At 48.7% G+C, this 115,343-nt stretch carries 110 protein-coding genes, 3 tRNA genes and 3 pseudogenes (1 of these 116 running past the window's edge); 59 read left to right on the forward strand and 57 right to left on the reverse strand.

Annotation, left to right across the window (positions count from 1 at the left end; all coding sequences use genetic code 11):
- Positions 1-216: 216 nt before the first annotated feature.
- Positions 217-468, forward strand: a complete 252-nt coding sequence (locus AB1552_05430) for a hypothetical protein (protein ID MEW6053220.1) — start codon at positions 217-219, stop codon at positions 466-468.
- 23 nt (positions 469-491) lie between these two features.
- Here the strand turns inward: AB1552_05430 and AB1552_05435 are convergent, their stop codons facing one another.
- The 7 genes from AB1552_05435 to uvrA all read right to left on the reverse strand — a co-directional run bounded on the left by AB1552_05435 (position 492) and on the right by uvrA (position 6,822).
- On the reverse strand, positions 492-947 hold the full coding sequence (locus AB1552_05435) for an SH3 domain-containing protein (GenBank protein MEW6053221.1): 456 nt from the start codon (positions 945-947) through the stop codon (positions 492-494).
- 220 nt (positions 948-1,167) lie between these two features.
- Complete coding sequence (gene dapB / locus AB1552_05440) at positions 1,168-1,971, reverse strand: 4-hydroxy-tetrahydrodipicolinate reductase (protein ID MEW6053222.1); 804 nt, start codon at positions 1,969-1,971, stop codon at positions 1,168-1,170.
- A 106-nt stretch (positions 1,972-2,077) separates the two neighbouring features.
- Positions 2,078-2,263 (reverse strand): DNA gyrase inhibitor YacG, encoded by a 186-nt coding sequence (locus tag AB1552_05445; GenBank protein MEW6053223.1) that lies wholly within the window; start codon positions 2,261-2,263, stop codon positions 2,078-2,080.
- Positions 2,264-2,352: 89 nt separating this feature from the next.
- Positions 2,353-2,907, reverse strand: a complete 555-nt coding sequence (locus tag AB1552_05450) for a Gx transporter family protein (protein MEW6053224.1) — start codon at positions 2,905-2,907, stop codon at positions 2,353-2,355.
- Positions 2,867-3,256 (reverse strand): NusG domain II-containing protein, encoded by a 390-nt coding sequence (locus tag AB1552_05455; GenBank protein MEW6053225.1) that lies wholly within the window; start codon positions 3,254-3,256, stop codon positions 2,867-2,869. Before AB1552_05455 ends, AB1552_05450 begins: the two co-directional genes overlap by 41 nt.
- Positions 3,234-4,145: an FAD:protein FMN transferase gene (locus AB1552_05460; GenBank protein MEW6053226.1), complete on the reverse strand. Its 912-nt coding sequence runs from the start codon at positions 4,143-4,145 to the stop codon at positions 3,234-3,236. The genes AB1552_05455 and AB1552_05460 overlap by 23 nt, the downstream gene beginning before the upstream one ends.
- A 157-nt stretch (positions 4,146-4,302) precedes the next feature.
- Positions 4,303-6,822, reverse strand: coding sequence for an excinuclease ABC subunit UvrA (gene uvrA / locus AB1552_05465; GenBank protein MEW6053227.1), 2,520 nt, complete (start codon positions 6,820-6,822; stop codon positions 4,303-4,305).
- A gap of 139 nt (positions 6,823-6,961) precedes the next feature.
- On the opposite strand from uvrA, the gene AB1552_05470 reads away from it, so the two are divergent.
- Both AB1552_05470 and AB1552_05475 read left to right on the forward strand, forming a co-directional pair.
- Positions 6,962-7,333, forward strand: a complete 372-nt coding sequence (locus AB1552_05470; GenBank protein MEW6053228.1) for a DUF1573 domain-containing protein — start codon at positions 6,962-6,964, stop codon at positions 7,331-7,333.
- Entirely contained in the window at positions 7,330-8,058 is a 729-nt protein-coding gene (locus AB1552_05475) for a protein-L-isoaspartate(D-aspartate) O-methyltransferase (GenBank protein MEW6053229.1), read from the forward strand. Before AB1552_05470 ends, AB1552_05475 begins: the two co-directional genes overlap by 4 nt.
- A 20-nt stretch (positions 8,059-8,078) precedes the next feature.
- On the opposite strand, the gene AB1552_05480 is transcribed toward AB1552_05475, so the two are convergent.
- Positions 8,079-10,532, reverse strand: coding sequence for a hypothetical protein (locus AB1552_05480; protein ID MEW6053230.1), 2,454 nt, complete (start codon positions 10,530-10,532; stop codon positions 8,079-8,081).
- Between the two features lie 36 nt (positions 10,533-10,568).
- Between AB1552_05480 and AB1552_05485 the strand changes: the two genes are divergently transcribed.
- Together AB1552_05485 and AB1552_05490 are read left to right on the forward strand one after the other, a co-directional pair.
- The gene (locus AB1552_05485; protein MEW6053231.1) at positions 10,569-10,859 is read left to right on the forward strand and encodes a hypothetical protein; all 291 of its coding nucleotides are present in this window, start codon (positions 10,569-10,571) and stop codon (positions 10,857-10,859) included.
- On the forward strand, positions 10,856-11,281 hold the full coding sequence (locus tag AB1552_05490) for a DUF4019 domain-containing protein (protein MEW6053232.1): 426 nt from the start codon (positions 10,856-10,858) through the stop codon (positions 11,279-11,281). The genes AB1552_05485 and AB1552_05490 overlap by 4 nt, the downstream gene beginning before the upstream one ends.
- A gap of 46 nt (positions 11,282-11,327) precedes the next feature.
- On the opposite strand, the gene AB1552_05495 is transcribed toward AB1552_05490, so the two are convergent.
- From AB1552_05495 to AB1552_05505, 3 genes are all read right to left on the reverse strand, one after another.
- A complete protein-coding gene (locus AB1552_05495; GenBank protein MEW6053233.1) occupies positions 11,328-12,164 on the reverse strand; it encodes a restriction endonuclease in 837 nt (278 codons plus the stop codon).
- 65 nt (positions 12,165-12,229) lie between these two features.
- Positions 12,230-12,535, reverse strand: coding sequence for a helix-turn-helix domain-containing protein (locus tag AB1552_05500; GenBank protein MEW6053234.1), 306 nt, complete (start codon positions 12,533-12,535; stop codon positions 12,230-12,232).
- Between the two features lie 122 nt (positions 12,536-12,657).
- Complete coding sequence (locus tag AB1552_05505; protein ID MEW6053235.1) at positions 12,658-13,128, reverse strand: hypothetical protein; 471 nt, start codon at positions 13,126-13,128, stop codon at positions 12,658-12,660.
- A 208-nt stretch (positions 13,129-13,336) separates the two neighbouring features.
- On the opposite strand from AB1552_05505, the gene AB1552_05510 reads away from it, so the two are divergent.
- Positions 13,337-14,668, forward strand: a complete 1,332-nt coding sequence (locus AB1552_05510) for an amidohydrolase (protein ID MEW6053236.1) — start codon at positions 13,337-13,339, stop codon at positions 14,666-14,668.
- Between the two features lie 36 nt (positions 14,669-14,704).
- On the opposite strand, the gene dtd is transcribed toward AB1552_05510, so the two are convergent.
- The 7 genes from dtd to gcvH all read right to left on the reverse strand — a co-directional run bounded on the left by dtd (position 14,705) and on the right by gcvH (position 22,125).
- Entirely contained in the window at positions 14,705-15,148 is a 444-nt protein-coding gene (dtd, locus tag AB1552_05515) for a D-aminoacyl-tRNA deacylase (GenBank protein MEW6053237.1), read from the reverse strand.
- 70 nt (positions 15,149-15,218) lie between these two features.
- Positions 15,219-17,393: a glycoside hydrolase family 57 protein gene (locus tag AB1552_05520; protein ID MEW6053238.1), complete on the reverse strand. Its 2,175-nt coding sequence runs from the start codon at positions 17,391-17,393 to the stop codon at positions 15,219-15,221.
- Positions 17,383-17,709, reverse strand: a complete 327-nt coding sequence (locus AB1552_05525) for a septum formation initiator family protein (GenBank protein MEW6053239.1) — start codon at positions 17,707-17,709, stop codon at positions 17,383-17,385. Before AB1552_05525 ends, AB1552_05520 begins: the two co-directional genes overlap by 11 nt.
- The gene (gene eno, locus AB1552_05530; GenBank protein ID MEW6053240.1) at positions 17,709-18,983 is read right to left on the reverse strand and encodes a phosphopyruvate hydratase; all 1,275 of its coding nucleotides are present in this window, start codon (positions 18,981-18,983) and stop codon (positions 17,709-17,711) included. Before eno ends, AB1552_05525 begins: the two co-directional genes overlap by 1 nt.
- 12 nt (positions 18,984-18,995) lie before the next feature.
- Positions 18,996-20,360, reverse strand: a complete 1,365-nt coding sequence (locus AB1552_05535; GenBank protein MEW6053241.1) for a hypothetical protein — start codon at positions 20,358-20,360, stop codon at positions 18,996-18,998.
- Positions 20,357-21,742: a dihydrolipoyl dehydrogenase gene (gene lpdA / locus AB1552_05540; protein MEW6053242.1), complete on the reverse strand. Its 1,386-nt coding sequence runs from the start codon at positions 21,740-21,742 to the stop codon at positions 20,357-20,359. The genes AB1552_05535 and lpdA overlap by 4 nt, the downstream gene beginning before the upstream one ends.
- On the reverse strand, positions 21,739-22,125 hold the full coding sequence (gcvH, locus tag AB1552_05545; protein ID MEW6053243.1) for a glycine cleavage system protein GcvH: 387 nt from the start codon (positions 22,123-22,125) through the stop codon (positions 21,739-21,741). Before gcvH ends, lpdA begins: the two co-directional genes overlap by 4 nt.
- Before the next feature lie 366 nt (positions 22,126-22,491).
- On the opposite strand from gcvH, the gene AB1552_05550 reads away from it, so the two are divergent.
- Positions 22,492-22,821 carry a toxin-antitoxin system HicB family antitoxin gene (locus AB1552_05550; protein ID MEW6053244.1) on the forward strand — a complete coding sequence of 110 codons (330 nt, stop codon included), beginning with the start codon at positions 22,492-22,494 and terminating at the stop codon, positions 22,819-22,821.
- 128 nt (positions 22,822-22,949) lie between these two features.
- Here the strand turns inward: AB1552_05550 and AB1552_05555 are convergent.
- From AB1552_05555 to AB1552_05570, 4 genes are all read right to left on the reverse strand, one after another.
- Positions 22,950-23,036: transfer RNA gene (locus tag AB1552_05555), tRNA-Leu, on the reverse strand.
- Between the two features lie 44 nt (positions 23,037-23,080).
- Positions 23,081-23,368 carry a hypothetical protein gene (locus tag AB1552_05560; protein MEW6053245.1) on the reverse strand — a complete coding sequence of 96 codons (288 nt, stop codon included), beginning with the start codon at positions 23,366-23,368 and terminating at the stop codon, positions 23,081-23,083.
- Positions 23,369-23,433: 65 nt separating this feature from the next.
- A complete protein-coding gene (locus AB1552_05565) occupies positions 23,434-23,718 on the reverse strand; it encodes a GYD domain-containing protein (protein MEW6053246.1) in 285 nt (94 codons plus the stop codon).
- A gap of 70 nt (positions 23,719-23,788) precedes the next feature.
- Positions 23,789-25,483 (reverse strand): diguanylate cyclase, encoded by a 1,695-nt coding sequence (locus AB1552_05570; GenBank protein ID MEW6053247.1) that lies wholly within the window; start codon positions 25,481-25,483, stop codon positions 23,789-23,791.
- Between the two features lie 144 nt (positions 25,484-25,627).
- Between AB1552_05570 and nifU the strand changes: the two genes are divergently transcribed.
- Together nifU and nifS are read left to right on the forward strand one after the other, a co-directional pair.
- Positions 25,628-26,458, forward strand: coding sequence for a Fe-S cluster assembly protein NifU (gene nifU, locus AB1552_05575; GenBank protein MEW6053248.1), 831 nt, complete (start codon positions 25,628-25,630; stop codon positions 26,456-26,458).
- A complete protein-coding gene (gene nifS, locus AB1552_05580; GenBank protein ID MEW6053249.1) occupies positions 26,455-27,639 on the forward strand; it encodes a cysteine desulfurase NifS in 1,185 nt (394 codons plus the stop codon). Before nifU ends, nifS begins: the two co-directional genes overlap by 4 nt.
- A gap of 9 nt (positions 27,640-27,648) precedes the next feature.
- Here nifS and AB1552_05585 read toward each other — a convergent pair whose 3' ends face one another.
- Together AB1552_05585 and AB1552_05590 are read right to left on the reverse strand one after the other, a co-directional pair.
- Entirely contained in the window at positions 27,649-28,476 is an 828-nt protein-coding gene (locus AB1552_05585; protein MEW6053250.1) for a zinc dependent phospholipase C family protein, read from the reverse strand.
- Positions 28,473-29,924 carry a leucyl aminopeptidase gene (locus AB1552_05590; GenBank protein ID MEW6053251.1) on the reverse strand — a complete coding sequence of 484 codons (1,452 nt, stop codon included), beginning with the start codon at positions 29,922-29,924 and terminating at the stop codon, positions 28,473-28,475. The genes AB1552_05585 and AB1552_05590 overlap by 4 nt, the downstream gene beginning before the upstream one ends.
- 98 nt (positions 29,925-30,022) lie before the next feature.
- Here AB1552_05590 and AB1552_05595 point away from each other — a divergent pair, with 98 nt between their 5' ends.
- Complete coding sequence (locus tag AB1552_05595; protein ID MEW6053252.1) at positions 30,023-31,186, forward strand: phospholipase D-like domain-containing protein; 1,164 nt, start codon at positions 30,023-30,025, stop codon at positions 31,184-31,186.
- A gap of 7 nt (positions 31,187-31,193) precedes the next feature.
- Here the strand turns inward: AB1552_05595 and AB1552_05600 are convergent, their stop codons facing one another.
- Positions 31,194-32,156, reverse strand: a complete 963-nt coding sequence (locus tag AB1552_05600; protein ID MEW6053253.1) for a sulfite exporter TauE/SafE family protein — start codon at positions 32,154-32,156, stop codon at positions 31,194-31,196.
- Between the two features lie 190 nt (positions 32,157-32,346).
- On the opposite strand from AB1552_05600, the gene AB1552_05605 reads away from it, so the two are divergent.
- Complete coding sequence (locus tag AB1552_05605; GenBank protein ID MEW6053254.1) at positions 32,347-33,450, forward strand: TOBE domain-containing protein; 1,104 nt, start codon at positions 32,347-32,349, stop codon at positions 33,448-33,450.
- A gap of 318 nt (positions 33,451-33,768) precedes the next feature.
- Here AB1552_05605 and hemW read toward each other — a convergent pair whose 3' ends face one another.
- The gene (gene hemW / locus AB1552_05610; GenBank protein ID MEW6053255.1) at positions 33,769-34,989 is read right to left on the reverse strand and encodes a radical SAM family heme chaperone HemW; all 1,221 of its coding nucleotides are present in this window, start codon (positions 34,987-34,989) and stop codon (positions 33,769-33,771) included.
- A gap of 64 nt (positions 34,990-35,053) precedes the next feature.
- The gene (gene lepA, locus AB1552_05615) at positions 35,054-36,847 is read right to left on the reverse strand and encodes a translation elongation factor 4 (GenBank protein MEW6053256.1); all 1,794 of its coding nucleotides are present in this window, start codon (positions 36,845-36,847) and stop codon (positions 35,054-35,056) included.
- A 158-nt stretch (positions 36,848-37,005) separates the two neighbouring features.
- Here lepA and guaB point away from each other — a divergent pair, with 158 nt between their 5' ends.
- From guaB to AB1552_05670, 11 genes are all read left to right on the forward strand, one after another.
- Positions 37,006-38,463 carry an IMP dehydrogenase gene (guaB, locus tag AB1552_05620; protein ID MEW6053257.1) on the forward strand — a complete coding sequence of 486 codons (1,458 nt, stop codon included), beginning with the start codon at positions 37,006-37,008 and terminating at the stop codon, positions 38,461-38,463.
- A gap of 70 nt (positions 38,464-38,533) precedes the next feature.
- Positions 38,534-40,072 (forward strand): glutamine-hydrolyzing GMP synthase, encoded by a 1,539-nt coding sequence (guaA, locus tag AB1552_05625; GenBank protein MEW6053258.1) that lies wholly within the window; start codon positions 38,534-38,536, stop codon positions 40,070-40,072.
- A 68-nt stretch (positions 40,073-40,140) separates the two neighbouring features.
- A complete protein-coding gene (locus AB1552_05630; GenBank protein MEW6053259.1) occupies positions 40,141-41,031 on the forward strand; it encodes a polyprenyl synthetase family protein in 891 nt (296 codons plus the stop codon).
- Entirely contained in the window at positions 41,031-42,914 is a 1,884-nt protein-coding gene (gene dxs, locus AB1552_05635; GenBank protein MEW6053260.1) for a 1-deoxy-D-xylulose-5-phosphate synthase, read from the forward strand. The genes AB1552_05630 and dxs overlap by 1 nt, the downstream gene beginning before the upstream one ends.
- Complete coding sequence (locus AB1552_05640) at positions 42,911-43,696, forward strand: TlyA family RNA methyltransferase (protein MEW6053261.1); 786 nt, start codon at positions 42,911-42,913, stop codon at positions 43,694-43,696. Before dxs ends, AB1552_05640 begins: the two co-directional genes overlap by 4 nt.
- Positions 43,689-44,366: a hypothetical protein gene (locus tag AB1552_05645; protein MEW6053262.1), complete on the forward strand. Its 678-nt coding sequence runs from the start codon at positions 43,689-43,691 to the stop codon at positions 44,364-44,366. The genes AB1552_05640 and AB1552_05645 overlap by 8 nt, the downstream gene beginning before the upstream one ends.
- Positions 44,367-44,463: 97 nt before the next feature.
- Positions 44,464-45,627 carry a type III PLP-dependent enzyme gene (locus tag AB1552_05650; GenBank protein ID MEW6053263.1) on the forward strand — a complete coding sequence of 388 codons (1,164 nt, stop codon included), beginning with the start codon at positions 44,464-44,466 and terminating at the stop codon, positions 45,625-45,627.
- Positions 45,628-45,639: 12 nt separating this feature from the next.
- A complete protein-coding gene (speE, locus tag AB1552_05655; protein MEW6053264.1) occupies positions 45,640-46,479 on the forward strand; it encodes a polyamine aminopropyltransferase in 840 nt (279 codons plus the stop codon).
- 149 nt (positions 46,480-46,628) lie between these two features.
- Complete coding sequence (speE, locus tag AB1552_05660; GenBank protein MEW6053265.1) at positions 46,629-47,528, forward strand: polyamine aminopropyltransferase; 900 nt, start codon at positions 46,629-46,631, stop codon at positions 47,526-47,528.
- 60 nt (positions 47,529-47,588) lie between these two features.
- Positions 47,589-47,873 carry an FmdB family zinc ribbon protein gene (locus AB1552_05665; GenBank protein MEW6053266.1) on the forward strand — a complete coding sequence of 95 codons (285 nt, stop codon included), beginning with the start codon at positions 47,589-47,591 and terminating at the stop codon, positions 47,871-47,873.
- Positions 47,873-48,640 (forward strand): sugar phosphate isomerase/epimerase family protein, encoded by a 768-nt coding sequence (locus AB1552_05670; protein MEW6053267.1) that lies wholly within the window; start codon positions 47,873-47,875, stop codon positions 48,638-48,640. Before AB1552_05665 ends, AB1552_05670 begins: the two co-directional genes overlap by 1 nt.
- Here the strand turns inward: AB1552_05670 and AB1552_05675 are convergent.
- Complete coding sequence (locus AB1552_05675; GenBank protein MEW6053268.1) at positions 48,622-49,800, reverse strand: SAM-dependent methyltransferase; 1,179 nt, start codon at positions 49,798-49,800, stop codon at positions 48,622-48,624. The genes AB1552_05670 and AB1552_05675 overlap by 19 nt on opposite strands.
- Before the next feature lie 162 nt (positions 49,801-49,962).
- On the opposite strand from AB1552_05675, the gene trkA reads away from it, so the two are divergent.
- Positions 49,963-51,300 (forward strand): Trk system potassium transporter TrkA, encoded by a 1,338-nt coding sequence (gene trkA, locus AB1552_05680; protein MEW6053269.1) that lies wholly within the window; start codon positions 49,963-49,965, stop codon positions 51,298-51,300.
- 16 nt (positions 51,301-51,316) lie between these two features.
- Positions 51,317-52,765: a TrkH family potassium uptake protein gene (locus AB1552_05685; protein MEW6053270.1), complete on the forward strand. Its 1,449-nt coding sequence runs from the start codon at positions 51,317-51,319 to the stop codon at positions 52,763-52,765.
- A 19-nt stretch (positions 52,766-52,784) separates the two neighbouring features.
- On the opposite strand, the gene AB1552_05690 is transcribed toward AB1552_05685, so the two are convergent.
- The 4 genes from AB1552_05690 to yihA all read right to left on the reverse strand — a co-directional run bounded on the left by AB1552_05690 (position 52,785) and on the right by yihA (position 55,850).
- On the reverse strand, positions 52,785-53,444 hold the full coding sequence (locus AB1552_05690; GenBank protein ID MEW6053271.1) for an ATP-binding cassette domain-containing protein: 660 nt from the start codon (positions 53,442-53,444) through the stop codon (positions 52,785-52,787).
- A 2-nt stretch (positions 53,445-53,446) separates the two neighbouring features.
- Positions 53,447-54,148, reverse strand: coding sequence for an ABC transporter permease (locus tag AB1552_05695; GenBank protein MEW6053272.1), 702 nt, complete (start codon positions 54,146-54,148; stop codon positions 53,447-53,449).
- Between the two features lie 39 nt (positions 54,149-54,187).
- Complete coding sequence (locus AB1552_05700) at positions 54,188-54,988, reverse strand: substrate-binding domain-containing protein (GenBank protein ID MEW6053273.1); 801 nt, start codon at positions 54,986-54,988, stop codon at positions 54,188-54,190.
- A 253-nt stretch (positions 54,989-55,241) separates the two neighbouring features.
- Positions 55,242-55,850, reverse strand: a complete 609-nt coding sequence (gene yihA, locus AB1552_05705) for a ribosome biogenesis GTP-binding protein YihA/YsxC (GenBank protein ID MEW6053274.1) — start codon at positions 55,848-55,850, stop codon at positions 55,242-55,244.
- Positions 55,851-56,754: 904 nt separating this feature from the next.
- Here yihA and AB1552_05710 point away from each other — a divergent pair.
- From AB1552_05710 to glgP (AB1552_05740), 7 genes are all read left to right on the forward strand, one after another.
- Positions 56,755-56,955 (forward strand): cold-shock protein, encoded by a 201-nt coding sequence (locus AB1552_05710; GenBank protein MEW6053275.1) that lies wholly within the window; start codon positions 56,755-56,757, stop codon positions 56,953-56,955.
- 62 nt (positions 56,956-57,017) lie between these two features.
- On the forward strand, positions 57,018-57,386 hold the full coding sequence (locus AB1552_05715) for a hypothetical protein (protein MEW6053276.1): 369 nt from the start codon (positions 57,018-57,020) through the stop codon (positions 57,384-57,386).
- 195 nt (positions 57,387-57,581) lie between these two features.
- Positions 57,582-58,088 carry a hypothetical protein gene (locus AB1552_05720; protein ID MEW6053277.1) on the forward strand — a complete coding sequence of 169 codons (507 nt, stop codon included), beginning with the start codon at positions 57,582-57,584 and terminating at the stop codon, positions 58,086-58,088.
- Positions 58,089-58,253: 165 nt separating this feature from the next.
- Positions 58,254-58,637: a hypothetical protein gene (locus tag AB1552_05725; GenBank protein ID MEW6053278.1), complete on the forward strand. Its 384-nt coding sequence runs from the start codon at positions 58,254-58,256 to the stop codon at positions 58,635-58,637.
- Between the two features lies 1 nt (position 58,638).
- Positions 58,639-59,094, forward strand: a complete 456-nt coding sequence (locus AB1552_05730; GenBank protein ID MEW6053279.1) for a cyclic nucleotide-binding domain-containing protein — start codon at positions 58,639-58,641, stop codon at positions 59,092-59,094.
- An 84-nt stretch (positions 59,095-59,178) separates the two neighbouring features.
- Complete coding sequence (locus AB1552_05735) at positions 59,179-61,842, forward strand: HAD-IC family P-type ATPase (protein MEW6053280.1); 2,664 nt, start codon at positions 59,179-59,181, stop codon at positions 61,840-61,842.
- Positions 61,843-61,935: 93 nt separating this feature from the next.
- A complete protein-coding gene (gene glgP / locus AB1552_05740; GenBank protein MEW6053281.1) occupies positions 61,936-63,663 on the forward strand; it encodes an alpha-glucan family phosphorylase in 1,728 nt (575 codons plus the stop codon).
- A 914-nt stretch (positions 63,664-64,577) separates the two neighbouring features.
- On the opposite strand, the gene AB1552_05745 is transcribed toward glgP (AB1552_05740), so the two are convergent.
- Positions 64,578-65,735, reverse strand: coding sequence for a hypothetical protein (locus AB1552_05745; GenBank protein ID MEW6053282.1), 1,158 nt, complete (start codon positions 65,733-65,735; stop codon positions 64,578-64,580).
- A gap of 491 nt (positions 65,736-66,226) precedes the next feature.
- Here AB1552_05745 and AB1552_05750 point away from each other — a divergent pair, with 491 nt between their 5' ends.
- From AB1552_05750 to AB1552_05765, 4 genes are all read left to right on the forward strand, one after another.
- Positions 66,227-66,703 carry a DUF1456 family protein gene (locus AB1552_05750; protein MEW6053283.1) on the forward strand — a complete coding sequence of 159 codons (477 nt, stop codon included), beginning with the start codon at positions 66,227-66,229 and terminating at the stop codon, positions 66,701-66,703.
- Positions 66,704-66,915: 212 nt separating this feature from the next.
- Positions 66,916-67,152: an AbrB/MazE/SpoVT family DNA-binding domain-containing protein gene (locus AB1552_05755; protein MEW6053284.1), complete on the forward strand. Its 237-nt coding sequence runs from the start codon at positions 66,916-66,918 to the stop codon at positions 67,150-67,152.
- A complete protein-coding gene (locus AB1552_05760; GenBank protein ID MEW6053285.1) occupies positions 67,131-67,556 on the forward strand; it encodes a putative toxin-antitoxin system toxin component, PIN family in 426 nt (141 codons plus the stop codon). Before AB1552_05755 ends, AB1552_05760 begins: the two co-directional genes overlap by 22 nt.
- A gap of 82 nt (positions 67,557-67,638) precedes the next feature.
- The gene (locus tag AB1552_05765; GenBank protein ID MEW6053286.1) at positions 67,639-68,211 is read left to right on the forward strand and encodes a hypothetical protein; all 573 of its coding nucleotides are present in this window, start codon (positions 67,639-67,641) and stop codon (positions 68,209-68,211) included.
- A 79-nt stretch (positions 68,212-68,290) separates the two neighbouring features.
- On the opposite strand, the gene AB1552_05770 is transcribed toward AB1552_05765, so the two are convergent.
- The 3 genes from AB1552_05770 to AB1552_05780 form a co-directional block, all read right to left on the reverse strand.
- Positions 68,291-68,368, reverse strand: a tRNA-Asp gene (locus tag AB1552_05770).
- A 63-nt stretch (positions 68,369-68,431) separates the two neighbouring features.
- Positions 68,432-68,507 (reverse strand) — tRNA-Val (locus tag AB1552_05775).
- Positions 68,508-68,567: 60 nt separating this feature from the next.
- A complete protein-coding gene (locus AB1552_05780; protein ID MEW6053287.1) occupies positions 68,568-68,873 on the reverse strand; it encodes a hypothetical protein in 306 nt (101 codons plus the stop codon).
- Positions 68,874-68,910: 37 nt separating this feature from the next.
- Between AB1552_05780 and AB1552_05785 the strand changes: the two genes are divergently transcribed.
- Complete coding sequence (locus tag AB1552_05785; protein ID MEW6053288.1) at positions 68,911-69,084, forward strand: hypothetical protein; 174 nt, start codon at positions 68,911-68,913, stop codon at positions 69,082-69,084.
- A 44-nt stretch (positions 69,085-69,128) separates the two neighbouring features.
- Here AB1552_05785 and AB1552_05790 read toward each other — a convergent pair whose 3' ends face one another.
- On the reverse strand, positions 69,129-69,896 hold the full coding sequence (locus tag AB1552_05790) for an AAA family ATPase (protein ID MEW6053289.1): 768 nt from the start codon (positions 69,894-69,896) through the stop codon (positions 69,129-69,131).
- A gap of 86 nt (positions 69,897-69,982) precedes the next feature.
- On the opposite strand from AB1552_05790, the gene AB1552_05795 reads away from it, so the two are divergent.
- The 5 genes from AB1552_05795 (at position 69,983) to AB1552_05815 (ending at position 75,635) form a co-directional block, all read left to right on the forward strand.
- Positions 69,983-70,480, forward strand: coding sequence for a cytochrome c family protein (locus tag AB1552_05795; protein ID MEW6053290.1), 498 nt, complete (start codon positions 69,983-69,985; stop codon positions 70,478-70,480).
- A 50-nt stretch (positions 70,481-70,530) separates the two neighbouring features.
- Positions 70,531-73,230: a response regulator gene (locus tag AB1552_05800; protein MEW6053291.1), complete on the forward strand. Its 2,700-nt coding sequence runs from the start codon at positions 70,531-70,533 to the stop codon at positions 73,228-73,230.
- Between the two features lie 165 nt (positions 73,231-73,395).
- Positions 73,396-73,809 (forward strand): response regulator, encoded by a 414-nt coding sequence (locus tag AB1552_05805; protein MEW6053292.1) that lies wholly within the window; start codon positions 73,396-73,398, stop codon positions 73,807-73,809.
- Positions 73,781-74,845 carry a response regulator gene (locus AB1552_05810; protein MEW6053293.1) on the forward strand — a complete coding sequence of 355 codons (1,065 nt, stop codon included), beginning with the start codon at positions 73,781-73,783 and terminating at the stop codon, positions 74,843-74,845. Before AB1552_05805 ends, AB1552_05810 begins: the two co-directional genes overlap by 29 nt.
- 67 nt (positions 74,846-74,912) lie before the next feature.
- The gene (locus AB1552_05815) at positions 74,913-75,635 is read left to right on the forward strand and encodes a DUF169 domain-containing protein (protein ID MEW6053294.1); all 723 of its coding nucleotides are present in this window, start codon (positions 74,913-74,915) and stop codon (positions 75,633-75,635) included.
- Positions 75,636-75,657: 22 nt separating this feature from the next.
- Here the strand turns inward: AB1552_05815 and AB1552_05820 are convergent, their stop codons facing one another.
- Complete coding sequence (locus AB1552_05820; GenBank protein MEW6053295.1) at positions 75,658-76,368, reverse strand: thymidylate synthase; 711 nt, start codon at positions 76,366-76,368, stop codon at positions 75,658-75,660.
- A gap of 180 nt (positions 76,369-76,548) precedes the next feature.
- Here AB1552_05820 and AB1552_05825 point away from each other — a divergent pair, with 180 nt between their 5' ends.
- Both AB1552_05825 and AB1552_05830 read left to right on the forward strand, forming a co-directional pair.
- Positions 76,549-76,659 (forward strand): hypothetical protein, encoded by a 111-nt coding sequence (locus AB1552_05825; protein MEW6053296.1) that lies wholly within the window; start codon positions 76,549-76,551, stop codon positions 76,657-76,659.
- The gene (locus AB1552_05830) at positions 76,613-76,795 is read left to right on the forward strand and encodes a CBS domain-containing protein (protein ID MEW6053297.1); all 183 of its coding nucleotides are present in this window, start codon (positions 76,613-76,615) and stop codon (positions 76,793-76,795) included. The genes AB1552_05825 and AB1552_05830 overlap by 47 nt, the downstream gene beginning before the upstream one ends.
- Positions 76,796-76,817: 22 nt before the next feature.
- On the opposite strand, the gene AB1552_05835 is transcribed toward AB1552_05830, so the two are convergent.
- The 5 genes and pseudogenes from AB1552_05835 to AB1552_05855 form a co-directional block, all read right to left on the reverse strand.
- Positions 76,818-77,582 carry an ABC transporter permease gene (locus tag AB1552_05835; protein ID MEW6053298.1) on the reverse strand — a complete coding sequence of 255 codons (765 nt, stop codon included), beginning with the start codon at positions 77,580-77,582 and terminating at the stop codon, positions 76,818-76,820.
- A gap of 41 nt (positions 77,583-77,623) precedes the next feature.
- Positions 77,624-78,601: an ATP-binding cassette domain-containing protein gene (locus tag AB1552_05840; protein MEW6053299.1), complete on the reverse strand. Its 978-nt coding sequence runs from the start codon at positions 78,599-78,601 to the stop codon at positions 77,624-77,626.
- 89 nt (positions 78,602-78,690) lie between these two features.
- Positions 78,691-80,286, reverse strand: a complete 1,596-nt coding sequence (locus AB1552_05845) for a peptide-binding protein (GenBank protein ID MEW6053300.1) — start codon at positions 80,284-80,286, stop codon at positions 78,691-78,693.
- A gap of 268 nt (positions 80,287-80,554) precedes the next feature.
- A pseudogene (locus AB1552_05850) lies at positions 80,555-80,881 on the reverse strand (thioredoxin fold domain-containing protein).
- Positions 80,882-80,893: 12 nt separating this feature from the next.
- Positions 80,894-81,322 carry a disulfide isomerase DsbC N-terminal domain-containing protein gene (locus AB1552_05855; GenBank protein ID MEW6053301.1) on the reverse strand — a complete coding sequence of 143 codons (429 nt, stop codon included), beginning with the start codon at positions 81,320-81,322 and terminating at the stop codon, positions 80,894-80,896.
- Between the two features lie 76 nt (positions 81,323-81,398).
- Here AB1552_05855 and AB1552_05860 point away from each other — a divergent pair, with 76 nt between their 5' ends.
- Positions 81,399-83,192: an ATPase, T2SS/T4P/T4SS family gene (locus AB1552_05860; protein ID MEW6053302.1), complete on the forward strand. Its 1,794-nt coding sequence runs from the start codon at positions 81,399-81,401 to the stop codon at positions 83,190-83,192.
- Positions 83,193-83,303: 111 nt separating this feature from the next.
- Here the strand turns inward: AB1552_05860 and AB1552_05865 are convergent, their stop codons facing one another.
- Genes AB1552_05865 through AB1552_05880 form a run of 4 tightly spaced genes read right to left on the reverse strand, consistent with a single transcriptional unit; the run spans position 83,304 to position 86,144 of the window.
- Complete coding sequence (locus AB1552_05865) at positions 83,304-83,780, reverse strand: cupin domain-containing protein (GenBank protein ID MEW6053303.1); 477 nt, start codon at positions 83,778-83,780, stop codon at positions 83,304-83,306.
- A gap of 42 nt (positions 83,781-83,822) precedes the next feature.
- Positions 83,823-84,854 (reverse strand): alcohol dehydrogenase catalytic domain-containing protein, encoded by a 1,032-nt coding sequence (locus AB1552_05870; GenBank protein MEW6053304.1) that lies wholly within the window; start codon positions 84,852-84,854, stop codon positions 83,823-83,825.
- A 4-nt stretch (positions 84,855-84,858) separates the two neighbouring features.
- On the reverse strand, positions 84,859-85,893 hold the full coding sequence (locus AB1552_05875; protein MEW6053305.1) for an alcohol dehydrogenase catalytic domain-containing protein: 1,035 nt from the start codon (positions 85,891-85,893) through the stop codon (positions 84,859-84,861).
- Between the two features lie 2 nt (positions 85,894-85,895).
- Positions 85,896-86,144, reverse strand: coding sequence for a hypothetical protein (locus tag AB1552_05880; protein MEW6053306.1), 249 nt, complete (start codon positions 86,142-86,144; stop codon positions 85,896-85,898).
- Positions 86,145-86,246: 102 nt separating this feature from the next.
- On the opposite strand from AB1552_05880, the gene AB1552_05885 reads away from it, so the two are divergent.
- Positions 86,247-86,468 carry a hypothetical protein gene (locus tag AB1552_05885; GenBank protein ID MEW6053307.1) on the forward strand — a complete coding sequence of 74 codons (222 nt, stop codon included), beginning with the start codon at positions 86,247-86,249 and terminating at the stop codon, positions 86,466-86,468.
- Positions 86,469-86,522: 54 nt separating this feature from the next.
- Positions 86,523-86,936: a hypothetical protein gene (locus tag AB1552_05890; protein MEW6053308.1), complete on the forward strand. Its 414-nt coding sequence runs from the start codon at positions 86,523-86,525 to the stop codon at positions 86,934-86,936.
- 60 nt (positions 86,937-86,996) lie between these two features.
- On the opposite strand, the gene AB1552_05895 is transcribed toward AB1552_05890, so the two are convergent.
- Both AB1552_05895 and AB1552_05900 read right to left on the reverse strand, forming a co-directional pair.
- A complete protein-coding gene (locus tag AB1552_05895; protein MEW6053309.1) occupies positions 86,997-89,360 on the reverse strand; it encodes an endonuclease MutS2 in 2,364 nt (787 codons plus the stop codon).
- A gap of 78 nt (positions 89,361-89,438) precedes the next feature.
- On the reverse strand, positions 89,439-90,677 hold the full coding sequence (locus AB1552_05900; protein ID MEW6053310.1) for a replication-associated recombination protein A: 1,239 nt from the start codon (positions 90,675-90,677) through the stop codon (positions 89,439-89,441).
- Positions 90,678-90,808: 131 nt separating this feature from the next.
- Here AB1552_05900 and AB1552_05905 point away from each other — a divergent pair, with 131 nt between their 5' ends.
- Together AB1552_05905 and AB1552_05910 are read left to right on the forward strand one after the other, a co-directional pair.
- Positions 90,809-91,972, forward strand: a complete 1,164-nt coding sequence (locus AB1552_05905; GenBank protein ID MEW6053311.1) for a nicotinate phosphoribosyltransferase — start codon at positions 90,809-90,811, stop codon at positions 91,970-91,972.
- 35 nt (positions 91,973-92,007) lie between these two features.
- Positions 92,008-92,829, forward strand: coding sequence for a DMT family transporter (locus AB1552_05910; GenBank protein MEW6053312.1), 822 nt, complete (start codon positions 92,008-92,010; stop codon positions 92,827-92,829).
- Between the two features lie 522 nt (positions 92,830-93,351).
- Here AB1552_05910 and AB1552_05915 read toward each other — a convergent pair.
- The 5 genes from AB1552_05915 to AB1552_05935 are packed head-to-tail and all read right to left on the reverse strand — an operon-like array spanning position 93,352 to position 99,057.
- Positions 93,352-94,575: an ABC transporter permease gene (locus tag AB1552_05915; protein ID MEW6053313.1), complete on the reverse strand. Its 1,224-nt coding sequence runs from the start codon at positions 94,573-94,575 to the stop codon at positions 93,352-93,354.
- Position 94,576: 1 nt separating this feature from the next.
- Complete coding sequence (locus AB1552_05920) at positions 94,577-95,791, reverse strand: ABC transporter permease (protein MEW6053314.1); 1,215 nt, start codon at positions 95,789-95,791, stop codon at positions 94,577-94,579.
- Between the two features lie 60 nt (positions 95,792-95,851).
- Positions 95,852-96,520 (reverse strand): ABC transporter ATP-binding protein, encoded by a 669-nt coding sequence (locus tag AB1552_05925; GenBank protein MEW6053315.1) that lies wholly within the window; start codon positions 96,518-96,520, stop codon positions 95,852-95,854.
- 25 nt (positions 96,521-96,545) lie between these two features.
- Positions 96,546-97,727, reverse strand: coding sequence for an efflux RND transporter periplasmic adaptor subunit (locus AB1552_05930; GenBank protein MEW6053316.1), 1,182 nt, complete (start codon positions 97,725-97,727; stop codon positions 96,546-96,548).
- Between the two features lie 49 nt (positions 97,728-97,776).
- Positions 97,777-99,057 (reverse strand): TolC family protein, encoded by a 1,281-nt coding sequence (locus AB1552_05935; protein ID MEW6053317.1) that lies wholly within the window; start codon positions 99,055-99,057, stop codon positions 97,777-97,779.
- A gap of 121 nt (positions 99,058-99,178) precedes the next feature.
- On the opposite strand from AB1552_05935, the gene AB1552_05940 reads away from it, so the two are divergent.
- The 5 genes and pseudogenes from AB1552_05940 (at position 99,179) to AB1552_05960 (ending at position 103,431) form a co-directional block, all read left to right on the forward strand.
- Positions 99,179-100,075 carry a metal-dependent hydrolase gene (locus AB1552_05940; GenBank protein MEW6053318.1) on the forward strand — a complete coding sequence of 299 codons (897 nt, stop codon included), beginning with the start codon at positions 99,179-99,181 and terminating at the stop codon, positions 100,073-100,075.
- A 197-nt stretch (positions 100,076-100,272) separates the two neighbouring features.
- Positions 100,273-100,527 (forward strand): annotated as a pseudogene (locus tag AB1552_05945) (IPT/TIG domain-containing protein).
- 441 nt (positions 100,528-100,968) lie between these two features.
- Positions 100,969-101,202, forward strand: a pseudogene (locus tag AB1552_05950) (tail fiber protein).
- Positions 101,203-101,278: 76 nt separating this feature from the next.
- Positions 101,279-103,000: a S8 family serine peptidase gene (locus AB1552_05955; GenBank protein ID MEW6053319.1), complete on the forward strand. Its 1,722-nt coding sequence runs from the start codon at positions 101,279-101,281 to the stop codon at positions 102,998-103,000.
- Between the two features lie 77 nt (positions 103,001-103,077).
- Complete coding sequence (locus AB1552_05960; GenBank protein ID MEW6053320.1) at positions 103,078-103,431, forward strand: PilZ domain-containing protein; 354 nt, start codon at positions 103,078-103,080, stop codon at positions 103,429-103,431.
- A gap of 55 nt (positions 103,432-103,486) precedes the next feature.
- Here the strand turns inward: AB1552_05960 and AB1552_05965 are convergent, their stop codons facing one another.
- Both AB1552_05965 and AB1552_05970 read right to left on the reverse strand, forming a co-directional pair.
- The gene (locus tag AB1552_05965) at positions 103,487-104,764 is read right to left on the reverse strand and encodes a glyceraldehyde 3-phosphate dehydrogenase NAD-binding domain-containing protein (GenBank protein MEW6053321.1); all 1,278 of its coding nucleotides are present in this window, start codon (positions 104,762-104,764) and stop codon (positions 103,487-103,489) included.
- 87 nt (positions 104,765-104,851) lie between these two features.
- Positions 104,852-109,015 carry a PEP/pyruvate-binding domain-containing protein gene (locus AB1552_05970; GenBank protein MEW6053322.1) on the reverse strand — a complete coding sequence of 1,388 codons (4,164 nt, stop codon included), beginning with the start codon at positions 109,013-109,015 and terminating at the stop codon, positions 104,852-104,854.
- Between the two features lie 62 nt (positions 109,016-109,077).
- Here AB1552_05970 and AB1552_05975 point away from each other — a divergent pair, with 62 nt between their 5' ends.
- From AB1552_05975 to AB1552_06000, 6 genes are all read left to right on the forward strand, one after another.
- The gene (locus AB1552_05975) at positions 109,078-109,737 is read left to right on the forward strand and encodes a radical SAM protein (GenBank protein ID MEW6053323.1); all 660 of its coding nucleotides are present in this window, start codon (positions 109,078-109,080) and stop codon (positions 109,735-109,737) included.
- A 34-nt stretch (positions 109,738-109,771) separates the two neighbouring features.
- The gene (glgP, locus tag AB1552_05980) at positions 109,772-111,877 is read left to right on the forward strand and encodes an alpha-glucan family phosphorylase (protein MEW6053324.1); all 2,106 of its coding nucleotides are present in this window, start codon (positions 109,772-109,774) and stop codon (positions 111,875-111,877) included.
- A 202-nt stretch (positions 111,878-112,079) separates the two neighbouring features.
- Complete coding sequence (locus AB1552_05985; GenBank protein ID MEW6053325.1) at positions 112,080-112,529, forward strand: universal stress protein; 450 nt, start codon at positions 112,080-112,082, stop codon at positions 112,527-112,529.
- Between the two features lie 51 nt (positions 112,530-112,580).
- Positions 112,581-113,600 (forward strand): ketol-acid reductoisomerase, encoded by a 1,020-nt coding sequence (ilvC, locus tag AB1552_05990; protein ID MEW6053326.1) that lies wholly within the window; start codon positions 112,581-112,583, stop codon positions 113,598-113,600.
- The gene (locus tag AB1552_05995) at positions 113,597-114,271 is read left to right on the forward strand and encodes a phosphatidylserine decarboxylase family protein (protein ID MEW6053327.1); all 675 of its coding nucleotides are present in this window, start codon (positions 113,597-113,599) and stop codon (positions 114,269-114,271) included. The genes ilvC and AB1552_05995 overlap by 4 nt, the downstream gene beginning before the upstream one ends.
- 12 nt (positions 114,272-114,283) lie before the next feature.
- A complete protein-coding gene (locus tag AB1552_06000) occupies positions 114,284-114,943 on the forward strand; it encodes an NAD(P)/FAD-dependent oxidoreductase (protein MEW6053328.1) in 660 nt (219 codons plus the stop codon).
- Positions 114,944-114,961: 18 nt separating this feature from the next.
- Here the strand turns inward: AB1552_06000 and AB1552_06005 are convergent, their stop codons facing one another.
- Positions 114,962-115,343, reverse strand: the final stretch of a protein-coding gene (locus tag AB1552_06005) for a serine hydrolase (GenBank protein MEW6053329.1). The gene runs 740 nt beyond the window's last position; the window shows 382 of its 1,122 coding nt (coding positions 741-1,122); its start codon lies off the right edge, out of view; its stop codon occupies positions 114,962-114,964.

The following is a 115,343-nucleotide window of genomic DNA, read 5'->3' on the forward strand; positions in this document are numbered from 1 at the left end:
TGATACACTCTGTCATATAGCCAATCATCCTTTCTTTGGTTTTGAGCCTTCGCAAACTCAATGATACCAAAGCTCTCAGGATTATTGGCTATCTTTTTTCAAAATATTTATGAATTATCTGGGCTAGGTCTTCAGGGGAGGTTTTTTGTGATAGGAATGAATCCTCGCTTGACAGAATGGGCGTAACAGGAGAAAATATTAAGGAGAGGACGGGCAATGTCAGAAGGCAATAAGAAATTGCAGACTATATCGGATGAACTGAAAGAACACCTGATTGCAGTTAAGGGGGCGTTGGAATTGCTCGATGCTTCACAGTCAGATACTGAAATGAGCGATCTTATCCTTAAGTCGATGCACAGAATGGATGCGCTTCAGAAGTTGACCGATGAGATGGTTCAGGCGCTCAGGCACTGCTTTGCCAAGATAGAAGAACTGAAGACATCAGGCAACGTGCCCAAGAATGGATAATATGCGTGAGCCTGCAGCCCCTTTCAGTTAATCCACAGGAAGTTTTTGTGTATCCATCCTGTATCTCCCCACTCGTCTCTCAATTTGTACCATTTCCCTTTTTTCTTGAGGACTTTGAAGGTATGATACTGTTTTGCAGGGCTGAATGAAGCTTTGGAATAGTTTGTACCGGGTCCGCTTCTTATATTCACTTGGGCTGTTTTCACCACAGCGCAATCATAGCTGCCGGTAAGAAGCGAACGGTGTATCCAGTTCACGTCACCATCGACATCTCCTACTGCATACCAGTCTCCGGAAAGTGAAACACCCATTTTTCTGAAAGGCATGTACTTGTAAACCTCCCAGATGATTTCATACCCGGTGCCAGGTCCGGAGCGCACGTTTGCCTTCGGTACCTTTACGCAGAGCGCGTGTGCGCATTCGAACGTGAATACGAGAAAAAGGAGAAGACATACGCGTGCAAGCGTTTTTTGTATCATTACAGCCTCCTTTGAAAGTGTCTGACGGTATCTCCCTGTTGTAAAGAGATTGCTTTTATGCCATATCACTATAAACAGCCGAAAAGGACGATTCCTGCCGAAATGACAAAGCCGGAAAATTCATGCTTATGCACATCTGAAGCAGCATAAGCATGAAAGATGCCATACGGCATTTCTCGGCAGGACTAATCCCTTCAAGGCAGAAAAGCGAGGAACCCCTTTATTTCAGTCCCAGCACATCCTGCATATCATACAGACCTGCGGGTTTGTTTCTTACCCACAGAGCTGCTCTCAATGCTCCTCTTGCAAAGGTGTCCCTGCTTGATGCCTTATGTGTGATCTCGATCCGTTCCCCAAGGCCGCCGAAGATGACTGTATGCTCTCCAACGATATCTCCTGCCCGGATAGTCTGAATTCCTATCTCCCTGTCTGTTCTCTCTCCGATAATACCTTTTCGCGAATATACTGCAACATCATCGAGATTCCGATTCAGTGCTTCAGCGATTGACTGAGCCATCTTGAGCGCGGTACCGCTGGGCGCATCTTTCTTCATCCTGTGATGTGCCTCGATAATCTCGATATCGTAGCCGGAACCGAGCACGCGTGCGACATCCTGAAGTACTTTCAGAAGGAGATTTACGCCTGTGCTCATGTTCGAGGCCATCACACAGGGGATGTTTTTTGTAAGTTCACTGACTTCTTTCATATGTTCCCTGGTAAAGCCGGTAGTGCCTATCACCATTGCCTTGCCTTTTGAGGATGCAAGATGCAGATGTTCGAGAGATGCTTCCACCGTGGTAAACGAGATGATCAGATCGACGTTGTCGATGACCGATTCTGCACCTTCTGAGAGTTTAATCCCGGTATCCCCTATGCCGACGAGTGTTCCTACATCTTTCCCGATATCCTTGTGGCCTTTTCTCTCAAATGCACCTGACAACTGAAGTCCATCGTATTCTCCGGAAAGTGCGGTTATCCTGCTTCCCATTCTTCCGGCTGCTCCTGCTACTGCTATCCTGACCATAGCGTCCTCCTTCCTTCAGATCACAACGCAATAGAATAAAAAAGGGCAAAGCAGCCCTCGTCCTTCCGATATCAAGGTGTCCTGCAATCAGCTCTACTGCAAATTGTTATTTTTTCTTCTCTTCAATTTCTGTATTCTGATTACTGCCAGAAGTTTCTTTGCCTTCTATTTTATACTCTTCTGATATCCATTTGCCAAGGTCAAGCAATTTGCACCTTTCAGAACAGAAAGGCTTCCAGGGGTTTTCCTCCCATGTAGTCTTGTTTTTGCAGACAGGACAGGCTATTTGCATTGGCTCACCGTGTGTGTTGCATTATTCTGTTCATCCTGTTTCCCGCTATGAAGTTTCCGCGTGTATAAACCGCAGGGGGAAATTGAACCCTAAGCTTCCGACACATTCTGAGACTTTTGTGCATATTTTTTCAAGTTTGATAACAGTGTGTCGGAGACAATGCCGTTTACTGTACCTGTGAGGGTTCCTATCAGGATGATCAGAGGGGCTATGAAGAGAAGTGCTTCCATATTCTGGATGAAAAGAAAGTATGCCAGGAAAAGCTGGATGGCATTATGAAAGAAAGCCCCGATGATGCTCAGGCCTACTGTACTGAAAATGCCTGGTGCCATTGACAGCGTGAATCCCATGGCTGCAGTGCTTGCGAGACCGCCGGAGATACTCAGCACAAAGGCAGGACCAAGAAAAGTTCCGGCAAATAACGAACCAAGGATGACCCGTATAAGGGTAACCATGACTGCAGCACGCATGCCGTAGAGAAGAAGTGTGATAAGAGTAATGATATTTGCAAGTCCCAGTCTCAGCCATGGAAACGGTGTAGGCAGAATGCTCTCGACCCCGTGCAGTCCCAGGGCAAACGCGGAGAGGATTGCTATACGGTAGTTACCCGGTGATTGCATCAACCTGTGTGGGATGTCTTTCATGTCTTTCTACCGTTACTACCACTTTGTTGGGAAGGCAGACCACTGACCCGCTGCTGAACCACCCCTGCCTCACACAGAGCTTGTTTCGGCAGGGGGATTCTGTGAACCGCACTCTTCCGTCTTTTATCTGGACGACTGTGATGCCTTCGGGACCATGGACAGATACAAGAGTGTTTTTTTCGAAAGGCAGAAGGTAACCCGGTTTACCGTTTACTTCAATCTCCACTGTGGCATTCCTTGAAAGCGGCTCATGCATAAAGATCATGCCCGAAAGTGAAAGAAGCATAAGGACAGCGAAAAGGATCTTATCGGCAGCCGTAGTGCTGCTAATCAGATGTTTTATGCTCAATCTTTCCTCTGAGGCCATCGGTCATGGACATTGCTCCGTTGCTGTCGATGATAATTCCTTCAAAGCCCATTTTCTGAAGGAGCCGTAGGCCTTTTTGGGGGCCGAGAATAAACGCTCCGGTAGCGAATGCGTCACTGAACGCAGTTTCACCTGCTATGACACTGACACTCCGGCATCCCTGCGCAGGATACCCTGTTTCGGGATTCAGCAGATGATGATATCTCTGACCTTCCAGCATAAAGAAGCGCTCATAGTCCCCGGAGGTTGATATTGCAGTATCCCGGAGCTCGATAGCGCCTATAATTTCATCCCGGTTCTCTGCGGCTCTGGGGTTTCTGATGCCGATTCTCCAGGGCTTCCCGTCAGGCTTAAGCCCGAACGTCCTTATGTCACCTGCAACAGATACCAGTCCGGATTGTATCCCGCGTTTTTTCAGAACATCGACTGCCTTGTCCGCTGCAAACCCTTTTGCAATTCCGCCTGAGTCAACGAGCATTCCCTTTTTTCTCAATAATACCGTTGATGCCGACTTGTCAAGTATCATATCGCGGTAATTGACCAAAACAAGATTCTTCGTTATTGCCTCTTCAGGTGGCATGGTACTGCTGTGAAAATCATAAAGCACCGATACAGCACCAATTGTTGCATCGAATGCTCCCCCGGTCATTTCAGATACATAGACTGCCTTGCTGAGCAACTCAAAGACATCGGCGGATACCCTCACAGGGGATTTCCCTGCATCTTTGTTGATATGCGAGATTTCACTCTCGGGCAGATAGAGACTCAGCATTTTCTCAAGGGATTCAATTCTGTCAAATGCGGCTTCAATCGCCTTGTCAGCGTCATCGGGAGAGTCTGATACGACCGAGACCGTCACGACAGTATCCATGAGGATACGGGTTTTTCTGAAAATCCTTTCTTCATGTTGTGTACATGCGGCTGTAGACAAAAGGAGAAAAGAAAGAACAGCAAGATGACAATAAAGGAAAGGAGGAGAACTGAAGGAAAAAGCTCTGGAATTCCCGGTACTACGACTGAACATGTGACTACACTGCCCTCACCGGAATATGTCTTAAAAACTTGTTCCTGAGGAAACGTCCGGTATGGGAATCCGTATTCGCGATGATTTCTTCGGGTGTTCCTTCGGCAATCACTCTTCCCCCTTCGTCACCACCTTCAGGTCCAAGGTCGATGATATGATCGGCTGATTTTATCACATCAAGATTGTGTTCTATGATGATGACTGTATTGCCGGCATCAACAAGACTGTTTATGACGTTGAGCAGTTTCTGTATGTCAACAAAATGAAGTCCGGTAGTGGGTTCATCGAGAATATAGAGTGTTCTGCCGGTGGACTTTTTCCCGAGTTCCTTTGAGAGTCTCACGCGCTGTGCCTCCCCGCCGGAAAGGGTTGACGCCGGCTGACCGAGCTGCAGATATCCGAGCCCCACATCTTCAAGCACTTCCAGTTTTTGCCGTATCGAAGGGAAAGACGAGAAAAACTCGAGTGCCTCTGAGATAGTCATATCAAGCACTTCTGCAATATTTCTGCGCCTGAAGCTGATGTCGAGAGTTTCTTTGTTGTAACGTTTTCCCTTGCACGTTTCACAAGGGATATAGACGTCCGGAAGGAAATGCATTTCAACCTTAACGAGCCCGTCTCCCCCGCATGCGTCACACCTGCCTCCCGGGAGATTGAAACTGAAGCGGGAGGGAGAATACCCACGAATTTTTGCGTCAGGAACCTGTGCAAACAGCTCCCTGATCAGAGAGAATATTCCCGTGTATGTTGCAGGGTTGGATCTCGGTGTTTTCCCCAGCGGGGACTGATCGACGCTTATAACGCGGTCTATCTTGCGCATTCCGGTCATTTCCTGGTGCCTGCCCGGAGATACGCTGCTTTTATAGAGTTCCCTGCAAAGTGCCTTGTACAGTATTTCGTATACAAGGGTGCTTTTGCCTGAACCTGAGACGCCTGTAACACAGGTGAAGATACCGAGCGGGATAGATACATCAATATTCTTGAGATTGAATTCCCGGGCTCCGGTGATTTTCAGAGAATCTGCGTGAGTTCTCCGAAGGGAAGAAATCAGTATTGATGCTGCTCCGCTCAGATATTGCCCTGTAATGGAACGTTCATTATTCTCGATCTCCTGAGGGCTGCCTGAGGCGATGACCCATCCTCCACGGAGTCCGGCACCGGGTCCCATGTCAATAATATGGTCAGCCCATCGTATCGTATCTTCGTCGTGCTCAACCACTATGACAGTGTTGCCCTCGTCCCTTATCGACGACAGACTTTCAAGAAGCTTGATACAGTCTCTCGGATGCATCCCAATGCTCGGTTCATCAAGAATATAGAGAACCCCGGTCAGGGAGGACCCGAGTTGTGTGGCAAGCCTGATTCGCTGTGCTTCACCGCCTGAAAGCGTAAGAGAGGACCTGTCCAGCGTGAGATAACCAAGGCCGACTTTTTCAATGAAACTGAGCCTGTCCTTGACTTCTCTGAGAACGCGTGATGCTATTGTCTGTTCTCTTTCAGTCAGGTCGAGAGTATGAATAAAGACACGTGCATCTTTCACGGACTGTGCCGCGAATTCACCGATATTCATGTCCTGAATCCTGATGCTTAATGCCTCTTTCCGCAGCCTGAGGCCGTTACATGCCCTGCAGTATCTGTATTCTTCGAGTTCTGTGGAATTCTCCTCGATATTTTCGAGTCCAAGCCCGTTGCAGTGCGGGCAGGCTCCCTGCCTGCTGTTGAATGAGAAAAACATAGGAGTAATCTCCGGATAGCTGATTCCGCATTGAGCACAGACCGAGGCTTTCGAAAACATGATATCCCTGTTTCCCGCCAGAAGATTGATTACGACTATCTCTGAATACCCCAGAGCAGTCTGAATAGCTTCCCTGATCTGACGTTCAATGCCCGGTTTTATGATAAGCCTGTCGATAACAATCTCGATCGTATGACGTTTGTGTTTGCTCAGGACGATATCCTGGGTCAGATCGACTATCTCGCCGTCTATTCTTGCCCTTATGAAGCCTTCACGGCGCATCTCCTGCAATTCCTTTTTATATTCACCTTTTCGTTCCCGCACGACAGAAGCAAGTATCTGTATCCTGCTCCCTTCAGGAAGGGACATTACCGACGCAAGAATGCTCTCGGAGTCCTGCTTGGTAATGACGGAACCGCAATTATAGCAATACTGCTTCCCTATACGTGTAAAAAGGACGCGCATATAATCGTAGATTTCTGTTATGGTTCCCACGGTCGACCGTGGGCTTTTGTTCACAGTCTTCTGATCGATGGAAATAGAGGGGGAAAGGCCTTCGATATAATCAACGTCGGGTTTGCGAAGCTGTTCAATGAACTGTCTGGCATAGGCAGAGAGGCTTTCAACATAACGTCTCTGTCCTTCAGCATATATGGTATCAATAGCGAGGGAGGATTTTCCGGAGCCGGAAGGCCCGGTGATGACCGTGAGGGTCTCCCGGGGGATGGAGAGATCGATATTCTTGAGATTGTGTTCCCTTGCGCCCTTAATGACGATAGAATCCTGCATAGATTATCTTTTCAGTATAACATACACGCAGTTCCGGGCATTTCGTCTCTGTGAGAGAAGCCGCATGTTGACATATGTGCAATCTTTTTTCGAGCCGAGTGAATTAGTATTTTGAACGGAGAATGTTGTAATATATTTTATGAAAAAAGCAGTTGCGGTGATATTCCTCGTGCTTTTTCCGGCATTGTGCTATGCTCAGCCTTCAATCGTCTTCGAAGAAGAAGTGTTCGATGCGGGAACAGTCGAGGCCGGGAGTGCAATAGAACATATTTATGTTTTTTCGAACTCCGGGGATCAGGACCTCATTATCGATAAAATAATTCCTTCCTGAGGGTGTACCGCTGCCGTGGCCAGTTCAGGCCGGCTTACCCCTGGGGAAAAGGGACAGATTGCTGCAAAGCTTGACACAGTCGGAAGAGCCGGTTCTGTATCAAAGAGTATCCGGGTTTTTTCGAACGACCCCCTGAGGCCTTCTGTTTCACTGCTGCTCAAAGCGTTCATAAGGCAGTGAAACGTTACACTGTATCTTTTTTTCTTGTCCTTGTGCTCGCCGTTGTGTGCTGTCCGTTTCTCAGTGCATTGACCAAATCCGACCCCTACCTGTCCAGTCGCCGCGCCATGATAAGGAATGACATCGGAGGCAGGGGGATAAAGGATCAAAAGGTTCTTGAAGCCATGGAAAAAGTGCCACGTCACCTTTTCGTACCTGAGAAACTCAGGCAGAAGGCTTATGCGGATCACCCGCTCCCGATCGGTGAGGGGCAGACGATATCACAGCCGTATGTGGTAGCCCTGATGACAGAGGCGCTTCAGGTAAAAAAGGATGACAGGATACTAGAAATAGGCACTGGCTCAGGCTATCAGGCAGCGGTGCTTGCGGTACTGGCAAAAGAGGTATTCAGCATCGAAATACGGGGATCTCTTGCCCGGTCGGCAACAAAACTGCTCAGGGATATCGGCTATCTGAATGTAAAAGTGAAACATGCTGACGGCTATTTCGGATGGGAAGAATATGCGCCCTACGATGCGATTATCATCACTGCTGCAGCAAACCACATACCGCCGCCGCTGATCAGGCAGCTGAAGGAAGGCGGAACGCTTATTCTCCCTCTCGGAAGTACGGTATATTATCAGACTCTGACGATCGCGAGGAAGAAAAAAGGCGAACTTGTATTGGAACAGATGGGCCCAGTTGCGTTTGTCCCAATGACAGGGGAGGTTGCAAAGAGGAGATAACGGAACATTTCTCACAGACATCAGCCGGTTTTTTTCAGAAACATCCTCAGCATAAGAAATGCAGCTGCATATGACAAGGCCCCTGTCAGGATGACGATTTTAAACCCTGCTTCAATTGCCAGCAGAATCGTAAGAATCGGCGCAAGCACCGAGAGGCATCCGTTTATGGCCCATGCCCAAGGGATCAGGTATTCGTTTCTCTTCCCGAGGATATGAAGGCCTGCAGGAAAAGGTATCCCCATCAGCATCCCCGGAGGCATTAACAGAAGAAATACCAGGAAAACCTTGACTATAACCGGATACGGGAGAATGCTGTCGGATAATGCGGGCAGCGCCAGGCTGTAAATGACGGCTATGACCGGAATTGCGATGAGGGTGGAAGGACGTCTCATTTCAGGAATTTTATGGCTCAGGAGGCTTCCTGTGCCCGAACTGATCAGTATCGAGGTGAGAACAGTTGCGGCTGCATACGGGGGATACTCAAGCGGCAATATCATTTTTTGTATCAATGATATTTCAATAAACATGAACCCTATGCCGAGAAGTCCGAAATAGGGAAGAAAAAATACACCGTCAGAGAATCCTTCAATCCTGCCTTTATTCGGGTGAGTCAGTGTGTTTCCGTTTCTGTATTTTAACGAAAACACGGGCAATAGAATCAGCACAAAGCTTAGCAACAGTACCTGAATGAAGACAACGGGAAGAATATATCCTTCCTCAACAAAGAATTGCCATTTCCCCCCCATGGCATGGTAGATCTCCCTGAATTTATCGAGTCTCAGATAATAATTGAAAAAAGGACTGTCATCGTACACAGGGGATACCTCAAATATATAGGATCTGGCAAACTTCGTGCGGGTATCCTGATCAAGGAGGTTCATGAAGGCGGAGGAGTAAGAATCATCCGGCATCTTCACGTAGATGTTCGTCTCTTCCTCGGAAATGCCGGGATAATAGACAAGATCGAACCTTCTTTCCTCTGAGAATCTCTTCAGTTTCAGGATATCTGCGCGTGAGAATGCTGAGTTCTTAATCAGAATGCATATGCTTCCCCAGCTTCGGATGGCTGCAACGTGCTTATTACTGTCTTTCTGACCGAGTTCTTCCATTGCTCTGACTGCAGTGTTTACCAGTCTCAGCTCCGTGCGGGGTGGCGGTATTATGAACAGACTGATGCTCAACACCCCGTCGCGGGTGAGATGAGACAGATATTCCCTGAATGCCTCAACCGTGAAACGGTAATCCTCAGAGATGCCGAAAGCCCCTGAAGGGGAGGTGCCGGTAAGAGGGATATCGATAATATCGAAAAGACGGTCATCCTGCTTCAGCCATGCTCTTCCAAGCCCTGTCCATATGTGTTCCTTCAGCATTCCGCCCGAAAATCTGTCGAAATCCCTTCTGATGATTTCCGCAAAAAGCGCATTGCTTTCTGTGTTCACCACATCTTTGTATCCCCAGTATTCTGCAACGAGCGCCTGCAGGCCTCCTCCCGAGTCGAGTATCAGCACCTTTTTCCCTGTGAAGGAACCGCCCGGTCTTTCGTTTCCCGCAAGGTCTGGAGAGTCATGACCCTTCATTGCATAAGGAAGGGAGGAAGGAAGATATTTCAGGAATTCAAGGGAGGCTTCATTGTCGTATTTTGTTATTGCAGTGACGTTCCCTCCGTCGAAGGAAACGCCAAGCTGTTCCGGCAGTGTCCCCAGATATCGCAGACTGAGGCCTGGCGCAAAACGCGCTGCAGGACTCCTGAATACATCTATCCGGGAATACGGACTGAGATATGTTGAGAGGTGCTCGGCCCCGGGGTGACTCAGGGACTGCTGAAGGCCCTTGTAGGGGGAAATTCTTATTTCGGTGAAAGAAGGAGAAACAACAAAAACCACAATGCATGCAGGGACAAGCAGCGACGAAATGCATTTCAGGTACTTGCCGCCGTTGAGAAATGCTGCAATGAATGCTGCAGAAGCAAGGAGAAAGACAACCCGGTCAGGTGAGAAAAACGTGAGAAGGCCTAGTATTCCGAGACACCCCATGCCTGCGCCAAGCAGGTCGGCGCCGTAAAGAAGGCTGCTTCTGCTGCTGAAAGATGACAAGGCCGTTGCGATGACCAGACCAGAGAAGAAAAACGGGACAGACAGGATGAGGTAGTACCCTGCAACATAGAAAATATGGGAACGTGACCACATGAGCTTCACAGGGTCAAACGGTATACGGTTTGCGATAGTGTAGCTTATGGCTATGGCGATACCGAGCAGAAGGCAATAGATACCGATGCGGGATGGTTTTTTCAGTCCGGGATACAGAGAGAGCGCTGTACCGCTGGCTCCGATACCGAGCATCGCGATGCTGATGACCATAAAAGCAAAGTGATACCAGAGTGAAATGGAAAAAATCCGTGTAAGGGCTATTTCATAGGCAAGGCTCGAGAAAGAACAGACAAGCACGGAGAAATATATTTTTTTTGATATGTTCATCCCTTAGGAAGATTATAGCCAAAAGAAAAGAGTTTTTTGCCTGCGGTTGCAGTAAAATACATTATGTCTTTCAGGGAAAGCTGCCCGGGCAGCAGGGAAATAAAAACACCGTATCCGGAAGAAATTACCTGTTTCTGGTGTGATACCATCTCGGAGATATGGTCAGATGAGGCAGAAATTGTATGCAAGGGATGCAGCAGGACCATTGCAAGGGATATGAACCCCACATGCATTGAATGGTGTCCGGCGGCCAAAGAGTGTCTAGGTAGCGAGAAATATGAGAGGCTCATGAGAAATCTGAAGAAACAGGAGGAAAATTCATCATGAGGTATGCAGCAGTTATCATTGCCGTAATGGTTTTGTGTTCCTTTTCAGGGATATGTACTGCACAGTCCTCTGAACAGAAGGAAAAAGATGCACAGGAAACCGCGCTGCGATGGCTGAAACTGGTGGACGAAGGAAAATACGGAGAAAGCTGGGAAACTGCTGCGCAATTATTCAAATCGGCTGTTCCGGGAGAACAGTGGAAAATGTCGCTGAATTCAGCAAGAAAGCCCCTTGGCAGGACCCTCGCAAGGAAACTTGTGTCAAGCCAATACAGTACCGAACTTCCAGGAGCCCCTGACGGTGAATACGTCGTTCTCCGATATGAGACCTCATTTGAAAACAAGAAGTCAGCTGTTGAAACGGTAACTCCAATGAAGGACAAGGATGGAAAATGGAGAGTGTCAGGGTATTACATTAAATAGAACGTCCTCAGACGCATCATATGCATAACATTACACGGTTTTTTTCCTACACACAGAGTTCATCTGCTTCTCTCTTGAGGTTCAGGGCGGTTCCGGCGTCAATTCCGCTTCTCCCCAAAAAGGCTTTTTCGTCCAGATCAGCAATATCTTTGGCAAGGATGATATTGTTCCGGAAAAGGGTTTCAATCGAGTTCTTTCTGATGGATGAGAGGATAGTTACCGGATAAAGCCTCCTGTTTTCGATCATTTTCTCAAGGCTTTCTTTTTCAGGGTATTTCCAGCTTACTATTTTCAATCCCACACATTCAGCGTATTTTATCGCATCGCTGCTGCAACGGGTATTGGTTACGAGCCAACCCTCCTTGATGATGAGGCGTTGCTCGGGAGATGACTCATACGCCTTTCTGATATCATTGAATCTCGAATTGACATAGAGCGCGATTTTCACATCGGTCGGGACGCCGCCGTTGCTGCGATACTTGCATTCGATGACGAAACCCCTGTTTTCCTTCACCGCAAGGACATCAATTTCGTGTGAGACACAGTATCCGCGGAGTATGCGGTTTACCTCAACGGAATACCCGTATTCCTTCAGTATCCTGCCGAAATATTTCTCGAACTGGTACCCTGAAGGACCCAGTGCATAGATCGCCTTTTTTATGGAATACCTCATGTCAGAGACACGGTTGTACTGTTTCAGGAGTCTTTTTGCCAACCTGAAGATATGTTTGGTATGGGACGCAGGACTCAGCTGATTTTCGACCTTTTCAGCGATTTCCTGCGCAATGCTCTCGGATGCCCCTGAACGGACAAGGGAATCGACGAGCTTTGTGATGTCGAATTCCTCGGATTTGCCTGATGCCTTAATGATCTGTAACGACATGAGTAGATTTTATCATATGAAGCAGTCATATGCGCGGAATCCGGGTACTTTTTTCTTCATACATGTTATTTCCTGCTGTAGAACCGTTTTTCCGGAAGTACGCTGTGCTGCTGGTACCAGATATCAATTTCGCTCTTTCTGAACCTGAGCTGTCCCTTGATTTTGACATGCGGTATTTCATTTGATCGGGTGAGATCGTAAATCCATTTTGTTGATACCTTCAGATAGTATGCCAGACTTCTGACGTTGAATATCTCGTCTTTTTCTGTTTTTCCTTTCTCCTCAGCAGCAAGAAGCGGCTTCAGTTTTTCGATCACCCGATCAGCGATCATATCCAGTATCTCGGGAGATATGTCTATTTCAATTTTCATCCTGCTCCGCCATTATGCACATATTATCATAATCCGGATAACGGGTATCAGCAGATATTGTCATGCAATTTCGAATGTATGTGCATAAGGACCGCGATCGAATCCCAGAGAGGCACATATGATCAGGACAGCTTCATAAATCCCTTGCTGATCATAATATCTCTTATTTTCTCAATATGCGCCTTTTCTTCGCCGAGTATTCTCTTCAGGAAAGAACTGGAACGCGAGCCCGACAGATGCGCTATTACATCGTTCGTAAACGTTTCTACCATGGTCTCTTCGAGTTTCAGCGCAAGCCTGCATGCTTCCTCGAAAGAGACCGGATTGAACTGGACGTGACTGTGTATGTTGTCGGCAAATTGTAACGTTTTTTCTATCAGCGGAACGGTTACGGGAAGGTCATGGACCTTCAGTCCGTTGAACAGTCCCTGAGACCCTGCATCAGCCAGAAACGATGAATGACCGATTTCATCATTGTACAAGTCTTCCCAGAAGGCTTTCTCTTCAGGAAACGCCCGCATGAAATTGCTGTATATCGAAGCTGCTGCCCTTTCGATTGCGATGCATCCTTTTATCAGGGTATGTATTTCCATATTCGGCCTTATTTAGGATTATATAGTAAATCAGGTGCTTAATCTAGAGATATTCGTTCCGTGCTGCAAGTCCGGAAAAACTGTGTGCCGGGAATGAAAAATTGTGGCAATTTACTCCAGTTTAAGCCATTATGTATGGTAAGCCTCAGGATTTGATACACAGCGTCCTGCCCTGAAGTGCAGCAACCTGACAGACTGGAGGTATCTGATGCAGAGAGAAAAGCCTGACAGACATGCGGACATTCTTCTGACTAACGGAATGGTCCTCACCATGGATTCTGATAATCGTATCATTGAAAACGGCGCAGTTGCCATAGAAAAGGATACAATTGCCGCAGTGGGAAATGCAGATGACATGGGAGCATGGACGTCATCACGCATTATTGACGCGGGTGGCGGAATCATCATGCCCGGACTGATAAACACCCATACCCATGCAGCAATGACGCTGTTCAGAGGGATTGCTGACGACCTTCCTCTCATGGATTGGCTGAATCATCATATATTTCCTGCCGAAGCCAGGCTCGACCGCCGTAAAGTCGGGTATGGTACAAAACTGGCGTGCGCGGAAATGATATTGTCGGGAACAACCTGCTTTTGCGACATGTACCTTTTTGAAGACGCGGTTGCAGATGCTGCGAGTGAAGCAGGCATGAGGGCGGTGGTGGGAGAGGTTCTCTATGACTTTCCCTCACCTCACTATGGTCCGATCGGACAGGGATTTGCGTTCACCAGGCAGCTTATTGAACGATGGAAAGGCGATCCCTTAATCGTTATTGCAGTTGAGCCGCACTCGCCCTATCTGTGCGCGCCTGAACTGCTGCAGACGGCTGCGTCCATCGCGCACGAACACAATCTCCCTCTCATCATGCATGTTTCCGAGACAATGAGCGAAATCTCCATTATGAAGGAACGGTACGGAAAGACCCCGGTTCAATACCTTGCAGATCTCGGCATACTGTCTCCCAATCTGCTGGCCTGCCACTGTGTTTTTCTCACCGATGCAGATATCTCTCTTTTGCATGCATACGGGGTTAAGGTTTCCCATAACCCGGAAAGCAATATGAAGCTTGCATCCGGCATTGCACCGGTTCCTGCCCTGTTGAGAAAAGGCGTTTGTGTAGGGCTTGGGACTGACGGATGCTCAAGCAACAATAATCTTGACCTGTTCCTTGAAATGGATACTGCTGCAAAGCTTCATAAAGTGGATACGTCTGATCCCACAGTCATGAACTCACGAACAGTGCTGAGAATGTCCACCATAGACGGCGCAAGAGCACTCGGACTGGAAGAGGTAACCGGTTCTCTGGAACCGGGGAAAAAAGCAGATATCATTGTCATGAACACCGCCAAACCGCATCTGACGCCAATGTATCATCCTGAATCGCACATGGTCTATGCTGCAAAGGGCAGCGATGTTGAGATGTCCGTGATTAACGGCAAAGTGGTGATGGAGAAAGGCAGACTGCTCACCATTGATATTGATGAAGTGATGGAGGAAGTCAACTGGATTGCGAAGGAAATCAGCAATGGACGATAGCGGATCTTCTTTTCCTGAAAACTCCCGGAAGACGGGTTATTTTCCCGAATGCAGCATTATCGTTACCGGTCCGTCATTGACCAGATGCACCTGCATGAATGCCCCGAAATCACCTGTTGCGGTTCTGATTCCCTCTGCCCTCAGCTTCTCGGTGAATTTCAGGTAGAGTTCCTTTGCCTTCTCAGGGTCCTCGGCATTGTCAAAGGAAGGACGGTTGCCTTTCCGGCAATATGCAGCAAGGGTAAACTGGGAGACTACGAGCAATTCTCCTTTTATGTCCCGAATTGAGAGGTGCATTTTTTTCTGACCGTCCTCGAAAATCCTGAGATTGGAAACTTTCTTTGCGAGATACTCAATCTCTGATGCTGAATCGCCTTTTTCGACTCCGAGAAAGACCAGGATGCCTTTCCCGATCTCCGAAACGGGAATGCCGTTCACCTCGACCCTCGCGTGAGAGACACGTTGCAGTAATGCCTTCATTGCACAATAATTACCCTTATTGCCATGGTGTACAGGCAGTTCCCATCCTTACATGCGGGGCAAGGAATAGTTAATACCACAGCATGGCTTCAAAATCAGAAGTCGGTACAGGAATTGTGATATGTCCTCTCCACGGACAGCGCTCTATTTCTTCACCATTTTTTGTCACTGAAACATGGAGGCTTATTTCTTCTTTTTCCCGCGCGTCAAGATCACTGAAATGAATACCTATCTCGAAGACGTCCTGAACCGCAATATCGGTAATGTCCTTTCGTTTTTGCCATTCACCGTCAGTCTTCAGGAAGAACTCTGCACGGAGTTTAGGTTTGAAAGAAATTTCAATTTTCATCTGTGACTGCTTGAGCAGATGGAGCGATATCTTTGTCCCGTCAGGAAATTCATGAAAAGGGATTGCAGGGTCGAGCCTCAAAAACAGGGTATCCTTGTTAAACCCGTAATAGAGAAACGAAAGGATGCTTTCTGACTTGTGCATGCTTCCTCCCGACTTTCTTGTCTCGACACGGGCCCCCTGATACCATTCATAATAGCTTGTCACAAGCCCGTCGATTCTTGGTTCAATGAAACCCCTGATCGCGACAGAAGGTGAGACGCTCCTGTCTTCTCGCAGTACCGGGATGAAGAGATGCGGAGGTATTTCTTTTCCGAGCGCGGTATAGACATTCATCAGGTTCATTCTGAAAAGCTCATCAAAATCCTTCTGTGTCTCCGTGGTGTGTTCATCTCCGTACCACCAGTTCCAGTCACTCCCCTCAGCGATATAGAGAGACTTCCATGCGGCTGAAGTATCTGTTGCAGGATACGCGTTTTCAAATGCGCTCAGTTCGTGTCTCGTCTCGGTCAGATAGTCCCATGCGGTATTGTCTTCTTCATGACCGATCCATATGCCGAAATTGGCGTAAATCCACGAACCGGTATGAAGTTTAAGCAGTGGGTCTCCCGGCCCGAATTCCATGAGAAATTCCGAAACCGTGGTCATTTTGAGATGCTTTTCACGGGAAAGTCCCTCATAGAGATGTCTGAGAAAATCACTGCCGTCGTTTCCGTAGTATTCCCATGCATTTTCTCCGTCCAGAATAACGGAAACCAGGTGAGGCTTGTGGTCGGCAACAGAAGAGCGGATACGAAGAAACCTGGCGATGAGGTCATCTGCCGCCTTTTTGGGGTCCCATTTGGAATACATAAATCCTATCAGATCCGATAGTTCATGGTCCCTGAATATGACCGAAACATCTTCATACTGGTAGGGTTTGTAAAGGATATCGGGTGCCAGAAGATTCCTCGATGAATCCCTGAGCTGTTTTTCAAGTGAGATTGACAGGATGTCCTCATCGGTTCCTATCCACTGTATTCCCTCCTGCGCAACCAGTTTCAGGACCTCCGGACTGACTGAACCCTCTGACGGCCACATGCCGGAAGGCCTGACCCCGAAAGTCTTTTCGAAAAAATCAATTCCCATCCTGATCTGTTTCAGCGCATCTTCCGGATGGGCAAATCTTCTTTGAGGGAGCCTGATATCAGGCAGCGCGATCCTTGCAGAATTCGTGTCGCACAGCAACGGGAGAATCGGATGATAGAAGGGAGAGACGGAAAGCTCTATCTGTCCTTTTCCGAGAGCTTCTGCATATGCGGGAATGATCTGTTTGAGTATGTCAAGCTGCCGCGAAACGAGGAAATTCTTGTCTTCCTCCGAGAAATCCTTTCCTTTTTCCACAAGAGACGCAAGGAACGGATCCTGTTGCCTGAATAGCGGGTCGATCCAGCTAAGGTTAAAGAGTACCTGAAGGTCAAGAAAATCATTACGGCTGAAGTAATTGATCATCCTTGCAAGATCGCTTCTGATGAGGCGCATGCCTCTTTTCATAAGCAGTTCATGGTACCGTGCAAACGGTTTGATCATGTTGTCCCAATTTGCCAGAAAGAAATTTTCGAGCAGGAAGATTCTGTCGTCGGTATCCAGATCAGACGCATTTTTCAGAGTCAGTTCAAGATAGCGGTCATGAGCGTTATTGCGAGTGTAATCGATGAGCTGTTCAAGAAGGGACGGAGTATAATTGAATGTCTGCCTTATCTCAGGAAATTCAAGCTGGATTTTGAGCATGTCGAGGTAATCCTTTGTCCCGTGGAGCCGAACCCAGGGAAGACGGTATGAACCTGTTTGCGGGTCCTTATAGAACGGCTGGTGCATATGCCAGAGAAAGGCGATATGCAGCGGGCTATCTTTCATACTGGAAGATGTATTCGTCCGGTTTTGCGAGACCGAAATCCTCACGCGCGTGTTTTTCTTTGTAAAAGGGGTCTTCTTTCAGCAGTTTTATATGTGATTTGATCTGTGCATTCTCACTTTCTATCTCCTGGATCTGCGCTTCGAGAAGGACTTTTTTCTTGTGGATTTCACGGTAGCGGAGAAGTCCCATATCGCCGAAGATAAGACTGCTGAGGATATAGAGAAAACTGAGAAGGAAGATCGTGAAGAATATCAGTTTCCTTTTTTTCCTCTCGGAAGCTACCTGTTTTCTTAAAAGATTGACCGGTGCAGCCATTATGTTACATTATAAAAAGAATCTCTTCCTTTGTATACCGCAGAATGCGCAAGCTCTTCTTCGATTCTCAGCAGCCTGTTGTATTTTGCGATGCGTTCGCTTCTTGCCAGAGACCCCGTTTTGATGAACCCTGTATTGCATGCGACAGCAAGGTCAGCAATGGTAGTGTCTTCGGTTTCCCCCGACCGGTGTGAAATCACTGCCGTATAATTTGCCTTTTTTGCCATTTCGATAGCATCCAGGGTTTCGGTAAGGGTGCCGATCTGGTTCAGTTTGATAAGGATTGAATTTGCAATTCCTCCGGATATCCCTTTCCGCAATATCTGTGTATTGGTTACGAAAATGTCATCTCCCACAAGCTGTATTCCTCTGCCCAGCTTCTGCGTGAGCGTTTTCCATCCCTCCCAGTCGTTTTCCGCAAGACCGTCTTCAATGGAAAGGACAGGGTATTTTGCCGTGATATCCTCATAGTAAGCGATCATCTCATCTGACGACTTGTGAATGCCTTCAAACCTGTACGTATTGTTTTCGAAAAACTCGGATGCAGCGACATCGAGCGCAAGGAAGACGTCCTTGCCGGAAGAGTATCCTGATTTTTCAATTGCCTCCAGAATAAGGGATATTGCCTCTTCGTGGGTTGAAAGATCAGGGGCAAAACCTCCTTCATCTCCGATAGCGGTGTTCAGCCCCTTTTTCTTGAGAATGCCCTTAAGGGAATGAAAAATCTCTGATCCAGCCCTGAGTGCCTCGGCGAAATTCCCGAGGCCGGCGGGAACGATCATGAACTCCTGGATATCAAGATTGTTGTCAGCATGGGCTCCTCCGTTAAGAATGTTCATCATGGGTACGGGGAGTTCCTTGGCATTGCACCCGCCGATATATCTGTAGAGAGGCATTCCTGCCTCAAGCGATGTTGCTTTGCAAATGGCAAGTGAAACGCCGAGTATCGCGTTTGCTCCCAGTCTGCTTTTGTTCTCTGTGCCATCAAGGCGTATGAGAAGATTGTCCAGATACACCTGATCTTCTGATTCAAGTCCCAGTAGTTTCGGCATGATCTCTTCATGGATATTTCTGACCGCGTTCCGGACACCCTTGCCATGAAAACGGCTTCCGCCATCCCTGAGTTCGAGGGCTTCCCTCTGGCCTGTTGACGCTCCCGACGGGACAGCAGCGTGGCCAAGCGCGCCGGTCTCAAGGAGCACATCAACCTCGATTGTCGGATTCCCCCTTGAATCAATGATCTCTCTTGCAGCGATGTCGATTATCTCTCCCATCAGACCCTCCTGTTATAGATATTGTTTCAGCATTTCTTCTGCCCGTACCACATCCATCGGCTTGTCTTTCAGTTCAGCCCTATCAGAGATATGCCTGAGCGTTGTCTCTAAAAATATCTTAAAATTGTGAATCTTTTCAAGGATTTTCTCATGTGGTGGTGCTTTATGGGAAAAAATCATGCTGAAGAAATATGAGAATTCCTCATAGTCGTCATACCGCAGCATTTTGAACGTGAAACTTTCAAAATAGCGCATGAATGATTTCAGTTTTTCGAGGATGTCCGGTAGTTGTTCAGGGCGCCCCGCCCTCTCTTCGATGACGGATAAAAACCTGTTCAGCACATAGATGTCCTCTTTCAGCTTAACAGACTGATTCACCCGTGTTGTGTAATTACAGAATATGCCCTCGCCCTGTATCCGTGGCCTGAAGAATTGTGTAAGCTGGACAATGCTCTGTTCCGTGAGGTTTTTGAGAATGCCTGTGCTGTTTTCGATTTTTCCCCTGAAGTGCTGAGAGGTCTTTTTGTGCATGATGCCTTTCAGCTCCTGCAGGTAGACCCTTTTCATTTCCATCGAAAACTGATAGGAAAGTGAATTCAGGAGGTCTCTGAGATCTGTATTTTTACTGCTTTCTCCTGTCTTTCTCACGAAAGTGTGGAACATGGTGATTTCAGACCTCAGCAGGATAAGTATCAGCAGTGATGCATGAAGTGATACCCTGTGCTGAGAAGTGATGTCGATATGGCCGACGTATCGGAGAAAACGGAAAAGATAGATGTAAAGGAGGGAAACGCTTTTCTTGATCTTCGGATCCCTGATGGATTTCACGATGTTGGCAATTTCTGCATTTTCTATAATATCAAAATCAGGGTTGATGTCCTTTCTGAAGGGATTAAGGTAGGTATTCTCCCTGATTTCCCTGCTTATAAGCTGACCGATGTTTTTGAAACTGAGATACGATATTTGCTTCGTTTTGAGAAGGTCTGTGACGATACCCTTCAGGTTTATGAACAGATCATACAGAAGATACATCCCCTTTTCCGGAGAGTCCTGTCTGTAGAGATTCCCGCGGAACACATCCCTTGAATGACCGCTGAGAAATTTTGTCTCGGTAAATTTCTGAAACCAGTATGCATTTTTATTGCTTTCGGGAATGACGACTTCAAGGATTGCAAGCATTCTGAATATGACATCCCTTACGGCAATCAGTTCATTGTGGAAATTCCTTGAGGTAAGATCTTCTCCGGCAGAGGGAAGGTACTCGACATGAAAAAATCTTTCCATTGACCTGAGAAGCACATCGAGTTCCGAATAGTGTTCCCTGTGAGCTTTTCTTGAGGCATCGAACCAGGTGTCTGTTTTTTCATGAGCATTCATTTCCGAATGACGTGTATCGCTTCCTTATGGACATCTGCAGCAGCCTCCATAAGCACTTCTGAAAGTGTGGGATGAGCGTGTATCGTGTCAGCAATATCTCTTGTCCTGAGCCCCATCCTGACAGCGAGTGCAGCTTCATGAATGAGATCCGAGGCATGAGGGCCAATGATGTGGACACCGAGTATCCTGTCCGACTGTGCATCGGCCACTACCTTGACCAGACCTTCGATCTCGCCTGTGGTATGTGATTTGGCCAAAGCTCTGAATTCCATATGCCCTGTTCTGACTTTTATTCCTTTTTCCTCGGCCTGATATTCCCTGAGACCGACGGAAGCGACCTCCGGTGAGGTAAATATAGCGTTCGGAACGCTGGCATAGTCGATTCTTTCGTTCCCGCCCATGATGTTCTTCACCGCAGTGATGCCTTCTGCTGAGGCTACATGGGCAAGCAGAAGCCCGCCGACCACGTCACCCACTGCATATACAGACGGAACATTTGTTTCCATTCTCTCGTTTACCGCAATCTCTCCGCAAGGACCCTTTGAGACCCCGGCTTCTTCGAGACCGATGTCTTCGCTGTTGAACAACCTGCCTGCGGACACCAGCACTTTTTCGGCTGATATCTTCCTGCCGTCGGCAAAAGAAATATGAATTCCGTCCTCTTTCACATCAACCTTTTCCGCCTTGATATTTGTCAGCAGGGTAATCTTTTTCTTTCTGAATTCCCGCTCGAGTATTTTGGAGATCTCGGTATCCTCTGTTGACAATGCTCTCGGGAGCATCTCGACAATCGTCACATCAGCCCCAAGCGCGCTGAAAATGCATGCGAACTCGCAGCCGATTACTCCCGCTCCCACGACAATAAGGCTTTTCGGTATTTCTGTGAGCATCAGGGCATGATCGCTCGAAAGTATTCTCTGTCCGTCAAACGGAAGGTAGGGTATCTGCAGAGGCTTCGAACCAGTTGCAATGATTACGCTGTCAGCATCGATTCTTTCTCGCTGCCCGTCCCTGAGGGTCACCGAGATCTCGCGGGGAGAGGTCAGCATACCATGTCCCTCTTTGAGGACAATGCCCCGGCTGCTGAAAAGGCTTTTTATTCCCTTGATCTGGGTATTGACGATTCTGTTCTTTCTGGAGATAATCCTGGAAAAGTCGGGAACGGCTTCTCCCCGCAGTTCGATGCCGTAACTCTCGAATTTGCTGGCCTTGCCTGCCATTTCGGCAGAGGCAACAAGGGCTTTTGTCGGGATACACCCCCAGTTAAGGCAGGTGCCGCCAACTTCGGTCTTCTCGATTACAGTTACCTGAGCGCCAAGCTGGGCGGCCTTAATCGCTGCAACATATCCACCGGGTCCTGAACCGAGGACCGAGATCCTCATTTTGCTTCTTCTTCGACATATTTGAGGTATTCCGATGAATCCATCAGATCTTCAAGTTCAGAGGTGTCATCGAGCTCAATTATGGCTATCCAGCCTTTGCCGTAAGGGTCTTCATTGATGATCTCCGGGGATTCGGAGAGATCCTCATTCACTTCGACAATCCTTCCGGTTACCGGAGCGATGAGCGATGAAGTCGCTTTTGTTGACTCTATCTCGCCTATCTCGCTGTTGGCCTCAACGTCAGAATCGACTTCAGGAAGATCAATGTATACGATGTCACCGAGGGAGTCCTGTGCATAGTCGGTAATTCCCATAGTCGCTTTCTTGCCAGTCACTTTAAGCCATGTGTGTTCTTTATGATATTTGAGATCATCTGGGTTCATGTATTCCTCCTCGTAAAAAATTGCATCACTTAGATTTCTTATCATAGGTTTTTCTTCTTTGTCAAGGAGAGTTCGCACGGGACCTGTTGCAATGGTACTACTATTGATACTATACTATTTTTATGGACACGATCGCGGAAATAATTCTTCAAATGAGAAACAATGCACGCGATGTGAGGTTCACGGACTTATGCCGGGTATGTGATTATTATTTCGGCATAGCCCGGCATAAGAGGAGCAGCCATAGAATATACAAAACACCGTGGCCCGGAGATCCTCGAGTGAATATTCAGAACGATCGAGGAAAAGCGAAAGCATATCAAGTAAAACAAGTACTCCGAGCAATCGATTTATTGGAGGTTAAGCATGATACTGAAAAATGACCATTATACCTATCGCGTTACGTGGTCTGGGGAAGATAAAGAGTATGTCGGACTCTGCGCGGAATTCCCCAGTCTAAGCTGGTTAGCGAAAACACACGAGGCAGCGCTCAAGGGGATTCGGTCGCTGGTTGGGAAGGTTATAGAAGACCTCCGAAAAAATAAGGAGGAGATTCCAGAGCCGCTTGCAACCAGACACTACAGTGGAAAATTCGTTGTTCGCGTCACTCCTGAGACTCATAGAGAACTGGCAATTCGCTCGGCAGAAGACGGTGTGAGCCTGAACCGCCTAGTAGCTGATAAGCTGAGCAGGTGATTTTCTGTCTGTGTTCTGTCTGCAATCGTCTGCATAATCCAGATGATTTTTAATACTTAATGATACTTTATGACACTCTTAGGCAGTTGATGGTGTCACTGTAACAAACTGTAATATATATAAAATGCTGGTGCCGAAGGCCGGACTCGAACCGGCACGGAGCGGACTCCGAGGGATTTTAAGTCCCTTGCGTCTACCAATTCCGCCACTTCGGCAACGGATGATTTTAGACGATTTTATCCCGTTTGGTCAAACCTAATCAGGGCTTCCTGAACAGCGCATCAAGCTGCCTTTTGGCGTCTTCCTTTTCTTTTGCAGAAGAAGCGGATGAAGTTTCCCTGAAGGAGAAGTAGTCGCAGAAATTTGTCCTGTCACGTGTCCTTTGAAACTCCGCCTTCGGCTCAATGCATTTGTTGTGGCTTTTTTCCGAATAGAACCTGCAGTTCAGGCAGATATGAAGGTCTCCCCCGCACCTGGGGCAGGTTGCTTTCCTGGTGAATCCCCTGTCTGCCGTGACTTCGTGAACGCACAATGCGCATACCTTCATATTCTCCTCCGATAACTAGGATTAGCCCTTTCTGCTGCCCGGCGCAGTCCCCGAGAAGACTTCTGTTACTTGATCTTCTTGATGAAATCCTCAATAGGGATGGCTGCCAGGGTAAGAAGCTGCACAGACCCTCTTGCCCCAAGTTCAACCGACATCTTCATGATCGCATTGTTGTCGGCGGCCTCGACTATGTTCACGAAATCATATGGCCCGAGTACTGCAAACTGTTCTTTCACCTTAATGCCCATCTTTTCGAGTTCCTTGTTTACTTCGAGGATTCTTTTCGGATTCTCCTTGATCGTTTTTCTTCCTTCATCTGTGAGCGTGCTCAGGATCACATAGTGAGCCATTCAAGCCTCCTTTAAATGAGATGTGTATACAGCCGCGGGCAAACGAAGCATGCCCGGGCAGCCAATCCGTTTATTGCAGCCGGAAGACCATGTTCCTTCCGGATTTTTTTGCATGATACATTGCGCTGTCCGCGCGTTTCAGAAAGCTTTTCATCGTATCGTCATGATGGAATTCAGTAATGCCGATGCTGACTGTCTTGCTCACGATTTCCGGATGGCCGTCGAGAGTGAAAGGATAAAACAGCGTCTGGGAGACGGACTTCCTGATCCTCTCTGCCACAAACATCGCATCGTGATAGTTTGTTTCAGGGAGGATTACCGTAAATTCCTCCCCTCCGTACCTGAAGGCCATGTCGATGTCCCTTACATTCCTCATGAGCAGTTCACCGATTTTCTTCAGGACGAAATCTCCTTCCCAGTGTCCGTAGGTATCGTTGAAATCCTTGAAAAGGTCTACATCGATAAGGAGAAGGGAAAGGGTTCTGTTATGCCTTTTTGCCCTTTCGACCTCTTTGGTGAGCTGCGTGTAGAAATACCTCTGGTTATAGAGGCCTGTGAGGTCGTCAGTGATGACAAGTCTCTTCAGTTCTGCCTCGGCCTTCTTTCTCTCGGTGATGTCTCTGAGCGTAATGAGAATCGCCGGGCTTCCCTCATACTGTATATGATTCAGGAGGATCTCCATGAAAATCCCCTCTTCATTCTTGTGGATCATCCTCAGTTCAAGGGGAGAGTCGGTAGGCATCCGCTCGCTTACTCTTCTGATGTTTTCCGACAGCAAGTCCCTGCTGTCGGGGAACAGGAACCTCAGCACATCAATGCCCGTCATTTCTGATTCCTGATAGTTCAATATCCTGAGAAGGGTGGGATTGACAAACCTGATCACGCTGTCCTGTATTATCAGGATGCCTTCAAGCGACTGCTCCACGAGCGTTCTGTATTTCAACTCCGACTCCACGAGTGCCTGTGATTTCTGCCTGAGCATATTCCTCAGTATCGAGATGTAATCAGCCCTCAGGTTCTTGATGATGTCGCTCTTCGTGACTACGCCTATCACATCGCCTTGTGCGTCAACAACCGTAAGGCTTCTCGCCCTTCTGTCATCCAAGAGCCTTGTGGCATCATACAGATTCATGTCCTTGTTTGTTGTGGGTATAGCGGTAGTCATAATCTCGCTGACGTGATTGATCGTGGTGTTTTCGGCTACCGCCTTCGTGATGTTCCGCTCTGTGATCATTCCCTGGGGCTTGTTCTCCTTAATGACAAGAATGCAGCTTATGCGGTTTTTTGCCATGAGTGTGATGGCGTCTTTGAGTGTCTCCTCTTCGGTTACGGATACGATGTTCCGGGTCATGATCTGTTCTACCTTCTTGAGGCTGATAAAAGAATCGATACTCAGGTTTTTGATAATATCAGTCTGTGTCACGATTCCGATGACGTTGTGCTGCCCGTCGACAATCACCAGCCTCCTGAGGTTGTTTATTACCATGAGATTTGCGGCTTCCGGCAGTTCCGTATCTTCTGAGATCGAGATGACAGGGCTTCGCATCACTGTCCGGAGATCAACGGCATCGAAGTCGATATCCACACCGAGGAGGTAAATGATGTCTCTCTCAGTCAGAATGCCGACGGGTTTATTCTCTTCGACGACGACCACACAGCTTATGTCGCCCGCATTCATTTTCATTACCGCGGATTTCAGGGATTCCGCCGGATCGAGGGTTATGACATCGCGCGACATGATTGAGTTGATCCTGTCCAGATCCATTCAGGCCGACCTCCGTACACTCTATTATATAATATGGCACCTCCTGAGGCTATCACTATTCCTGCAGCGTAACAATCCGGCAGCGCCTTTCCGGAAGCGCTTCCAAATTGACATTTCACTTTGTTCTCTGATTAAATTAAAGGCATGTGGGAATATACCGATAAGGTGAGAGAACTCTTCCTCACCCCAAAAAATATTGGCGAAATCGAAAATCCGGATGCGACCGGTGATGTGGGCAGCATCGTATGCGGAGACGCGTTAAAACTGACCCTGAAGATCAACAAGGAGACAAACCGGATTACCGATGCAAAATTCCAGACCTTCGGATGTGCTAGCGCGATAGCGAGCTCCTCTGCGCTTACCGAACTGATTAAGGGGAAAACACTCGATGAAGCCATGCAGATATCCAACCAGGATATCGCGGACTTCCTCGGGGGCCTGCCCCAGGAAAAAATGCACTGTTCTGTCATGGGAAGAGAAGCCCTCGAAGCTGCAGTTGCGGACTATAGGGGTCTTCCGAAGCCGGTTGAGGAAGAGGGGAAAGTCGTCTGCAAGTGCTTCAATATCACTGAGGAGAAGATCAGGAAGGTTGCGGTCGAAAACCACCTCACCACCGTGGACGAGATCACTGACTATACAAAGGCGGGCGGCGGGTGCGGAGAATGCAGGGAGGATATTGAAGCCATACTGCGCGATATATGGTCACTGAAGGTCCCGGAAAAGGCTGCACAACCCAAAAAACTGACAAACCTCCAGAAGATCGCGCTTATACAGGAAATTATCGAACGGGAGATACGCCCCGGATTGCAGGCTGACGGGGGTGACATCGAGCTTATCGACATCGACGGGCACAGGGTTATCATCGCGCTTCGCGGCATGTGTACCGGCTGTGCAATGGCGGGTGTAACCATCAGCGGTGTACAGGACAAGCTCAGGGAACTGGTCAGCGAGGACATTGTCGTGGAGTCGCAATGAACCCTTTGTATTTTGACAATAATGCCACTACTCCTGTTGCACCGGAAGTGCGCGAGGCAATGCTTCCGTATCTCGGTGAACTTTACGGCAATCCTTCAAGCATGCATACCTTCGGGGGCCAGCTTCACAGGAAGATAGAAGAGGCAAGGGCAAAGGTCGCACAGCTTATCGGCGCGGATCCCGAAGAGATTATTTTTGCAAGCTGCGGGACGGAAAGCGACAATACTGCCATCATGAGCGCTGTCGAGTCTTTTCCGCAGAAGAGGCATATTGTCACCACCCGCGTTGAACACCCAGCGGTACTGAATTTCTGCAAACATCTTGCAAGAAAGGGGTACAGGGTATCATTCCTGCCGGTAAACAGCAAGGGGCAGCTGAATACCGACGAACTGCTGCGAATTCTCGATGATGATACTGCCGTGGTGTCTGTCATGTACGCGAACAATGAGGTGGGGAATATCTTTCCCGTCAGGGAAATAGGTGAAATATTGAGGGAAAAACGGATACTGTTCCATACGGATGCGGTCCAGGCTGTGGGCAAGGTGCCGATAAATATTAAAGAACTCCCTGTCGACATGCTGTCGCTCTCCGGCCACAAGCTGCACGCACCGAAGGGGATTGGCGCACTCTATGTCAGAAAGGGAACGCGATTTTCTCCGTACATCATCGGAGGCCATCAGGAGAAAGGAAGAAGGGGAGGGACAGAAAACGTTGCGTCTATTGTCGCACTGGGAATGGCATGTGAACTTGCCGCCCGGAACCTGACGGAGGAAGTTGCATATCTCCGGCGACTGAGGGACAGGCTTGAGGAGATGCTGGTGCAGTCGTGTCCGGATGCGCGCGTCAACGGCGATGTCTCCAGCAGGCTGCCGAACACCACGAATATCAGCTTCGAATACGTTGAGGGAGAAGCGATACTCCTGAGACTGAATGAATACGGCGTATGTGCCTCATCAGGGTCTGCATGCACTTCAGGTTCGCTCGAGCCCTCACATGTGCTGAGGGCAATGGGCGTGCCCTTTACGGCTATTCACGGATCTGTTCGGTTTTCCCTGAGCAGGTATAACACTGAGGAGGAGGTCGACAGGGTGATCGGGGTCATGCCCGACATCATAAAGAGCCTCAGGCAGCTTTCTCCTTTCGGCAGGGATAAAGCCGGCCAGACTATCAGCTGTTCGTGATATCCGATCCTATCTGAATCTCCTGCTGCGATACGGGAACTCTCTGTTGGCAATCTTCAGGGGCCGCAGAAGGAGCGCCTTGAAATCACTCCCGAGATACCTTGTCCTGCGTACACTCCCTATCGGATCGGCTTTCACCACTTCTGAGTTCTCCCAGTTGAGAAACAAATCGATAATCTGGTCCAGAGAATCCTGATGGAACCGCTCTATCGTCTCCCTCACAGGAAGGGAAGTGATGAGGTTCCTGTCAATGAAATCTCCAATCCTTTCCCTGTTCAGGACTGACAGGAACACCATGCCCTTCAGTATTCTCTTGTTTGTCTTGAAGGAGAAGATAAAGCTTTCGAGGAAGTTCGCGAGGAAGAGGTCATTTCTGATCTGGATTTTTCTGTCAATCCCTCTTGCCAGCATCCAGTATTTTTTGTCGATAATACTGTCGGCTTTGAGTTCAAACAGCGTATGGCCAATATTCTTCCTGTCCGCGGTATAGATATTATGCGCAACGGTATCCGCGGCGAGATGGCTCATGTACCCGTAGACAAAAGCCCTCTGCTGCTTCGTTTCGGTTGCTCCCAGCAGGTCGAACGCAAAGTCCCAGTTGTGAGAGTTCCTGTCGCTGGGCAGGTATTTCTTTCCGACAATGATGTCTGCCATGAGATTGCCGTAAATGAAATCTTTCCTGTAACGTCTGATAACTTCCATGATGCCCGCGGGAAGCAGCGCGGCCAGAGAATACAGCTCATTTCCGAGATAGATATGCGTCAGCGGACCCCACGCGAACGCAAAGGAAGGAAGAAATATAATTGATATGATTATCAATAACGTAAATAATATCATTTTAACTCCTTTATGAAGTTCAGAATCAGTCTTACCCCGACGCCGGAAGCGCCTTTCGGCGTATAGGGTTTTTCCTTGTCGACCCATGCGGTTCCCGCGATATCCAAATGGACCCATGGCGTATTCTCCGCGAATTCATACAAAAAGTATGCCGAAGATATGAGGGAGCCGTTTTTCCCTCCCGTATTTTTCAGGTCGGCAACGTCACCTTTTACGAACTCTTTATATTCATCGAAGAGCGGCATTTCCCAGACTCTCTCATGTGTCTCTTCGCCGGCTTTCTTCAGGGCATCGATCAATTCCCTGTTATTCCCCATCATGGCGATTGCGCCGTTTCCGAAGGCTATCGAACATGCGCCGGTAAGCGTGGCAATATCAATTATAGCCTTTGGTTTATACCGGCCGGCAAAGGCAATGGCATCTGCGAGAGTCATCCTGCCCTCTGCGTCGGTGCTGATGATCTCGATGGTTTTTCCGTTCATTGCCCTGACAATATCCCCGGGTTTTGCTGCAGCGCCGCCGGGAAGGTTTTCTGTAGCCGGAAGTATCGCGATGAGATGCACCGGCATTTTCAGTTCCGAGACAGCTTTTACGATACCGAGAACCGCTGCTCCTCCTGCCATATCGTATTTCATTTTCTCCATCCCCTCGGACGGTTTCAGCGATATTCCGCCGCTGTCAAAGGTGACTGATTTGCCAATAAGCACCAGCGGAGATGCTTTTGCGCCTTTATATTCAAGTATGATAAATTTCGGAGGTTCATGCGAGCCGCGTGCAACTGACAGATAGGATCCCATTCCAAGTTTCATGATATCCTTTTTTTCAAGAACCTTTACGACAAGCGTGCTGCTCTTCAGGGATATTGCTGCACGGGCAAGATGAGAAGGAGTCATATCGTTTGAGGGGGTATTGATGAGGTCTCGTGCGAAGCTCACAGAGGAAACCACTGCTTTTGTCCATCGCAGGCTTTTCTGCAGCTCTTCTGAAGGCGCAGACAGCAGGGTGATGCTGTCGATTTCCCGGTTGTCTTTTTCATGGAGATACTTCCTGAATGTATAGATGCCGAGCAGGGAGCCTTCAATGAACACAGTCGGAGATATCCCGGAGGCGGAAAGCACACGGGAAGAGACACAGATCCTTTTCATTCCCGCGTTCTTCAGTGCTGCTGCCGATTTTCCTCCTGCCTGCCTTACCCTTTCAGGGGTAATCTCATTTTTTTTGCCGAGTCCCGCAAGGAGGATTCTTTCGGGCGCAATGTCATCGGGCGCAGGAACCAGCATAACTTCATTCAGTTTCCCCCGGAAATCCCGCGATATCACGCGTTTCAGAAGCCTTTTCAGTGAGGGAGGAAAAGATTCATCGTATCCCGCTTTGCCTTCAGGCAGCGGCAGCACCAGGGCATCGCAGGCAGCTTCTCCTTCGTTAAGATTCTTTGTATGAATATTCATCAATTGCAGACAAACTCTTATAATTTTAGCTGATTTATTCTGAAAATATCTACGCGAAGCTGCATTGACAGAAAAAACAATTTCAGCAATGATGGTATATGGATATTTCAGGTTCCGGCCATCTTTTTGCAAGGGAAAAAATAGAAAAAGAGTACGGCATTTCCTTTACGGAAGGAAACAGGGTTACCCTTCTGTGGAAAGGGAGGGAGTCGTTTCTCAGAATCTTCGAAGCAGTAAGGGAAGCAGAGGAACTCATATGCCTTGAGTTCTATATCTTCCGGAACGATGACACGGGGGGTGAGCTCGCGGAACTCCTGAAGAAAAAAGCGATCAAAGGGGTGAAGGTGTTTCTTCTTTATGACCATTTCGGGTCGTTCTTTACCCCGAGGAAGTTCTGGAGGGAACTCAGAGATGCGGGTATTCAGATCAGGGCTTCGCGGCCTTTCAAATGGACTGACCCCCTGCATTATGTCCACAGGGATCATAAGAAACTCATCATCATCGACGGAAAAATCGCATTCACCGGAGGCTTGAATATCGCAAACGAGTACAGGGGATACCACAGACGGAAGAAAATCAGGGGGTGGCGCGATACCGGTATTTTTCTGGAAGGACCGGTTGTAAGGACCCTCCTTGATATTTTCAAGAAGACATGGAAGATATGGAAGGGAGCCCCGATTGAATTCGGAAAGGAGGTTAAACGTATACCCGACGGCCTTCCGGTACTCCCCATATTTGTCAGTTCTTCAAGGGAAAGGCGGAAAATGAGGAAGCTGCTGTATTACAGCTTAGATCATGCGCAGTCGTCCATATATCTGACAACCGCCTATTTTACTCCGAGCAGGAGAATGCTGTATGTTCTTGAAAAAGCTGAAGCGAGGGGGGTCGATGTGAAACTGCTCCTGCCGGGAAGGTCGGATGTAACCGCAGCGCACTATGCGGGCAGGGCTTTTTTCGCCAAGCTCCTTAAGGCGGGTGTGGAGATATACAATTATCAGGGAGAGATTCTGCATGCAAAGACCGCGGTTTTTGACGGTGTATGGAGTGTCATCGGTTCGGCAAACCTCGACTTCCAGTCGCTCAGGAGAAACGACGAAGGAAATGTTGGTATAGTGGATGCGGAATTCGGCAAACAGATGATCGGGATATTCGAGGAGGACCTGCGGAAATCCACCCAGATAACTCTTGCAGAATGGCTCAGGAGACCGTTTTCGGAAAAACTGCTCGAGAGATTCTTTGCCCTGTTCAGGAAACGGCTATGATCCGGAATTATGAGAAAAAGAATTGTGTAATGTAACGGATCGCAAGAGAAATGATGATAATTCCCAGCATCAGTTTGATTGCCTTCTGCGGGACGAATTTCTGGAAACGCGCACCGAGATATATCCCGACAAATCCTCCTATCCCGAAAAGGAAACCCAGAAGCCAGTCAGGAGAGGTGGTAATTCCTCCTTTTGCAGGGATAATACTGTAGAAAATCACCCCCGCAACCGAAGTGAGAAAGGTTCCCATCAGGGCGGCGCCTGCGACTGTGTACACCGGAAGGTGAAAGACTGCGACGCAAAAGGGAGCGATGATGGCTCCGCCTCCTATCCCGTATGTGCCTCCAATGATGCCTACGACAAATGCGAGAAAAAACATGCCCGGAGTGCTGAAGGAGAATCGCTCGCCCCAGAATTCATATTCAACATTCCTGAGACTCACTGACACGGTTTTTACGACTGCTTCGGGAGGCAGACCCGAAGCTACTTTGCCTTTCTGATTTTCCCTGATTTGCTTCGCTCTCTCCTTGAATTTGTCTTCGAGGGCCTTCATTTTTACTTTGCCTGCAGATGCCTTGCCGGTAAGTTCATAGAGCAGCCTGACGCCGATGTAAAGGAGTACGCAACCGACAAACAATTTGAACGTTTTCGGATCGGGAAGGTAAGAAACCCTCAGAAAATATCCTATGAAGACTCCGGGGAGTGTCCCGACGATTACCACATTCGTAAGCGGCCATGCCATCCGGCCCTCTCTGATGAAACGGTATACTCCGCTCGGAATTGCCACGATATTATAGACGAAATTTGTTGCACTTACGGAAGGGCTGGTAAAATGCAGCACGCTCATCTGGAAGGGAAGGAGAAGAAACGCACCGGAGACCCCTCCCATTGAGGTAAAGAAAGAGACAACCAGCGAAACAAGCGGCGGGATCCAGGGGGCAACTTCGATTCCGGCTGTCTCGAAATACATAATGAACCTCCCGAAGAATTTTTCCTAATAGCACGAAATATATTATAATCGTGTTATTAAACTGTATCACGTAATGCATGGGGCTGTCAAGAACTTTGTGAAGGGTGATGTGCACGGAATCAAAACAGCTTCCCTGCACGGCACAAAAGAATAATGACTGAAGCGTCACTGGTATAATAGAAAGAACACCATGCGTCTTCAAAGGAAAAGGAACCAGGCACAACAGCAGACAGTTATCGCAGAACGGTCAACCCACTCACGGATTGTTTCTGTCCCTGCCGAATCCCGGTGCCTTGATACGGTTCAGCTTGACTGTATGGAAAAGTCCTTCCGCCATTGGGCCGGGGAAACTCTCAGGTCAGACGTTCGCCTGTCCCGCAAGCGTATCTTGCTGATATTCCTTCTGATACGGTATACAGGCGCAAAACTGAACGAGGTGCTGGAACTTAACCCGTTTCAGGATGTGGATTTCAAAAGAAAAACGGTCCTTCTGGGGAGAACCAATGGCGGAGACGGGCGTCCGCACAGGGAAGTACAGATACCGGAGGCACTTTCTGATGAGATCCGCACTGCACTGCGTGAGCCTTCCTTCAAAAAATACCTGCACAGTCTGTTTCACGTGGATCCCGGTCATGTTCGCCGGAAATTTTACGAACGTGCCCGGGACTGCGGGGTCCCTTCTTCCATGGGTGCACCCGATGTGATCAGGAAATCCCGCGCAGTGGAGCTGATGAAAAGCAACATGCCTTTGCCGGTTGTGCAAAAAATGCTGGGGCATTCAACACTCAATCTGACCGCGTCGTATGTGGCGTTTTCTGATGATGATATCCAGCAGGTGGCAAAGTACTTTATTGAAAAAGAGTCTTCCAGAAAAACAAGCGCCAGAAACAGATTTTTTGGGAAGATCCGCTCCATACAGAAGGGAGACATACAGTCGAAGGTGGAGATGGTTACTGTGGGAGGAGATACGGTGACAACGGTGATAACCAACGACAGCCTGTCCAGGCTCGGGCTGAAAGAGGGTGCATTAATTACCGCAGAGGTAAAGGCACCGTGGGTTATCCTGCAGAAAAGCGACGTGCAGCCTGAATCAACGGCTGAAAACCGTTTCCCGGGTACTATCATACGCGTCAGAAAGGGAAAAATCACCACAGAATATATGGTGCGCATACCGGACGGCACAGAACTCTGCTCTGTGGTTACCACGGAGAATGTCCGCACTATGAGGTTTCGCAATAATGATCAGGTATGGGCTCTGTTCAACAGTTTTGCGGTTGTCCTGCATACAGACTGATGATAAGGATGCACGAACCGTTTCATGCGCACATTGACCGTCTGATGCCCTGCATGCAGTAATTGTGTTGGGGCTTTCTGGCAGAAAGGGAAAATGCTCAGGGCGTTTTGGGAAACAAATTATGGAATTGTGTCCTGTCTGTGAACAACCCTTACATCAGTGCATCTGCTGTCCGGAATGAGGGCATGTATGCCTCCTGGACCTGGGGGAACTGTATTGTCCTGTGTGCAAGCCCAAGCCCAAAGCTGATGACACGCAAATGACTGACCGGGACAAAAAACAGACATAGCACAAGATTCATCGCACTGCGTTACAGTCTCATAATCCCAGCCGGTCGAAGAGCGCTACGATGATTGTGCTGGAGAGGACAATCCCCTTTCTGGTGAGCCTGAGGTTTCCTCTGTCAGCTTGAAGATATCCCTCGTCAACAAATTCCCTGCCGGCATCGGCAAGAGTTCTTTTCAGAGGTGCCTGAAGAGAAGATTCCGGAAGTCCTGCCATCAGGTCTTCAGCCTTTGCCATATTGATGCCTTCCGTCTTCCTTAGCCCCAGGAAAATGTATTCCTTCAGCGCAACTGCGGGAGCAATCCTGAGTGATTCGATCTCGGGTATGATGCCCCTGTTCAAAGCTGCAATATATTGCCTGATGTCAGGGATATTTTTTGCGCGTATCCCGCTGACAAAGGAATGTGCGCCTGCCCCTGCACAGAGATACTCGCCTCTGTCCCAGTAGTTAAGGTTGTGGAGGGATCTGAAGGCAGGAAGTGCAAAATTTGAGATTTCGTAGTGCACATATCCGGCTTCTGTAAAACGGTCGATGACATGGTCGTACATGTCCACGATAACATCTTCCTCAGGCATTACGGGTTGTCCTGACACATTCCCCTTGCGACCTGTTCTCAGTGAAGTGAGGGAGTTCTTTTCTCTGCCAGCCTGCAGCAGAGCATGCAAACGGGTATTCTTTTCAGGGGCAAGTTCATATGCTGAAATATGAGAAGGGGAAAGCGCCAGTGCCGAGGCAACCGTGTTTCTCCATGAATCCATGCACTGTCCGGGAATTGCATACATCACATCAATTGAAACATTTGTGAAGCCGGATTTTTTTATCAGCTCAACGGACCTCAGGGAGTCGAGATGGTCATGCGTTCTGCCAAGTATCCTGAGTTCAGCATCATTCAACGACTGAACCCCTACGCTGCACCTGTTCACTCCGACTGCACGCATCGTTGCCATACCGGATTCAGATATCGTCCCGGGATTCGCCTCGACCGTTATTTCTGCAGACGGAGAGAGAATAAAATTCCTGTAGAGGCTTTGAAAAATCTGACGGACACATTGGTCAGAGAGGAGTGAAGGTGTGCCGCCGCCTATGTAGACCGTCCTGAGCGTGTGTGCAGAATCCCTCTTCAGGTCCAATTCTCTGCACAGCGCATCGACATATGCTCTTGCTGTTGCTTCATCATAGACGACAGAAAAGAAATCACAGTAGATGCATTTCCGGACACAGAAAGGGATATGGATGTATAGGGAATCAGGCACAGCGGTTTCCTGTTGCGGACCTCATTCTCATATCTCCCTTAATAGATCGGCAGATGGCGGGTTGTTACTTCACTTTCAGAACCGCCAGAAAGGCCTCCTGAGGCAGTTCAACCCTGCCGAACTGCTTCATCTTTTTCTTGCCCTCTTTCTGTTTTTCAAGCAGTTTTCTCTTGCGGGTGATATCTCCACCGTAACATTTGGCAATCACATCTTTTCTGAGGGGCCTTACGCTTTCCCGCGCAATGATCTTGTTGCCGATAGCTGCCTGAATGATGACTTCGAACATCTGCCTCGGGATGATCTCACGGAGCTTCTCGGTCAGTTCGCGTCCCTTATAATATGCCTTTTCCTTATGGACGATCAGAGAGAGCGCATCCACTGTCTCACCGTTCAGGAGGATGTTGAGCCTGGTAAGGTCCGATTCCCTGTATCCGGTGAATTCATAGTCCATGGATGCGTACCCCTTTGAGATGGATTTCAGCCTGTCATAGAAATCCCAGAGGATCTCATTGAGCGGGAGTTCGTACTCGACCTTTATCCTGTCTTTTCCGATATATGAAAAGCTTTTCTGCACTCCCCTTTTCTCCTGGCACAGGTCGAGAATCGAACCGACAAAATCTGCGGGTACAAAAACCGTTACAAGCACAAAAGGCTCCTCGATCTTCTCATAACTGTCCGGCAGCAGAGAGGGGTTTTCGATATGGATGATCTGGTGGTCTGTCTTTGTAACCCTGTATACGACGGTCGGGGCTGTGCTCAGAAGAGAAAGGTCGAACTCGCGCTCAAGCCTCTCTTTGACGATCTCCATATGGAGGAGTCCGAGGAAGCCGCATCTGAACCCGAATCCAAGCGCCAGTGAAGTTTCCGGCTCGTAGATGAAAGAGGAATCGTTCAGCCTCAGTTTGTTGAGCGCATCCCTCAGGTTTTCATACTGATGTGCCTGTGTCGGGTAGAAACCACAAAAAACCATCGGTTTGATATCCTTGTATCCGGGGCATGGCTCCCCGGCAGGTTTGTCCGCATCAGTAATGGTGTCTCCTATTTTGGTTTCGGTAACATTTTTTATGCCCGCGATGATATATCCGACTTCCCCTGAAGAAAGCTCGGATGCCGGCTCCATTTTCGGAGAGAAAATGCCGACCTGTGCCACTTCAAAAACACGGCCGGTTGCCATCAGCTTTATCTTTTTCCCTGCCTTCACAATCCCGTCGAAAACCCTTACAAGGACAATAACGCCCTGATAATTGTCAAACCAGGAATCAAACAGCAGTGCCTTCAGGGGGTTGCTGTCATGCCCCTGCGGCGGAGGTATCTTCCTTACGATCGCCTCGAGGATCTCCTTTGTGCCGATTCCTTCTTTTGCGCTTGCCATCACCGCGTCTGCACAGTCGATGCCAATGGCTTCCTCGATCTCTGCCTTTGTCCCTTCCGGATCGGCGGCAGGAAGGTCTATCTTGTTGATAACCGGGACTATTTCAAGGTTGTGCTCAATTGCCAGATAGGCGTTTGCGAGTGTCTGCGCCTCAACACCCTGTGACGCGTCAACAACCAGCAGGGCACCTTCACATGAAGCGAGACTCCGCGAAACCTCATAGGAGAAATCCACGTGACCCGGGGTGTCTATGAGGTTCAGGATATACTCGCTGCCGTCATCAGCTGTGTACCTGAGTCTGACCGCATGGGCCTTTATGGTGATGCCCCGTTCTCTTTCGAGATCCATTGAGTCCAGTACCTGTTCGGTCATTTCCCTAGCGCTCAGGGCGCCGGTATACTCAAGCAGCCTGTCAGCGAGCGTTGATTTGCCATGATCGATATGGGCTATGATAGAAAAGTTGCGTATTGTCTGTGTTGTATGCATTTGAGCTTTTTATTTTATCACAAACGGGCAGGAAAAAAGCTGCCGTTCATTGCACATTTTTCATAACAGGGCAACCAACCGGAATAATGGAAATTCCGCAACCGAAAGATTGCTTTGCAGGATGTCAAAATGTTAAACTTAAAGAATTTTAAAACACCATGCCGGACAATACCTTACAGACAGGTTTGACTTTTGACGATGTACTTCTCCTGCCTGCCAAGTCAGGGGTTCTCCCCAAGGAGGCAGATACCTCAACGCTGCTTACGCGCAACATCCCAATCAATATTCCTGTAGTCAGCGCAGCAATGGATACTGTCACTGAGGCTGAACTTGCAATTGCCATCGCACGGGAGGGTGGCATCGGAATTGTGCACAGGGCGATGAGTCCCGAGAGGCAGAGGAGCGAGGTTGATAAGGTAAAGAAGTCCGAAAGCGGCATGATACTTGATCCGATCACCATCCCGCCTGATGCGCCGCTCTCGGAGGCCTTCGCGCTGATGCAGAAATACAGGATATCCGGTGTCCCGGTTACGGAGAACGGCAAACTCATCGGCATCATAACCAACAGGGACCTCCGTTTCGAGACACAGTTCAGCAAGAAGGTCTCTCTTGTGATGACAAAAGAAAAGCTCATTACTGCAAGGGTCGGAACGACCCTTGAAAAAGCACAGGATATTCTCCATCAGTACAAGATAGAGAAACTCCCCATCGTTGACAAGAATAACAATCTCAAGGGTCTGATAACGATAAAGGACATTGAGAAAAGGAAAAAATATCCGAATGCCTGCAAGGACCGGGTCGGAAGACTCAGGGTCGGGGCAGCGGTGGGAACAGGCGATGACGCGGTTTACCGTGCAGGTCTGCTGGTGAAGGCAGGCGTGGATGTAATCGTCATTGATACTGCCCATGGGCATACGAGTGCGGTGATTGCGACTCTCAGAACGCTGAAAAAGAATTTCGATATCGACATCGTCGCAGGAAATATTGCCACCTCAGAGGCTGCGCATGACCTCATTAAGGCAGGTGCGGATGGCCTGAAGATCGGTATCGGTCCCGGCTCGATATGTACGACAAGAATCATAGCCGGAGCCGGAGTTCCTCAAATCACCGCAATAAAGAGCTGCTATGAGGTTGCAAAGAAATTTAAAGTGCCCCTGATCGCTGACGGCGGAGTGAAGTACTCTGGCGACATCACGAAAGCGCTCGCCGCAGGCGCCCACTCTGTTATGATAGGGAGCCTCTTTGCAGGTACAGACGAGTCCCCGGGAGAGATCGTCCTTTTCCAGGGACGCAGTTACAAGGTGTACCGCGGGATGGGGTCTATCGGCGCGATGGAGCAGGGGGCCAAAGACAGGTATTTTCAGGCAGGCGTCAAATCTGCAAAGCTTGTCCCCGAAGGGGTGGAAGGAAGGGTCCCGTATAAAGGTGCCCTTGCGCAGAGTATACATCAGCTCATCGGCGGGTTGCGCTCGGGCATGGGTTACTGTGGCTGCATGAATCTGTCGGAACTGAGAAGGAAAGCGAGATTCATCCAGATTACGAATGCCGGTCTCAGGGAAAGTCATGTGCACGATGTCATCATCACAAAAGAGGCCCCCAACTACACCGAGTGGTAGGCAGAAAGCAGACAGCCGTCGCTGCACATCATACACTACAAAGCCATTTATTGCACCAGTGAAATAGGGTATGCACGAAGAAAAGATATTGGTTCTCGATTTCGGCTCTCAGTACACCCAGCTTATTGCGAGACGCGTGAGGGAAAACAGGGTCTATTCAGAGATATTTCCTTTCAATGCAGCCCTCGAAAAAATAAAAGATTTCAATCCAAAGGGCATCATTCTCTCAGGGGGTCCTTCAAGCGTGTACGATTCCCGCGCACCGATACCTGATCTCGGGATATTCGAGCTCGGAGTCCCTATTCTTGGAATCTGTTACGGCATGCAGCTCATGGCCCATTGTCTCGGAGGGAAAGTCGCCAGAGCCCGGAAAAGAGAATACGGCAAAGCGGAACTTACCATCGACCAGAGAATGGACATATTCGGCGGAATCCCCAAAAAAACCGTTGTCTGGATGAGTCACGGGGACAGGATCCAGAGGGTGCCGTCCCGTTTCACGCCGATCGCACATACCGGAAACTCGCCTGTTGCCTCAATGGCAGACAAAGGCAGGAAATTCTATTCCCTGCAGTTCCATCCGGAGGTTATCCATACGCCCATGGGCGTGAGAATCATGAAGAACTTCCTCTTTCGCGTGTGTTCCTGCAAACCTCTATGGACAATGAAGTCATTCATCCAGACTGCGACGGAGGAGATACGTGAAAAGGTGGGGAAGAAGAAAGTGGTTTGCGGAATCAGCGGGGGAGTGGATTCCACGGTGACTGCCGTTATTGTGCATAAGGCGATAGGCAGACAGCTCACCTGTATTTTTGTGGATAACGGGGTGCTGAGAACCGGGGAAGCAAAAAAAGTCGAACAGACCCTCAGGAAGCATTTTCACTTGAACATAGACTGTGTTGATGCCTCGGAAATATTTTTGAAAAAACTGAAAGGGGTCATCGACCCTGAAAAAAAGCGGAAGATCATCGGAAACGAGTTCATCAGGGTTTTTGAGAGAGAGGCAAGGAAGATCAAAGGGGTCGGATTTCTGGCACAGGGAACTTTATACCCGGATGTCATAGAGAGCGTCCCCTTCAAGGGCCCTTCAGCCACCATCAAGAGCCACCATAACGTTGGAGGACTCCTTGAGAAGATGAAACTGAAGCTGATAGAACCTCTGAGGGAGTTATTCAAGGATGAGGTGAGGGTTCTCGGAAGAGAGCTCGATATGCCTGAAGAGATCATAAACCGTCAGCCATTCCCCGGCCCGGGACTCGCGATCCGGGTTATCGGAGAGGTGACACGGGAGCGCTGTGACATCCTGAGGAAAGCGGACGCCATTGTCCTGCATGAAATAAAAAAGGCTGGTCTCTATACAGAACTCTGGCAGTCATTCGCGGTACTCCTGCCGGTGAAAAGCGTCGGAGTCATGGGGGATGAACGGACCTATGAGAATGTGATCGCGGTCAGGGCGGTGAAGAGTCTTGACGGCATGACTGCGGACTGGGCAAGGATACCGTATGATGTCATGGGATCCATTTCGAACAGGATCATCAACGAGGTCAGAGGCGTCAACAGGGTGGTCTATGATATCAGTTCAAAGCCTCCCAGTACGATTGAGTGGGAATAGAGAGAAAGAATACCGGCTGCAGCAGACGCTGATTCCGAAGGCAGCACCAGGCAACTGATAACCGGATGATGGATATAAAAACGTATCTTCAGGAGAGACGTGAGTTAATTGAATCATACCTGAAATCCTATTTCTCGGTGCCCTCGTCTCCTCCGGTTCTTCATGAAGCGCTCAGGTACTCGCTCCTGGCCGGTGGAAAGAGAATCCGTCCCATCCTTGTACTTGCTTCCTATGAAGCCTGTGGCTGCTCCCCTGAAGAAATTATCCCGCAGGCCTCGGCTGTTGAGCTTATCCATACCTATTCCCTGATTCATGACGACCTTCCGGCCATGGACAATGATGACCTGCGGAGGGGCAGACCCACCAGCCATAAAGTTTTCGGTGAAGCTATTGCAATCCTTGCAGGGGATGCCCTTCTGACGGAAGCGTTCCTGATGATGACAAAAAAAGGAAAGGATGGAAAAGAGATAAAACCCCTGAATCTGGTAAAATGTGTCAGGGAACTGGCACTCGCATCAGGCGCGTGCGGCATGGTAGGAGGACAGGCACAGGATATCCTTTCAGAGGATTCGGCTCCTGACAGGGATACGCTTGAGTTTATCCATTCTCATAAAACCGCCGCGCTTATTACCGCATCGGTGAGACTCGGTGCGATACTCGGCGGCTGCGGAATGCGCAGGATGAACGCCTTAACAAAATACGGTGAAAATGTGGGGCTCGCTTTTCAGATCATTGATGATATACTGGATATAGAGGGCACGACCGAGGAACTCGGCAAGTCAGCGGGTTCAGACACAAAGAAAAGGAAAATGACCTATCCGTCCCTGTTCGGGCTGGAACATGCGAGACAGAAGGCGGAGGCTCTCATATCATCTGCAACAGATGCGCTGAAGGTATTTTCCTCAGAGGCGGATCCCCTGCGGGAGATCGCGGGGTATCTGGGAAAGAGAAAAGCCTAATGTATCTCGAACGGATCAGGACTCCAAAGGATGTGAAGAAACTCTCTTTTGCCGAACTGAAGATCCTGACTGACGAGCTGAGGGAAACCATCATCAGCCGCGTTTCTAAAAACGGAGGCCATCTGGCGTCAAACCTCGGAGTGATAGAACTGACAATAGCCTTGCATTACGTCTTCAATTCTCCCGCAGACAAAATAATATGGGACGTCGGGCATCAGACATATCCCCACAAGCTTCTCACCGGACGGTTGGGAGGATTTCCGAGCATCAGAAAATACAGGGGGATTTCCGGATTTCCCAAGAGAGATGAGAGCGACCACGACCCCTTCGGCACAGGTCACAGTTCGACCTCGATATCCGCTGCAATGGGTATTCTGGAGGGGAGAGACAGAAACAGGGAGCATTTCAAGGTTATCGCTGTCATCGGAGACGGGGCCATGACCGGAGGACTGGCGTTCGAGGGGCTGAATAATGCGGGCCATCTCCAGAAGGACCTTATTGTCATACTGAATGATAATGAAATGTCCATATCACGGAATGTCGGGGCGCTCCCTGAATATCTGAACAGGATCATGACCGGCGAATTGTTTCAGAAATTCAAGAAGGATACGAAGTCAATCCTCGAGAATATCCCCAAGGTGGGAAACAGGGCAGCGAAGATTGCCCAGAAAACGGAGGAGATGCTGAAGCGTCTTATTCTGCCGGGGATAATCTTTCAGGAGCTCGGGTTCAATTACGTCGGTCCCATAGACGGACACAACATCGAGCTTCTGATCAGCACACTGAAGCGGATAAAAACAGAACCGTATCCCACACTCGTGCACGTTATTACGAAAAAGGGCCGCGGATACGAATTCTCCGAAAAAGACCCCTCCCTCTATCACGGTATCGGGCCTTTCAAACTGGAGACAGGGTCTCCCATAAGCGGAGGCTGCCTTACCTACAGTGAAGCCTTCGGTAATATTCTTGCCGAACTGGCGGAAAAGGATCAGAGGATAGTTGCTATTACCGCGGCGATGAAGGAAGGAACAGGGCTTGAAACGTTTGCAAAAAAATATCCTGACAGGATTTATGATGTCGGCATCGCGGAATCCCATGCGGTCACTTTTGCCGCAGGGCTTGCAACACAGGGGGTCAGGCCGGTTGTTGCGATTTATTCGACCTTTCTCCAAAGGGCGTACGATCAGATTGTGCATGACGTCTGTCTTCAGAACCTCCCGGTCATTTTTTCCATTGACAGGGCCGGTATAGTAGGAGAAGACGGTCCGACCCATAACGGGGTGTTCGATCTTTCCTATCTGCGGCATATTCCGAATATCGCCGTGATGGAGCCGAAAGACGACAATGAACTCAGGGCAATGTTCGGGCTCGCGCTCAGTCATAACGGTCCATGTGCAATCAGATATCCACGGGGAAAGGTCCAGTCATTCGGACCGTTGTCAGCTCCTCAGTGTCCTTTCAAGATCGGGGAGGCCGAAGTGCTCAGAGACGGAAAGGACGTTGCAGTGATCGCCCTTGGAAATACGGTATATCCGGCGTTCCACGCTGCGCTGAGGCTTGAAAAGGAAGGCTTCACCACGATGGTTGTCAATGCGCGTTTTGTAAAGCCGTTGGACCGCAATCTTATATCTTCCATAGTATCTGCTGTTCCACGGATAGTCACGATCGAGGAAAACGTGCTTCAGGGGGGATTCGGGAGTGCAGTGATTGAATTCCTGAACGAAATGGGAGGCCCTTATGTCAGGGTCAAGCGTATCGGTATCCCTGACATTTTTATTGAACAGGGAGCGCCGGGTGAACTGAGGACGAAATACGGACTCGACGAAGAGGGAATTTATCTGGCCCTGCTTGCTATCCACAAAGAGCCGACGTACAGCTATTGAAGGAAAGACTTGACAGGATTCTTGTATCACGGGGGCTTGTACAGAGCAGAGAAGTAGCGAAGGCCCTTGTGATTGCAGGAAATGTCTTCGTTGACGGCATAAAAGTGACAAAAGCCGGAACCTTTACCAGTCAGGACGCTGATATCGTACTGAAGGATGCGCGATTGCCCTATGTCAGCAGGGGAGGGCTCAAACTTGAAGCAGCGATAGATTACTTCAGGATCGATGTGAAGAATAAGGTGGTCATGGATGTCGGGGCGTCGACAGGAGGATTTACCGACTGTCTGCTGCAAAAAGGCGCCGGAAAGGTATATGCAATCGATGTAGGTTACGGGCAGCTCGCATGGTCTCTGAGAAAAGACCCGAGAGTTATTGTGATGGAAAGAACCAATGTCAGATATCTGGATGCAATGGATGAAGGTGAGGCATCCAGGTTCAGCGGGCAGGAGTTTGCAGACCTCCGGGATCATCTCGTAGATATTGCCGCCATTGACGTATCATTCATTTCCCTCAGAAAGGTCATCCCCGTGGTAAAGAAGTTCCTGAGGAAAGAAGGCGTGATCATTGCGCTTGTCAAGCCGCAGTTTGAGGTTGGCAAGGGAGAGGTGGGAAAAGGAGGGATTGTGAGGGAAGAAGAAAAAAGACTGCAGGCGGTCAAGGATATACAGAGGGATTCTGAATCCCATGGATTCAGGACTGCAGGGGTTTTTCAGTCTCCTGTCCCGGGACAGAAGGGAAACAGAGAATACTTTATTTTCATGAAGGGGGAAAACAATGGCTGATGACAGAATCCTCATAGGCTTCCAGATGTCGAGCGTATCCAAAGAGACGATAGAACTGCTCCTTGAAGACGCCCAGGATCCGTCTTTATATGAAGAAGTCGCAAAGACGAATGTCAACAGGCCCGAGATTCTCGCACTTCTTCTGGAAAACCCGGATACCCCTGACGAGGTACTGCATTTCGTGAGCGGCATCCTCAGGGTCCCGGCAAAAAAGAAAACGGAGATAGTCAGGGCACGGAAGACTTCAGAGGAGCGTTCCGAGAGTATGCTCCAGAAGGTCCAGAAACTGTCTGTTGCGGAACGGATACACCTTGCGCTCAAAGGCGGCAAGGAAGTGCGGACAATACTGCTGAGAGACCCGAACAAGGAAGTGTCATTAACCGTGCTCGAAAACCCGAAAATAACCGAGACAGAGGTGGAATTGGTCGCACGATCCCGCTCCATATCGGATGAAGCGCTGAGAAAAATCACCAAGAAGAGGGAGTGGATGAAGAATTACAGTATTACTCTCGCGCTCGTGACGAACCCGAAAACTCCTCCGGGGATTGCCATACCGCTTGTCAGTGACCTGAAAACGAGAGATCTCAGCCTGCTCGAGAAGAACAAGAATGTCACGGAGGGGATCCGTGCGACCGCAAAAAAACTTCTCCGTGCAAGAAGGCCTCATTAAACAACCTCCAGAAATCTGTTGCAAATTCTTTCCAAATACCGTTAAATAAAAATTTCCTAACATTCAGGAGCAGAGAATATTTTTTAAGAGGTGTCAGGTGCTGAGGACATTTAAAATAGAGAAGACGCATGCAGGGATTATTCCCGAATCAACCCTGTTCAAAACATTGCGTTATCTTGATAAAGAGAAGATTGAAACGCCTTTTCTCCTGATAGACAGTGATAAAGTAAGGGAAAAGACATCACTGATCGGTCGTCATATCAGGAACGCAAGGGTGTTCTATGCGGTGAAGGCAAACCCTGACATCGAGATACTCAGATTCCTCGATACACTCGGGATGGGGTTCGAGATTGCCTCTGAGGGAGAACTCGAGATGCTCTCGTCGATAGGGGTTGAACCTTCAAGGATAATCTCGAGCAATCCGGTCAAGTCCCTCAAGTTTCTGAAGATGGCTGCCGCATGCGGAGTAAACAGGTTCTCTTTTGACTCTGCGGAAGAGGTCAAAAAGCTTGCCGATATGATTCCCGGCTGTAATGTATATGTGAGGCTTTCAGTGCCGAATGAAGGAAGTGAATGGCCGCTCAGCAAGAAATTCGGCGTGGAACTCGACGAAGCACTCGCGCTTCTTTTATATGCGAGGGATATGGGCCTGAATCCTTCAGGGATCACCTTCCACGTCGGTTCCCAGTGCACAAATATCTACAACTGGAACATCGCCCTCGATAAGGCGAAAAACCTCTGGGATCTGGCGTCAAATAAGGGACTGAAACTGCGCCTGCTGAACCTCGGGGGGGGATATCCCATACGATACACGAAGAACGTAATCAGCATAGAAGCGATAGAAAAGAATGTGGACCAGCTTATCCGCGAAAGGTTTCCCGAAGACACTGAGATCCATATTGAGCCGGGAAGGGCGGTCGTCGGTGATGCCGGGGTGTTGGTGACAACGGTAATCGGAAAGGCGCCGAGAGGAGATGAAGACTGGCTTTATATCGATGTCGGAGTGTTCAACGGACTTATGGAAAGCGTCGGCGGAATCAGGTACAGCTATATCGCTGAAACCCGGACGGAGGCAGGGGACAGGAAGGAATGGACAGTGGCAGGCCCGAGCTGTGACAGCTTTGATGTCATCGACAAAAACGTATCGCTTCCCGATCCGCCTGTGGGAACCCTGATTCTCATCCTGTCAAGCGGTGCGTATACCATATCCTATGCCTCGGAATTCAACGGATTCTCAATACCGAAAACAATTTTACTTTAGAGAGGGAGAAAAATGATCAAGTTTACCGAAAAGGCGCCGTATGCGCCGGTGGAATATCTGTACGATGTCGAGGAGATTCTTTACAAGGGCAAGAGCAGATTCCAGGAGATCATGGTGATCAGGAATCCCTATTACGGGAAAATGCTCATCCTTGACAATGTGGTCCAGATGACCGAGAGGGATGAGTTCTTTTACCATGAAATGCTTACCCATGTCGCAATGCGGGCTGTTCCAAACCCCAGAAAGGTTATTGTGATCGGCGGAGGTGACGGGGGCGTGGTAAGGGAAGTATTAAAGCACAGGACGGTGGAAAAGGTGTATTTTGTGGAGATTGACGAAGAGGTTATCAATATCTCGAAAACCTATTTCCCGACAGTTTCCTCGGGGATGGACGACCCCCGTGTTGAGATCAAGATCATGGACGGTGCCGACTTTCTCGCGAAAAGGAAGACCTCTGACATTGATGCCGTGATTATTGATTCCACCGATATCGTCGGTTTTGCGAGAAGTCTGTTTACCGATGAATTCTTCAACTCTGTAAAAAAGTGCCTGACTGATGAAGGAATGTTTGTCACCCACACGGAATCAATCCATTTCCACAAGGATATGGTCATTGAAATACAGGAGGATCTGAAAAAGATCTTTCCTGTGGTAGACCTGTATACAGCTCCCATTGCGACGTATCCCGGCAACTGGTGGGCTTTCGCGATTGCAGCAAAGGGAAACTCTCCAAGGGAGATAAGAAGCGGTTCCGACGTGCAGACGAAATATTACAGCGACGAAATACATCAGCAATCGTTCATGCCGAGAGGGTTGTATGATAAACTTATGAAAAGAGAACTGCACTGGTAAAGCCGCATCTCCTTCCATGGATTACCGGGAGATGGCTGCAATACGGATTTCCCGCTTTCATTAACGGAAAGTTGCATATCACTCAATGAAGGCGGAGATTGCCCCTCTCTTTGTTGCGCAGAAGACAAAGGGCGGTACAGGAGAGACAGATGAATGCTACAATCAAGAAGAATTCCGGCAGGAAATGGTTTACTGACAGGGACAGTCCTTACCGGCAGATACTCCACGGCGTAAAAAAACATATTGTTTCCACCAGGACAAAGTTCCAGAAGGTGGATATTCTGGATACCTATCAGCTCGGCAGAGTGGTGGTCCTTGATGAAAAGATACAGTCTGCGGAAACCGATGAATACATCTATCATGAATCGCTTGTGCATCCGGCCATGGCGACTCACCGGAACCCTGAGGAAATACTCATTCTCGGGGCTGGTGAGGGAGCTACCCTCCGGGAAGTGATCAGACATCCGACAGTGCGCAGGGTTACCATGATTGATATCGATGAAGAGTTTGTGCATATCTGCAAAAAATATCTGGAAAAATGGCACAGGGGGGCTTTTGCGGATCCGCGGCTTGAGATGATCCATGCCGATGCCTTCGCATATCTGAAAGACTGCAGACAATTATTTGACGTCATTCTTGCGGATATCAGCGACCCTTCCGACTGCGGGCCTTCAGCCGAGATCTATACAAGGAAGTTCTACTCGCGTATTAAAAAAGCCCTGAAGCCTGACGGCATCTTCGTGACGCATTCGACTGCGGTGCCCGATATCCCGGGGCAGGGCATGGCAGTGAAGATATTCAGGACATTGAGGAGTATATTTGCAGAGACGGACTTTTACTATGAATATATCCCGAGTTTCGGCAGCGCATGGTCGTTTTCCGCAGGGTCGATGCGTTACAGCCTCCGCAGCGCGCCGTTCAGCCGGCTGCAGAGAACGATACGGGAAAGGGATCTTGAGGGCCTCGCGTTTTATGATGCGGAAACTCATGCGAGGCTGTTCAGTCTTCCAAAGCAGGTGAGATCCCTCCTGCTTTCCAAAAACCGCTAAAATATGTTATAAATATATATTATAAATGAATAAGTTACGCAATAGGAGGACGGAACGGTAATGCCGATTTACGAGTATGAGTGTCTCAGCTGCGGAAAGCAGTGCGAGGTTATCCAGAAGTTCAGTGATGAACCGCTCAGCACCTGCAACGACTGCGGCGGCAGGATGCATAAACTGATATCGCATACTTCCTTTATCCTTAAGGGGGCAGGATGGTATGTGACGGATTATGCCTCACCCGAAAGGAAGAAAGCACAGGAAAACGAGAAAAAACCTGATACCCAAACTGAAGCAAAAAAGGATGTGACAGCCAAACCCGGTGTTGAGCCTGCAGCAAAGACTTGATGCTACAGCCCCATGTGCATGTCCCCTACCAGAAAATTGGTTCCTATTTCCGTTTCATCAGGGAACACAGAATAAACCCTGAGATTTATTTCTCGTCGCGCGCCCTCGAAACCTTTCATTACGCGGAGTTTTCGAAGCTGATGGACCAGCTTGACCACACCCCCTCGATTACCATTCATGCGCCCTTCATGGATCTTTCGCCAGGCGCTGTGGATGCAGGGATAAGAGAGGTTACGCTTGAAAGGTTTTCACATGTGATCGATATCGCCGTTCATGTCAGGCCCAAAGCCGTGGTATTTCATTCAGGGTATGAAAAATGGAAATATGCGCTGAAGACGGACCTGTGGCTTGAAAAAAGCCTGAAAACCTGGAAACCCCTTCTGCAGAGGGCAGAGGCTGAGGGACTGAAGATTGCCATCGAGAATATTTTTGAAGACACACCGGACAACCTCAGGCTGCTGATGGAAGAGATTGGCTCCGGCAATTTCGGGATCTGTTTCGACACAGGCCACTGCAATCTCTTCTCTGCAGTGCCTCTTGATACATGGCTGGAGCAGCTGAATCCTTATCTCATCGAGCTTCATCTTCATGACAACAACAAAACTGCAGATGACCATATTGCCATTGGTGACGGGACGTTTGATTTTGAAAGGTTATTTGCAGCTCTGAAGGGCAGGGAACTGATTTATACGATAGAAGGACATTCTCCGGAAGATGTGATCAAAAGCATACAGCGTTTGGGACAGTACTATAGTTTGTCTGCCTGATTTTTCATCATAAAACCCCTGAGTTGCGGAATGCCGTCCCCCTTATACTGGATCAGCACCTTGTGCGTTTCTCCGAGGGTGCCCGGAAAAATCAGCTTTTTGATCTTCGCGACCTCAAAAAGGTAATCTGAGGAATCTGAATAGAGTTCATTGATGATCTCATCGATGCCGAGCGATATAAGATATGTACCCTGCTGGCAGAACCCGAGTGTTTTCAGCCCCAGATCCTCACCCCATTTTTTTACCGAGGAGAAGTTCACATGGGCAGTCATATCCTGCTGGCCTGTATTCCGGCAGGGGTGTTCATTTACCTGATGACGGTGGTAGCATAACAGCGTGCCCCTGTTGCGTTCCTCGCTGTAATACTCCCATGCAGGATAGCCGTAGTCTATTGTCAGGATGAATCCCCCGGAGAGAGTTTCATTGACCTGTCTCAGCCAGTCCCTGATCCCCAGATTGATTTCGGTTCGGTATCCTTCGGGAAGCTGAACGGAAAATTCCCTCAGGTAATCGTACAGTGCAGCAGTGCTCGGAGATCCCTTTATTTCCTGCAAACATGGAGTTTCGTTCTCCCTTCCGGCCTCATTGCCTGTGACAGATGAGGGGGAACTTTTTTCATCGGTAACAGTGATATAAATCTCTTTCAGTCCGTCGTGCATCTCCACAAGATGCACGGGAAAGGCATCCAGAAGTTCATTCGAGACAATGCAGCCTTGTATTCCGGAGAGTTCTTCCAGCGAGGATACCCAGGTAACCTTGCCGGAATAATGGCTGAGCAATGTTTTCTGTTTCTGCATGACAGAAGGGTTTATCTCCGCAATGATATAGGAAATGCTCCGGAACATATCCTTTTTTTCACAGAGGTAAGTCAGGATATCGAGGCACATAAGGCCTGCTCCTGCGCCAGGTTCTATGATATGAAACATCTCAGGCCTGTTCATGATTTCCCACATTTCCATCAGCTGTCTCGCGATCATTGCCCCGAATGCCGGGTGGAGGTGCTGGCTTGTATAGAAATCACCTGCCTTCCCGATCTCGGTGTGTGCAGAGGTGTAATACCCGAGACCGGGTTCATAGAGCGCCATTTCCATATAGGCCCTGAAGGTGATCGGGCCTTCCTTTCGGATCCTCTGGCATATGTGTTTTTCGAGAGGGTTCATAATCCCCGATTATATCTACTGACCGGCATAATTGACAAGCAGCATGATTTTTCGAGGTATCCTCCTGTCCTGAATCCGGGGCCTGCGGCTTCCGGCCCGTGGCTACCAGGGGGCTATTGCTGGATGTTTCTTCAGTTCGCGCGAATTATGATATAATCTGCCATGCGGGTAATCATTGTCGGAGCGGGTGAGGTCGGATACCAGATAGCCAAGTTTCTTTCCGCCGAGTTCCTGGACGTTGTCCTCATAGACAAAGACAGGAACAAACTCAGGAGAATCGTTGAAGAGATCGATGTTGCGGTTATCGAGGGAGAAGGGGGCGATCCGTCTGCGCTCAAGGAGGCGGAGGCATCCAAGGCGGACATAATCCTGGCGGTGACCGACAGTGATGAAACCAATATGATCGCCTGCCTGCTGGCAAAGGCGATGTTCGGAATCCCGCGAAAGATTGCGCGGATACGAAATCCGGAATACTTCAACAATGAAAAGCTCCTCAGCAGACAGAATCTGGATATCGACCCTGCAATAAACCCGGAGCTTGAAATTGCGAGGGCAATCATACGACTGCTGCAGGTTCCGGATGCGACCGATGTGGAGGAATTTGAAGGCGGACTTGTAAAGGTAATCGGTTTTAAGGTGACCGGAGAATCTCCGCTGCTCGGGAAGTCCCTGAAAAAGCTCGGGGCGAGCATGGAAAAGAAGTTCCTGATAGGTATTATTGTCAGGGAAGACAGGGCGATAATCCCCTCCGGAAATGATGTGATCAGGAGAGGCGACATAATCTATATGCCGATGAAAAAGGATGAAGTTGAACAGACTGTAAAACTTCTCGGAATGGCGACGAAACCGGCGAAAAAGGTGATGATACTCGGAGGAGGACGCACGGGCTACTACATAGCTTCTGCCATAGAGACGAAGGCGGAAGTGAAAATCATAGAGAAGAATGCGGAACGGTGCAAATATCTCAGCCAGAATCTCAAAAGAACGCTGGTGCTTCATGGCGATGGCGCGGAGCAGAAGATACTTATGGAGGAGAATATCGCTGACATGGATGCGTTCCTGGCCGTCTCCAATAATGACGAGCTGAATATCATGGTGTCGCTTCTTGCAAAGAAATTCGGGGTCAGGAATACGATTGCCATTGTCAATAAGACCGACTACATGCCGCTTGCGCACAGCCTCGGGCTGCAGGCGGTCCTCAGCCCGAGACTGATTACCGCGAGCACCATTTTACGTTATGTCAGGAGAGGAGATATCCTCTCGTTGACCGCAATAGCGGAGGCAAAGGCGGAGATCATTGAGGGCAGGATCGGCAAGAAGTCTCCCCTCATCGGGAAGACGCTCGACAAGGCGCAGCCGAAGGCATCGATAATTGGCGCGGTTATCAGGAATCAGGAGTTGATTATACCATCGGGTTCGGATATGATCCTTGAGGGAGACAAGCTGATAATCTTCACACTCCGTGAGTCGATCAGGGAAGTGGAGAAAATCCTGGCCTGATGGTCCCGGCTTTTCTATGAATGTAAGAGTAATATCACATTTCATCGGCATTGTGCTCATACTGATATCTCTCTTCATGCTTCTGCCTTTAGCGGTTTCCCTGATCTACCGGCAGTCGGACACCATGCCCCTCATTCAGTCATTCGTGGTGACACTCCTTGCAGGAAGCATACTTTACCTTACTGCGGGCAGATACAAAAGAGAAGAGATACGGCACCGGGAAGCCCTCATTGTCGTTACCCTCACTTGGGTTGTCACCTCATTGTTCGGTTCGCTCCCCTTTCTCCTGTCGGGAACGTTTGATTCCTTTACCGACGCCTATTTCGAATCGATCGCGGGCTTTACCACAACCGGCTCGTCGGTACTCGTTGACATAGAGTCGGTTCCCAGGGGAATTCTGTTCTGGAGGAGCCTCATGCAGTGGATTGGAGGTATGGGAATAATCGTGTTTGCACTTGCCATTCTGCCTATCCTCGGTACCGGCGGAATGCAGCTTTTTAAGGCAGAAGTGCCGGAGATCAGCGTTGATAAGCTGAGGCCGAGGATTCTGGATACCGCAAAAGCCCTCTGGCTCATTTATCTCATCCTTACGATGGCGGACGCTTTGCTTGTCATGGCGGCAGGCATGAGTGTGTACGACGCTGTATGCCACGCATTCACCACGATGGCGACGGGTGGGTTCTCGACAAAAAATGCGAGCATAGGGCATTTCCAGAGCCCGTCCATCGAATATATCACGAGCCTTTTCATGTTTCTGGCGGGCATTAATTACTCCCTTCATTTTTTCGTATTTAAAGGCAAGCTTTCCAGATTATGGGCAAATAATGAATTCAGGTTTTACCTCTTCATCACGGCGCTGGCAACCCTGATGATTACCGTGAGCATCTGGAAGTCCTCGTATGACTCTTTTGCAGATTCGTTCAGATACTCTCTCTTCCAGGTTGTCTCACTCATGACCACAACAGGATATGCAACCGCAAATTTTGAATTATGGACTCCTTTTGCCCAAATAATACTCGTGATGGTGATGTTTTTTGGCGGCATGATCGGGTCGACCGGCGGCGGGATAAAGCAGGTCAGAATCCTCCTTATGATAAAGCAGGGGTACCGCGAGATGTATCAGCTGATCCACCCTCGGGCAGTCACCACGGTGAAGCTTGACGACAAATTCCTTGACAAGGAAATCCTGGGCAGCATTTGGGGCCTGGTATTTCTATTTCTTGGCGTATGCGTCATCGCATCTGTCGGCATGGCTGCGACAGGCCTTGATATTGTGACCTCAGCAACTACCGTCATCTCAGCCATGTGCAATGTCGGTCCTGCACTGGGAGACGCCGGACCGGCAGAGAATTTTGCGTCGATATCTGTCATCGGCAAGTGGATACTCGTATTCTGCATGCTTACGGGGAGGCTCGAGGTGTATACCGTCCTCATACTTCTGGTCCCGCATTTCTGGAAAAAATAGCATCGCGAAGCATAAAATGCTATTCCGGGACCGTTACCAGCTTACCGTTCTGCAGCAGAAGGATCCGGTCTCCCAGTCTCTCTGCCTGGGCCCTGTCATGGGTAGTAATGATGACCATGGATTCGTGGTTCCTTTTTATCCTCAGGATGATGTCTTCGATGATGCGTTTGTTTTCCTCGTCAACAAACGCTGCCGGCTCATCGAGAAAAAGTATCTCGGGTTCGATCACAATCGCCCGGGCGATGCCGAGCCTCTGGGTTTCCCCGCTCGACAGGGTCAGCGCGTTCTGCTCCTTCCTGTCAGAAAGACCGACAAATTCGAGCGACCTCTCAACGCATGCAGAATAGTCTTTTTTCCGTATATCCCGCAGTCTCAGGCCATATGACACATTATGAAAGACTGAGGTGTTAAACACCCCGATTTTCGGAAGCACAAGAGTAATACGCCTCCTCAGAGATATATCATTGGGAAGTGGCATGTCTTCGGCCCGGTAAAGAATATTACCCCTGTCAGGATGTTCAAGGAGAGCGCACAGCCTGAAGAGAGTTGATTTGCCGGAACCATTCGGCCCCATCAGCACATAGACCCCGTTCTCGGAAAAGGAAAACGAGCAGCCCCTGAGCACACGTTTGCCGTCGTAGCTCTTGTGAATATCCGATATTTCCAGGGTAAGGCTCATGTTCAGGTCCTTGCCGTTCCCTTTCTCTGAAAGACATTCAGGATAAAAGTGACCAGTGCCGAAAGAAGTATGAGAATGATGCCGAGCGCGAGTGCGAGTTCAAAATCCCCCTTATCGGTTTCAAGGGCGATCGTTGTCGTCATCACCCTCGTATATCCGGCAATGTTGCCTCCGACGATCAGGACTGCCCCCACTTCGGCCGTCACCCGGCCAAACCCTGCAATAATGCCGGAAAGGATACCGTAGCGTGCCTCGTTTACGATCGTTACAGCCACCTGAAAAGGGGTTGCTCCAAGGGTAAGGGATGCCTGCCTGATGATGGGGTCAACACTGACGATAGCCGCTTGGCACAGGGACGCCACAATAGGCAGGGCAAGGACACTCTGCGCGATTACCATTGCGGTCGGGCTATAGAGGAGAGCCATGAACCCGAGCGGGCCGCTCCTCGATAACAGGAGATAGAGAAAAAGACCGACCACTACGGGCGGAAGCCCCATAAAAGTGTTGAGAATGGTTACCAGAAACCGCCTGCCGGGAAATTCCGTCAGTCCAAGTATTGCCCCTGCAGGAATCCCGATCATTGCTGAGATGAGGAGGGCGGTTCCCGACACGCGAAGGGACAGGAATATGATATCCAGGAGCTCTCTGTCAAGGTTCAGTATCAGAAAGAGCGCTCTGAAAAAACCATCAGTAATCGTATCCATGTCGATAGTTTTCCGGATATTCCCAGGTCAGATCAATGCCTATTTCGCATTCGGAATAAAGAGCTGATTGCCCAGCTTGTCCCTGAAGGAACCGATTGCCTGCTGCCCTTCCGGAGATATCAGCCAGGTGATGAATTCCATGGCCTCCCTGTGCCTCACATGGGTGTGCGTGTGAGGGTTTACCGCCATGACACCGTACTGATTGAACAGCATGGGATCACCTTCGAGCAGGATGGTCATGTCGAGCCTGTCTTTTTCCCTGGTTGCAAGCCATGTTCCCCTGTCGGTGAGCGTGTAGGCTCTTTTCTCATTTGCGATGCGCTGGGTCTTCTCCATTCCCTGGCCGACTTCAAGATACCATTTCTGTCCCTTCGGATCAATCTGCGCTTTTTTCCAGATCGAAAGTTCTTTGGTATGCGTGCCGGAGTTATCTCCCCTTGAGACAAAGGCATTGCCGCTTCCGGCTATTTTGCCGAAGCCTACTGCGACTGATTTTATCCCTCTGATCTGTGCGGGATCATCAGGTGGTCCGATGACCACAAAATCGTTATACATGACATCATGACGGTTGACAAAGAAGCCTTCCTCGACCGCCTTCAGTTCCTGCTCCTTCGCATGGACAAATGCCACATCTGCGTCTCCCCGTTTCCCCATCTCTATCGCCGCACCGGTGCCCCGTGCGACGATTTTGACCTTTATGCCCGTCTTTTTCTCAAATAGTGGCAGGATATACCCGAACAGACCTGAATTTTCAGTGCTCGTGGTGGACGCACAGATGATCTCCTTTTCCGCAGAGGCATTTCCCGGAAAGATAAAAAAAGCCGCCAAAATTAAAAACAAAAGACTTTTCCGCAATCTCATGGAATACCACCTCTTATGAATAAAGCTATTCCCCGGCGATATTATACCGGCAATTAGTCATCCCTGTAAAACCGATGATATAAATCATTCCAGTTAGTCGCTAAAGGAGACATGTATCCCGATAGGTTATTGTCATTACAAGGAATCTCTCTGTTTCGCAATTTTCGATTAGCGTAGCGAAATAGTCCGGAAATCTGGTTGAAAAGGTGAGCTGCTCAGCATTTCTTCCCGTCTACCCCGCAGTTGCTGTTTGGATTCCATACAAAACGCTTCTCACGTGGCGCCACAGTTCGTCCCTGCCTTCCCCGGTCGTGCTCGAATGGATGAGCGACGGCACATGCGGGGGGAGCATCAGCCCCCTGCGGATCGCGGCAATGTGGGCCGGTCGCCTGCCACGGCTGATCTTATCCGCCTTTGTCCCGACGACGACATACGGGATATCCAGCCCCCTCAGCCATTCCGAGGCGTGTATGTCGTTCCTCATGGGCTCATGCCGCAGGTCGATCAGATGCACAACAAGGGCAAGGCTGTCCCGTTCCTGCAGATAACCGGTGATGAATTTTCCCCACTCCCTTTGTTTCCCCTTTGATTTCGCTGCATACCCGTACCCGGGAAGATCCACCAGATACAACTCCTCGTTGATCGCAAAAAAGTTGATCGTCTGTGTTTTTCCGGGCAAGGAACTTGTCCGGGCCAGCGCGCGCCGCGCACATAATGAATTGATCAGGGATGATTTCCCCACGTTGGAACGGCCGACTATCGCGATCTCAGGGTACCCGGCACTGGGGTACTGCTTCGGTCTGACCGCGCTGATCACACATTTCGCCGAGAGTATTTTCATTGTTATTCCTTGTCGGGTGTCTGCACCACGAGATTAAATATTGTACCACGGTCTGCAGGCGGCCAAGGAGTCATTCCGACGGCTGTGAGTGAGCCCAGAGTATTCATGAAGCGTGGAACAGCAGATGAGATGCAGTATCATCGCTCATTCTCGGTCTGCGTTGCAGACCTCCGAGGTACAGAGCGTTCTTCGCTTTAAAGCATTGAATACTCCGTAAATCCGCGCTGATACTGTATCTCATCTGTATTGAGGAATTTATTTTATGAATAATAGAGGTTAGGATATGTATTTTCACATCTTGGCAGCCCGTCGCGGAAAGGGGGATTAGCTTGTTTTCTCTTCCCCGCAGGGAGAGGGCAAGGGGGAGGGAGTATTGAAAGGATTTCTCACAGTTAGAAACGTTTTTGCTCTATCAGAATATCCCGTGTGATTCTTTGCATAACAAATAATCACACGCTCGGATTCTTCAATCAAGAAGGACTATCTTTTGATCACTTTAAGGCTTATTTCTTGCTCCCTAAACTAAACTCCCGTTGAGTTTTCCTTGAAGAGCAACCTTTCACATAGGAATACGCATTTCAAAAAATTCCTCACTATGTCGATTGCTTATTCAAGTCAATGCCTTGAAACCTTGAGAAAGAGGCGAAGCGCCTCCCACTTGGTAGTTGTGGGTCACTGAAAATGGAGAATTACATAAGAAAGCTTTCAACGCAAACACTATCCCCTTCTCCCTAGTATACCGTCATTTTTGAATTACATTGACTAACCTGTAAGGACATGCTATTGTATATATGAGATTTTAGGGGTTTTTGCGTTCACAGAAGGCCACAAAGACTTTTAGCTTTGTGGCCTTTTTTATTGGGTCCTTCTGAGATTTTAGTTCATAGAAAAGGAGGTAAGCAAAATGACACAAGGAACTGTGAAGTGGTTCAACGATAGCAAAGGTTTTGGCTTTATTACTGCTGAAGACAATATTGACGTTTTTGTTCACCATACGTCTATTCAGGGCAGTGGTTTTAAAAGCCTTGCCGAAGGTGACAATGTCAGCTTTGATACTGAAAAAGGCCCGAAAGGCCCCAAAGCGATCAATGTGGTTAAGCGCTAATTAATTGGGCAAGGCTCCCTCCGGTGGAGGGGGCCTTCTCCTTTGAGAGGAATGAGAGGAACATGAATAATAATAAGCATGCAGCAATGATGGAGAGGAAGCAGGAGATGATGCAGCAGAAACGTGACGCAGGCTCCATAGCGACACACTTCCCTGAGGTTGCAAGCATCGACATGAATATGACTTATACCCAGGAGGGGACAAGATCGATACTCCGGACTTTTCATTTCACTCCCGGCAGCTATGCTTTTTTCATGGTAAACTGCTTAAGAAAAGACTGTGTTGATGGTGGTTTTGATCTCACAAAGGTTATCAATGCAATGATTAAAAGTCGTAAAGTGCAGACAAAAGGAGCACTCACCTGTAAGGGCACTGATTCGTCTACCAACCACTCAGATATTATGTATGAAGTTGCCATACAATATACGTAAATCACTCTAACTTTTAATCTTGTGAATTTATCAGACAGCAGTATCTCACACGCAGATTCAGCTCCCTGCGTGGTTTTGAGCGTATTCATTCCTAAATTTGTCGTTTCAGAAATGACCTTCTCCTGAGTGCTCTGCGACAAAGTATCCAAGCAGATTGAAAAGGCCAGAGGTTTTATAAACAAAAAAGGAGATTAGATGCGGCAATACGAACCTGATGGTAAAATTCGCTATTTGACTCTTGTATCCGAATTTCTCAGGGATTTCAGAGAACTTCATTCCCAATTAGACATTTTTGACCGATTTGGCAAAGATTGTTTGACGGATATAACAGATATCCCTCAGACTGGAACCATGGTCATGAGTGCATCCTGGCCCGAGGGTTCTGAAAAAAAGGTATTTCAATTTAAAGAATCTGAGAAAAGGTGGGGCATTGTCGATCTCATCTTCTATAAAGGAAGACTTGTGAATTTTCGCGCTCAGATATTTTTTCAAGGATGGTTTGCAAAATCGAAAGCGGTTAAGTTCAATTCACTTAAACTGCGTCCTTTAATAAAAGAAAGCTTCGAAAGGGGAAATGTTCACCATGATTTCTCGAATGATACTTGTTCGTGTTATGATGGTCATGGGTTAAAAATAACCTTTTGTTACGAACCTAAAACAACAAGCATTGCAACTACGATTGCCGAAGAAGCCTATGCATAAATCCTTAAGTTCATACGATTCTCAGTAGATTTCATGATGCAAAAGTGTTGGCAGAGCCTATATCTGGTCATTCTAAAATCTTAGTTTATAAACAAGGAGGGTAAGGAACAGGAAGCGTAGCATCTGAAGAAACGGTACATAAAACGCTTAAAATCAGGAGGTTTTATGGATAATTCATCTCACTATATCAAGATGTGTGAAAGTGCAAGAGTGATACAAAAGCAGTGGAAACCTGAATTTGGAGATTTTTTTATCTCGATGTCATTAGGCCTGACTTCACCATGTCAGCCAATTACAAGTGATCTTGAGAAAAAGATATCTTACTTAAAAACAATAAAGGCCGTCTGGCTCCCAAGGCAAGACCAGCTACAGGATATGGTAATCGATAAATATGCAACACCCTGGGATTTAGCTATTGCATTTAGTAATGTTTTGATGGGAGACAAGGCATCATACTTTGATAATTTTGATAGTATGGAAAAACTATGGCTTTCTTTTATAATGCTTGAAAAATATAAGAAGAAATGGATAGAAGCGAAGTGGGGTTAATATGAATGGTGTATTGAAAGAACTCTATACTTCTATGAAAGGGAAAAAGAACGTATTCAGTTTTCTGAGTGATGAAGATATAGAGAATTTGTCCGCTTTTTTTGAAAGCAAGCATATTCTGGCAGGTGAGACTCTCTGGAAAAGAGAGGATCCTTTCGATTATATAGCTATTATTGCTTCAGGAAAGGTGGAAATAAAAAAAAAGGCGGAGTTCGGGGGCATGAATGTGATTATGGGCAAATATAGCAGGGGGGCATTATGCATTCTTGATGACAGTCTCAGGAAAGTTACCGCGGTAGCACTTGAAGATGTCTCCCTCGCGATAATTACTCAGGAAAGCCTTGATAAACTGATCGCCACAAATCCCGGATTGGGAGCCAAGCTCCTGAAGGGTATGCTCCTTACCGTATCAGATCGTTTAAGAAAATCCTTTGATCGTATTGTAACGTTCTTCTGATCTGTTTTATTTCGTTGACTCACTGAATTATAGTGGATGTGTTTGCTCCTGCTTTATTAAGAGGTATACTATGAAAGGTGAAGAATGAACTGGTATCAATCAACTGTTAAGGAAATATTCGAGAAGCTTAGGGTGTCAGAGAGCGGGCTATCCGATTCAGAGATCAAAGAGCGCCTCCTGCAGTTCGGGCTGAACAAATTCATTGAAGAAGAGAAGACAAACAGACTGAAAATACTGATCCATCAGTTTACCAGTCCACTTATTTATATCCTGCTCATCGCCGGTGTGGTGACAATCTTTCTAAAGGAGTATATAGACTCAGGAGTAATCTTTGCTGTTGTAATACTGAATGCAATTATCGGATATATACAGGAGTACAAGGCAGAGGAGAGTGTCAGGGCCCTCAAGAAAATGGTTGTTCCAAAAGCTAAGGTTCTGCGGGAAGGAAAAGAGAAAGAAATCAACAGCGAAGATCTTGTGCCGGGGGATATTGTTTTACTTGCATCAGGAGTGAGGGTGCCTGCAGATCTCAGACTGTTTAAAACAATTGAACTGAGGGTTGAAGAAGCAATGCTGACCGGAGAGTCCCTGCCTGCTGAAAAAGTAACTTCCCCGATCAAAGAAGCAAACCTGACGCCCGGTGATCAGAAAAATATGGCATTTATGGGCACAATTGTCGTAAGTGGCAGGGCAAAAGGCGTTGTTGTTGAGACAGGGCATAGCACTGTCCTCGGACAGATTGCCACCGAAGTCAGGGAAGTGGTGGTGATAAAGACCCCGCTTCAAGATAAACTTATGCGGTTTGCAAAGTTAATAGGAATTCTTGTCATAGCTTTCTCAGCCTTGGTCTTTGGAGTAGGAATGTTGTTGGGAGGAAAGGCTTCCGAGATGTTTATGATTGCCGTAGCTACGGCAGTCTCAGCAATTCCCGAAGGGCTGCCGGTCGCGGTAACGATAACAATGGCCATAGGGGTTGCGAGAATGGCAAGGCGCAACGCCGTCATAAGAAAATTACCTGCGGTCGAGACACTCGGGAGCACAACCATTATAGGATCAGATAAGACGGGCACCCTCACAAAAAATGAAATGACCGTAAGGGTGGTGTACGATGGCGAAAAGGCATACAGAATAAGCGGAATCGGATATGAACCAAAGGGGGAAATCCTCTATCAACTTGAACCAGTCGATATCAAGGCATCTGCAAACCTGCTCATGGTCTTTAGGATAGGCATGCTCTGCAATGAATCCAGTATTTATGAGGAGCAAGGTGAGTTTAAGGTAGATGGTGATCCGACAGAAGGGGCATTAATCGTTTCTGCAATGAAAGCAGGTCTTAACCTTATAGAGGAAACGAGACACTATCCTCAAACAGCAATAATACCGTTTGAGTCTGAGCATGGGTATATGGCAACCCTTCACAGACACAGCGGAAAAAAGTTTATTTTTGTGAAAGGTGCTCCAGAAAAAATACTCGATATGTGCACTGAATGTGCAGTAAAGGATAAGATCGAGATAAAAGAAATACTGAATAAAGCCAACCTTTTTGCCAGAGAAGGCATGAGGGTCCTTGCCATGGCTTATAAGGAAGCACCTCATGATATTGATGAGATAACCCATCATGATATTGAGGGAAATCTTGTATACGTTGGGTTACAGGGAATGATCGACCCACCAAGAACAGATGTGATGGATGCAGTGAAAGGCTGCAAAAAAGCCGGCATTAAGGTTGTGATGATCACGGGAGACCATGCTGCTACAGCCTCAGCAATAGCAAAGATGCTCGGAATATCAAGTGAGGAATCCGGAGTTATGACCGGCAAAGAGATAGAAGCAATGAGTGATGATGAACTCTTCAATAAGGTCAAAGACATTTCTGTATTTGCAAGGGTCTCACCCCAGCATAAACTCAGGATAGTTGAGCAGTTGATTCGATATGGAGAAGTCGTTGCTGTGACGGGTGATGGAGTTAATGATGCACCGGCCCTCAGGGCAGCGCATATAGGAATCGCAATGGGGAAGTCGGGAACTGATGTTGCAAAAGAAGCATCTGATATGGTTCTCGCAGACGATAACTTTGCCAGTATTTTCGCTGCAGTTGAAGAAGGAAGAGTTGTATACGACAACATAAAAAAGGTTACTCTTTTCCTCATCTCATGTGGATTGGGAGAATTGATTGCCATCATCGGGACAATCGTCATGGGATACCCTATTCCCTATATCCCTGCACAGATTCTCTGGCTTAATCTCGTAACGAATGGCCTGCAGGATGTTGCTCTTGCCTTTGAACCAGCAGAAAGAGGTGTATTGAACAGATCTCCAAGGAATCCAAAGGAAGGCATTTTATCAAGCCTTATGGTACAGAGAACATTATTAATGGGAATAACGCTGGCTGCCGGAACACTGTTTTTATTTATCTCAAACCTTAACGCAGGGGTGCCTCTTGAAAGGGCGCGCACAATTGCCCTCACAACAATGGTTTTTTTCCAATTCTACCAGGCATTCAACTGCCGTTCAGAGACGCGATCCATTTTCAAAATGAGTCCGATAAGCAATCCATTGCTGTTTATCAGCATGATTGCTGCATTCCTTGCACAACTATCGGTGATTTATGTCCCGGCGTTCCAGTGGGTCTTCAGGACAGTGCCGATTACAATGAACGAGTGGGTGCAAATATTTCTGGTCTCCACTACAGTCATACTTGTAGTTGAGATGGATAAATGGATAAGGGGGAGAAAACCAGGTCGTTAGCTCTACCGCGGTTTTAAAATGCTTAATAAAAATATTACATAGAGCGGCTGTAATGTTTCGGGTTTCGCGTATCGGGATAAATGAACCAGGCATATGCACTTCAGCGGCGGAAACAGGGGGAAGCCAGTGAATGAACAGAGGACAATAGCATACTTTTCTATGGAAATAGGACTTGAAGCCCGGATGCCAACTTACAGCGGCGGCTTGGGTGTGCTGGCGGGAGATACGATCCGCTCCGCAGCTGATCTCAAAGTTCCTATGGTAGCGGTCACGCTGCTTCAACGCAAGGGATACTTTCGCCAGAAGCTTGATGCAAGCGGGTGGCAGACTGAGGAGCCTGTCGAGTGGGCTGTTGAAAGTATTTTGGAAGAGATACCAAAGAAAACCTTTATCACTATCGAGGGACGGAATGTTTATCTTCGTTCCTGGAAATATGAAGTCAACGGCATCGGAGATTTTAAAGTACCGGTGTATTTCCTGGATTCGGATCATCCGGAAAATTCCGAATGGGACAGAACACTGACCCATTTCCTTTACGGAGGGGACCAGTATTATCGCCTCTGTCAGGAGGTAATACTCGGTATCGGCGGCGTGAGGATGCTCCGTACCCTTGGATATGAAAACATTAAGCGGTTCCATATGAATGAAGGACATGCTAGCCTTCTTGCATTGGAGCTTCTCAATGAACAGGCAGGAAAAACAGGGCGAGAGCCAACCCGGCCTGAAGATATTGAAGCTGTCAGAGAACAATGCATTTTCACAACTCACACGCCGGTACCGGCAGGACATGATCAATTCCCCATTGAATTAATACGCCGCATCATAGGGCCCCGTGAAGAAATTTTTAAAATAAAAGATATTTTCCTGTATAACAACCTGTTTAATATGACGTATCTTGCTTTGAATATGAGCCGCTTTATTAATGGAGTAGCAAAAAAACACGGGGAAGTTTCACAGTTGATGTTTGAAGGGTATACAATCGATGCCATCACGAACGGAGTTCATGCAGCGACTTGGACCACAAAACCCTTTCAGAACCTTTATGATCGGTATATCCCTGGCTGGAGAGAGGACAATTTCAGCCTCCGATATGCTCTAAGCATCCCGAAGCACGAGGTCTGGGACGCCCATGCTTTGGCGAAGAATGAATTGATTCAGCATGTGAACCGAGAAACTGGTACCGCGATGGATTCAGACATCCTGACGCTGGGTTTTGCACGGAGATCGACGACTTACAAGAGAGGAGAACTTCTTTTTCAGGATAGTGAGAGGCTCAAAAGAATATCATCGGAGGTCGGCAGGTTTCAGGTAATTTACGCCGGCAAAGCTCATCCGCAAGACTCTGCGGGCAAGGAGATCATCAAGCGAATCTTTCATGCAAAAGAATCCCTCAAGGCGAACATAAAGATCGCTTATCTTGAAAATTACGACATGGAGATAGGAAAGCTCATAACATCAGGGGTTGATGTATGGTTGAATACCCCTCAACCGCCCCTCGAAGCCTCAGGGACAAGCGGGATGAAAGCAGCCCTTAACGGCGTCCCAAGCCTGAGCGTTTTGGACGGTTGGTGGATTGAAGGGTATATAGACGGAATTACTGGATGGTCTATTGGTGAGGTTGGCAGGGGAGCCGAAGCGAGCAGTGACTGGTCAAATGATGCCTTGTCTCTTTACAATAAGCTGGAGAATATTGTTATTCCACTTTTCTATCATGATAGGGACCGCTTCATCGAGATGATGCGCTCTTCCATTGCCCTGAACGGGTCGTTTTTCAATACCCAGAGAATGATGCTGCAGTATGTGTTGAAGGCGTATTTCTGAACTTTTCTCCAGTTTCACGTTACGACAGGTCTTGTGAATAGTCCCGTAGACAAAGGAACAATCATGAAATATCTGGAGAGGGTTGAAAGAGTAATCGTTATATCGTTCTTAGTGATGATAGTGTTGGTTGTATTTCTTTCCACCGTGGATTCGGGATGAATTAATAAAAATATTACCACTCCCTGTATTATTAACGTTACCAACAATTGTTAGTGTACTCCGCGGTCTGAGAGAATTAACCGCAGTGCACATTAGTTGAAGAAATGTTAAAGGTTCTTGAAGCCCTAAAATCGTTTGGTAGTGGCTGTACAAGCACCGGGGTAAACATTTCTTAAAGGTTCATTAGCTGAAATTCTTTTACTTCAGAGCTGGCGTTTGCTCCGAATGATATTCAACGTTTTTTAGAATATTTCGTGACTCTCTCTTTGCAGGTGAACAGCGTAGAATCAGATTATCACAGTAACTGGGAGAATGCCAAAGCTTAGAACAATAGTCCGTTTCTTCAGAAAACTGGCCGGATTAAAATATCGCAAAAGAAACCTATTTCGACAGATCGAGAGCCGAGACCCCAACTTTGAGGGATAATACGACCTCGTGAGGGACAATACAGGGCTTCTCACTAAACTTGAGAATCTGGATAAAGGGGCTATAAGCACGTCGGATAGTCGTAACGATCGGAGGTCAAGTTTGACTGTGGTGAGAGAATATGTCGAAAGCAATATTTATGGATAAATAGGGAAACATCACAAATTCTATCATGATTCCATTCATAGATTTCCCTTCAATAGCTACCCCTCATGTCAAGAAAATGGGATGTGTCCCTGTTAACAAGAAATGGGAGCAGGAATTATCATATGCCGTTTTACTCAGGAGGGCGGCGCAATACGCTCACCCTCCTGATATGCTTCGCTGGGTTAGAAGGCAGCAACAATCTGAAGGGAAATCCGGTTATCTCTCGTAACATCGTCTGGTTTATCAGTTTGCGTCCAGTATTCAATAAAACCTTTGATATTCTCTGTGAAATAATATCCTATGTTCATGGTCAGTTCTTTGTATTTATCGTCTCCGTCATTTTCCTCGTAACTGTCGAACCTCACAAGGGGGACAATTAGGGGTCGGGCATCCTTTTTCCATACATAAAAGGCCTGGGTATACCATGCATTATTATCCTCGCTCCCCGAGGCTTCCCTGTCGTCCTTTGCATGAAGATAGGCACCTGTGAGCCTGACATTGGAATAATCCACCTGAATATCAAAACCATATCGGCTGAAATCGCGCTTTACATCGTCTTCCTCCCATCTGCCGGTAATGCCAAACCCTCCTATGGATAATTCAGGGATTATATCCACTGCAAGCCTCCCATGGAAATTATTCGCATTTTCTCCTTCAGCATCATCCGCAACGCCGCTGAATCCAACACTGTAGAATAATTTTTCAAATGACCTTCCGTATAATGCAACTGTCTGACGGGAACTGTCGAGAGTCCCGTCGTTATCAGCTCCGCCAAACGGAGTATCAATAACTGAATAGGCGCCTCTCGTCAGTCTTCTTTTTCCTGACAAAGTATCATAAGGATCTGCCCATAGTACCGGTGAATAGGACAACTGGATGTTCAGTGCCTGCATCGGATGATACCCGAGAACACCGGTGCTGATCTCAGGGTCGAAATCTTCCTCATCTTCTGCTTCTATCTCGAGGAATCCCGACACATTCTTGTACAACAACCCTGCCACCATTAACTCCACTTCATGCAATGCCCTGACTTTTCTGGCTCCGCTCTTTTTCTCATCATATGGCCGTGAGACTATAACCGCAGAAAGAGGCACATGTCTATCCCATTGAAGGAAATCAGAAATACTCTCGGTTTTTTCATTGCCGGGAAACTTGTAGCCGTTTTCCTTAAACGTCCTCCCCATCTGATTCAACTGAGGCCATGCCAAATGGCAGCTGACACAATTCATTTGGTACTTTCTTGCAAAAGCCGGTATCGCACTTGAGTCTTCCGGCATTAAACATACACAGAGAAATACCGCGGTGACTGTTAATGCAGTTATTACGATAAAACGTCTCATGGTGTCTCCCTCCCTATTTTTTATGTGAACTGCCCCATCAAAGATGGATATTTACTTGAGACCAACATTGCTTTATCAGGCTCAACCAATGTTCAGATGGTATGTACATTTCGCGTCTCGAAGGACAACCACAATGCAATGTGAAAGCATGCGAAATCAGGCACGGGCAGGATTTATGCTAATTATTGTTTTCATGGCGGGGTAGGCTCTTTGCACATCTTTCTTTGGCAGAACAGGTATCCAGATACATGATTTTGCAATTAAGCAAGCCTGTAACAGCATTTTGATGACAGGTTAACTTCGATTTATCACTAACCTGATGCGTCATGGATTTCCCTGCGCTGCCTTACTCAAAGTAAATTACATTATGCACATTTTGTCAAATTATTGAATCGGATACTGACAACTTTATTCCGTTGATATTTCAGGAGGGGTTTCATCAGGCGGGATTGCTGCATTATATATAAATCATTTGGTAATATGAATGAACGATGATTAACAACGATATATTGCGGCAATTACGGTATGCGCTGAGTCTGAACGATGCTTCGATAATCGAAATATTCAGGCTGGCGGGTTGTACAATTGCACAAAACCAGTTAAACGGTCTTCTCAGGAGTGAAGACGAAGAAGGTTTTGTGCGTTGCAGTGATGCGGATTTGGGATGCTTCCTGGACGGAATGATTTTGCAGCGAAGGGGAAGGAAGGAAACCGCGCAGGGTGAGACGATGAAAACACACCCACGGCTGACGAATAATGCGATACTGAAAAAACTGAGGATTGCCCTCGAGCTGAAAGAGGAAGATATGCGTACGATTCTGAAACTGGCAGATGTCGAAATATCAAAATCCGAACTTTCGGCATTATTCAGAAAGGAAGGGCATAGAAACTACAAGGAATGCGGTGATCAGTTTCTCCGAAAGTTCCTGAAGGGCCTTTCATTGCGATACGGAAACGAGAAATTCTGATCGGGTAGTCATGAGAAGGATCGAGGCAGAATTGTCGTAAAGAATAGAGTCCTATTTTCCAAGAAAAAATGGTATTAAGAGAATTTGCAACTAAAGTTGTAATTTGAGGAATAATAACGTTGTGTTGATTTGACAATCGTACGAGCACATTTTTTGTGTGCTTGTAATATTTCATGGAAATACGATATCCTTACAGTAAGGAGGTAAGGAATATGCTTGCCAAGAAGACTTCAAAGAATCAGCTCACGTTGCCAAAGGATGTTGTCAATGCCTTCCCTGAAACCGAATATTTCGATGTCACAGTGAAAGACCAAAAGATAGTGCTTACCCCGGTTCGGATAACGCCGGTGAATGCAACGCTGGAGGGTGTCAGGAATAAGATGAAAAAGCTTGGCATTAGCCCCAACGATGTATCCGAAGCGATTCAATGGGCAAGAAAAAGGAAATAGTCAGGGTTGTACTGGATACCAATGTGCTTGTCTCCTCCCTGCTTTTCAGGGGTGCAGTATCGGAATTAGTCACTCTGTGGGAAACAGGAAAGATAGTTCCGGTAGTCTCAAGGGAAACCTTTGATGAATTCCGAAAAGTGCTCATGTATCCAAAGTTTTCTCTGACTGAAGAGGAGATACAGGCGATAATTCATGACAATATTCTTCCATTTTTTGAAGTCTGCGATATCACAGAAAATATTAGCGGAATATGCAGGGATTCCGGGGACGACAAATTCATCGCATGTGCTGTTGCCGCATCTGCAGATTTCATTGTAAGCGGAGACAAAGATCTGTGCGCATTGGGAAAATATCGATCCGTAAAGATCATAACCGTGAACGCACTACTGAAAATGTTCAGATGAAAATGGAGTCGGATTTCTCCGGAGGCGGTAACGTTCTGATCAGGTATAATAGTACGAAGAGCGGGATACACTCCTGATACCAATGGCACGGAAAAAGCACGCGATCATAGATATCGACAATACGCTGTGGCATTTCTGCGACATGCTCCATGAGCAATTGCTGCGGATCAACCCTTCTTTTCCCCCGACGGATGAATGGATTGACTGGGATTTCTGGCAGCATTTCTGCTCAGAAAGCGAATTCATGAATGCCATTCATCACGTGCATTTCAACCAGGACGATGAGAAACACATGCCCTATCCAGAGGCACAATACTTTCTTCAGACACTCAGGGACGAGGGGTTTCATATTACCATAGCCAGTCATCGTTCAGAGGCAAGCAGGAAGCCCACCGAGCGGTGGCTGCACAGGCATGGCCTTCCTTTTCATAACCTGCACCTCTCGTTCAACAAAGCGGTCCTCTTTGAGGAAAACTGCTGCGTTGTCGTGGATGATGCTCCGATGGTACTGGAAAAGGCAAAAGAAAAAGGGCTGATAAGTGCGGGGTTATTATTCCCCTGGAACAGGCTTTACCGCGAAAACGGCTTTGTCCTCTTCGATAACCTTAATGATATCCTACGGTTTGTCCTCGGAAAGTATGCAGAACATGCATGAAAGCGCATCTGTTCCGTTCGGTCAGGAAAACTCTTCATTACTGCATTGGAATGATGGTGCCGGCGCAATAGGGTGGATATGGCGGGGTGGACGGGACTTGAACCCGCGACCTCTGGCTTGACAGGCCAGCGTTCTAACCAAGCTGAACTACCACCCCGTGACAACCAAATCACTGCAGAATAAAACTCACGATATACCTCTGTCTACAGTAGCAAGACTATGGTAGGCGGAACAGGGCTTGAACCTGTGACCCCAGCCTTGTAAGGGCTGTGCTCTCCCAACTGAGCTATCCGCCCAAGAATTAATTTTATACACTATGGCGGCTTCTTTTGTCAATTGCACGATGCGGATCGCGGTTACTGCTTCAGGGAAACCGTACCGTCTGAAGGGTTATAATCGTAGCGTGACAGGTCAACGTCGCCTCTCAGCAGCTCTTTTACTGCATCGAGATTTTCCGGGTATTTGTCATGTGACGCACGATATGCCGCGACAGCCTTTCTGACCGCATCGAGATTTGCCATTTCCCCTGCCTGCTGCCCCTTCCTGTAGGAACTGACAAGGCTGTCTCCGTATTCACTCACAGGATTTTTCGGTTTCTGGTCACATGCAAGCATACACAGTGACGCGATGCTTATGACAAGGATAGCGAATGATCTTTTCATGAATATATTCTACCCACAAAGGCGGAGGTGCTGTCAAATGTCACGGTCGGAAAGCCTCAGGGAATCCGGGTCGGAATACTTCCACTGGTATCTCAGTATTGTGCCCCGGATAGGGCAGTCGTCAGGCTTTGAGCTCGGGTCCGGAATGTATACGAATCCGTCTGGTCCCGAGCAGGTGGCCGAATTCCTCAGAAACGTTGCGATCAGATAATCTGCCTAAAAGTATTCATTCAACCTTGCGGTCTTTCCTTCATGCTACGGGATGCAGAGGGAATCCAGGATGCTGTAGACTGCCTGCACGGCTGGTGAGTCTTCTGAAAGAGCAAAGACAGAATTTCCCCGGAGATCGTTTTCGAATATTGCACTATCCTGCGGCACCATGCCCGCAACCTCGAGACCATAGCGTTCTGCCAGTTGGCGCAATGCAGCCTTTTCATTTCCTGTTACCCTGTTGATGATGACGACGCGTCTGTCCAGTTCGAGCCGGAGTTCACCGGCGAGCATGTCTATTCGTGCAGCAGTCCGTATGCCCCTGACCGCGGCATCGCTCACGATAAGAAGCAGGTTCACCTTGTGCGTTGTCCTCCTGCTGAGGTGCTCCATTCCCGCCTCATTGTCGATGACCACATAGGGGTATGAATCGGACAGCTTGTCGGTATATTTCCTGATGATATTGTTGGCAGCGCAGTAGCATCCGGGGCCTTCGGGTCTTCCCATGACCATCAGATCAAAGCCGCTTGATTCAACAAGCGACTGCTGTACCTGATAGTCGAACATCTGTTCCATGGACATGCCTCCGGGACGGTCTGCGCCGCTTCTGACAATCTGCAGCGATTCCTCGCGCAGTCCGCCTATGGTAGCGTGCAGTTTCACGCCGAGCGCTTCATTGAGACAGGCATTGGAATCTGCATCGACGGCCAGCACAGGCAATTTCCTCCTCTCGATCAGATACCGGACCGTAAGACCCGCGACAGTTGTTTTGCCTGTCCCGCCCTTTCCTGCCAATGCAGTAACAAATGCCATAAAATATTATACAATCAGTTGATATTTTTCATGTAATTTCAGAAAATATATCAGAGATATACATCTTGGGCGCGGAGGATGATACCATGTCGGACTTATTACAATATTCAGCGAAAAAAGTTACTGCAGCAATGGTTTTTTTCTTTGCTGTTGTGGTCATGACAAATATGCCATTATACAGCGCGGAGACTCGCAAGGTACCCTTGTATGTTGGTTCGGACAGATGCAAGAAATGCCATGAAAAGGAATATAACAGTTTTATGCAATATGCCAAAAAAAGCAGGTCTTACAACAGCATAGAGAGGGTCAAAAAGGGGCTTACGCAGGAGGAAATCAGGGGATGCTACGTATGTCATACTACCGGCTACGGAAAGCCGGGCGGGTTTGTCAGCCTTGAAAAGACGCCTCATCTGAAGAATACAGGATGCGAGGCATGTCATGGACCTGCTGAATTCCATGTCAAAACAAGCGATCCAGATTACATAAAAAGAAAAATGACCCTGAATGACTGTGAAATCTGCCATATTTCCGAGAGGGTTAAGGCGTTCAATTATAAGCCCCTGATCCATGGAGGCGCACACTGAAACTCAGAAAATAGGGATATTTGCATGCAAAACTCAAGGAAAGGCAAAGGATGATTCTCAACGCGATAAGAAAACATCTCGGTTACAAGATCATGGCTGCGATGCTCGTCATCATACTCCTCCTGCTTCTGGCGGAAATCTATATGAGGATTTATTTCGGCACCAAGGACAGGCTGGAAATCGCCAGCGCGCTCAGTAACGAACTCGCTGTTTCGATTTATGCGGGCATCAAATATCCCATGGAAATCGGAGACAGTGAAGCGATAAAGAGGGAAATGAGGGATATCAGGGAAAAGATGAAGAATGTTGAGGTCTTCATCTGCGACTTTGATCAGGAGATTGTCTATTCGACACATATGGAACTGGTGAAGACTAGACTGCCTGGAATAATCAGGAATAAAAATATATCAGACACCCTGGAAGAAACCCTGAAAACAGGAATTCAGCCGCTCTTTGACCCGAGAAACCCGCATGAGGATATGGTCAATGGAAAGAGGCACCTGGTAGTGATGAGACCCATACTTAATGATAAGGACTGTTACCACTGTCACGGGTCCTCCAGAAAGGTTCTTGGCGGCATTGTGGTCCGTCTGGACGCAGAAAAAACCTATGCGCAGGTTGCAGCACAGCGCAACAGGACGATCATGATAGTTGCATTCCTTATCCCCATCTCGGTAATTCTTGTATTCCTTATGGTGAACAAGCTTGTGAGAAGGCCGATTGAAAACCTCGCAGAGAAGGCAAAGCAGTTTGCTGACGGGGACATGTCGGTTTCGGTCGAGATAAAAACAGAGGATGAAATAGGGATTCTCGGCAGAACATTCAACAACATGGTCGAAAGCGTTGCGTCGACGTCCAAGAAGCTGGAGGAGGAAGTAAGCAGTAAAACGACACTGCTGAATGAGAGGACGAAACTGCTGACCCTTCTTGAGCGGGCAAACAAGGAACTCAGGGAGCTCGACAAGCTGAAATCTACCTTTCTGGCCAATATGTCACATGAACTCCGCACGCCGATGAATGCGATCATCGGCTATACAGATCTCCTGATAGACGGAGTCGACGGCCCGATCAATGAGGACCAGGAGAAAAGCCTGAGAAAAGTCGCCACAAATGCCCGAAATCTCCTTCAGCTGATAAATGACGTGCTTGATATCTCGAAGATAGAAGCGGGAAAGATGAAGCTCTCACCCAAGGAGCTTGATCTGAAAAGGCTCGTGGATTCTGCCTTGCCTACGTTTGAACCGCAGTTGAAACTGAAAGGGCTTACCCTCAGCGAGGATATCCCGGAAGGAATGCCCCTTGTGTACGGAGATGAAGACAGGATACGGGAGGTTTTTACCAACCTTCTTTCAAATGCGATCAAATTTACCAATAAGGGGGGGATAAGGATCACCGCAAAACTTTCCGAGAGAGGCGTGAAGCCGGGGGAGCCCCCGCTGTTTATGGAGATATGTGTTGAAGACACAGGCATAGGAATAAAGGAAGAAGACGTTGGGAAGATCTTTGATAAGTTCGTGCAGGCTGACCTTACCACAATCCGGCAGTACGAGGGAACGGGCCTTGGACTGAGTATTGCACGGGGACTGATTTCACTGCACAAAGGGGTCATTTGGGTTACGAGCAAGGTGGGGGAAGGAAGCAGGTTCTGTTTCACCCTGCCACTGAAGAAGGAAATACTCGAAAAGCCAATGGAACCGGTCATCGAAACCAGAATTGCGGAAACGCTTGCCGATTATTATGGAAAGTCCGTTGACAATTTCATGAAAGAACCGGAATATGGCGGAAAACCGGTGAGGTGCTGGGAATATATCCGGTGTGGACAACCGAGCTGTCCTGCATACGGAAGCAAGGAGAGCAGATGCTGGCTGATCATGGGCACTCACTGCGCCGGAATGAAGATCGCAGCATATCCGGAAAAAGCTGACTTCTGCAAGGGATGTGAACTGATCCAGAGCATCGTAGCGAAATCTGATGACGAACATTTGTCTGAAAGAATGACGAACAGGGATAAAGACAAAAAAACGGTCCTTGCGATAGACGACAATCCCGAGGCTATTGATATCATAAGAAAATACCTTGGAGAGGACTACAAGGTGATCGGGCTTTACAGCGGTGAAGAAGCGGTGAAGAAGGCGAAGGAAATCAACCCGATAGCCATAACACTTGACATCATGATGCCGAAAAAGGATGGATGGCAGGTGCTGCGGGAACTGAAGGATGACCCTGAAACACAGGACATTCCGGTGCTCGTCATCTCGATTGTAGACGATCAGAGAAAGGGGTTCAGTCTCGGGGCAGCGGAATACATTATCAAACCTGTCGAAAGGGCGGTGCTTTTAAGAAAACTCAATACACTGGAAAGGACCGCAAAAATCAAACGGGTGCTGATTGTCGACAATGACCCCAATACTGTGCGGCAGATCGCAAGTGTGCTGGAGGAAGCGGCGTACCAGGTTATGACAGCATACAACAATGAGGATGCGATCAGGTCAATAAGTGATATCAGACCTGATTTGGTTGTTTTGAATCTTACGATGCCCGAGACCGGTTTTGATGTCATAGAGCATATCAAAACACATAAGGCAGTCAAAGATATCCCCCTGATTGTCCTGACACAGAAGGATCTGACCGAAAAGGAAATAGACGATCTGAACGGCAGAATTCACGGAATACTCAATGAGGTTGTTTTGACCAAAGAGGATCTTCTTCAGGAAATCAAGGAGGCTATTCAAAAAATTGGCAAGGCCTGAGTGCACCCGGTTGAAATGGCATGCTCCCGGGTAATATATCTCACAAATCAACCGATAAGAATGGTTATTTTCGCCCTGCCGCAGGAAAAAAAGAATTTCTCGAAAAATCTGATGATTCTATATAATAGAGGTAGCAAAAATCAGGGGCAGGGATAAAGGGGAACTGTGCCGAGAAAGATACTGATTGTCGAAGACAATGACGACAACCGCGAGCTTGTGGTCAAAGTGCTCCGGAATAAAGGATATACTACCATTGAAGCTGTTGACGGGGAAGAAGCACTCATTAAGGCAACTGCCGAAATACCGGATCTTGTACTGCTGGACATCTCTCTTCCGAAACTGGACGGGTATGAAGTCGCCAAGAGACTCAAGAGCCGGGAGGAATTTCTGGATATCCCGATAGTAGCCTTTACTGCCCATGCAATGAAGGGAGACAGGGAAAAGGCCATTGCGGCAGGGTTCGAAGGCTATATCTCAAAGCCTGTGAATATCAGGGAATTGCCCGATCAGGTCAAATCGTTTATCCGCGGAAAAAGGGAGAGCATCCTGGGTGGAGAAGAAGAAGATTCTGATAGTTGATGATGCTGTCGATACGGTCGAGCTTCTGACGAAAAGGTTCCGGTCCGAAGGGTACGATACTTCAGAAGCCTACAATGGGGAAGAAGCGCTGAGCAAGGTCCCCGAATACCATCCTGATTTGATTGTCCTCGACATAATGATGCCGAAAATCGATGGGTACGAAGTCTGCCGGACACTCAAGACAGATGACAGTACCAAGTATATCCCGATTCTCATGCTTACCGCCAAAGGAGAAGTTGATCATAAGGTGAAGGGGCTTGATATCGGGGCTGATGATTATATGGCAAAGCCGTTTGACTACAAAGAGCTTGCTGCAAGGGTAAGGTCGTTGCTTTCGATTAAGGCAACGCATGAGAAAAAGGTGGAGGAAGAAAGGTCAGGGGCCCTTGAGCAGATGATGGAGCAGGTTGCTCATGAGATAAGAAATCCCCTGACCGCAATAGGAGGATTTGCCCGAAAGGTCTTCTCGAAGCTTCCCGAGGACGATCCCAACAGGAGATACATGCAGATGATCATCGAGGATGTTGCAGTGCTTGAGAGCATGATCAAGCAGCTCATAGAACTGAAGTCGATGTCAATCTCGATGAAGGAGCCTGCTGATATCAATCAAATCATCAGGGATTCCCTGCAGGTGTTTGAGCAGGACATCCGGCAGAAATCCGTGCACGTCGAAACCGATATGCAGGAAGGCCTCCCAAGCCTTGTGGCGGACAGGAAGCTTCTCAAGAGGGCATTCTGCAATCTTATCAAGAATGCGATTGAAGCAATGGAAAGCGGCACGAAAGTGCTGAAGATCAGCAGCAGCAATACGGATAACAGTCTTGTCCTGGAGTTCGCGGATACGGGGAAAGGAATTTCTCAGGACAAGATCAGGTATATCTTTGATCCAATGGTCACTTCTAAAGTCTATGGTCCGGGGCTTGGACTGACATTCGCTTCAAAAATCATACAGGACCATAACGGCACAATCTCGGTAAAAAGCGAACCTGAAAAGGGTACCGCGTTCAAAATCGTCTTCCCGGTCGGAACTTCCTGATCGTTTTTCTCAATGAGAAACCTTTCTGAGGGATTTGGGAATAACTTTATATTTATGGAGGGATAGTATGGCTGATCTGAAAAATATCTGCGGCAACCTGGTTGATCGCCTTGATCTGCGTTATCAGCCTGTCGGCGTGACGCTTTACGGAAAGAACGAGGCGTTACCTGAAAACATTCCCTTTACAGATGAAAAACTGAAGAGTTACTGCCAGGCACTCGTCCTTGCAGGCAAGGAAAGGACACTTCTTCTGAAAAAGGAGCACATGGGCTGCAAGCTGGGGACCGCGGTGCTGGGTTTTGAGGAGAAGGCTGAGGACCTGCTCGATGACGGCGCATTCGAAAAGTTCGAGGCAGGATTATTTGCTACTGAGGAAGCCTCTGCTGAGACCATGCTCAAATCTACCTATCTTCCCAGAGACCAAACGGGGGCTGCCTTCATAGCTCCGCTGAGCGCTTTCAGGGACGTGCCCGATGTGGTGGTTTTTTCCGCGGACAGTGAGCAGGTCATGTGGCTTCTGTATGCCGTGAACTATGAAAAAGGCGGTGCGATCAACCTTCCGCAGTCCGGAGGCGCACTGGGCGGATGTGCTGATATCACCGCGTGGCCGATACTCATGGTTCAGCCAAATGTTACCTTTCTTGGCCTTGGGTGCCGGATAAAGTCATCTCTGGATGCATGTCATCTCATGATGGGGATTCCCGGAAAAATGATCGGGATGGTGCATGGAAATATCCTGAAGATGGAAAAGCCGATCGCCATGCTGAAAAAGGCAAGAGACGGTGCATAATGCGTATGTGCAGCGGAGAGTGCTATTTCGTCTTCAGGGTTCGTATGCGGGCAATCTCTTCCTGATAGCCGTAAATATGGGCACCTGCGCTGTACGCATACATGGGACCGTTGCTCAGCCCTGCTTCAGACGCAACAAACTGCTTAAGCAGTTCTATGCCGCCAAGGTTTGTGGGAAAGCCTGCCCATAAATCCCACGACCTGAAGTACACGCTTACAGTAAGCAGCAGATCATTACCTGACGGTATTGCCTTGAAATCAAGCAGCCTGAGGCAGGGCGGATCGATTTTCCCGTCCTTGCCAAGGCAGATGTCGAGGTCTTCAGGAGTGGCAACCTCAATTACCGCCTGATTGGTGAGAGGGGTTTCCCTGAGGATTTCGATCACGCGTTCGAGCTGGGTCCCTCCGTTCGGCATGCTGTGCTGAATCCTGCTTGCATAGGTATATGTTTCATTGTCAGCCAGTTCCGGGTTCATGAGATAGTTGCTGAAATAATCCTCGATATACTCCATGGTCGTTGGTGCGGGAATGCACAGGCCCGGAGGGATTGTCGGGACTATATCATAGTACGGGTGCTCTATGAAGACCGCGATACCCGGGAACTGAAGCCGGTACTGCTCATTTTCGAATGAGCCCTTCTGAATATTCTGGGAATATGCCTTATCGAACAGGTTATAAATGAGCTGAAACCACGCGTCGGATATAGTTTTGGCTGTCAGGCAGAAAGGGAGCATAACCTCACCATTTTTGCCGTATAGTGTATCATTTCGACCCCTGCGAAGAGAAGCAGAATATGAATACTTTACAGAGCATGACCAAAGAAGTAACATTCTGGTAATACCATGCATGAAAAGAAGCATGAAATAGCGGACAGGAAACGGTAAACGGGGGGAACCATGAAAATAAGGGAGATAATGACGCGAAATGTGCTGACTGTTGAACGGGACCAGTCATTAAAAAGCGCTGCTGAGATAATGAGTGATCGGGGAGATCATGGGAACGCCTCCTGTTACCGTCAGCAGTGATATGCCTGTGGTAAGGGCAGGTTCTCTCATGATCCTGCGGAGGATCAAACAGGTCCCGGTGGTAGACGGGGACAACCTTGCCGGTATCGTTACGCTGACAGACATCATTAACCATCTCCTCGAAAAAATGCAATGAAATACCTGCCTGCAGAATACGGTCAGTCTTTTCTCTCGAATGCCCTGCCTGCCACAAGCACAAAGCAAACCGACGCAGCAAGGATGACCGAGATGCTTGTGATGAGGGAAAAGTCGGGCCCCATGCGGCCTGCCATGTCAGGGAACATCACATGCTTTATGATGTCGATTCCGTAGGTAAGCGGATTTAATCTGGCCACCAGCTGCAGCATACCGGGAAGGAGTTTTACCGGGTACATTGCGCCTGAGAGAAAAAACATGGGCATGATAATGAAGTTCATAATGACGCTGAAGCTTTCATAGCTGTCGTAGAAAGTCGCAATGACAATCCCGAACGCTGAGATGCAGAATGACAGCGAGACGCATACTGCAATGACCTCAACAATCTGGAGCATCCCGAGTCTGAATCCGAGGAACGGGAACAGGGCGAGGATAATGACCGCCTGAATGGTGGATACGATTGTGCCGCTGAGTGCCTTCCCGATGACGATTGAGAACCGGGAGACCGGGGCAACGAGGATCTCCTTCATAAAGCCGAATTCCTTGTCCCAGATAATGGATATTGAAGAAAAGATCGAACTGAAAAGAATCGTCATGCCGATGATGCCCGGGAAGATAAACTGGGTATAGGGAACGCCGGTATCGTGAGGGACGAGCCTTGAGATACCTGCTCCCACAATAAAAAGCCACAGGAGCGGCCGGGCGATGGCCGAAAAAAGCCGGCTTTTTTCCCTGGTGAATTTCTTGAATTCCCTGGCTACGATGACATATACCGCGTTGAATTCCATCAGATTAATGAGTTAATATCCTGATGTTCTGCATCGTTCCCCTAATGTCGCCTCCTGTAGGCGCGGACAGACTCCCGCACGGAATCATTGCCGGAGGCATCCTCCTCCCTGATCGTCTTGCCCGTGAGTTTGAGAAAGACATCGTTCAGGGTAGGCTTCTGCACCCTGACGGAAACGACCTTCTCCCCCAGAGTCCGGATGAGGTCAGGGATACAGGTGTCGCCCGTGCTGCAGGTCATGTAAAGCTGATCCCCTTTTTCTGACACGCGCATCTTGAACACTGATTCTATCTCTCTTCTGACATGCAGATTGTCTGTTGTGGTGATCGAAACGACATCTCCGCCGATCGTCTTCTTCAGGTCTTCGGGAGTATCGAGAGCGATTATCTTTCCGTGATCTATGATGGCAATCCTGTCACAGACTTCGGCTTCTTCCATGTAATGGGTCGTCATGAAGATGGTGACCTTGTGCTGTCTTGGGAGTTCAGTGATGAATTCCCACAGGTTTGTCCTGCTCTGGGGATCAAGACCAAGGGTAGGTTCATCAAGGAAGAGCACCCGCGGTCTGTGTATCAGCCCGCGTGCGACCTCAAGCCTGCGCTTCATTCCTCCGGAAAATTTCTTCACGAGATCGTCTTTCCTGTCATACAGGTCTACAAACTTCAGTACATCGTGTACACGGTTTTTCATTTCGCTCTTGGGCACATCGTACAGGTAGGCGTGAAATACGAGATTTTCATAGGCGGTGAGATCCTTGTCGAGGGTAGAGTCCTGAAAGACAATCCCGATTGCTTTCCTCACCTCGGAGGGTTTTTTCATGCAATCATGCCCTGCGATGAAGGCCCTGCCCGAGGTAGGGGAGAGGAGGGTGCAGAGGATATTTATCGTGGTGGTCTTTCCGGCGCCGTTGGGACCGAGAAACCCGAAAATTGTACCTTCATCGACTGTAAAAGAGATATCGTTGACGGCAAGGATTGCGCTGAACTTTTTTACAAGATTTTCGACTGAAATTATGGGCACATCTTAAGTGTACCATGTATCAGAGGGCTGTGAAAGGAAAATGATTCCGGAGGAATTCGTGCCGCAGAATTACCGGGAGTACCGGCTGATTATTGGTACCATTCGATCCTGTTGTACGGGACCTTCCAGTGGATGAAGTCATGCCAGATTCCGATCGGAGCTTTTTCCACACCCCTGAACCTCTTGTGAAGGACGGGAAGCGCGTCAGGTACATACAGGAAGGTATAAGGCTGGTCGTCTGAGAGGATTTCATGAATCCTGTGATAAATCTCCTTTCTCTTGCCGAGATCAAATACCCTCCTTCCTTCGAGCAGGAGCCTGTCCACCTCTTCGTTCCTGTATGAGACAAAGTTGAACTCGCCTTCCCGTGTTTTCGAGGAATGCCATATGTCGAACATGTCCGGGTCGCGTGACAGCGCCCATCCCATGATCACCGCCTCAAAACGTTTTTTGTCGATAAATTCATGCAGCATGGCCTGCCACTCGAGCACCTTGATATTCATGCGGATGCCGATAATCCTGAGGTTTTCTTTGATGATCTGGGCGGTTTTGAGTCTTGCCTCATTCCCCTGATTTATCAGGACTGTGAATTCAAATGGTTTTCCGTTCTTTTCGAGCAGGCCATTCCGTCCCATTTTCCAGCCGGCCTCCTGTAACAGATTCACTGCCGCTTCAGGATCGTATGCAAGGTCTTTTACCTCAGGGTTATATGCCCATGATTCCGGGGGAAAGGGGCCTGTACAGGGGGTGCCGTATCCAAGAAGCACCCCTGCGATGATATCTCCTTTGTTTATTGCGTGGGTGATCGCCTGCCTGACCCTCCTGTCGGAAAACCTTGGGTCGAGCAGGTTGTATCCCAAATAGGTATATCCGAAAGAGGGATATCTGAATTTCTGAAAATATTTATTGAAGAATTCGGTGTCCGCCTGAAGCTTGTATTGAGGTGGCGTCAGCCCCATGAAATCTATGCCGCCGAATTTGAGTTCGAGGAACATCGTTGCGGTATCAGGGATGACCCTTGCAATGTACCTTGCGATATTCGCTTTTCCCTCGAAATAGCGGTCAAACGCTTCAAGTACGATTTTCTGGCCGGTAACCCATTCCTTTAACCTGTAAGGGCCTGTTCCTACAGGGTTTCTGCTGAATACCTCATTTGTGATATCTTTGCCTTCAAGCAGATGTTTAGGGATTATTCCCATCCCCCATGATTCGAGGGCAGGTGCATAAGGTTCCTTATAAAGGACTTTTACCGTATATCGGTCAATTACCTCAACCCGCTGAACCGGGCCGAAATTACTGCTGTAGGGTGTCGGGATCCGGGGGTCGATGACGGTATTATAGGTGAAGAGCACATCGTCGGCCGAGAATTCGGCTCCGTCATGCCACAGGACTCCCTTCCGCAGATGGAAGACAATCTGCAGGCCATCTGGCGAGACGTCCCATGATTCAGCAAGATCCCCTGTTATTTTGATGTTCCTGTCATATTTGGTGAGCCCGTTATAGATCCAGCCGCTTATGTCTCCGGAGGCACTGTCGGATGCAAGAAGCGGCAGCAGCCGTTTCGCATCTGCGAGGGAGCCTAATGTAATCGCGTCAGGTTTCTTAATTTCAGGTTCCCGGGTGCAGGAAAAAGAGGAGAGTATCAGGAGCAGAAAGAGCAAAAATACGGGGGAAAATTTTTTCACATGCACTTCATCCCGTACCTCTCCGCGTGTATTTCTGAAACATCTGAACTCCAATCAGCGGGCAAAAGCCAGCAGGCTTTGTCGTCCTTCTTTCGGCGAAGGGGATTTCAGCATTTTTTCTCAGGAGTCTCCGACCCCTTTTTTTTCGGTATTCATGTCGAGACCCCCAGTTTGGGGAACACGAAAAACATCAGGACAATCCATACCACCAGGATAATCAGACCTGTGATCCAGTCGTTCAATAGTACCTCCTTTGGTAAAGCACGTCTTATTTCCTGTCAATAAACGCCTTTAAAGCCTGTGCGTCCAGAAACCCGGCGACTACACGTCCGTCTGGCATTATCATGGTGGGAGCGCCGGTAATCCCGAGTTTTGCGGCGAGCTTTATATTGTCATCCACCACGGAAGTCTTGCATTTTGGCGCCGGGATCTGCTTTTTCTCAAATGCCTTCTCGAGCAGCTCGAGCGAATTCTCACATACGATCGCCTTTGCCTTATCATATGCAGCCGGATGCATCCTGAGAGGAAACATCTTTATATAAAAGGCGATGTCTTTTCTTTCCCTGACTACCTTCTTCATCTCCTGATGAAGTTTCGCACAGTGAGGTCAGTCAGGATCATCAAACACAATAACCTTGTTTTTCGCGCTTTGTAACCCCACCACAAGCGCGTCTTTCAGAGGGATCTGGGAGGCGTTGACCTTTTTTATTTCAGCGAGACGCTCCCGCGTCAGATTCCTCTGTCCCTGGACTGTCAGGAGAGAGCCTGAAAACAGGTGTTTTTTGGGGAGATCCACATAGATTATCCCCTTTTTCCCCTGTGAGTCCACGCCGACTTCCCAGAGATATTTCACAGGGCCGGGGTTTACGCTCATCACCTTGATGTTCTGATCCAGATTTTTCATGATAGCAGCGGCTTCCTCTTTCTTCAGGGAGTGACATTTGTGACAGTCCTGTCCCTTCGAGGAGAAGGCCGGGAGATCATTGGCCGAAAACAGGAAAAGGACAGCACACACGAGAAAAAATGCCCTTCGCATTGTTCTACCTCCTGTATATCTGATATTACCATAAAAGGAATTCATATGCGTATCACATTAATGGTAATATATTTTCATGAGCGACACCGCAAGGGATTCCCTGTTCCAGATACTTACCGAAGAAGGGCTTCTCAGTGAAGAGCATATCCGGATGATCAAGTCCAAGGAAACCCTGCTGAGGTCTAAGATCCTGAAATCCAAAACTCCGGGCCTCCGGCCGAATATTGTCGACCAGTCTCTTGTATCGCTGATCGATATTATCGAGTCGCTGCGGCTGAGCACACCGAAGACACATGGCAAGATCATAACCGCGGACATGATCATGACCGCAGTCGCCAGGCATCTTCAGATGCCCTTTATAAAGATCGATCCCCTGAAGCTGAACTACGATCTGGTGACACAGATAATTTCGAGGCCATATGCGATCAGGCACCAGATTGTACCGATAGCCCTGTCAGATAATACGCTGACGGTTGCAACTGCAGACCCCTTTGATACTGAGGCTATTGACTGGATTCAGAGGGTTACGGGGTACAGGGTTGAGAGGGTGGTGACGACAAAAGCGGACATCCTGAAAATAATCACGGAATTCTACGGGTTCAAGTCCGCGATAACCTCCGCACACAAGGAAATAGATACGAAGACAGACCTCAGTGATCTTGAACAGTATGTCAGGCTGAAATCTATCACGGAACTCGAGGCAACAGACCAGCATATTGTCAACGCCCTTGAATACCTTCTTCACTATGCATATTCGAGCAGGGCTTCGGACATTCATATAGAACCCAAGAGGGAATTCAGCCTGATACGCTTCCGCATCGACGGGATTCTGCATAATATCCACAAGATACCGAAGGCTGTGCATCCGCCGATTGTTTCAAGGATCAAGACACTGGCAAGAATGGATATCTCCGAAAAGCGGAGACCCCAGGACGGAAGGATCAAGACTGCCTATGAAGGAAAAGAGATCGAACTCCGCATCTCTTCCATCCCGGTCACCTTCGGAGAAAAGATCGTCGTCAGGATATTTGATCCCATAATTCTCATGCAGGATATCGGGGAACTGGGTTTTTTCCCGAAGGAACTGCAGATGGTGAAATCCTTTATTGCCAACACTCATGGAATCATTCTCGTGACAGGACCGACGGGAAGCGGCAAGACCACGACACTGTATTCGCTTCTCAGAATACTGTCAACTTCGGAAGTGAACGTGTGTACCATCGAAGATCCGATTGAGATGGTCTATGAGGGATTCAATCAGACTGCGGTTCATCCTCACATTGACCTTACATTCGCCAACTGCCTGAGACATCTGCTCAGGCAGGACCCTGATATTATCATGGTCGGTGAGATAAGGGACCTCGAGACAGCAGAGAACGCCATACAGGCAGCACTGACGGGTCATCTCGTGTTTTCGACACTGCATACCAATGATGCGCCGAGTTCAATAACAAGATTGATCGATCTCGGGGTTCCCCCGTTTCTGCTCAATGCAACAGTGCTTGGGGTTATGGCCCAGAGGCTTGTCAGAAAGGTCTGCATTCACTGCAGGGAAGAGTATGCCCTTTCAAGGGACGAGTGCATTATTCTGAAGATCGATTATGAGAAGGCAAAGAATTATAAGGTGGCAATCGGCAGGGGGTGCGAGGAATGCAGGGGCACAGGGTACCTCGGACGGACAGGTATTTTTGAAATGATGCAAATGACCGAAAAGGTCAGGGAACACGTGCATGAGAATACTTCACCCCAGCTTATCAAAAAGATTGCCCTGGGCCAGGGAATGAATTCCCTGAGAGAGAATGCCATCAGGAAACTTCTTCAGGGGACCACCACAGTCGATGAGGTTATCAGGGTAACCGGAATCATGTAACGGATGGCGGTTCCGTTATCGTCAGTCTGAATACACAATGAGTTTGTGAATAATCCGAAGGGGGAGGTGCAGTATGAAGGTTGTGGCGTTCAACGGGAGTCCGATACAGTTTTATGAGGAATCAAGGATTTTCGGCGTGTCTCTTTTTGCGTTGACGATACAAAAAAACCCGAAGGGCTCGGTGGAAGTATTCAGCAACTGGTGGGGCTCTGACGGACTGATGTAAAGTGTATCAAGAAAGCTGATGACATGCCTCTTTTTGCCCACCTTGCAGATCCCCTTGCCACGTATCCCGATTACCACATGCTCATGCCTGTGCTTTTCGAAGCTGCTGTAACCGCCGGGCGCTATCTCGAAATACCTCAGATGAAATTTCGCGGATTCGCCTCGACTGCCGATCAGGGTCTTTCTTAAGATATCGGACCAGTGCATGCCTGATGGCTTGTATTTTTCCGTTTTGACCCCCTGCCAGGAGAAACCGCCTTTGTATCTGTAGATTCGGCTTGTCGTGCCACCTTTTCTGCCTCCCTTACGGCTGCTCACGAAATCGCAGAAAAGGGCATTATTTTCTTTGCTGCGGCGTTTCATTTCTTCTTCCTGAAACCGATAAGAGTGCAATTTTTGCAGATATCAACTCTCATTAAAATTTACCATGACTTTCAGCGAATCACCTGCATGCGCGGTAAGAGCGAACGCATCCGATGCCTGTTCCAGCGGAAACCGGTGGGTAACAAGTGCGTCGGCTCTGACGGTCCCTTCTTCTATGATTTCGAGTGCGTCCGCGGTGTCGGTCGGGCCGCAGGAATAACTGGTAATGATGTTGATATCCCTGAAATACAGGCGGTTAGGGTCTATCACAAGAGTTTCTCCCGGTTTTGCAGGCGTGAAAAAAAGCACGGAGCCTCCTTCGCCTGCAGATTCCAGTCCCTGTCTCATCGCTTCGACACTGTTCGGACCGACAATAACCACATCGGCGAGTTTCCCCTTCGTCATATCCCTGAGGGCATCCGCAAGGGCATGCCTTGAGACATCAATAACCTCATCAGCCCCGAATTCCTTTGCTTTCTGAAGTCTGAAACTGATCAGGTCAGCGCCGATAATCCTGCCTGCACCGTATTTTCTGGAAAGCAGGACATTCAGCTGCCCCATGACACCGAGACCGAGGATGAGGACAGTATCACCGCGTTTTATTCCGGTCCTTTTCAATGCCTTCACCACACATGCAGTCGGCTCTATGAGCGTTCCGTCTTCATAGGAAAGACTGTCAGGCAGGTTCAGGGTATCATGTTCAAGGTTTGTCTCGGGTATCAGGATATACTCGGACAGGCCGCCGGGTATTATCCGGGTGTTTTTCCAGGTGGCGCACTGGACATAATCTCCTCTCCTGCAGTTCCTGCATATGAAACAGGGCGCATGGTGATGGACAAAAACCCTGTCTCCTGTCCTGAAGGATGAGACATCATGACCTGTTTCAACGATCTCACCCGCAGGTTCGTGTCCGGGGACAAGCGGAGCCTTTTTTTCGATATACCAGGGCATCACGTCTCCGGAACAGATGCCGCACGCCCTGGTCCTGAGCAGCACCTCCCGGGGACCGACTTCAGGAATCGGCATATCCTCTATGCGGATGTCGTGCAGACTGTATAATTTTGCAGCTTTCATGTGATCAGGGTATGATTGCGTATTTGATTCCGGCGCCCTCAGAAAGCTTCTCGAACGCTTTCTGTATGCTGGTGAGCGGATATCTTCCGGAAACAAGACGTGACACGCCGAGCCTTCCGAGAAGCCCGTATGCCTTTTTTACATCATCCGGTGTATAGTGAAAGGTGCCTTTCAGGGTTATTTCGTCGTAGTGCAGCTTTCCGGCATCAAAGGCAACGGTTGTGGATGATTTACAGCCGCCGAAGAGCATAACGGTACCGCCTTTTCTCGCGTAATAGACAGATGCCTCCCATACCCCGGGCATGCCGGTGCATTCGAAGACATAATCAAAGCCGATGAAATCAGTGAGCGTATTCCTTCGTACAATCTCCCGCCGCCCCTTTTTTATCACGGGGGGGGTATTTTTCCATACGAAATCCGCACCGAGGTTTTTCGCAATCCTCAGCTTGCTGTCATGTTTGTCTGCAATGGTGACTATTGCCTTTTTTTCTTTGAGGAGCAGAAGGTGAAGGAGGCCGACGGGTCCTGCACCAAAGATTAATGCGTGGGCTCCCTTTTTTATATCAAGTGTGCTCATGCCATGCACTACACACGAAAGGGGTTCAAGGAATGCAGCCTCCTCAAAAGAGAGCGCCGCGGGTTTGCGGAATGCATTCTGCCTGACTATGTGGGAAGGCAGGACGAGGTATTCGGAGAATGCCCCGAGGACCTTCGTGCGCATGATATGTTCGCAGAGATTGTAGAGTTTTATCCTGCAGAAGACACATTGCAGGCATGGTCCGCTGTGTACTGCCATTATTGCATCGCCTTCCCTGAATCTTCTGACACCTTTTCCGGTTTCAGCCACGATCCCTGAAAATTCATGTCCCAACGCCCCGGGCATGGGAATCATCGGGTGCCCCCGCCTGAATGCCTTCAGGTCGGTACCGCAGGTAAGCGCTGTTTTAATTTGGATGAGGACTTCACCACGGGCGGGAGTTGGTTGCGGTATTTCCCGGAGTTCGATTTTCCCGGGTCTCACAAGAAAGGTGGCCAGCAAGATTACAGCTCCAGTTTTCCGCCGACTACCTGTCCGATGATTGCGGCAAGAGCAAGCAAGGGAAGATACTTGAATTCGATGTGGGAAATAGTCCTCGCAATGAATATAATAGGGATAGGGACATGGATATACAGGAACCACCGGAAAGAGAATCTCCGTGATTTTGCCCTCGCATACCCGAATGGCAGGTTAATCAGGAGGGTGAATAAGAGCAGCAACAGCACGGCATACATTTTATTATGGAACTCCATAGTGAAAAATACCCTAAAGGGTAGGTCTAAGTCAATCGACCGGAACATATCCCGTATCTGTCCGGAATGCGTGAAACGATTATGTGAAAGGGGAATTGCGTCATGAATGGAGCAACAGCTTCCGGTATTGAGGAAAAAATACGCACTGTGCTGGAGAGTTTGGAATGTATTCTTACTGCACATGAAAGTTGTGCGGAGCTGATAGAAGTGAGTGACAATAAGGCGGTGATTTATTGCGGAGGACCCTGCAAACAGTGCGACAACAGATGTATCGAGGGCGCGATTAAGGATGTGCTTCCGGACATTGAAGTGATTATCAGGTAACCCCGCAAGGAATGGAGGGGGTGAGGGATACGCTCACCCGCAGCAGCTTCATTTATGCCGAAGAAAAAAAGGACTTTTGCCGAGAGAAAAAAGGCGGCTCTGCAGAAAAAGACGGAAAATGAATACGAATCACTCTGCAGGAGATGCGGATTATGCTGTCATATTAAAATCGGGTTGGTAGACGGAACATATGTGATTCATCCGACAAAGACCTGCAAGTATCTGACTGAGGAGAACCTCTGCAGCGTGTACAGGAACAGATTTGATATCGGAGATACCGTTATCTGTTTCAGGCGCGAAGATATGATCAGCAAGGACCATATTCTTCCCGAGGGGTGTCCGTATGCCGAACTCAGGCCGGGATATAAGCCCGCCCGAATTGTGACTCAGTCGGAGTTTGACCGGATCATCGTGGAAGAGATTGAATCGGGAAATTACAACATCCTTTTGGTCGACCGGGTATTCTGATTTTCTGCTGATGTACTGCAAATGCGAGCGCGCTGTGAGGAAGAACGTATCGGGCTGACATCATTTTAATGCAACTATCGTAACCCCTGAACCACCTTCTTCCTGCTCACCCATGCGGAAAGTGCTGACGAGGGGATGATCGGTCAGATACTCGCGGATTGCCTTCATTAAAAGGCCTTTCCCGATCCCGTGAATAATGGTTACTTCCTGCAGTTCTGCGAGTGATGCGTGGTTCAGGAAATGCTCGAGACCGGAAAGCGCTTCTTCGACCCTCTGTCCGATAAGGTTCAGTCGTGAGGAAACAGCTTTTTTCCTGATATCTTCTGCAGAAGAAGCGCTGAGAGGCAATGCCTTTCCCCTTCTGAAAAATATGTCTTTTGCAGATACTTCAACCTCCATATTTTTTGCCTGGACCCTCAGACGACGTGTTTTCCGGTTGACGCCGATAACCGTGGCATCATAGCCGAGTGTCTTCACAAACACCGTGTCTCCGTTCTTTATCTCATGAATCGGGGGAGAAGCATTGTCTTCCGTGCTGAATTCCTGCAGTTTTTCGGAGAGGAATTGCTGCTGATTTTCAACCTGCTGGATGATTCTGCGCCGTTCGCTCTTTTCTTTCTTCCTGAGTTCATCGAGGTATGCGTTCATCTGCCGTTTGGTATCAGCAACGAGTTCCGCAGCCTTCTGATACGCCTGAGCGAGAATGTCTTTCTCGCGATTCCTGGTATCGGCAAGCATCTTTTCCAGGTTCCTGTGCTTTTCATTCAATTCAGCCTGACGTCTGCTGATGACGGATAATCCTGCTTCATACCCGAGCCTTTTCGTGTGCATGTCTGCGATCATCTCGTCGAATTCAATTTTGAGGCCGCCAAACAGCTTTTTTGCCTCTTCTATCAGATTTTCGGGCAGACCGTAACGCTGTGCGATTTCAAGGGCATGCGACTGCCCCGGTTCTCCCTGTCTCAGACGGTAAAGCGGACTGAGTGTACTGAGATCGAACTCCATGGAGGCGTTGATCATCCCCTGCGTCCTGTGCACAAAGCCCTTGATATCCGCGAGGTGCGTGGTCGCAAAGACGAGCGCGCCGCTTCTGCGTATTTCATTCAGAATGGCACATGAGAGGGCTGCTCCCTCTTCGGGATCGGTGCCTGTCCCAAGTTCGTCGATAAGGATGACTGATTGCGGGTCTTTCCTTTTCAGGATATTCGCAATGTTCGAGATGTGCCCGGAAAACGTCGAGAGGTTGTTTTCTATCGACTGTTCATCGCCGATGTCAACAAGAAGGCTCTGTGTCAAGGGAAGGCTTGAGGACGAGTCTGCAGGTACGGGCATTCCGGAAAGGCCCATAATAAGGAGCAATCCTATTGTCTTTATGGTGATGGTTTTGCCCCCGGCATTTGCGCCTGTTATCACCATTACGGTAGTGTCTCCTCCGAGTTGGACATCGAGAGGAACGATTTTTTGTGCGCCCCCGGCTTTCAAGAGAGAGAGCTGGAGAAGCGGATGTCTGGCAGCGGCAAGAGTTATGTCCGAAGATTCATTGATCCGGGGGGTATTCATATCGAGCATATCTGCGAATCGCGCAATGGAGTTCAGGACATCGAGATACACGATTGTTTTGAACTCTTCGGAGAGGTCATCTGATTCGGTGCGGATCATCGCACAGATATCCCGGAGTATCCGCAGCTCTTCCGCCTTCTGTTCCGCAATGAGATTCTCGAGTTCATTCGAGAGGTTGATAATCGTAAGAGGCTCAACGAATGCTGTTTCGCCCGACTTGGAAACGTCATGCACAACTCCGGGCACCATTCCCTTGGAGTCCATTCTTACGGGGATTACCCATCTGCCGGATCGTGTCGTCACAAAACTGTCCTGAAGAAACAGTGAGATCCTTTCGTCCCTGACCAGTTCTTCAAGCTTCCTGCGGATCCTTCCTTCCAGATTTCTTATGCAGGCCCTGAGGTCGGCAAGGAGAAACGACGCGCTGTCGAGTATATTGCCTTCACTGTCGATCGATTTCCTGAGAATTCTCAGAATAGGGGGGAAGCCTGTGAGATGACCGGTGAGTTCTTTCAGGGACTGACATGTCTGCGATTCCTCCATCTGTACCGATATGGAATGCGCGATGCTGAGTACCGGTACGAAATCCGCAAGCTCCACAGCGTCGAGGACAGCGCCAGCGGGTCTTACTTTTGCAATCAGGGGCGAAATGTCTGGAAAGGGATGCAGGGAGAGCGGATTTCCTTCATGGGACATCCTGCGCACTTCCGCAATCAGATCAAGCCTTGTCCTGATATCAGGAAGATTTGTCATGGGACAGATACACGCGATAAACTTTTTTGAGGCGTCACTGTTGGAGAAACCTGAAACCAGTCCAAGAAGCTTGTGGAATTCGAGCAGGTCGAGGGAGGATTTGGGTATCATGCGGTCAGGAAATCTCCCGGAGGAGAGAGGTTGCTGCGGAATGGTTCAGTATAAAATGCCGTAAAAGGAGAATGCATTTCATGGAGCATGGTATTTCTTTTTTTTCTTCAGATAATCCTGCTCGACAGATCCGCCGTAATCGTGCGGATACTTGTATCCCGTTCCGTGTCCCAGCTTTTTTGCTCCCGGGTAACTGCTGTCTTTCAGGTGGTCAGGTACTTCCATAGTCTCCTCTGTCGCAATATCCTGCAATGCTGATTCTATCGCCTTATAGCTTGCGTTGCTTTTGGGTGCCTTTGCGACATAGATCGCTGCCTGCGCAAGGGGTATTTTTGCTTCAGGCATGCCGATGAATTCGACCGCACGCAGCGCGGCAACCGTAACGACCAGCGCCATCGGGTCGGCATTCCCGACATCCTCGGACGCACATATGATGATACGCCTGGCGATGAATCTCGGGTCTTCACCCGCATAAATCATTTTTGCAAGGTAATATACCGCGGCATCAGGGTCAGATCCGCGCATACTCTTGATGAACGCAGAGATTGTGTCATAATGCTGGTCGCCCTTTTTGTCGTAGACGACCGCTTTCTTCTGGATCGACTCTTCTGCAGTTTCAAGCGTTATCAGTGTCCTGCCTTCAGTGTCCGGCAGCGCGGTAAGGGCAGCGATTTCGAGGGCTGAAAGGGCTTTCCGTGCGTCACCGTCGGACATCCTTGCCAAATGCTGCAGGGCGTCCTCATCTGCAGAGATGCCGGCAGTGCCGAGACCCCTGACCGTATCAGCCAAAGCATTTCTCAGTATGCCGAGGATATCCTCTTCAGAAAGCGGTTTCAGCTCGAATATCTGACTCCGCGAGAGAAGGGCAGAGTTCACATAAAAAAATGGGTTTTCGACTGTGGCTGATATCAGCGTGACGGTTCCTTCCTCAACATCAGGAAGCAGGGCATCCTGCTGGAGCTTGTTGAAACGGTGTATCTCATCGAGAAAGACGATGGTCTTCATCTCCTTTTGTTTCCTCACCCTGGCCTGCTGGATGACCTTCCTGATCTCATCCAGCCCGATCGTTGCCGCATTGAGCCACTCGAAACGGGATTTTGTCCTTTCCGCAATGATTCTGGCAAGTGCTGTCTTGCCTGTTCCAGGGGGTCCGTACAATATTATGGAGGAGATTCTGTCCGCTTCTATTGCGCGCCTGAGGAGTTTGCCCGGGCCGAGGATATGCTGCTGGCCGGCATATTCATCGAGGCTTCTCGGACACATGCGGTAGGCAAGGGGCACCTGGCCCCGGGATGCTTCCCTGTCAAACAAATCCATATCTTATGTTCACTGATTCGGCGCATTTTTTCAAGGCACCGGGAAACTGTGATAAGAATACCGTACATGATATACTATTTTTACCAGAAGGGGAGAAAATTATGCGCATGTGTTTGGTGAGCAAGGAGGGAATGATGTTTCACACCGCTGATCCGGAAGATATCATACACGGCAGGATTACCGATGTATATTTCGAAAGGTCTCTGAAGATCCTGAAGGCAAAGAAGATCAATCCTTTCGTACGGGCGGAATTCATCGCAAAAGGGTTCCCCCGCCAATGGCCGTGGGCAGTGTTTGCAGGTCTGGAGGAAGCGATGTACCTGATGAAGCATCTGCCGTTGAAAGTCAGGGCCATGAAAGAGGGAACGGTGTTTTATCCATATGAACCCGTGATGGAGATCGCAGGGAAGTATCAGGATTTCTGTGTGTATGAGACTGCGATACTGGGATTGCTGTGCCAGGCATCCGGCATAGCGACACAGGCAGGAAGGTTCAAAATGCTGGCAGGGGACAGGCCTGTGATCAGCTTCGGCGCGCGCAGAATGCACCCTGTGCTGGCCCCCATGATCGAGAGGAATGCCTATATCGGGGGATGTGATGGAGTTGCCGTCGTAAAATCGGGAGAGATTATTGGCAGGGACCCCATGGGTACCATGCCTCATGCGCTGATACTCTGCATGGGATCCACCGTTGATGCGATAAGGGCGTATGATGAAGTTCTTGAGCCGAAGTTCAAACGCGTTGCCCTGATAGATACCTTGCTGGATGAGAAATTTGAATGTCTTCATGTCGCTGAGGCAATGGGGAAAAGACTCTATGCGGTGAGGTTCGATACCCCGTCGTCCAGGAGGGGGGATTTCTACCGTATCCTTGAGGAAGCCAGATGGGAACTGGATCTGAGGGGATACGGCCATATAAAGTTCTATGTGAGCGGCGGGATAAGGGAAGAGGATTTGCCTGTGCTGAATCCTGTTGTCGACGGATACGGGATCGGCACGGCGATCAGCAACGCTCCTGTGGTTGATTATGCCATGGATATTATGGAAGTCGACGGCAAACCTCTGGCAAAGAGAGGAAAATGGTCGGGAAGCAAGCGGGTGCTTGAGTGCAGGCACTGCGGGACAAGAACAATCGTTCCGAACAGAAAGGCTCGCCATGTATGCTCATGCGGAAAGTCGCTGCATGACATCCTTGTTCCGGTTCTCGATGACGGGAAATATCTCATCAGAACAGGTCCTCCGTCACAACTCAGAAAAGCTGTCCTTCAGAATATCAGGAACCTGCCATTACACTGAAACTGGCCGGTTACTGATGACATATTGTTGAATATATGGGGTCATTGTATATACTGCTTGCCATCTTCCTTTGGAGCTCTCTCGGAATAGTAGTGAAACTCTCCGGAGTAGAGGTGCATGTGCTGATGTTCTACTCGCTTATCGTGTCAGTAGTGGCTCAGGGCATAATTCTCTCCGGAAGGAGATACAGGCATGAATTCCCTGACCTGAGAAAAATACGGTATCCAATAATACTCGGCGTTATCTCCCTCCTGAACATGTTCACTTTTTTCTATGCATACAAACACACTACCATCGCGAATGCGGTGCTGACGCATTACATCGCGCCGGTGATTGTTGCATTGCTTGCCCCGGTATTTCTGAAGGAAAAAATAACCGGGAAAATCATCTTCGTGATCGCAACTGCTTCTGCGGGGTTGTGGATCATGCTCGACGGTCTCTCATTTGAGGAAAGTCACCTCATGGGTATCCTGTCCGGCCTTGCTTCGGGAGTTGCGTATGCCATGATAGTCATTTTTTTGAGAAAACACGCGCATGCATTTCATCCCCTCGTGCTTGCGTTTTTTACCAACATCACCATTATTGTTTTGCTGATGCCGTTTATCAGGGAATTTCCCCAGCAGGCTCTGTGGAGCTATTTGTTTATGGGGATTGTCCACTCTACAATAGCTCCCATACTGTACTTTAAAGGGCTGCAGGTAATAAGCGCAAATAAGGCTGCAGTGCTCGGGTATCTTGAACCTGTATGCGCAATACTCTTAAGCTTGCTGATCCTGCATGAAATTCCGGGAATGCATTCAATAGCCGGAGGACTGCTGATAATCATCTCCGGCTATCTCACCTTGCGGGAACCGTGAAGACGGCATCCTCAGTTTTTCAGGTCTGTTATTTCGAATCTGTGACTGATCTGTAATCTTCCTCATGGTATAAAATCCCTTAAGGATGGGAAAAGCCCATCATACCCTCTGAGCAGGTTCTTCTCAGAGGTCCTCTCCCAAGGCAGGCAGGTTTCCTGCCTGCCTCAAAAACACAATAGGCGTTCATCGGACTGACAGGCAGCCTTCAGAAAAACTGAAGGCATAAGTAACAGATGCTAACTTACAATGCAAAGGATAAAAACTCATCCATAACGAATATATTATCTATTATTTATACATAATAATTAATTAAGAAATCATATTAAAGTACTAAATTATATATCCGGCAAAATAAATCTTGACATTAAAATAAGCTGATGCTAATATCAATCTGAGTGTGGGTCAAACTCCTCATATCCTCTGGATGGTTACGGGTGCATCTCAGAGGCAGTTACTTGGGTAGGGCAGGCAAAACCTGCCCTACATTTCTTCTGCAGGAGTCAGCAGCGCAGAATCAGGAAATCATGTCCTTATCACGTCAACAGGCTGGATTCTTGTTGCTTTCTGAGAGGGGTATATCCCGGCAAGAATACCCACGAGCACAGTTGCTGACAGTGAGAGGATATGGCCGGCGGGAGAAACCGCAACCGGAAGGTCTGCCAGCCAAAAGACAAGAATGCTTGCCACGGAACTCGCCATGACCCCGGCGGTGCCACCGCTGAAGGAGATGAATGACGCCTCAATAAGGAACTGAAGCACAATGTCCCTTTTCCGTGAACCCACTGCTCTTCTGATGCCGATTTCAACCCGTCTTTCATTGACAATAAGTATCATGATCGAAAGAATGCCGAGGCCGCCGATGAGAAAAGCCACAACTGCCGATACCCGTCCCAGCACCTTTATCATTGAGATGGCCTGTATTTTCAGCGCCATGACATCCTTAAGGTCAATGACCGAAAAATCATCGTTCTCATATTGCCGGATTTTGTGCCGGTTCCGTAATATTTCTTCGATTTCAGCTTTTGCAAGAGGTATGGACTCTTCTCCCGTAACCTGCACGGATATGCTGTTGATGTACTCCTTATTGACGAACCTTCTGAGATAGGTATTCAGGGGGACAAATATCTGGTTGTCCTGGTCGAGTCCCGAGATATCGACACCTTTTTCTTCCATAATCCCGATTACCTGGCAGGGAACCCTCCAGATGAGGATGTACCTGCCGAGAGGGCTTTCATTCCCGAAGAGATTTTGGGCAACCTTTGTGCCGATAACCGCGACTTTGCTGAATCCCCTGTCGTCCTCACTACTGAGAAAACGTCCCTCTTCGACGCGGAAATTTCTGATTAAAGGGTAATTTGCAGTTACACCCACGACGAGCGTCGATTTCAGCACGACGTTGCCATACCTCACAGGAAATGTCTTGTTTCCTGAAGGTGAGACATCGTTGATGAACCGTGAGCCCTGAACGATCGCCCTGGCATCATCGACCGTGAGGGTAGTCGCTTCGCTGAGAAGCCTCGTGCTGGTTCCCATTTTCCTGACGACGCCGCTTCTGACGATAAGAAGGTTATTGCCGAAATTTTCCGCCTCCTTCTCGGTTTTCAGGGAAAGGGAGTCTGAAAGATTTGAAACGACAATCAGGGCGAATGTGCCGAGGAATACTCCCATCACCGCGAGGACAGTCCGCAGTTTGAAATTCAGCAGCGAACGGAAGGCGATTCTAAGATTCAGATACACCCTCTTCATGTCATCCCCTGATAGCCTCAATCGGTCTCAGGTTTGCCGCCTGTTTTGCCGGCTGAAGTCCGAATACTATCCCGACGATCCATGCGAGAAGCAGCCCGATAGCAAAGGCCTTCCATGAGAAATAGATGGGGAACTGCGCAATCAGCATGAGCAGTTTCGAAGAGGCAAGTGCGAGCACAAAGCCGGCAAGGCCCCCGATGGTCGTGATTACCACAGATTCACCGAGGAACTGGATGAGGATATCCTGCTTTTTTGCCCCGGTTGCCCTGCGGATGCCTATTTCCCGGGTGCGTTCCTTGACTGAAAGGAGAAAGAGGTTTGCCAGGACAAAGCCCGCAACAAGCAGGGAGATTATTCCGGTTATTCCGAGGAATATTACCAGAGAGCCGGTCAGCGCGGCAAGGAACTTGATGATCTCCTTCGGAGAGATGACGGTAAAATCATCGGGCTCTTCGGAAGGAAGACCGTGTCTTTGTCTGAGAAACAACTTGAGCTCACCGGCGTATCGCTGGAGATTTTCCTGGTCATGAAAACGTATCCTGAGGGCCGAGACATATTTTGTTTCATTCTGAAGCTTTCTCATGAGCGTGGAAATAGGTATGATAATCCTGTCGTCAAGGCGTTCACCTGCAGGAGTGGTGCCCCTTTCTGACAATACGCCGACGATCTGCACAGGGATTCTTCTGACAAGCATGGTTTTTCCGACCGGGTCGTCATCTCCGAAGAGTTCTTTTGCCAGAAACTGCCCGATAAGTCCGACATTCTTCAGCCCTTTCACATCGGCTTCTGTGAAATCAGCCCCCTGGATTACCGGCCAGGCCCAGACACGACTGTAGTCGCTTGTGGAGCCGATGATCAGGGTCTGATATTTTTTGTCCCTGTATGATACGGTTACATCCCTCATTGCGGTCATCGGTACGACCATGTAGGCGCTGTAGAAAGCCTGCCTCACCGCTTCAATGTCATCGAGCGTAATGGTCTTCTGCCTCTGGCCTGTTGCCCTGGCCTCCTCCCCTCCGCCGAATACAAGAAGTGAATCGGAACCGAACTTCTGGACCATGTCAAATGCTTTTTTGTATGCGCCCTCAGTGGCTGCGACGATAACGGTGATGGAAGCTATGCCAAGCGCGACACTGATGAAACAGAAAATTGTGCGGAGTTTGAATGACCGTACAGCCAGAACTGACTGAGACAGGATTCTGAGAAGCTTTTCCATAAAATCTTTTATAGTCTCCAGGTATTATCTCATTCCCTCTCTTTCAGGGAATAGAATCCGCTATTCAAAAATCAATCCATCCTTAATCTGCACAGTCCTTTTTGCAAAGCCGGCGACGTTCGGATCATGCGTGATGACGATGATTGATTTGCCCTGATCGTTCATCCTCCTGATGAGTTGCATGATTTCCTCTGCTGTGCTGCTGTCAAGCTGTCCTGTAGGCTCGTCACACAGCAGGAGGTCCGGGTTATTCACCAGTGCCCTTGCGATCGCAACGCGCTGCTGCTCTCCTCCGGAAAGCTGTGTGGGCCTGAATTTTATCCGTTCCTCAAGACCCACAAGGCGAAGCAGCTCGCCCGCAAACTTGTCCGCGTTATCTTTTCTCTTCTCCATGTAGAGGGTGGGGAGCAGGACATTTTCGAGCACTGTTGCATACGGGAGAAGGTAGAAGTTCTGAAATACAAACCCGATATGCTCGTTTCTGATTACCGACAGTTCGTCATCAGTAAGATGAGATACTTCCATGTCTGCCAGCATGTAACGGCCGGAAGTCGGGACATCGAGACAACCGATGATATTCATCAGCGTTGTCTTCCCGGAACCGCTAGCCCCCATGATCGCAACGAATTCCCCTTTTTCGATCCTGAGGTTGATACCTTTCAGGATTTCAACCGCAAGATCTCCCATGTGGTACGTCTTCTTTATGTCCTCCATTATACATAAGGGCATGACAAGTATACCGTAGATCCTGCTCTCAGGGTTTTGCGGATACCGGGAGGATCAGTTTCGTGGCAAGCACATCGCCTTCCTTAACACCCGAAAGAACTTCGGTTTTGTCTTCACCCCGTATTCCGGTTTTAAGCTCGACTTTGTGTACTGCGTCGGGCGAGGTTACCTTGTACGCGACCTGCATTCCCTGTTCGAATTTTACCGCAGCATTCGGCACGACGAGGATATCTGACTTCTCTTCAAAGATTATCTTAATATGGGTGGTCATTTCGGGTTTGAGAAAAGTGGTATCTTCATCCGAAACCCGCACAATGGCAAGATAATAGACGATGTTCTCTTTTACCACGGGCTGGGGGTAAATCTTTCCTATGCTGCCGTGAAAGAGCTTGTCGGGAAAGGTATCAACATAATACTCAACCTGCTGGCCGGTTTTCACATGACCGATATCCGTTTCATCGACGTATATCCACATCTCGAGACGTTTCGGATCGAGTACGGTAACAAGGTTGGCAACCTGGAGGCCGGCGACAATAGTCTCGCCTTCCTGCGCGGTCACATCTGAAACTACCCCGTCTATCGGTGCATGTATCCTGGTGTATGACAGCCGTGTTTCCTGCTGGGCAATCTGAGCCCTGATATTATCAAGAGCGGCTTTTGCGATCTCGATCTGGGTCTCATACTCATGCTGCTGCCTTTTCCAGGCGGCTTCAGCTGCCTGGAAAAGGCTTTTTGCCCTGTCAACGCTGTCTTTGGTGGTAAATTCATGGAGTAAGAGTTCTTTTTCCCTTTCATAGGTGATCTTTGCGTAGTCATGGTTTGCCTTTGCTTCCTGTATGCGCTCAGGATAGGTGAGTTCGACCTGTGAAAGGGTATTCCGTGCCGAATTGAGGGCAGCTTTCTGCTGTTCGATAGTCTTCAGGATCTCCCTGTCGTCTATGAGTGCCACAAGCTGGCCGGTTTTTACCCTGTCACCAATTTTGACGTTCATTCTGACAATCGTGCCCGTGGCCCTCGTGCCGATCTTCACTACTGCCCCCACCTGGGGCTTAATGATCCCGGTTTCCACAAGCACGCCACGGATACTGCCTTTTTCCACTTTTGCTGTTTCGAGCACCTTAATTGCAGGTCCGGACATTTTTTTATAAAGGAAAATTCCCGCTGCAATGAGCACGGCACACGCGACTGCTGCGATGAAAATCTTTTTCATGCCTCTGTCTTTCCCTGGTCTACAGTCATACGGACAATGCTCCGGTCTTCTATTGAACGGCTGATGCGCGAAGGTCCTGAATGCCGGAAACCCTCTCGAGCAAGGCACCGGATACCCTGAGGTTCAGACGGGAACTGACCAGTTGTTCCCTTGCTGATGCGAGGAGGCTTTCGGCCTGCACCAATGAGAGGATATCAGCCTTTCCTACCTTGTACTCACCGAATGCCTGGGAATAATTGTGCTCGGCCTGTTTGAGCTGCTGCTCAGCAACGTTCAGCTTGTTCAGGGAGGTCCTGAAATCCTCAAAAGTCTTCTGCACATCAAGCAGCAGAAGGCGTTTCAGTTCATTGAGGTTTTCGAATGAAGCGGTTTTTTCGAATTCCGATGAGCTTGACCTGAAGAATTTACCGAGTTCAAAAACGTTCCAGGTAGCTCTCAGTGCAACGGTCTTTTCCTCGTCGAAAAAAGCCCCTGTGGTGCTGTCACCTTCATTCCTGATATACGATGCATTCACTGAGAGAGTCGGGAAAAAGGTGCTGCGGATTGCCGATAAGTTGTTTTCGGCGATTCTTACAGTGTCCTGCGCCTGCCGTATTTCAGGTCGTTCCATTGCAGCCTCATAGAGCCCTGCAATATCGGGGAGCCTGGTATCCTGCTCAAGGGTTCCCTGAATCTCATATTCGCTTTCAAGGGGCCTTCCTATGAGTGAGTTGAGTTCGGAAAGGGATTTCCTGAGGTCGCCTTCAGCCTGTATGACATTGAATCTGGCCTGTTCGAGTCTTACGGATGACTGAAGCACGTCCGACAGCTTGGCAACACCAAACTGATACCTGCCGTCTGCGACCTCGTAATCTTTCTGCGCATCCTGAAGCTGGATTTTTCGCTGTGCAAGGGACTCCTTCTGTGCAATCGCGGTGTAGAAAGCGACTTTAACGCTGAATTCAAGGTCGAGAAGGATTTTCCTCATCTCCTCCCTGCTGACGTCGAGGTTCAGTCTCGAGATATTCCTTGCGGCCTTTCTGTTCCCCCAATCGAAGACTGTGTAGGAAAGCGTGAGATCGTAGGTTCTTGTTTTGAATTCCCCCAATGAGGAAAAAATACGGCCTTCGGAAGCCGACGCATCGAGGCTCGGAAGATACGGAGAAAGCGAGGCATTGTACAGCGCTTCCGAAGATTTTACCTTAATCTGTGATGCCTTGTATGAAGGCAGATTTTCCTTTGCGAGGGACAGGGCCTCATGAAGGGTAAGCGAATGCGATAACCGGGAGGAAGCGATCAGGATGAGAAAAGCACATGACAGATACACGCAATGCCGATAAAATGACTTCATATAGTCTCCAGTTACAAAAATTCTCGTGCCAAGATACAGTTAGAGTTATTATAATGAACTCAGTTGTTGAAGTAAAATTATTTGCTGTTGATCTATGCCGGAATGATGAGAGCGGAATAGCATGGACCCTGTCACACACGGACTTGCTGGCACGGTAATCTATAATCTGGGCTTCAGGAAAGGATCCGCGTTCTGGGTGCTGATCCTTGCGTCATTCGCCCCGGATTTTGATTATATTACGCGTCTGTGGGGCGCTGATGTGTTTCTCAGATACCACAGGGGGATAACGCACGGAATTCTGGCTCTTTTTTTGGTGCCGTTAATCATCGGCGTGTTTTTTGGCAGAAAAAGGAACTTCCTCTATTACACTTTTCTTGCCTTTGTTGCCTACGCAGTACATCTCCTTCTTGATCTGATGACGCAATACGGGACACGAATTCTGTCTCCCCTTGACTGGCACCAGTATGCGCTTAACCTCATGTTTATCATAGACCCGTACGTCACGCTCGGGCTCATCCTCTGTGCCATTTTCTGCAAGATTCACAAAAGAAAGGCTTCGCTGATCGCATTATCGACAGTCGTGCTGTTCGTCTGTTACGCAGGGGGGCGATATTATCTCCATGGCAAGACAACCGAGTTTCTGCGACAGCAGCTTGATGAAAACACTTACAGAGTCTGTCCCTTACCGAATGATTTTCTGAGGTGGTGGTTTGTGGCCAAGTCCGGAGACCACATGAAGGTGGGGTTTGCAGACCTTTTCTCGCAGAGGGTATGCATTCAGGAATCATACACTCTCAGCAGCAAGGACCCTTTTGCAGAACGGTCCAAGTCTACCAGAGTGGTGAGAAATTTTCTGTATTTTGCCCGTTATCCCCATGTGGAAGTGCTCAGGGAAGAGGAGAAAACCACGGTCATCTGGCGTGAACTTGCGTTTTCCTTCAGGGCAGGAGAACATTTCATTGCAAAGGTGATTTTTGACAGGAAGGGAGATATGATCGACGCATATTTCAGGTTCTGAAAAGAAAGCCCAGCGTTTTTTTGGTATCCCTACCAGAGTAGGATTTATTATTCCCCTGCATCGTATAAAATATTACGCATTTATCAATAAGGAAAGGAGATACAATATGATCAAAAAATGCGGGAGAGTGAAGTTCTTCAAAAAACATGCTGGCGGTGGGTATTTTTTTCGTCATGTCGCTCTGGATGATATTTCCCATGGCGCATGCAAACAGTGGGGCTGTTAATCCGACTGCGCAGCTTACAATATCCGAGGTATTGGTTGACTTCGAGGACGGCATTATTTACATCAGGGGATCAAATTTTAAAAACGGAACTCGTCCGAATGTGCTGCTGGGCAAGGATACGGTTCCGCTTTCCGTTATCGGGACCCCCACAGCCAGTGTAATTATGGCCGTCCTGCCACCGGTACCTGACGGGGATTATGTACTGAAGGTTTCTACGGGGTATACATCATATCAGAACGATGCCTACGATCTGACAATTGGAGCAGTAGGGCCACAGGGACCCCAGGGAGAAAAGGGAGATACAGGACCACAGGGGGAAAAGGGTGACACCGGCGCGACCGGAGCAACAGGGGCGACAGGACCACAGGGGAAAACAGGCCCTTTGGGCCCAGCGGGACCGAAAGGCGATACGGGAGATCCGGGCAAGACGTACACCGGCAGCAGCCCGGTTTCTGTGAACAACACCCTGAACACCATCGGGCTTAACGCTGCCATACAAGCCGGAGATTTAATGACCTGGGACGGTAACAACTGGGTAGCGCAACAGCCTGCTGTCCAGCGTTTTACTCTCAGTAACATGCAGCCCTATACGACGGTGAGTTTCCAGATAGCGTTGGTGGGCTTATACCCAACGAGAAATGGCATAGACCCTTTCATAGGTGAAATCATGATGACCGGATTTAATTTTGCAACGAGAGGATGGGCTTTATGTAACGGACAATTGCTCTCGATAGCAGAAAACAGTGCATTATTTTCCCTCCTGGGAACAACCTATGGAGGAGACGGGAGAACCACGTTTGCACTCCCTGACCTCCGCGGCAGGGTGCCTGTGCATTTTGGTCAGGGGCCTGGACTTTCAAATTATCGAATAGGACAAAGTGGAGGTTCGGAGACGATTTCCCGGTAAGAGAGGGAACGTTTGACAGAGCAGCCTTTTATCAGCAAGAAGGCTTCTCCGGATATAATGAAGCGCTGGAATGATAAAAACTCACGCTGACAGGTTTCTTCTTTTTTTTCTTCTTGCTGTTGGTGTATTGTTTTTTGGGGTCGGCCGGACATGTGCGGAGCCTTCCACAGACCGGGACTGGTTTCTTGCCGCGGTCAATGCACCGAGTGACATGAAACCGGCTAAGGGGAAAAAGAAGATCGTTGTCGCTATTGTCGATGACGGAGTGAGAATCACCCATCAGGATTTGAAGGGTTTCATCTGGACAAATCCGAGAGAGATTCCCGGAAACAATATTGACGACGACGGCAACGGGTTTGTGGACGATGTCCATGGATGGGATGTTTCTGACAACAGGAATTCGGTTATTCCCCCGAAGGGAAGGCTTCAGGAGTATTATCACGGGACGCACCTTGCGGGCATTATCGCGCGTATCGCCCGCAATGCATATGGCGATGCCGCAACGGACTTCATACGGATCATGCCGGTAAAAAGCCTCTCTGACAAGGCTGACAAGCCTTATATCAGGGACGGTTACAAGGGGATCGAATATGCGGTGAAATCAGGGGCTGATATTGTCCTCTGCGCGTGGGGGGCAGGACAGATTTCCCCTGATGAAGAGAAGATTCTTGAGAACGCCCGGAAACACGGCGTCCTTATTGTGGCTTCCGTAGGCAATTTCCCGGAGGAACGGGAACAGTTCCCTGCCGCCCACGGCGGTGTTCTGGGTGTTGCTGCAATAGGGCAGGATAAGAAGAAGATAGAAAAATCGAATTTTGGTGCATTCATCGATCTGTCCGGGCCGGGAGTGAACATATGGAGTTCCAGTGTACTATCCGACTCCGGATACGAGCAAAGGGACGGTTCTTCTTCCGCGGCTGCAATAGTTGCCGCTGCCGCGGCAATTGTGCAGCGCCAGCATCCGTCATATTCTGCCGAAAAAATAACTGCCTGTTTGAAAAGCTCGGCGGATGGCATTCACGTAGAAGACGTCCAGTACAGCGCAAAGCTTGGCGCAGGGGCATTGAATATCAGCGCAGCGGCTGTATGCAGGCTCTTTCATCAAAAGACACCGAAAGTCAGCACACTCGACAATCCACAGGGGTATCTGCATTTTCACAATTCCGGGGAAAAGCTTTCATCCTGGACGATCAAACCGCAGGGCGTTTTCAGGGGGATCAGGTTCAGCCTTCTTTCATTGCAGGGCAAGCCGGGCAAAGGAATGGTGAGTTTTTATTCGGGAGATTTGTCTGAAAAGAAATTGCTTGCACGGTATCCTCTGTCTCGTCTTCCTGAAGATGTCTATGTGCCGGGAACGATCGCATCTGTGACTTTTGAAACTGCACTGCCTGACAGAAAACTCAGCTGGCTCATGGAGTACCACGCGGAACCGATCAAATTCAGCACGTTATACTGCAGCGGAACAGTCCATGTCGCTGAAGAAGGAATATTGGAAGACGGAAGCGGTCCTGAGAATTACTCTCCCAAAAGCGACTGCAAGTGGCTTGTCACTGCTCCGGAAGGGAACGTTATCCATTTCACGTTCACTGAATTTGATACTGAGGCCAGGACCGACCTGCTGTATTTTTTTCACGGAGCGGGAACCCATGAAAAAATCATGGCAATCTTTAGCGGTCCGGGCATTCCGCAGGAACTCACTACCTGGAGCAACCAGGTTCTGGTATGGTTTGTCGCTGACGGCAAAAACCAGGGGAAAGGCTGGAAAGCGGAAATCCGCTTTAAGGAGCCGTAAGGCAATCCGGGATATTGCCAACTTATGGAATTTTCTCCAGTGTTCCCTGTAAACTGTGGTATTGCGGAGGAGTTGCAATGACAGAAAAGCGAAAGCATAAGCGGGTTCCTCTGTACGGAACAGCAACCCTGAGAGTGAAGGACAGGGACGGGGAGAGATCCCTCCAGGCCCTGCCGGCCAATATCTCCCTTGGAGGCATCGGATTGTATTCCGATGATGCAATAGAGACGCAGACAGGGATACTCATGAATATCAGTTTCGTTTCGGCAGAAGGTGAGGCACAGGCCGATTCTCTGGAAGGTGAAGTGATTTACGTGAAAAAGATAGGAGATATCTATTTCCTGGGTATCAGGTTTTCTGAGGAGATAGATGCCGAAAACGCTCCAATGCTACACGCGCATATCCGGAAAACCTTTGACTGGAACAAATAGCGCACGCAGTGAGCAGTCTTCAATGCCTGAACGTTCAGCCTGAAACCCAAAGGATTTACTGGTATACCATGGACGCTATTTTCTGGGTCAGGTCTCCGAGCATGTTGGTGTAGCTTCCGAGTTCATTGTCGTACCACCCGTAGATTACCGCCTGGGTAATGGGAATCTGTATCTTCTCCGGAAGTTTCTTCATATACTCTGCCGGCATTGCGCAGAATTTCGAAAGGTCGAGGGTAATAAACGCAGTCCTTGTGTGTGTCTCGTGGCCTTCGATAATCGTCGCAGGGCCAAAGTGGCCGACAATGTCTGAAGAGACGTTCTGTTCGTCGGTATATTTGATATACCCTCTCTTTTCCTTCTGCTCCGCGTCACGATAAATACTGTTGAGGAGAGTCCTGTTGATCGCAGGTCCTTCGACCTCATCGGAAAAGGTTACCACCAGGATGATCAATGAACCTGCAGACGTGGGAATGCGCACAGACTCGGCACTGAAACCTATCTGTTTCATTTCCGGAATCACGAGTTCCAGTGTTTTTGCTGCTCCGGTTGTGGTCAGAATGATATTGTTCATGATGCTCCTGTTTTTCCGAAGATCAGTCGCACCGGATTTTGGAAGCCTGTCAAGTACCTCCTGTGTGCCGGTTGCGGCATGTACAGTGGCCATTGAGGCGTTCAGTACCTTCTGTGCACCGAAATGATCAAGGAGCGGCTTGATCATATACGCAAGACAGGTAGTGGTGCAGGATGCGGCTGAGACAACATGGTGCTTTGCATTGTTGTAGGTCTCATCGTTGATGCCGATTACAATGGTTGTCGCATTGTCGGGCATCTGGATGCCCTTTTCCTTAATCTTGAAGGGAGCCGAAACAATGACTTTCTCTGCACCCGCCTCGATATGTCCGAGTGCAGATCCTTCCTTTGCATCAGGAGGGACTGAGGGGTCTTTGAACTTGCCTGTCGCCTCTACGACAACTTTGGCTCCGTAGTCCTTCCAGCGGATATTTCTCGGGTTCCGCGACTCACGCAGAACAGTAACGGGAATGCCGTCGATGCGCATTGTCCCTTTTTCTTCATCGATATTTTCGATAACCCTCTCTGATCTGTACCCGTGAAGATACTGATGCAGCGAGCCGTAGGTGGAGTCTTTTTCTATATACAGGGCGACATCTTCCAGTTTTGTCCCGGCTTTTCTGCCGATGTTTACGACGATTTCAGAGAAATATTTTCTTCCCACATGATTCCAGAGTGACAGTTTGCCGATTCTTCCCAGCCCGTTGATACCGAGTACAGGCTTGTTTCCAGAGATCATCTTTGCTTTTCTCCTTTCAGCCATATCGTTCATCCCTTCATTCCACGCAGGTTGTGCTCCGGGCCCGGAGCCGCAGGACAACTATGCATATTATACCACTCGGAAAAATATCTACAACTTGGCAGGCAATTCTGCCTTTATTTCTCTTACCGGATGTTTGCCGAAAAAGACAGAACCATTGCGGCCATCGATGCTCAGGAAATCCCCGACTTTTATTACCCGCTTGTTCAGTTTGCATTTTTTCTGGGTTTCCCAGACTATCAGGTTGTTACAGCTGACAACACAGGTTTTGCCGAGACGGTTTGCAATGATGGAGGCATGAGAAGTGGAACCTCCGCGGGCTGTCAGCAGCCCGTCCGCGGCCGAGATATGCCTGATATCGTCAGGTACCGTATCGGATCTGATGAGGATCAGGTGGGTATCGGGATCCTTCTCCCTGAGTTTGCGGATTTCGTCCAGATCGAATACAACCCTTCCGCTCAGCGCCCCTCCTCCGACTCCGATGCCCCTTGAAAGGTAACTTGAAGTCAGCTTTTTTGAAGGAAGGAATGCCATGAAACTTTCTTTTCGCGTGATCGACATGTCGCGCGTCTGAAGAATATACAGCTTGTCGCTGTTTCTTCCCTCAAAGGTGAATTCAACCTCCTGGGCACCCCATCGTTCCTGATAGATAAGGTCCTTGCAGATCTTGAGCAGCGCGGCATAAAGATCTGGAAAACTCTCTTCAAATGAGATTTCCGATGTCCTGTCCTCGAAGGGTTTCTGGTCGTCTGAGATGGGAAGAGTCCGTATGAGACCGGAGACAATATCTTCTCCCTGTGCACCGATGGCAAAATCACCCCAGAGCATTACCTTGTCAACGGAATCCTGGGGATTGCGGGTGAAAAGGACGCCGGTGCCGGAATTGATGTCAAGATTTCCGTAGGCCATCGCCTGAACAATTACCGCGGTGCCCCAGTTTTCGGAAATTCCCATTATCTCGCGGTATGCCTGGGTCTTCTGCGAGAACCAGGATTTAAAGACCTGTTCAATTGCGATCTGCAGCTGCGTGTTCGGGTCATCAATGATTTCTATGCCGCTGTTTCTGATCGCCTCCCGGTATGAGAAGGCAATTTCTCTCATCTGATCCGGGGTAAACTGAATCTTCCTGAGAACTTTATAGTGCTCCTTGCATGAGTTCATGATATCATCAAAACTGTCCCGTTCCATGCCGAAAGACATCCCCCAGCACTGGAGGAATCGCCGATAGCAGTCCCACACGAACCAGGGCTTTGAAGTCTGTTTGAGCAGTCCGCGGCAGACTGATTCATTCATGCCGACATTAAGAAAGGAGATCATCATGCCGGGCATAGAGATCGCACCGCCGCTTCTTACCGATACAAGCAGAGGGTTTTCAGGGTCACCGAAGAACTTGCCGGTCTGCTTTTCGAGTGTCTGCATCTTTTTTCTGATACCTTCATCGAGATGCTCTCTGACATGCCTGAATCTGTGTATTGCCTTCTCGCAGCGGAATACTTCTGTCGTGATGATGAAGCCCGGAGGAACGGGAATGCCGAGAGAGGCGAGCTTGATGAGATTATATCCCTTGTTCCCGAGATGAATCCTGTCGATAGTCGCCTTGTTTGGGGTATGAATACCTGAAAGCGCCTTTTTGGGGTCATAGCTCATAAGGAGATCGAGATTCCCCACATCGAGTCCCTCCGCCTGTTCGAACAGCGTCTTCAGTATCCTGCTGACAAAATTATCCAGCTGCTGAAGTCCCAGCGATTCCGCAACAGTTTCTCTGAGAAACTGCTCGGAAATTGTGTTGATGAACTCCGGCTCACTTTGTTCGGTACCTGTGTGGAGGTACTTTGGCAAGATAAGGGTACTCTCCATCAGAGGGATAATCTGCTTAAGGGTGTTCTTGTAGATGCCGTCATAATAGGTATTGAGAACGTCCTGCACAGCTTCGGAGAAGCCTCTGAATATATCGATGTACTGGGAAAAGGAGAATCTCCGGACCTCGAGCGCGACGGAAAGCAGTTCCATCGCATTCTCCAGTTTGTTCGAGGAGATGCCGTCCAGCCTGAGCGCCTGGAAAAACAGAGAGACGAATTTCTCTATCTGAAAGAGTGTGGCCCTCGTAATGAACCTGAGGTTTATGGAATTAATGAGTTCTTCGAAGAGGATATTTGCCAGGTTTTCGAGGCGGAAGGTAATCGAGAGCGCATCGAATTTTCTTTCATGATAGTTCCCGTACATGGAAGGAATGCCTGCGGCGATGTGTCTTTTGCGAAAGACGTTTTCGACAGGCTCAAATCTTTCCGTGGAAAGGATGATGTCTTTTAAAAGCCCGAGATATTTCAATACTTCCCTGAGCCGCTGGGATACGGTCCCGTTTTCCAGTACCGTGATCAGTGGCCCGGCATGAGGCAGTCCAAGGCTCTGCGCAAACTTCAGCTGGTCTTTGATATCCTGCGTGTCCAGGTTATATTTTTTGTTCAGAAGCTGATAGAATTTTACCGTGAGGAATGCGCGTCTCTTCTCTTTTTCGGATACGTTCTGTGTACCATAAGCAAGAGCTGCAATCTCGTCATCGTCAAGATACAGGAGATCGGATACTTCGGAAAGCCCCTTCTGGTCAAAGAGGTCGTTAAAGACCGTCCGCAATTCATCCACATACGGACCTGAGACGGCAATCTGTTCATAAATGTGTTCAGGCAGGAAGCCCCTGAGCGGTTTTTTTTCTCCAGTTCTCCAGAAATTGATGACTTCCCGGATGAAATCGACCACCCGTGCACTGCTTTCCACATGACTCTGTTTCCGCAGAAAGTGCACGAGGACGTCGGTTCTGTGTGTGGATTCATCCACTTCCGTTGACACTTCGCGCAGCGGACCCTCGGCGCCGATCTCACTGAAATAGACCGGGAAGCCTTTCGCCATCTGTTTGACAAGATGATACACGGGTTTTATGTCACTGTTGAGGAGTTTCGTGATATCTTTCTGGAAAATATCAGTGTCGCTTATGTGCACACCGCCCAGCTTCAGATTGATGATAAGGGCTGAAATGAGCGTTTTTGACCATTTTGGATCATTCTCGATCAGTTCAAGCCAGACGCGGATGTTTCTGAGATGACTGCGGTTAGACTGGACCTGCCATTCGTCCGTAACTCCCTGTATCACGGGATATTGAAACCCGAGCGAGATGATTTTCTGCAAATACCACTCAACGAGACCGCTGACACCCCTGGCGTAGATCTCATTGCCGATCCCCTGAATGCAGAACAGCGAAGTGTCCGGATACATGCGGAGGCTCTGCTTCAGCGCAATGAAGACTCCTGCAAGCGTGATTCTGATCTGTTCCGGCTCCTCGCCCCTAATGATATTCGCCACTGTACGGTTGATCTCCCTGAGGGCATTTTCCTGGATGACGGAGAGGCCCGGGTTTTCCATGACCGTAAGAAGATACGCAAGCTTCAGCTTCAAATCACGGGATGTGTCTCCGGTGATGCGCAGTTTCCCGGCAATATCTTCATAATACCTGACAATCTGCGTATACCCGGGCAGATTCAGAAGTTCTTTCAGCTGCGACGTCTGATCGTCAGATTGCCGGATGTGTGCAAGAAGAACGGTCATTTCCCTGAGGTGCGCATGCGAGACCGGGAAGACCAGATCTTCCAGATCGCGATTCTGTTGTGCACTCAGGGGAGGTTCCGAAAGACCGGGTATCCAGTCCGCAGGATCTGTTTCATTAAGCCAGGAGGAAAACGTCATGGAGAAATACCGCGCGAGTAGATTGTTGAATGTTTCCGTATGCATGGCCGGGGAGTTTTTTCCGAGGATGATCTGCCCGAGTTTCTTGATCTGATGGGGGTTTGACACGAGGAGAAAAAACAGTTTGTCCGGCAGTTGCAGCATTGCGGAAAAGCACCCGTTCAGTATCTCTTCATACCTGCTGAGTTCACTTCCGTCAAGCAGAATTTTCTCGAGATAGAATATAAGGCTCTCTGCTGAAGCCTGATGCACCGAGACATCAGGATTTTCCATCGCTTCCAGAAATACCTCAATGACAGTCCTGATCGCTTCAGCGCCTTTCTCATGATGGTCGTGAGTGTAGAAGTTCTTCAGGGCATATGACCTCATTTCCCTGATGATGAAATTCCAGTCCCCGGTCGCACGGTTCAATGCGTCCAGCAAAGGCTCAAGAGCGGTCAGCAGTCCGGGATACTCCTGTATTACTTCCCTGAGGACTTCATACTTCGGGGATGCGGATTTCTGTATGTCGGGTGTCATTCTTATAACCTTCCGTTTCATTATATAATAGAATGTAATGATTTTACCGTAATCGGAAGCGGGTGATAAAGACAGGCGATATGGCCATGAGGATATGTGAGATATTTACCAGCATACAGGGAGAATCAAGCTATGCGGGCCTGCCCTGCACATTTATCCGGGTGGCAGGCTGCAATCTCCGCTGCACGTATTGCGACACAACGTATGTATATGATGAAGGTGCTGAAGTTTCTCTGCAAGAGATCATGCAGAATGTCAGGGATGCAGGGACGGGTCTTGTGGAGATCACCGGAGGAGAACCGCTCCTTCAGAATGAAATCCACCTGCTTGTCTCAGGACTGCTTGAAGAGGGCTATACACTGCTGATAGAGACAAACGGCTCGCAGAGTATCGCAGGTGTAGATCCGCGGGCGGTAGTGATCCTTGATATAAAAACCCCCGGAAGCGGCATGCATGAAAAGATGGATCTCTCGAATCTTGCTATGATAAAGCCGTCTGCCGAGATAAAGTTTGTTATTACAGGCAGGGAGGATTATCAATGGTCAAAGGACATGATCCGCGCCTACGGATTGTCAGAAAAATGCCATATCCTCATGTCTCCGGCGTATGGAACTCTTCCTCCTTCAGACCTCGCGAGATGGATACTTGAAGACAGGCTCAATGTGCGTCTCAATATCCAGCTGCACAAATATATTTTTGATCCTGAAAGACGGGGCGTGTAATGAATGAAACGCTGCACAGCGGAAGTTCCTGCCGGTGAAGGACAGATTTCTGCACATTCCCGGAAGACTCTCCGGACTGAAGGAACTGGCATATAACCTCTGGTGGAGCTGGCATCCGGCTGCGCGGATGCTTTTCAAAACGATCGACAGGATTGCATGGAAGGAAAGCGGACATAATCCGGTGCAGATGCTGCAGGAACTCCCGGAAGAAACCTTTCAGGCAATAGGGTCAAATGAAGATTTCCTTCGTCAATATGATACGGTATTAGCCAGCTACCGGGAAGATATCATGACAAAGGTCTGCTGGTTTGCCGCCAATCTGAAAGACACCGGATGCCTGCCGATAGCCTACTTCTCTGCGGAATACGGACTCCAGCATTCACTCCCTTTTTATGCAGGAGGGCTGGGGTTTCTCGCTGGAGACCATATCAAGGAGTGCAGTGATCTCGGTGTTCCGATGGTTGCAGTTGGATTCATGTATCCGGAGGGGTATCTCCGTCAGCGGGTGCGGGTGGATGGATGGCAGGAAGAAATTGATGAGAACCTTGACAGGGATTCCGCCCCGATTGAACGTGTCTGCAATGAAAAGGGGGAGCAGATTATTGTGAAGGTGCCTTTTGTGGAACCTCCGGTACATGTCGCCAGCTGGAAGGTAGCGGTTGGCCGCATTTCCCTTTACCTGATGGATACCGATATCGAAATGAACGATCCGTGGAACCGGAAAATCAGTTCCCACCTGTATATCGGGGATATAGAGCAGCGTTTGCGACAGGAAATAGTGCTCGGTATCGGCGGAGTCGCCATGCTCAATGCACTCGGCATCAGGTATTCCGTCCTGCACCTGAATGAGGGACATCCTGCCTTTGCGCTGCTCGAACGTATCAGGGAAAGGATAGAAGGCGGGATGAGCTTTCAGGATGCGGCTGCACAGGTGTGGTCCACAACAATTTTTACCACACATACCCCGGTACCGGCGGGGCATGACGTGTTTCCCTTCCATCTGATGGATAAATATTTCAGCCGCTGCTATCCTTTCCTCGGCCTGAACAGGGATGATTTTCTCCAGATGGGCATTTATCCCGGAGAAAAGGACGCAGGGTTCAACATGACGACATTTGCCCTGCGCATGTCACGGTACAGCAACGGGGTGAGCAGGAAGCACGGTGAATTGGCACGACGGATGTGGAAACCGCTCTGGCCCGGCAGGAATGAAGAAGATATTCCGATCAGCCATATTACAAACGGAATCCATATCCCGACATGGATAGAACCGAAGATGGAGCTGCTTTTCAACAAATATCTCGGACCTGAATGGATCACAGATCATGACAGCCATGCTGTGTGGGAACTGATTGACAGTATTCCGGACGAAGAATTATGGCAGGTGCATTACTGGCTGAAGATAAAACTAATCAACTATATCAGGGAACAGGCCCGAAAGCGATGGATTGAAAACAAAGTGAATCCGGTAAATATCATAACGGGCGGCATTTTGCTTGATCCCATGACGCTGACAATCGGCTTCGCACGGCGTTTTGCCTCATACAAGAGGGCTGATCTTATCTTCAGAAACCCCGGGCGGCTTATGGCGCTCCTGAATAACCGGTGGAAGCCTCTGCAGATAATATTTGCCGGAAAGGCGCATCCCGCGGACGACGAAGGGAAAAGGATATTGCAGCGCATTTACAAGTTTGCACAGGATTCGGACCTTGGAGGAAGAATCGCGTTTGTGGAAAATTACAATGAGCAGCTCGCGCAGTATATGGTTCACGGGGTTGACCTGTGGCTGAATAATCCGTTGCCGCCTCTTGAGGCGTGCGGAACCAGCGGCATGAAGGCCTCCCTGAACGGTGTGCCGCATCTGAGTATTCTCGACGGATGGTGGCTCGAGGGTTTCGACGGAAAAAACGGATGGGCCTTTGAAGGAAAGGGCGATGACAGGGACGCCGAAACGATTTGCGATATCCTTGAAAAAGAGGTTGTCCCTCTCTATTACAGGCTCAATGAGTCGGGAATTCCTGCAGGATGGGTCAGGATCATGAAAAAAGCGATTAAGGGCACCGGGGCTTCTTTCAGTGCGCGCAGGATGGTCAAGGAATACGCGTTGAAATTCTACCATCAGGCATTGCAATCATCCTGACACGTTATCTCATAATCTGATGCTCGCTTCAGGTATCCGGTGCGCACTGTCATTGTTTTTGCAATATCCCTTTCCGTGATTGCCATAAATCATATATCTGCATACTGTTGCAGATTCAGGGAGAAACCGTTGGAATACCGTGAAAAAGTGATATAATCTCACTAATGGATTTTGCAAAAAATTATTTTAAAGAGGAGGGCGTATGATCACAAAAATCCTTGTACCCACTGATGGATCAAAGCCGTCAAGAAAATCTGTAAACTATGCGGTTGAACTTGCCCGTCAGACCGGAGCCTCTCTTATCCTGATTAGCGTGGTGGACAAAAGCGCATTTATTCCGCAGGCGGTGCCCGCCGTTCCGTCTTCACCAAGAATTATGGAGCCCATTGAGAATGTTCTCACACGTGCTGCAGAATCATATGTTGCGGATGCGGAAAAGATATGCAAAAAGCATCAGGTGCCGGTGAAATCAGTAATAAGATCCGGACATCCTGTGGAGCAGATCATTCAGGAGGCGGTGAAATCAAAAGCGGATCTGATCGTGGTGGGCTCTCACGGGAAAAGTGCACTGAAAGCAGCGGTGCTCGGCAGCGTTGCCTTCGGAATCATTAGCAAGGAGACGAAGATACCTGTGCTGGTAGTAAGAAAGTAGCCATTTGTACTATACTACCAGCTATGAATTTATTCTTTGAAGGAGGATGTGGTGGTCAAGATTTATTACGATAAAGATGCAGATAAGAAGGTGCTCAAGGGGAAAAAAATCGCGGTCATTGGGTACGGAAGCCAGGGGCACGCACATGCCAATAACCTCAGGGAGAGCGGGCTGGATGTCATTATCGGGGTGAAGAAAGGCGGTGCAGGCTGGGAAAAGGCTGAAAAAGCAGGGTTTAAGGTCTATATCCCTGCAGATGCGGCAAAAAAAGCAGACATCATCATGATGCTCGTACCTGATGAATATATGGCGGAAATTTATAAGGCAGAGATAGCTCCTCACATAAAAAAGGGTGCGTACCTCGGGTTTGCGCACGGCTTTAACATCCATTTCGGACAGATCGTGCCGCCCGCGTCGGTAAACATATTCATGGTTGCCCCCAAGGGACCGGGGCACCTTGTGAGGTCTGAGTACCTGAAGGGAAGCGGAGTACCGTGCCTGATAGCAATTCAGCAGGACCCTTCAAAAGATACAAAGAAAACGGCTCTTGCCTATGCATCCGGAATAGGAGGGGGCAGGGCCGGTGTGATTGAGACAACGTTCCGCGAAGAAACAGAAACGGATCTGTTCGGCGAGCAGGTGGTGCTCTGCGGAGGCCTGACGTCTCTCATCCTGAACGGATATGAAATACTGGTTGAGGCTGGGTATTCTCCTGAAATGGCATACTTCGAATGCCTTCATGAAGTGAAGCTCATCGTAGACCTTATTTACGAAGGCGGCATCTCGAACATGAGGTATTCCATCAGCAATACCGCGCAATTCGGCGACCTCACAAGGGGGCCCAGAATTGTGAACGAGGACACAAAAAAAGAGATGAAAAAAATCCTGAACGAGATCCAGTCCGGCGAATTTGCGAGGGAATGGATTCTCGAATGCAGGGCAAACAAGCCGGTCTTTAATGCCCTTACAAAAAAGGGCGAAGCGCATCCGATCGAAGATGTGGGCGGAAAGCTGAGGGCCATGATGCCATGGCTGAAAAAAGGAAAACTCGTGGATAAATCGAAGGCGTGATCAGGTTTGCCCCAGAAGGCTACCCGTTTATTCTGGGCTCGTTCCTTCTCGCGGTCATAGCCTCGGTTTTTCTTATATGGGCATTGCGGACCGGAAGTCACGGAATCACCTTTTATTCTACCTTGTCTGCGTTCTGCATATTCTTCCTTGGCACCTTTTTTATGGCCTATTTTTTCCGTGATCCTGAAAGAGCGATACCTCAGGGAAAAAGTGTCTTCGTCTCTCCTGCGGACGGAAAGGTGATACTGATCAGGGAAGTGTTTGAGCCGGAATATCTGCATGCAGAGGCGAAAGAAATAAGCATATTCATGTCTCCCCTCGATGTGCATGTCAACCGCGCTCCCTGTGACGGCAGGGTCATTGCGGTCAGATACTCGCCCGGAAAATATATGGCAGCCTACAGGGATGAGGCTTCGCTGCAGAACGAAAATATCGTTATGCATCTTGCGGGAGATGACGGGCAGGTACTGGTCAGGCAGGTTGCCGGTTTTGTGGCAAGGAGGGCGGTCTGCAGGGCAAAAGAAGGCGATCTGCTGGCTCGAGGGGAGAGGTATGGCATCATAAAGTTCAGTTCACGGCTCGATGTGTATCTCCCGAAAGACGTTGTATTAAAGGTGAAAACCGGGGACAGGGTAAAAGCAGGGGAATCTGTTATCGCAGTGAAGAACTAAGGAGGAAAAGACATGAGTGAAGGGCCGGAAGGGGCCATTTTACAGAGGGACAAAAAGACCTATGCAATCGTTCCGAGGATTCCGATGGGTGTCCTGACACCTGAAATCCTCGAAACCCTCGCGAGCGTTGCGCGCAAATACAATGTCCGCATTATCAAGATAACCTCTGGTCAGCGTATCGCGCTTGTAGGGTTCAGTCCCGATGACGTGGAAAAGGCATGGAAAGACCTTGGGATGGAGGTCGGTCCCGCCGAAGGGTTATGTGTGCATTATGTTCAGGCATGCCCCGGGACCGAAACCTGCAAGTTCGGAAGGGGCGATTCCCTTGGACTGGCAGCAAAGATCGAGCAGATGTATGTCGGCAAGAATGACCTTATCCCGGCAAAAACAAAATTCGGCATTTCCGGATGCATGCTGAACTGTGCCGAAAGCTACCTGAGGGATCTGGGGGCATTCTGCGCTCCAGACGGATGGACTGTGGTGGTCGGCGGCAATTCAGGCGGGAGACCGCGTATCGGCGACGTAATTGCAAAAAAACTGACTGAGGAGCAGGTGATAGAACTCTTCAGCAGGTGTCTTGACTATTACGCAAAGAACGCGAAATCAAGAGAGCGGATGCCGAGGTTCATCGACCGGGAGGGGATAGAGGAATTCAAGAAAGCGGTTCTGTAGACGGAAGGGATGAGGATATCACCCCTTGTGCGGGATGGCTGTTCTCTTCTCCGCGATACTGAAGTTCTTTTTGCCCTTGTGTGTGCCCCTGGCATAGGTCTTTGACTTTTTCTTTGCGAGCATCTTCGATTTCCCTTTTTTCTTTGCTGTCAGCACACTCTTTTTGTGCGTTCCTTTTTTCTGCGCAAGAACCTTCCTGTCTTTGCCTGACTTCGCACTCGCGGATTTGACCTTCTGTTTCTTTTTCCGGGGAGATTTTCTGATATCGTCTTTGTCTTCATGTGTCCTTGAGACATAGATCACAGGCAACTCCATGTTTTCAAGCACACTGAACCCTTTGGCAATAAGCGCTTCAGTTTCCCTCCAGAGAGTATCCCTGCTTGCGCTTCCGAGGACGGCT

Source organism: Nitrospirota bacterium, from assembly GCA_040754395.1.
In the GTDB taxonomy this organism is placed as follows: Bacteria; Nitrospirota; Thermodesulfovibrionia; order Thermodesulfovibrionales; family SM23-35; genus JBFMCL01.

What these genes read in the sequence shown, in the direction of transcription:
- nifU (MEW6053248.1), top strand. Translation starts at nt 25,628, where the DNA reads ATGTGGGAATATACCGATAAGGTGAGAGAACTCTTCCTCACCCCAAAA.
- AB1552_05520 (MEW6053238.1), bottom strand. Translation starts at nt 17,393, where the DNA reads ATGAAAGATAGCCCGCTGCATATCGCCTTTCTCTGGCATATGCACCAG.
- trkA (MEW6053269.1), top strand. Translation starts at nt 49,963, where the DNA reads ATGCGGGTAATCATTGTCGGAGCGGGTGAGGTCGGATACCAGATAGCC.
- AB1552_05895 (MEW6053309.1), bottom strand. Translation starts at nt 89,360, where the DNA reads ATGATACCCAAATCCTCCCTCGACCTGCTCGAATTCCACAAGCTTCTT.
- AB1552_05955 (MEW6053319.1), top strand. Translation starts at nt 101,279, where the DNA reads ATGATAAAAACTCACGCTGACAGGTTTCTTCTTTTTTTTCTTCTTGCT.
- AB1552_05985 (MEW6053325.1), top strand. Translation starts at nt 112,080, where the DNA reads ATGATCACAAAAATCCTTGTACCCACTGATGGATCAAAGCCGTCAAGA.
- AB1552_05870 (MEW6053304.1), bottom strand. Translation starts at nt 84,854, where the DNA reads ATGAAAGCTGCAAAATTATACAGTCTGCACGACATCCGCATAGAGGAT.
- AB1552_05925 (MEW6053315.1), bottom strand. Translation starts at nt 96,520, where the DNA reads ATGCCCTTATGTATAATGGAGGACATAAAGAAGACGTACCACATGGGA.
- AB1552_05715 (MEW6053276.1), top strand. Translation starts at nt 57,018, where the DNA reads ATGAATAATAATAAGCATGCAGCAATGATGGAGAGGAAGCAGGAGATG.
- AB1552_06000 (MEW6053328.1), top strand. Translation starts at nt 114,284, where the DNA reads ATGAGTGAAGGGCCGGAAGGGGCCATTTTACAGAGGGACAAAAAGACC.
- guaA (MEW6053258.1), top strand. Translation starts at nt 38,534, where the DNA reads ATGCACGAAGAAAAGATATTGGTTCTCGATTTCGGCTCTCAGTACACC.
- gcvH (MEW6053243.1), bottom strand. Translation starts at nt 22,125, where the DNA reads ATGAACCCAGATGATCTCAAATATCATAAAGAACACACATGGCTTAAA.
- AB1552_05755 (MEW6053284.1), top strand. Translation starts at nt 66,916, where the DNA reads ATGCTTGCCAAGAAGACTTCAAAGAATCAGCTCACGTTGCCAAAGGAT.
- AB1552_05800 (MEW6053291.1), top strand. Translation starts at nt 70,531, where the DNA reads ATGATTCTCAACGCGATAAGAAAACATCTCGGTTACAAGATCATGGCT.
- speE (MEW6053264.1), top strand. Translation starts at nt 45,640, where the DNA reads ATGATCAAGTTTACCGAAAAGGCGCCGTATGCGCCGGTGGAATATCTG.
- AB1552_05645 (MEW6053262.1), top strand. Translation starts at nt 43,689, where the DNA reads ATGGCTGATGACAGAATCCTCATAGGCTTCCAGATGTCGAGCGTATCC.
- guaB (MEW6053257.1), top strand. Translation starts at nt 37,006, where the DNA reads ATGCCGGACAATACCTTACAGACAGGTTTGACTTTTGACGATGTACTT.
- AB1552_05720 (MEW6053277.1), top strand. Translation starts at nt 57,582, where the DNA reads ATGCGGCAATACGAACCTGATGGTAAAATTCGCTATTTGACTCTTGTA.
- AB1552_05675 (MEW6053268.1), bottom strand. Translation starts at nt 49,800, where the DNA reads ATGAACCCTCTCGAAAAACACATATGCCAGAGGATCCGAAAGGAAGGC.
- AB1552_05535 (MEW6053241.1), bottom strand. Translation starts at nt 20,360, where the DNA reads ATGAATGCTCATGAAAAAACAGACACCTGGTTCGATGCCTCAAGAAAA.
- AB1552_05685 (MEW6053270.1), top strand. Translation starts at nt 51,317, where the DNA reads ATGAATGTAAGAGTAATATCACATTTCATCGGCATTGTGCTCATACTG.
- AB1552_05725 (MEW6053278.1), top strand. Translation starts at nt 58,254, where the DNA reads ATGGATAATTCATCTCACTATATCAAGATGTGTGAAAGTGCAAGAGTG.
- AB1552_05505 (MEW6053235.1), bottom strand. Translation starts at nt 13,128, where the DNA reads ATGGAAATACATACCCTGATAAAAGGATGCATCGCAATCGAAAGGGCA.
- AB1552_05665 (MEW6053266.1), top strand. Translation starts at nt 47,589, where the DNA reads ATGCCGATTTACGAGTATGAGTGTCTCAGCTGCGGAAAGCAGTGCGAG.
- AB1552_05970 (MEW6053322.1), bottom strand. Translation starts at nt 109,015, where the DNA reads ATGACACCCGACATACAGAAATCCGCATCCCCGAAGTATGAAGTCCTC.
- AB1552_05510 (MEW6053236.1), top strand. Translation starts at nt 13,337, where the DNA reads ATGCAGAGAGAAAAGCCTGACAGACATGCGGACATTCTTCTGACTAAC.
- AB1552_05915 (MEW6053313.1), bottom strand. Translation starts at nt 94,575, where the DNA reads ATGAAGAGGGTGTATCTGAATCTTAGAATCGCCTTCCGTTCGCTGCTG.
- AB1552_05450 (MEW6053224.1), bottom strand. Translation starts at nt 2,907, where the DNA reads ATGAAAGACATCCCACACAGGTTGATGCAATCACCGGGTAACTACCGT.
- AB1552_05960 (MEW6053320.1), top strand. Translation starts at nt 103,078, where the DNA reads ATGACAGAAAAGCGAAAGCATAAGCGGGTTCCTCTGTACGGAACAGCA.
- AB1552_05460 (MEW6053226.1), bottom strand. Translation starts at nt 4,145, where the DNA reads ATGGATACTGTCGTGACGGTCTCGGTCGTATCAGACTCTCCCGATGAC.
- dxs (MEW6053260.1), top strand. Translation starts at nt 41,031, where the DNA reads ATGTATCTCGAACGGATCAGGACTCCAAAGGATGTGAAGAAACTCTCT.
- AB1552_05860 (MEW6053302.1), top strand. Translation starts at nt 81,399, where the DNA reads ATGAGCGACACCGCAAGGGATTCCCTGTTCCAGATACTTACCGAAGAA.
- AB1552_05795 (MEW6053290.1), top strand. Translation starts at nt 69,983, where the DNA reads ATGTCGGACTTATTACAATATTCAGCGAAAAAAGTTACTGCAGCAATG.
- AB1552_05765 (MEW6053286.1), top strand. Translation starts at nt 67,639, where the DNA reads ATGGCACGGAAAAAGCACGCGATCATAGATATCGACAATACGCTGTGG.
- dtd (MEW6053237.1), bottom strand. Translation starts at nt 15,148, where the DNA reads ATGAAGGCATTACTGCAACGTGTCTCTCACGCGAGGGTCGAGGTGAAC.
- AB1552_05935 (MEW6053317.1), bottom strand. Translation starts at nt 99,057, where the DNA reads ATGAAGTCATTTTATCGGCATTGCGTGTATCTGTCATGTGCTTTTCTC.
- AB1552_05605 (MEW6053254.1), top strand. Translation starts at nt 32,347, where the DNA reads ATGCGTCTTCAAAGGAAAAGGAACCAGGCACAACAGCAGACAGTTATC.
- AB1552_05690 (MEW6053271.1), bottom strand. Translation starts at nt 53,444, where the DNA reads ATGAGCCTTACCCTGGAAATATCGGATATTCACAAGAGCTACGACGGC.
- glgP (MEW6053281.1), top strand. Translation starts at nt 61,936, where the DNA reads ATGCACTTCAGCGGCGGAAACAGGGGGAAGCCAGTGAATGAACAGAGG.
- AB1552_05570 (MEW6053247.1), bottom strand. Translation starts at nt 25,483, where the DNA reads ATGGATCTGGACAGGATCAACTCAATCATGTCGCGCGATGTCATAACC.
- AB1552_05565 (MEW6053246.1), bottom strand. Translation starts at nt 23,718, where the DNA reads ATGGCTCACTATGTGATCCTGAGCACGCTCACAGATGAAGGAAGAAAA.
- AB1552_05750 (MEW6053283.1), top strand. Translation starts at nt 66,227, where the DNA reads ATGATTAACAACGATATATTGCGGCAATTACGGTATGCGCTGAGTCTG.
- AB1552_05760 (MEW6053285.1), top strand. Translation starts at nt 67,131, where the DNA reads ATGGGCAAGAAAAAGGAAATAGTCAGGGTTGTACTGGATACCAATGTG.
- AB1552_05790 (MEW6053289.1), bottom strand. Translation starts at nt 69,896, where the DNA reads ATGGCATTTGTTACTGCATTGGCAGGAAAGGGCGGGACAGGCAAAACA.
- AB1552_05630 (MEW6053259.1), top strand. Translation starts at nt 40,141, where the DNA reads ATGGATATAAAAACGTATCTTCAGGAGAGACGTGAGTTAATTGAATCA.
- AB1552_05900 (MEW6053310.1), bottom strand. Translation starts at nt 90,677, where the DNA reads ATGGATTTGTTTGACAGGGAAGCATCCCGGGGCCAGGTGCCCCTTGCC.
- AB1552_05735 (MEW6053280.1), top strand. Translation starts at nt 59,179, where the DNA reads ATGAACTGGTATCAATCAACTGTTAAGGAAATATTCGAGAAGCTTAGG.
- AB1552_05880 (MEW6053306.1), bottom strand. Translation starts at nt 86,144, where the DNA reads ATGGAGTTCCATAATAAAATGTATGCCGTGCTGTTGCTGCTCTTATTC.
- AB1552_05940 (MEW6053318.1), top strand. Translation starts at nt 99,179, where the DNA reads ATGGACCCTGTCACACACGGACTTGCTGGCACGGTAATCTATAATCTG.
- AB1552_05445 (MEW6053223.1), bottom strand. Translation starts at nt 2,263, where the DNA reads ATGCAAATAGCCTGTCCTGTCTGCAAAAACAAGACTACATGGGAGGAA.
- speE (MEW6053265.1), top strand. Translation starts at nt 46,629, where the DNA reads ATGAATGCTACAATCAAGAAGAATTCCGGCAGGAAATGGTTTACTGAC.
- AB1552_05600 (MEW6053253.1), bottom strand. Translation starts at nt 32,156, where the DNA reads ATGTATTTCGAGACAGCCGGAATCGAAGTTGCCCCCTGGATCCCGCCG.
- AB1552_05595 (MEW6053252.1), top strand. Translation starts at nt 30,023, where the DNA reads ATGGATATTTCAGGTTCCGGCCATCTTTTTGCAAGGGAAAAAATAGAA.
- AB1552_05920 (MEW6053314.1), bottom strand. Translation starts at nt 95,791, where the DNA reads ATGGAAAAGCTTCTCAGAATCCTGTCTCAGTCAGTTCTGGCTGTACGG.
- eno (MEW6053240.1), bottom strand. Translation starts at nt 18,983, where the DNA reads ATGGGAGAGATAATCGACATCGCTGCAAGAGAGATCATTGATTCAAGG.
- dapB (MEW6053222.1), bottom strand. Translation starts at nt 1,971, where the DNA reads ATGGTCAGGATAGCAGTAGCAGGAGCAGCCGGAAGAATGGGAAGCAGG.
- AB1552_05670 (MEW6053267.1), top strand. Translation starts at nt 47,873, where the DNA reads ATGCTACAGCCCCATGTGCATGTCCCCTACCAGAAAATTGGTTCCTAT.
- AB1552_05590 (MEW6053251.1), bottom strand. Translation starts at nt 29,924, where the DNA reads ATGAATATTCATACAAAGAATCTTAACGAAGGAGAAGCTGCCTGCGAT.
- lpdA (MEW6053242.1), bottom strand. Translation starts at nt 21,742, where the DNA reads ATGAGGATCTCGGTCCTCGGTTCAGGACCCGGTGGATATGTTGCAGCG.
- AB1552_05820 (MEW6053295.1), bottom strand. Translation starts at nt 76,368, where the DNA reads ATGCTCCCTTTCTGCCTGACAGCCAAAACTATATCCGACGCGTGGTTT.
- AB1552_05885 (MEW6053307.1), top strand. Translation starts at nt 86,247, where the DNA reads ATGAATGGAGCAACAGCTTCCGGTATTGAGGAAAAAATACGCACTGTG.
- AB1552_05585 (MEW6053250.1), bottom strand. Translation starts at nt 28,476, where the DNA reads ATGATATTATTTACGTTATTGATAATCATATCAATTATATTTCTTCCT.
- lepA (MEW6053256.1), bottom strand. Translation starts at nt 36,847, where the DNA reads ATGCATACAACACAGACAATACGCAACTTTTCTATCATAGCCCATATC.
- AB1552_05890 (MEW6053308.1), top strand. Translation starts at nt 86,523, where the DNA reads ATGCCGAAGAAAAAAAGGACTTTTGCCGAGAGAAAAAAGGCGGCTCTG.
- AB1552_05785 (MEW6053288.1), top strand. Translation starts at nt 68,911, where the DNA reads ATGTCACGGTCGGAAAGCCTCAGGGAATCCGGGTCGGAATACTTCCAC.
- AB1552_05780 (MEW6053287.1), bottom strand. Translation starts at nt 68,873, where the DNA reads ATGAAAAGATCATTCGCTATCCTTGTCATAAGCATCGCGTCACTGTGT.
- AB1552_05730 (MEW6053279.1), top strand. Translation starts at nt 58,639, where the DNA reads ATGAATGGTGTATTGAAAGAACTCTATACTTCTATGAAAGGGAAAAAG.
- uvrA (MEW6053227.1), bottom strand. Translation starts at nt 6,822, where the DNA reads ATGCAGGATTCTATCGTCATTAAGGGCGCAAGGGAACACAATCTCAAG.
- AB1552_05815 (MEW6053294.1), top strand. Translation starts at nt 74,913, where the DNA reads ATGGCTGATCTGAAAAATATCTGCGGCAACCTGGTTGATCGCCTTGAT.
- AB1552_05495 (MEW6053233.1), bottom strand. Translation starts at nt 12,164, where the DNA reads ATGTCGTTACAGATCATTAAGGCATCAGGCAAATCCGAGGAATTCGAC.
- AB1552_05930 (MEW6053316.1), bottom strand. Translation starts at nt 97,727, where the DNA reads ATGAAAAAGATTTTCATCGCAGCAGTCGCGTGTGCCGTGCTCATTGCA.
- AB1552_05560 (MEW6053245.1), bottom strand. Translation starts at nt 23,368, where the DNA reads ATGAAGGTATGCGCATTGTGCGTTCACGAAGTCACGGCAGACAGGGGA.
- yihA (MEW6053274.1), bottom strand. Translation starts at nt 55,850, where the DNA reads ATGAAAATACTCTCGGCGAAATGTGTGATCAGCGCGGTCAGACCGAAG.
- AB1552_05835 (MEW6053298.1), bottom strand. Translation starts at nt 77,582, where the DNA reads ATGGAATTCAACGCGGTATATGTCATCGTAGCCAGGGAATTCAAGAAA.
- AB1552_05430 (MEW6053220.1), top strand. Translation starts at nt 217, where the DNA reads ATGTCAGAAGGCAATAAGAAATTGCAGACTATATCGGATGAACTGAAA.
- AB1552_05695 (MEW6053272.1), bottom strand. Translation starts at nt 54,148, where the DNA reads ATGGATACGATTACTGATGGTTTTTTCAGAGCGCTCTTTCTGATACTG.
- AB1552_05710 (MEW6053275.1), top strand. Translation starts at nt 56,755, where the DNA reads ATGACACAAGGAACTGTGAAGTGGTTCAACGATAGCAAAGGTTTTGGC.
- AB1552_05435 (MEW6053221.1), bottom strand. Translation starts at nt 947, where the DNA reads ATGATACAAAAAACGCTTGCACGCGTATGTCTTCTCCTTTTTCTCGTA.
- AB1552_05550 (MEW6053244.1), top strand. Translation starts at nt 22,492, where the DNA reads ATGATACTGAAAAATGACCATTATACCTATCGCGTTACGTGGTCTGGG.
- AB1552_05525 (MEW6053239.1), bottom strand. Translation starts at nt 17,709, where the DNA reads ATGGCTGCACCGGTCAATCTTTTAAGAAAACAGGTAGCTTCCGAGAGG.
- AB1552_05965 (MEW6053321.1), bottom strand. Translation starts at nt 104,764, where the DNA reads ATGGCTGAAAGGAGAAAAGCAAAGATGATCTCTGGAAACAAGCCTGTA.
- AB1552_05855 (MEW6053301.1), bottom strand. Translation starts at nt 81,322, where the DNA reads ATGCGAAGGGCATTTTTTCTCGTGTGTGCTGTCCTTTTCCTGTTTTCG.
- AB1552_05500 (MEW6053234.1), bottom strand. Translation starts at nt 12,535, where the DNA reads ATGAAAATTGAAATAGACATATCTCCCGAGATACTGGATATGATCGCT.
- AB1552_05745 (MEW6053282.1), bottom strand. Translation starts at nt 65,735, where the DNA reads ATGAGACGTTTTATCGTAATAACTGCATTAACAGTCACCGCGGTATTT.
- AB1552_05480 (MEW6053230.1), bottom strand. Translation starts at nt 10,532, where the DNA reads ATGAACATATCAAAAAAAATATATTTCTCCGTGCTTGTCTGTTCTTTC.
- AB1552_05905 (MEW6053311.1), top strand. Translation starts at nt 90,809, where the DNA reads ATGATGTTTCACACCGCTGATCCGGAAGATATCATACACGGCAGGATT.
- nifS (MEW6053249.1), top strand. Translation starts at nt 26,455, where the DNA reads ATGAACCCTTTGTATTTTGACAATAATGCCACTACTCCTGTTGCACCG.
- AB1552_05825 (MEW6053296.1), top strand. Translation starts at nt 76,549, where the DNA reads ATGACGCGAAATGTGCTGACTGTTGAACGGGACCAGTCATTAAAAAGC.
- AB1552_05910 (MEW6053312.1), top strand. Translation starts at nt 92,008, where the DNA reads ATGGGGTCATTGTATATACTGCTTGCCATCTTCCTTTGGAGCTCTCTC.
- AB1552_05490 (MEW6053232.1), top strand. Translation starts at nt 10,856, where the DNA reads ATGAGGTATGCAGCAGTTATCATTGCCGTAATGGTTTTGTGTTCCTTT.
- AB1552_05865 (MEW6053303.1), bottom strand. Translation starts at nt 83,780, where the DNA reads ATGAAACGCCGCAGCAAAGAAAATAATGCCCTTTTCTGCGATTTCGTG.